Here is a 105,995-nt window from a genome sequence, read left to right on the forward strand (position 1 = left end):
ACCGGCATCCCCTGGTTCATCCCCCCACCCCACATCGACCCCACCCAAAAACCCCGACGCAACCACCACCACCGAACATAAAACGACCACCCACCCGGCGGTCATGGCATGCGAACTCTTCGGCTTCGGCACCTCCAATGGTCGGTCCCATCGTGAGGAACTTGTAATACAAGTTCGCGGCTTGTAGCATAAGACCTGAGGGCGATGTTGCCCCCTTCCGCTTCCAAGGAGAACCCATGAGCACCGTCGACCTGATCCGGCACGTCAAACTTTCCACTGCGAGGCTCCCGCTGGCCGTTCCGATCAGCGACGCCAAGGTCTTCACCGGCCGTCAGAAACCCATGACCGAGGTAGTCTTCCTCTTCGCCGAGATCACCACCGAACAGGGCCACAGCGGAATTGGCTTCAGCTACTCCAAGCGTGCCGGCGGGCCTGCCCAGTACGCCCACGCCAAAGAAGTTGCCGAAGGCATCATCGGCGAGGACCCCAACGACATCGGCAAGATCTACACCAAACTCCTCTGGGCCGGGGCATCCGTTGGCCGCTCCGGCGTAGCCACCCAGGCCTTGGCCGCCATCGACATCGCCCTCTACGATCTCAAGGCCAAGCGTGCCGGCCTGCCCTTGGCCAAACTCCTGGGCTCGTACCGTGACTCCGTGCAGACCTACAACACCTCAGGCGGCTTCCTCAACGCGACCTTGGACGAGGTCAAGGCACGTGCCACCCAGTCCATCCACGAAGGCATCGGCGGCATCAAGATCAAGGTCGGACTCCCGGACAGCAAGGAGGACCTGCGCCGCGTCGCCGGGATCCGCGAATACATCGGCTGGGACGTTCCCCTCATGGTGGACGCCAACCAGCAGTGGGACCGCGCCACCGCGCTGCGCATGGGCCGCCAGCTCGAGGAATTCAACCTCGTGTGGATCGAAGAACCGCTGGACGCATACGACTTCGAGGGCCACGCCCACCTCACCGCCGTCCTGGACACGCCCATCGCCACCGGCGAGATGCTGGCCTCGGTAGCCGAACACAAGGGCCTCATCAACGCCAACGGCTGCGACATCATCCAGCCCGACGCTCCCCGCGTCGGCGGCATCACCCAGTTCCTCCGCCTCGCCGCCCTCGCGGACGAACGCGGTCTGGGCTTGGCACCGCACTTCGCCATGGAGATCCACCTGCACCTCGCCGCCGCCTACCCGCGCGAGCCGTGGGTGGAGCACTTCGACTGGCTGGACCCGCTGTTCAACGAGCGCCTCGAAACCAAGAACGGCCGCATGATCGTCCCAGACCGCCCCGGCCTCGGCGTGAGCCTTAGTGACCAGGCCCGCGCCTGGACCACCGAGACAGTGGAGTTCGGCGCGTAATCTTGAAGCCATGAGCCGGAACCTGACCGCGGACCTCGCCGCCGATCTTCGCAACCGCATAGTCGACGGCGACATCCAGCCCGGGGACAAGCTACCGAGCGAAAACACGCTGATCGGCGAGTTTGGCGTGAGCCGCACCGTGGTCCGGGCCGCTCTTACCCGCCTTCAGGCGGAGGGACTCGTGGAGACCGAACGCGGGCGGGGCAGCTTCGCGCTGACCCCGCCCCCGGACGGCCCGACGGCGGCAAACGGCACCAGGGCCGTGGTCACCATGGAAGACCGGATTCACCTGCTGGAGTTCCGAATCGGCGTCGAATCCGAGGCCGCCGCCCTCGCCGCCAGGAACCGCACCGACCGCCAACTCAAGGCAATGTTGAACGCGCTCGAGGAATTCACGGCCGGTGTGGAGCACCCGGCGCACGCCATGAAGGCGGACTACGAGTTCCACCGAGCCATCGCCGCAGCCTCAGGCAACCCGTTCTACTCCGACTGCTTGGCCTCCCTCGGGCAGACCATGATCGCCATGCCCCGGACACGGCTGATGACCGGAACCGAGCACTACGCCCGGGACCACTTCGAGCAGGTGGTTCACGAGCACGGATCCATCTATGCCGCCATCGCAGATGGTGACGAATCGTCGTCGTCGGCTGCCATGCGCAGCCACCTCGCTAACTCACGGCGACGGCTCCGGGCGGGACGCCAGTAGTTCCGGCCTGCCGGTCAGGGGCGTACCCGGTCAGGGCGTACCAGTCAGGACGGGCCGATCAGGACCCGCCAGGCGCCAGCCGGGCCGGTCAGAACGTCTCGATCAGCTTCAGAAGCCGAAGGACCGCGGGGTTGGCTGTTTCTTCGTTCCATGCCAGCTCCAAGTCCACCCGGTTCAGCTCCTGAATGCCGTGCCGTCCGTCGATCTCATGGAATTCCACTCCTGTGGGGGCGAAAGCCATTGCCGAGGCGGGGACAAGTGTCACACCAAGCCCGGCTTGGACGAAGGCCAGGAGAGCGGGAACCTGGCTGGCGTACTGGGTGATGTTGGCGTGGGCGCCGGCGCTGGCGAACAGCCGGAGCACCAGGTCATGGAAATAACGGGCCTCCTTGGTGGAGTACATCAGCAACGGAAGCCTGTCCAGGGACCCGAGTGGCAGCGACTCCCCCTGCGGCGCCGCCATGTTGCCCAGCAACGAACTGCCCTCGGGCAGCGCCACCACCAGACGATCCTGCATGAGCGGCCGGGACACTACGCCCGGCCGGGCCACGATGGGCCGCAGCAGGCCGATGTCCACGCTGCCCTTCACCAGCCCGTCCATCTGGTCCGTTGAGACCAGTTCCCGGAGTACAAAGGACACCCCCGGCATTCCCTCCGCGGCGCGCCGCAGCATCAGCGGCAGCGCGCTCTGCCCGGCTATGGCCGTGTACCCCACAGTGATGGCGCCCGCTTCGCCGGACGAGACCCGGCGGACATCCAGGTCCGTCTTGATGCACATATCCAGGATCTGCCGTGCCCGCGGAAGCAGGGTGGCGCCGGCGGCGGTCAACTCCACCTTCCTGCTGGTGCGGCCGAAGAGCTGGGCTCCCAGCTTCTTCTCCAGCATCTGTATCTGGCGGCTCAACGGCGGCTGCGTCATGTTGAGCCGCTCCGCCGCAGCGCCGAAGTGAAGCTCTTCAGCGACGGCCACGAACGCTTCTAACTGGGGTAGGGAAAACATTCATACCTTTACTGAATTGTTGAGTGCGCAAATTAGCTTGGACGTGGATCGATGACTCCCCTTATGGTCGGGGAACGGAGCAGGCAAATCAACCCCGAGCCAACCCAAGGAGCACAGCGCAGTGGACCAGGCATACGATCCCGCCCAGTACGTCGACCAGGCCAGGATAACGGGCGTCTTCATCACCCCGGTGGCCTTCAAGGACCCACCGCTTCTGAACACCGTCGGCGTCCACGAACCGTTCGCGCTGCGGGCCATCGTGGAGGTCCAGACGGACGCCGGCGTATCTGGCTTCGGTGAAACCTACGGCGACGCCGGCCACATTGCCCGGCTCCAGCTCGCAGCTGCCGCCCTGCCCGGGACGGACATTTTCAACATTAACCGGCTGCGCAGCCGGATCACCGAGGCACTGCAGCAGGACAACATCCAGGGCGGCCACGGCATGAGCGGCATGGTGACCGGCTCGAGCACAGCTGACCGCGTGCTGTCCGCGTTCGACGTCGCAGCCTTGGATATCCAGGGCAAACTCCTCGGCCGGCCGGTCAGCGACCTCCTAGGCGGCGCTGTCCGAGACTCTGTGCAGTTCAGCGGGTACCTGTTCTACAAGTGGGCGGGCCACCCCGGCCAGGAGGACGACGGCTGGGGTGCGGCCTTGGACCCTGCCGGGATCGTGAAACAGGCCCGGACCATGGTGGACCGCTACGGTTTCACCGCCCTTAAACTCAAGGCCGGCGTCTTCGCACCGGAAGAAGAGATCGCGGCCATCCAGGCCCTCCGTGCGGAATTCCCCGACCTGCCGCTCCGCATTGATCCCAACGGCGCGTGGACGGTGGAGACCTCCATTCGCGTGGGCAAGGAATTGCACGGCGTTCTGGAGTACCTCGAGGACCCCACGCCCGGCATTGATGGCATGGCGGCCGTGCGCCGTGAGGTGGGAATGCCGCTGGCCACGAACATGTGCGTGGTCAGCTTCGCGGACGTGGCGCCCGCCGTGGCTGCCGGCGCAGTGGATGTCATCCTCTCGGACCACCACTTCTGGGGCGGCCTCCGCCGAACCCAGTTCCTGGCCGGTATCACCGAAACGTTCGGCCTGGGGCTGTCAATGCACTCGAATTCCCATCTGGGCATCAGCCTTGCCGCCATGGTCCATTTGGCGGCGGCAACCCCCAACCTCGACTACGCGTGCGACACCCACTGGCCGTGGAAGGACCCGTCGGAGGACGTCATTGCCGGCGGCGTGTTCACGTTCAAGGACGGCGCCGTCAAGGTCCCCACCGGCCCGGGCCTGGGGGTCGAGGTAGACCGCGACGCCCTGGAACGCCTGCACCGCCAGTACCTGGACTGCGGGATCAGGAGCCGGGATGACACTGGCTACATGCAGCGGCTCCAACCCTCCTATGAGCTTCAGAGCCCCCGGTGGTAAACGCCGGAGAGCGGGCTTCGGACGGCCTGCAATCGCTGAAGATCGTGGTCACGGACCCTATCATCAGCCGCTTCGAGGACCGGTTAAGGGCCGACGGCGGCGCCCACCACTGGGACATGGCTGCGGCATGGACTCCCGAACGCCGGCTTACCGCCCTGGCGGGCGCCGACGTCGTGGTTTGCTCCTCCCTCGGCCCCGCGGAAGCGGAGGCTGCCGGCCGCGTGCGGCTGGTGCATGTCACGGGCGCAGGCTACGACAAGATTTCTTTGCCCCATCTGGCGCCGTCGGCTCAGGTGGCCAACACCTTCCACCACGCACGGCCCATCGCCGAGCACGTCCTGATGGTCACGCTCATGCTTTCGCGCAATGTGGCTGCCGCCGACCGGGAGGTCCGCCAAGGAAAGTGGCGCACCATCGCAACCGACGACGACGTGCCTTTCCATCCCGTTCTCGCCGACCTGACGCTGGGGCTGGTGGGCCTGGGCTCCATCGGCGCCGAGGTGGCCCGAGTCGGCGGAATGCTGGGCATGAAGGTCCGGGCTGTCCGGCGCAATCCTTCGGCCCCTCTTCCGGAGGGGGTCCGCCTCGACTGGGTCGGAAGAAACCACGAGCTCCACAGGCTTCTGGCCGCGTCGGACGTGGTTGTGGTGACGGTGCCGCTGGATCCCGGCACGGAGGGGATGATCGGGACCACTGAACTGGCCAGCATGAAACGCTCGGCGTTCCTTATTAACGTGGCCCGCGGTCCCGTGGTTGACCAGGCCGCGCTCTACGCAGCCCTGAAGGAACGGCGCATCGCCGGAGCAGGCCTCGACGTCTGGTGGGGGTCGCCCGCGGACGGTGTGGTCCCGCCGGCAGAACTGCCTTTCGCGGCGCTGGAGAACACCGTACTGACGCCGCACCATTCGGGCCATGCACGGGTGACTTTTGAACGCAGGGCAGCGGACATTGCCGCCAACATCGGGCGCCTGGCCCGCGGAGGGAAACTTCTGAACCTGGTGCCGCGGCCGGTTCCGGCTACCTAGCTGCCAGGACCAGCTGCACGATCAGCAGGACGCTACCCAGCGCCGACGCTCCCAGGGCCAGGGCCTTGAGGCGCACCGCGTTGAGGAAGCGGTTAACAAACCGGGAAGCCGCGTAGCCGCCCACAGCCGCCGGTACCATCCACATCGCCAACACCAGCATTTCGGCCGAGACCGCACCGGCGATCCAGAGCATCATCATGGAAATCGACGAACCCACCATAAAGAATGCGCTCATGGTGGCGCGCAGCCGGGGTCCATCGTGGCCTTGCCAGACCAACGCCATGGGCGGGCCGCCAATCGACGTGGCCGTTCCCATGACGCCGGACGCCGCGCCTGCCGCGATCAGGTTTACCCGGACAGGCCGGGGCGCCCAGCCGCGGCCTGCCAGCACCAGTCCGGTCAGCACTACGGCCACCACCATCCAGGCAAGGCCTTCCTTGGACAGGGCGGCCACCAGCCACGCGCCGAGGAAGCTTCCGGGAACCCGGCCCACCAGCGCCCAGCCTGCGCCCCGCAAATCCAGGCTTTGCCGCTCCCGCACCGTCACCATCACGGTGACCAGAAACGCGAGGAGGATCAGCGTGGCCGGCAGCAGCGCCGGATCCACCATCGCGATCACCGGCGCCGCCAGCATGCCCATGCCGAATCCGCTGGATGCCTGCAGGCACGCGGCCAGGAAGATCACCCCGGCAATGATGGCGTATTCGGCACCCGTCACGGGGCGGAGGCGGTGGCAGGCGCAGTCGCGATAGGGACGGAGGCGCTGGTGGCCTTCAGGCCCTTGATGGAATCGAGCGGGAAGTGGCACTCTGCAACGTGCCGCGTACCGAGGGCCGAGAGGACCTGCGGTTCCGGCGCAACCTCACTGCAGATGTCCTGGGCTTGCCAGCACCGCGTCCGGAAGCGGCAGCCCGACGGCGGATCCAACGGAGAGGGAAGCTCACCTTCGAGGACAATCCTGTCCTGCTTCGCACCGCTGACGTCGAGTTTCGGGGACGCCGACATCAGGGCAGCCGTGTAGGGGTGCCGTGGATGGTCAAAGACCTCTTCCGTGGCTGCCGTCTCGATGATCCGTCCGAGATACATCACCGCGACCCTGTCTGCCACGTGGCGGACCACGGTCAGGTCGTGCGAGATGAAGATGTAGGAGACCCCGAGCTCCTGCTGGAGCTCATTGAGCAGATTAAGGACCTGTGCCTGGACGGAAAGGTCCAAGGCCGAGACCGGCTCATCGAGGATGATGACATCGGGGTTCAGGGCCAGTGCCCGGGCTATGCCGATGCGCTGGCGCTGGCCGCCGGAGAACTCCTGCGGCGACTTGCGTGCATCCGAGGGTCGCAGACCCACCATGTGCAGCAGCTCGCGGACCCGGGCTTCACGTTCCCTGGACGTGGGGTATAGGCCACGGTGGGTGGCCCACGGCTCGGCGATGATGTCCCCGGCGTTCATCCGGGCATTCAGCGAGGCGAACGGGTCCTGGAAAACCATCTGCACCCGCCGTCGCCAGCTCAGCAGCTCCTTCCCGCGGAGCCCGAAAGGATTGGTCCCTTCAAAGCTGACAGTCCCTTCATCCGGGGTTTCCAGCATCATCAGGGTCCGGGCCAGGGTGGACTTGCCGCAGCCGGATTCACCCACCAGGCCCAGCGTTTCACCGCGGCCAACGGTCAGGCTGATCCCGTCCAGGGCCTTGAGCCGCGTATTGCCGCTGGCGCTCTTGGCCACGTGGAACGTCTTGGTCAGGCAGTCAATTGTCAGAAGCGGCTCAGACATTGTTGATCTCCTCGCTGAAGTGGCAGGCGGCGGCGCGGGCAGGCCGCGGCTCGTTGCCGGAAAGGACGTTCAAAGCGCTGCCCGTGACAGCGGCGCCAAGTCCGGTGCCCGCACCGCCGACCGGACCGGTGACCGGGGTGACCGGACGGAGCACGGGCCGCTCGGCCCGGCAGATGTCCTGCACCAGCGGACAGCGGGATTGGTAGACGCAGCCGGCGGGGATGTCGTGGAGCTCCGGCGGGCTGCCAGCAATGGACTTGAGCTGTGCGCCGCGCTCCAGGTGGACCGGCACCGATTCCAGCAACCCCTTGGTGTAGGGATGGCGGGGGTCGGCGAAGACTTCGGAGACCGGCCCGCTCTCCACCACGTTGCCGGCGTACATTACAGCCACGGAATCGGCCTCCTCAGCCACCACCGCGAGGTCGTGGGTGATCAGGATGACAGCCATCTGGCCCTCTTCGCGGAGCTTCCGGAGCAGCTGCATGATTTGCGCCTGGACCGTGACGTCCAGGGCGGTGGTGGGTTCATCGGCGATCAGCAGGCGGGGATTGAGGGCCACGGCCATGGCGATGAGGATGCGCTGGCGCATGCCACCGGAGAACTGGTGCGGGTAGGAGTTGACCCGGGACTCCGGTTCAGGGATTCCCACGCGCTTCATCAGATCAATCGCCTCAACCCGGGCCTCCTTGGCACTCAGGCCGCGGTGGATGCGGAAGGCCTCGCCGAGTTGGGTGCCCACCGTATAAACGGGGTTCAGGGCAGTCAGGGCGTCCTGGAAGACGATGCCCAGCTCGGGCCCGGCAAACTTGAGCCGTTGCTTGGGAGTGAGGGCAGCGAGATCGGTGCCGTTGAGGTTGATCTCGCCGTCGGCCAGATCGCAGACGGGGTCCATGATCCCGGCCAGTGCCTTGGCCGTCATGGATTTTCCGCAGCCGGATTCCCCGAGCAGCGCCAGGGTTTCTCCGGCCCTGGCTTCGAAGGCCACACTGTTGACGGCGCGCACGGTGCCGCGGTGCGTGCGGATGTCCACCGCAAGGTCGCGGACCTTAAGGACGACGTCGTGTGCCTTCGCCTGCCCTGTTGCTGTGCCTGCGGCTGCTGCTGCGGCTGCGGCGCGCGAGCGTTTTGCGGGTGCTGGGTCGGTAGCTGTTTTCACGGCTGTATCTCCTTGGCTGGGATGCGGGCGATCAGCCGCTTGCGGGGAAGTGCGAGGCGCCAGCGCTGGGCCGGATCGGTGGCGATCCGCAGCCAGGCGGCAAGGACGTTGGCCGCGATGGTAGTGACCACGATGGCGACGCCGGGGAAAATCGACAGCCACCACGCGGTCTGCAGATACTGTCGGCCTTGGGAGACCATCAGGCCCCAACTGACATCCGGCGGCTGAATACCGATGCCGAGGAAGCTCAGCGAGGACTCGGCCAGCATCACGTAACAAAACTCGAGGGTAGCCAGCGTCAGCAGCGTCGGCAGCACCACGGGAATGACGTGCCGGACGATGATCGCATTCGGCTTGGCACCGAACGTGCGCGCCGCATCCACAAACGTCCGGCTCTGGAGCTCGGCCGATTCGGCGCGCGCCGTCCGCAGGTAAATGGGAATGCGGGTGAGGGCCAAAATCAGCACGATGTTCGCTGAGCTGGGGCTGAACACGTAAAGCACGACGACGGCGAGCAGCAGGGACGGGAAACTCATGATCACGTCGGCGATGCGCATGGACACGTTCTCACGCCAGCCCCGGTGGTACCCGGCCCAAACGCCCCAGAGGGAGCCAACAATGAGGGCCACTGCCACCGCAGGCAAGGCGACGGAGAAGGTGGTACGGCTGGCTACCACCAGCCGGGCCAGCATGCTGCGGCCCAGGGAATCGCTGCCGAGGAAGTATTCCCAGCCGTGCGCGAAGGTGAAGGGTGCCTTGTTGGCGAACAACAGGTTCTGCTTGGTGGCCAGATCGCCCATCAGGGCAGGGCCGATGAGGGCTGTCAGGCCGATGAGGATAAGGACCAGTGCCGAGACGGTGGCAAAGCGGTCCTTGAGCAGGAGGCGGAAGAGACTGAGCTTTCCATCCTGCTTGCTGTCCTTCTTCTTTCCATCCTGCTTGCTGTCCTTCTTACTGTCGCTATTTCCTTCCGGGAGTGCCGCCGGCAGCTGCACCGGAGCCGCACTTTCAGTCAATGAACTCTTCATGGCTACTCCTAAGCCTTTACCGTGACGGGACGGACGCGTGCGTCCAGCAGCGCGTAACCCATGTCGATGAGGATATTCAGGGCGAAGATCGCGACGGCGGTGAGCAGGACGGCTGCTTGCAGGACAGCGAAGTCCCGCTGCAGGATCGAATCGATCATGAGCTTCCCGATGCCCGGCCAGCCGAAAATGGTTTCCACCACAACGGCGCCGTTGACCAGGCCCACCGTCAGGTCCCCGGCCACGGTCAGCGCGGGGGCGGCCGCATTACGCAGCGCGTGATGCGTAACGACCCGGAGTTCGCCTGCTCCGCGGCTGCGGGCCAGTTTGATGTAGGGCTCAGAAAGCGCGGACACCATGGAGCCGCGGACTATCTGGACCAGCACACCGAACGGCCGCAGGAGCAGCGTGGCGATGGGCAGCACCCAGGCACCGGCTCCCGACACGCCTGATGTCGGAAGCCAGCCCAAGGTGATGGCGAACACCCAGATTCCCACGATTGCCAGCCAGAAATCCGGGATGGAAGCGGCAGCCATCGAGACGAAACTTGAGATACGGTCCGCAATGCCGTTCGGCTTCAGTGCGGCCCAGCAACCCACCACCAGGGCCAGCAGGATGGCCAGCACCATGGTGGTCGCGGCAAGCTGCAAGGTGGCAGGAAAGGCACGCAGCGCCATGGCGGCCGCGTCCTGCCCCGTGCGCAGCGACTGGCCGAAATCGAGTCGGAGCACACCGCCGAAGTAGTCGGCCATCTGCACCGGCAGCGGCTGGTCCAAACCATTGCGCGCAGTGAAGGCATCGCGCATCTGTTGCGTGGCATTCAGCGGCAGGTACAGACTGGCAGGATTTCCCGTCATCCTGGCCAGCGCGAACACACCGACGATCACCACCATCAACGGCAATGCGCTGGAGACAATCCGCTTTCTCAAGTAGATCAGCATGGCTGTCCTTCCTCCCGGAGCCGGGTTAGCTTGCCGGGGTCATTTCCGAAACACGCAGCTCATCGCCACTGGACGAGTTGGGCGTGTAGTTCACGGACTTGGCCTTGCCGATGATGCCGGTCTGGTGCGAGATGTGGGCGAACTGGACAACCTTGTCGTTCTGGTAGGCAAAGATCTCCTCGAAGTCCTTCTTCCGTTCGTCGCCCGATGCCGCATCCGCCTTCTTGATCATGGCGTCGAACTCGGGGGTGCCGAAGTAGCTCTGGGCTCCGGTGGACAGCATGTACTGGTCCACAGTGAAGGCGGCATCGCCGGCCTGGTTTCCGTGCTGTGTCATCAGTGCCACGGCGCCTTCATCTTTTGCGAAGGGGCGGACCTGGTAGGTCAGGTGCTGGCTGGTTTCGAGCATTTTGAGCTTTACGTTCAAGCCGGCCTGGCTCAGTTGCTCCTGCAGTACCTGGCCCAGTTCAGTGATCTTGGGGAACTGGGCGCTGCGGACTACCAGCGAGATCTGGGCGGACGTGTCAACGCCGTCGGCCTTTGCTTCGGCAACAAGGGACTTCGCCTTGTCCAGGTCGAACGGCCAGCCCTTCAGTGCGTCGTTGTGCCCCACGATGCCTTTAGGAACCAACTGGGCTGCCACCTGGTGCTTGCCCTGGTAGAGCGAGTTGACGATTCCTTCCTTGTCGATGGCGAAGTTGATGGCCTGGCGGACGCGGATGTCATTGAGCGGTTCCTCGTTGGCGTCGAGCCGCAGGGCCACTGTCTCGTTGTTCGGGTAGTCGACGCCGAGGTCACCGATGTTGTCGTCCGGGCTAAGCCCCATCGCGACGTCAGCTTCGCCGCTGGTGATCATGGCCGCCCGCACCGAACTTTCGGAACGCCACTGGTACTCGGCCTTGGCATAGGCGGGCTTGGCCCCCCAGTAGCCGTCCCAGCTGGACAGCGTGATCTTCTGGCCGGCATCCCACTTCTCGATCTTGTAGGGGCCGGTGCCGATCGGCTCACGGACCTTCTCCGTGGCGCTGGTCGACGTCGGGACCACTTCAAGGAACGAAAGGCGCAGCGGCAGAATGGGGTCGGGTTCCGGTGTGGTGACGGTGAGGGTAGTGGCGTTTACGGCCTTCACGGCGAGATCCGCATCGCCGAAGACATAGCCCTCTACGTTGCAGCCCAGCTTGGAGTTGACCGCCCTTTCGATGGTGAAGGCGGCGGCTTCGGCATTGAACGGCGTGCCGTCCTGGAACTTGACTCCTTCGCGCAGCTTCAGCGTCCATTCCCTATCGGTGGTGGCTTTCCATTCTGTGGCGAGCTTCGGCTCGAGCTCGCCGCTCTGGGGATTGCGTTCGATCAGCGGCTCGGTGACGTTCGAGCGCACCACAACACCGGTGGAGGTCAGGTTCGATTCACAGGCTTCGAGGGTGGGCGGTTCCTGGGCGAGGACCACGCGAACCGTGCTCGATGAAGCCGCGCCGGCGTCGGAATTGGCAACTGAACAGCCGCTCAGGCCCAGCACCGCGACGGATGCAAGGGCTGGCCACTTAAGCAAGCCAGCGGAAAAGGGGAGCTTTGAAGAAGACGTCATTGGATTCCTCCGGATTGGATACTTGCGGCAGCGGGGTGCTCTTGCAGCAGTGGAGCAGGGCATCAAGAACAGGTGCTTTCGGGGCCGCGCTGGACTCAAGCTAATTGAGGGCCACAGGCTCCACAAGGCTCGTGGCGGTCGCCAGCCGCGCCCGAAGGGGCGCCGGCGAGGCGCTCGGGGTGTGTGATGGGCACCACGCTGGCCTGAAATCCGCGTCGTTCCGCCGAAGTGGTCCCATCAATTCACTTCGTGAATCGAACTATGCCATTTACATGTTGGACGCGTATGAATCGGAATCCTAGGGTGCAGTTATGAAGAACATCGCTGTCCTCCAGGTAGGGCCACTCATGCCAAGCGTTCAAGAACCCATCACAAGGGAATACGGCGCCGTGCGGCTTCCCGATTTTCCCTCCGAGCAGGAAGAGTTCCTGAGGCTGCACGGCGGGTCTTTCGAGGTGGCCGTGACTTCCGGAAAGTTCGGCGTCGGCACGGAGCTGATGCACGCGCTCCCAAACCTTCGCGCGGTCATCAACTTCGGTGTCGGCTATGACACCACCGACGTCGCCCAGGCTGCCCAGCGCGGCATCATCGTCAGCAACACTCCCGATGTCCTCAATGACTGCGTGGCGGACACTGCCATCGCCCTGTACTTGGACGTCCTGCGCCGGGTCAGCGCAGCGGACCGCTTCGTCCGCCGCGGGGACTGGCTCAGCAAAGGCAACTTCCCGCTGGCCACCAAAGCCAGCGGCAAAAGGGTGGGCATCCTCGGGCTGGGCCGGATCGGACGGGTCATCGCACGCAGGCTGGAAGGTTTCGACTGCGAAATCAGCTACCACAGCCGCAATCCGGTGGACGAAGTCAGCTACGAGTACAAGGCGTCCCCGCACGAACTTGCCGCCGGTTGCGACGTGCTGATTGTCGCCGCCGCCGGCGGTCCCGGTTCGGCCAGACTCGTGGATGCCAACGTCATCGGTGCGATCGGGCCCGACGGCTACCTGATCAACGTTGCCCGAGGATCTGTGGTGGATGAGGACGCCCTCGTGGCTGCCCTCCTGGCCGGACGGCTTGCAGGGGCAGGGCTGGACGTGTTCGAGGAGGAGCCGAAGGTCCCGGAAGACCTCCTCGCCCTCGAGAATGTGGTCCTTCTGCCGCACCTGGGGAGCGGGACCCACGAAACGAGGGCGGCGATGGCAGAGCTGACGCTCGCGAACCTGCGGCAGTTCGTGGCCACTGGCTCGGTCCTGACGGCGGTGCAGGCATGAGCGTCGCAGTCGGCTACGTAGCAAGCCAAGAGGGCCGTGCGGCCCTCAGTGCCGCCATCGAAGAGGCTGCACTACGAGGGACTGCGCTGCAGATCATGGGCCCGGACGCGGGCGAAGTGTCCGCCGAGGCGGAGTCGGACATCCGCGCCGCCATCGCCGCGGCAGCGGCAGCGGGTGTGCAGGCCTCACTGCGCCCCAGCGAAGGCAAAGACGCTGCGGACCGCATGATCGACGCCTCCTACGAGGAGGCTGTCGAGCTGATGGTGATCGGGGTCCGGCGGCGCTCCCCGGTGGGGAAGCTCTTCCTGGGCAGCACTGCCCAGCGGGTCATCCTGGAAGCTGGCTGCCCGGTCACGGCAGTAAAAGCAGACGTCGGCCCGCGCATCTGAGCCAGGGGGCTGCACAGTGCCCTGGAGGTATCAAGCAATGCAAAATATGTGTTGGACGTGCATCACTGCGGTTGAATAAAGTCGAGGGGAAGCTGTGGCGGGGACCACAAAGGCCGGCCTCCCGGCACCCCCGCAGCGTAGGCTTGTTGATCGATCAAAGAGGATTTTCCCATGCAGTCTGTAGACACCGCTGTCACGGATCTGGCTTCGGCCACGAAGAAATTTTTCCGGCGAGTGCTGCCCATCATGCTGGTCATGCTCGTCTGTAACCAGCTGAACCGCTCCAACATCGGCTACGCCCAGGATCACCTGCAGGCGGACGTCGGAATCGGTGCCGCGGCCTACGGCTTCGGAGCCGGGCTGTTCTTCATCGCCTACGCCATCTTCGAACTTCCCAGCAACGTGATGATGGAGAAGTTCGGTGCCAAGATTTGGCTCACCCGGATCATGATCAGCTGGGGCATCGTCTCTTTCCTGATGGTGTTTGTTCAGAACGAGACCATGTTCTACGTTCTGCGGTTCCTGCTGGGCGCAGCCGAAGCCGGGTTCTTTCCCGCGGTCATTTTCTACTTCGCCCGCTGGGTGCCGGCCGGCCAGCGGGGCAAGGCCACCGCCGTCTTCATCGCGGGATCGTCAGTCGCGGCGGCGCTGTCCGGCCCGATCGCTGGAGTGCTTCTCAGCCTCCACGATGTCGCGGGCCTGCGCGGCTGGCAATGGCTGTTCGGCTTCGAGGGCCTGCTGTCCGTCACAGTCGGGATGGCCGTATTCTTCGTCCTCGACGCCAGGATCCAAGATGCCAAATGGCTCACGGCAGGGGAAAAATCCGCACTCGCCGGCGCCATTGACCGTGAGGATGCCCAGCACTCAGCCGGAAGCGGCGACAAGGTCAACCGCTGGAAGATGCTCCTGAATCCGCAGATTCTCCTGCTCTGCGGCATCTACTTCTCCGTGCAGCTCTCCATCTACGCCAACACCTTCTGGCTTCCCAGCATCGTCAAGCAGATCCCCGGCACCACCGACCTGAGCGTCGGCTTCCTTTCGGCCATTCCCTGGGTCTGCGCCGTCTTCGCCATGTACTTCGCTGCGAAATGGCAGGACAAAGCCAAATCCAAGCGTCCCCTGCTCGTGGTTGCCCTGCTCGGTGCGGCCGTGGGAACGTTTGCGGCAGCCGTCGCCACCCCGGTTCTGGCTCTGGTATTCCTGGCCGTCGCCGCCATGGGCTTCAAGAGCGCCTCCCCGCTGTTCTGGACCATCCCCCAGTCCGGTCTGCACCCGCTGGTCCTCGCCCCCGCCATCGCCATCATCAACTCCCTGGGCAATCTGGGCGGATTCGTGGCCCCGTTTGGATTCGGCATCATCAAAGAACAGACCGGAAGCGTGGTACCGGGACTCTTCGCCCTGGCCGCCGCCTCCACGGTGGCTGCCGGCCTCGTCTACTTCCTGAATGAACGCAAGCCCGCCAACTCCCCGGACGGAGCTGAGGCCCGGCCTGAAGGGGAAACCCCCGTTGAGGCGAATGCCCGGCCGAAGGTTGCCGTCAACAGATAATCGGTCAACAAATAATCGTTCAACCAAACCATCAATCGGACCGGGTCCGGCAGCTCTGCTGCCGGGCCCGCAGGTCTAGAGTGACCCGCTGGCCGCCGTCTGGCCGGAGCCAAGGGACTCGCCATCGATCTGAGGCGTACACGGTACGAGAACGGCTGCTGAAAACCCCAGCCACGCCTACCGTCCGGCAGCGGCGGCTCCGTCGTAGAGGCAAGGCCTACGGTTCCGCAGACGAGCCAGCCGCAGGCCGTTAAGGCAAAAAAAGAAACCCCGGTCCGAAGACCGGGGTTTTCCTTGATTGCGTGCGCGAGGGGGGATTTGAACCCCCACGCCCTTTCGGACACTGGCACCTGAAGCCAGCGCGTCTGCCGTTCCGCCACTCGCGCGCAACTTCTTCCATTCGATTCCAGCTCCGAATCCCGGAGTTGCAACCTCGTAAAAGCAGCGAGATCAAGCATAACGGACAATCACGGCAAAATGCCAATCGGCCGTTTTGGGGCCGTCAAACCACCTGCGGACGCGCACGTGATCCGCCCATGTTCCTCCGCCGAACGCAGACCATGCCCGCGTGATCACAGCAACACCGGGCGTTCGTGAATGAACGAATCGAGCGTCCGGCGCGTTGTGGATTAAGGTCATTCACAGGGGTGGCAAGTAGTATCGGATGTATAGGCGCCCGCTTCCCGGCGGGCTCACTGTTCTGTTATGACCTGCATTGCCAGATGAGTTCCACGAGGTGTGCCGCCCAGCGGCTGCAAGGAAAGGAGAGGACCATGGGTTTGCTTGACAAAGTCGAGCGCGGCATCGAGAAGGCCGTCCGCGGCGTCTTCTCCACCGGTTCCAAGGCCCAGGTTGAGCCCGTGGAAATCGCCAGCCGGCTCCGCCGCGAGGTGGACCACAAGGCCATCACGATTGCCGCCGGCCGAACCCTGGCACCCAACGTCTTCGACGTGCTGCTCAGCGATGACGACTTCCAGCGGGCCCAGGAATGGGGCACGCCCCTGGCCGAGGAACTCTGCGATGTGGTGATCAACCACGTCCGCAGCCAGGGCTACACGCTGCAGGGTCCGGTCCGCATCTCGTTCCGTCGCGATGAAGCCCACCGTCCGGGAGACTTCGAAATTACCTCCAAGACCGAAAAGGCTTCCGGCCCGGCTGCCGCGGCCCCGCCGCGCACCAACGTTCCGGCTGCGCCCAGCCGCCAGCCCGTCCGCCTGCAGCCCGTCCTGGACATCGACGGCCAGCGGTATTCACTCAACGCGCCCTCAATCGTCCTTGGCCGTTCATCAGAAGCTGACATTCTCGTGGACGACACCGGAGTCTCCCGCCGCCACCTGGAAATCCAAACAGCCGGCGGCACCACCACGGCCGTAGATCTGGGTTCCACCAACGGCAGCTACGTCAACGGACACAAAGTGGCCGGCAGCATGGAGCTCACCGACGGCTCCACCATCACGATGGGACGGACCAAAATCATCTTCCGCCTCCTGCCGGCCAACTCTGGCGGCCGCCCATGAGCGAACTGACCATCACGGCCCTGCGTTTCGGTTTCCTGCTCCTTCTCTGGGTTCTGATCTTCAGCATCGTCTCTGCTATGCGCCGCGACCTCATGATCGGCCGCAAGGCCGCCACGGGCGTCCCCACGGCCAGGCAGGTCCGCAAGAACCCCGACCTTGCCGAGCCGGCTCCTGCGCCGGTGAAGCAGCAGGCCCGCCAGCTGGTGGTGACGGAAGGCCCGCTCAAGGGCCGGACCGTCCCCCTGGCTGCCAGCCCAATCTTGCTGGGCAGAGCCCAGGAAGCCACTCTGGTGCTGGAGGACGATTACGCCTCCGGCAGGCATGCACGGCTTTTCCCGCAGGGAAGCCGCTGGTTCATTGAGGACCTCGGCTCCACAAACGGCACCTATCTGGCCGACCAGCAGCTCACCCGGGCCCTCCCAGTGGACCTCGGCGTACCCGTGAGAATCGGCAAGACGGTCATCGAATTGAGGCCATAGCCATGGCCGCTCCGGACATCCCCGCGGAGAAGGCGCCAGCCTCGCCGCGTCCCCTGATTCTGCGCTACGCCGCGCGCTCCGACGTCGGCCGTATCCGGGCAAAAAACGACGACTCCGCCTACGTAGGCCGGCACCTGGCCGTCGTGGCCGACGGCATGGGCGGGCACGCCGGAGGTGACGTTGCCTCTGCGGCGACCGTCCTGGACATGATCCACCTGGATACGGACGAGTACGAGGGCGACGCCGGAACCGTCCTCGCTGACGAGATCCAGACGGCCAACTCGCTGCTGTCCGAACTCGTCCACATCAATCCCAAACTGGCCGGCATGGGCACTACCGTGACGGCCCTGCTGCTCGCGGAGGGCAAGCTGCACTTCGCCCATATCGGCGATTCGCGAGCGTACCGGCTCCGGGACGGCGAGTTCAAACAGATCAGCATTGACCATACGTTCGTCCAGCGCCTGATCGATGAAGGCCGCCTCCGCCCCGAGGAAGCCGAAACCCACCCGCACAAGAACGTCCTGATGCGCGTCCTAGGAGACGTCGATGCAAGCCCCGAGCTGGACCTGGACACGCTGGACGTGCAGCCCGGCGAACGCTGGCTGCTCTGCTCCGACGGCCTGAACTATGTGGCCGGCCACGTCGTGGAACGGACAGTCCGGGAAACCAAGGACATGCGCGAATGCGTGGAAACGCTTGTCGATCTCACCCTGGAGGCCGGCGCCCCGGACAACGTCACCGTCGTCATGATCGAAATTGCCGAGGAGACGGACGACGACGTCAAGACAGCCGCCGTCGAAATCGTTCCTCCCGCTGAACTGACCGGCGAAAAGCCGGCTGCGGCCGCCGGTGCGGTTGCCGCCGCGGCCACGGCCGATTCTCTGGAGCAGCCCGGTGAAGCGACGCCGGCAACGGCGTCCGCCCCCGCCCCGGGCACCCCCCGGGCGTCCAAACCTTCGGCTCCGGACACCGCCGACCAGGCAGACGACGCCGGCGCCGGGGACACCGCGGACGATGCCGGCAAGGAGCCCACAACCACCACGGACCCCCATCTGGGCGAACATCTCTCGGCAGAGGTGCTGCGGCAGGAGCTGTCCTCGCGACCCCACCTCCTCGTTGGAGCGGCAGTCGCGGCGGCCGAAACTGGCTCCATCCCCACCATCGCTGGGCGCACCGTCGCACGCCGGGCGGCCACAGTCCTGACCCACAAAGCCGAACAGGCGCGCGACGAAGCCGCCGAACTGGGCCCGGAACGGCGGCCTCGCCGGTGGATCACCATGGGCATCGCGGCCGCGGCGCTCGTGGCCCTCGCGGTGGGGCTCTGGCTGGGATACGCCTGGACGCAGACGCGCTATTACATTGGCGAATTCGACCAGCGGGTGGCGATTTTCAATGGCGTCTCGCAGCGCCTTGGCCCGCTCCAGCTGTCCACCCTTGAGGCCGTAACCGACATACGGATGGATTCACTGCCCCAGTTCTCCCAGCAGCGCGTGCGCCAGACCGTGCCTGCACGCGATCTCTACGACGCCCAGCGCATCGTTAAGAACCTCGAGCGCACGGGCAGCACCGCTCCCTCGGATGAGTGCCTGACCCCCTCACCGACTTCCACCGCTGCCGGCTCCCCGTCTCCGAAACCGACTACTGCCACGGCCTCTCCCAAACCCACGGCATCTGCCTCCAAGCGTCCGACCGCGACGGCCAGCCCCAAGCCGACGGCATCTCCAACAGCCACCGCCGGCGCCTCCGCAGTACCATCTCCAACCGCAACCTGTGAGGGTGGCCAATGACCCACGCCGACACAATCCCGAAGCCACGCCGCAACGTCGAGTTGCTGCTGCTCGTACTGGCACTTGGCGTGAGCATCGGCGCCAACGCGCTGATCAGCATCGACGAGCAGACCGCCTTTGACACGGATTTCTGGTTCCAGTCCAGCCTGCTGGCGATTGCGGCCCTGGTTTTCCATGTGGTCCTGCGGCTCCGCGCAAAGTATGCCGATCCGGTAATACTTCCGCTTGTGGTCGCCCTCAACGGCCTCGGCCTGGCGATGATCCACCGCCTGGACGCGCCGGGGGAAGACACCGGCAACAACCAGATGAGGTGGACCCTCATCGCCATGGCCGTCGCGATTGCCGTGATCTGGCTGCTCAAGGACCACCGGGTCCTGCGCCGCTTTACGTACATCTCCCTTGCAGTGAGTGCACTGCTGCTGATCCTGCCGCTGGTGCCCGGCATTTCCGCCGGCGAAATCCTGGGCGCCCGCGTCTGGATCCGCCTCGGCCCCATGACGTTCCAGCCCGGCGAGGTCGCGAAGATCACCCTGGCTATATTCTTCGCTGGCTACCTTTCCTCGAACCGCGACCTGATCATGCTGGCAGGCCGGAAAATCGGTCCGTTGCAGTTCCCGCGGTTCAAGGACATGGGACCAATGATCACCGCCTGGCTGGTGAGCATCGGCGTGTTGATCTTCCAGCGCGACCTCGGATCCTCCCTGCTGTTCTTCGGACTGTTCATCGTGATGATCTACGTGGCCACAAGCAGAATCAGCTGGGTGGTCATCGGCCTCGCACTCATCCTGGGTGGCGGCTTTGTGGCGTCCAAGGTCTTTTCCCACGTCGCACTCCGCATCGACGCCTGGCTCAATGCATTTACCGAGGAAGTCTTCGGCCGGTCCCCAGGCGGCAGCGGCCAGATCGTCGAAGGCCTCTTCGGCATGGCCAGCGGCGGACTCGTGGGCACCGGGCTTGGCCAGGGACGTCCCAACCTGGTTCCGTTTGCGAACAGCGACATGATCATCGCATCCTTCGGTGAAGAGCTTGGCCTGATTGGGCTGTTCGCCATCGTCATGATGTACCTCCTCCTCTTCACCCGCGGCTTCCGGGCGGCCCTCGGCACGCGGGACGCCTTCGGCAAGCTGCTGGCGTGCGGCCTGTCCTTCGCGGTGGCCCTGCAGTGCTTTGTGGTCATCGGCGGTGTCACGCGGCTCATCCCCCTGACGGGCCTGACCACACCTTTCCTTGCCGCGGGAGGTTCTTCCCTCCTCGCGAACTGGATCATCGTTGGCCTCCTGCTGATGATTTCCCACACTGCGCGCGGCCCCGTGGACACCACGCCAATGCAGCCGGGCAAAACCCCGGAGGCACAGACAACGGCGCAGCAGCCCGCTCCCGTTGCCGGCGGACGGCCCGGCAGGAATGCCACCCAGACCCTTCCTGACGCTCCCACCGAGGCGGTGAAACACCTGTGAACCAGGCCATTCGACATTCATGGATCGCCGCGATCGCCATGTTCGCCCTGATCTTCGGTGCGCTCAGCTATGTCCAGGTGGTTGGGGCCGACGAGCTCAAGGCCAACGCTTGGAACAAGCGTGCCATTCTCCAGAACTACTGCAACGACCGCGGCGCGATCCTCGTTGGCGGCACGGCCATCGCAGAGTCCGTTGAGGGAAACGAGACCTGCAAGTTCCAGCGGACCTACACACAGCCCGAGCTCTACGCGGGTCTCACAGGCTACTTCTCGAAGAACTACGGCGTGACCGGCCTCGAGCGCGCCATGGACGCCCAGCTCGCCGGCAGTTCGGACCAGCTCTTCCTGGACCGCATCGGGCAGCTGTTCCTGGGCAACCAGCCGAAGGGTGCCTCCGTGGAACTAACCATCGACCCCAAGATCCAGAAGCTGGCGTATGACCTCATCCCGGACGGCCAGCGCGGATCGATCGTGGTCACGGACCCCAAGACTGGCAACATCCTGGCCATGGTCAGCAAGCCGTCATACAACCCCAACCTCATCGCCACCCAGGACGCGGCCAAGGAGCAGGCAAGCTACAACGAGGTCATCAAGGTTCCCGGCGTCAACCTGAACCAGTCAGTCAGCGGCCCCACGGGCGCCCTGCTGGCACCAGGTTCGGTCTTCAAACTCGTGGACACCGCGGCAGCGTTGGGCTCGGGCAAATACAACGCGGACAGCGAACTGCCGAATCCGGCCGAAATGTCGTTCCCGGGCATCCAGTACCGCCTGCCCAACTATGCCGGCGGCAACTGCTACACCCGGAACACCGCCAACTTCGCGTTTGCGCTCCAGCAGTCCTGCAACACACCGTTTGCGAGCATCGCCCAGAAACTCGGTGAGGACGCGATCGCCGAGCAGGCCGCTAAGTTCGGCTTCGGCCAGGAACTGGGCGACCAGCTCAAACTCGACTATGCCAAGAGCATCTTCCCGCGGGACCTGGACGCGGCCGGGCTGGCGCAGTCCGCCATCGGGCAGCGCGACGTCCGCGCCACGCCGCTCCAGATCGCGCTGATGACCTCGGCCATCGCCAACGGCGGCGTGCAGATGGCACCCAACCTGATCAAGGCCGTACGGTCCCCGGACCTGCGCGTCCTCGAAGAACCGAAGCCTGTTCCGCTGCGGACCTCCACCACGCCGGAGATAGCCGGCCAGATCACTGACTGGATGACCAGCGTGGTGAGTGAAGGAATCGCGGGCGGGGCGGCCGTCCCCGGTGTCGAAGTTGCCGGTAAGACGGGCACCGCAGAGCTGGGAACCGGCTTGAACAACTCCTGGTTTACCGGGTTTGCCCCGGCTAAGGACCCGCGGGTGTCTGTCACCATCGTCATGCAAGGCGTTGACATCACCACCGGCGCACAGCTAACCAGTCCGAACGCAAAGAAGATTTTTGAGGCGGTGTTGAATAAGTGAGGCCTACATCGGGAATCACCCTCGGCGGCAGATTCCAGTTGACCACGCGTATTGCGATCGGCGGCATGGGCGAAGTCTGGAAAGCCAAGGACCTTATCCTCGGCCGCATCGTGGCCATCAAAGTGCTCAAGGAGGAGTACACGGGAGACCCTGGCTTCCTCCAGAGATTCCGTGCGGAGGCCCGCCACACCGCGCTGCTAAACCACGTGGGCATCGCCAATGTCTTTGACTACGGCGAGGAGGAGGGGTCCGCCTACCTGGTCATGGAGCTGGTCCCCGGCCAGCCGCTGAGCAGCATCATCGAACACGAGCAGGTCCTCTCGCCGGACCGCACTCTGTCCATGATGGCCCAGACCGCACGTGCGCTGTCGGTTGCCCATGCCCAAGGCCTGGTGCACCGCGACATCAAGCCGGGCAACCTGCTGATCACACCCGACGGACGGGTCAAGGTGACGGACTTCGGCATCGCCCGCCTTGCGGACCAGGTCCCGCTGACGCAGACCGGCCAGGTGATGGGTACCGCCCAGTACCTCGCCCCGGAACAGGCCACCGGCCAGACCGCCACGGGCGCTTCGGACATCTACTCGCTGGGCGTTATCGGCTACGAGTGCCTCACGGGCCACCGGCCGTTCTCCGGCGAGTCCCAGATCGCCATCGCCTTGGCTCAGGTGAACGATGCCCCGCCGCCCCTGCCGGACACCCTGCCAAAGCCGGTCCGGGCGCTCCTGATGTCCATGCTGGCCAAGGATCCGAAGAACCGGCCGGCCAACGCCATCAAACTTTCCGAAGCCGCCGAAGCCATCCGCAACGGCGATATTTCGGCAGCCCACGCCGCCGTTCCCGGCATGCTGCTTTATGAGGCAGCCACCGGCCCCATCACGGCCCCGGTCAAGATGCACACGGCGCCCACCGGAGTCATTGGCTCCGAGAAAAACTCGACGACGGCGACCTCCGCCCTGCCGGTGCTCGGCGCCGCAGCCGCGGGTGCGGCAGCCGCGGGCGCAGCAGGCGCAGCAGGCGAGGGAACGCCCACCCGTGCCGGCAGCACCCTTTCGCGGGCTGACGCCCTGGCCGCCGAGCGCAGCTGGGTGCAGGAAGAGGAACAGTACGACGACGAGCCTGCCGATGAGCCCGAACGGCGCAAGCGCAGCCCGTGGACCTGGCCGCTGATCGCCCTGATCCTGCTGGTGCTGTTCGCCGTCGTCGGCATCCTCCTGAGCCAAGCCGGCATTCTTTTCCCGTCGCAGGCGCCTGCGGGCACCACCTCGAGTTCGCCAAGCCGGACAGCCTCCACGAGCGCCAGCCCGACGCCTTCCGCGACATCGGCAACGCCCACGCCCACGACCCCCTCGCCAACGCCCACGCCCACGGAAACCACCCCGGAGGCCATCAACCTGATTCCCGACGCCTACCTGGGACAGCAGTACAGCAAGGTGCGCAGCGACCTGATCGCGCTCGGGCTGCAGGTGAACGGCGTCCCGGTCGCCGATCCCGCTGCTCCCGGTACCGTCACGGACATCAATCCGTCCGGCCCGGTGCCGGCGGGTGAAACGATCAAGGTCACGTATTCCAAGGGTCCGGAGCAGATCGTAGTACCGGATATTAGCGCCGGCAGCAGCGAGGCCGAGGTACAGAGCGCCATCGAAAAGGCCGGGCTGCGCTGGCAAAAGGGAGATGATGTCGAGGGTGATCCGGGACAGGAGCCCGGTACGTTTGTCAGCTCTGATCCGGGCGCCGGCAAGAAGGTCGACGCCGGTTCCGTGGTGACGTACCACCTCGCCAAAGCCCTGATTCCCTCACCCTCGGCCACGGTCACTCCCAGTGCCCCTCCGACCGGGCGGTAAGCCGTGACCACGCCGCCAAGAACGCCGTCGCACCGGGAGGACAGCCTCCCGGTGACAGCCCAGCGCGTCCTCAGCGGACGCTATGAGCTCGGCGAGCTCATAGGACGAGGTGGCATGGCGGACGTGCACCGTGGCATCGACACCCGGCTCGGGCGGACGGTGGCCATCAAGCTGCTGCGTCCCGACCTGGCACGGGACCCGCAGTTCCAGGCCCGGTTCAAGCGCGAGGCGCAGGCTGTTGCCGCCCTGAACCACCCGTCGATCGTGGCCATCTACGACACAGGTGACCACGCAGTTCCCGGGGATGCCCACGACCAGATCCGGGTTCCCTACATCGTGATGGAATTCGTCGCCGGGCAAACCCTCAGGGACCTCATCCGGTCCAAGGACATCACGATTAACCAGGCCATCAGCTACACCCTCGGCGTACTGTCCGCGCTGGAGTACAGCCACAAAGCCGGCATCGTGCACCGGGACATCAAGCCTGCCAACGTGATGTTCTGCGAGAGCTCGAACATTGTCAAGGTCATGGACTTCGGCATCGCACGGGCCATGGCCGACTCCGCCGCCACCATGACCCAGACGCAGGCCGTGGTGGGCACGGCCCAGTACCTCTCGCCAGAGCAGGCGCGCGGCGAGACCGTGGATGCCCGGAGCGACCTTTATTCCGCGGCCTGCCTGCTGTACGAAATGCTGACCGGGCGTCCGCCGTTCGTCGGCGAGAGCCCCGTTTCGGTGGCGTACCAGCATGTGCGCGAAATCCCGGAACCGGCCAGCAGCCTCAATCCCGAGGTTTCCGAAGCACTGGACAGCGTCCTCGCGAAGGCCCTGCAGAAGAACCGCGCCGACCGTTTCCAGGACGCGGCGGCCTTCCGGCGCGCGCTCCGTGCAGCCAAAAACGGTGTCGCGGTGCCTGGCCTGTCAGCCAGCGAGGCGCCGACCGACCCCAACGACCATGTTCCCGAACCGCACCGCAATCCTCCCACCGCGGCCTTTTCCATGACCGGCGCCAGCTTCCTTGACGATGCCCCCGGAGGCCGGCTCAGGCCTGCTTACGATGACGCAGGCGACGCCGTGCTCCCCGCGGAGGCCGCCGCAGTGTACGAGACCGCAGAGCAGGACGAACTTCCCTTGGGCCTGCCCCGCGAACGGGAGCGTACGGGCGTACAGAAGTCCCGCCGTCGGGCCTGGACCGCCACCTTTGTCATCTTTACCCTCCTGGTGCTGGCCGGCGGCGGGCTGTGGCTGTACAACGTGATGAATCAGCCTCCGGCCGAGCCGGTCAAGGTTTCTGTCCCGTCTGTGGAGGCCCGCACAGAAACTGAAGCCCTTCAGTTGCTGTACGACGCCCGGCTGCGGCCCCAGATCAAGCGTGTGCAGCATGACACGATCGCCAAGGGAACGGCCATTGGAACCGTGCCCGCGGCCGGATCATCGCTTGAGCCGGACTCGGACGTGACCCTCAACATTTCCGCCGGACCAAGTGCGGTGAAGGTCCCGGAAGCACTGCCTGGGCGGACGGAAGCGGCGGCCCGCGACATCCTGAGACAGGCCGGATTGGTGGGGGCACCGTCCACCACCATGGCCAACAGCGCCACGGTAGCGGGAGGCCTGGTGATCACTACCAAGCCGGCTCCGGGCCAGCAGGTGGCCGTCGGGAGCACCGTGGAAATTGTGGTGTCCACGGGCAAGGTGGCCATGCCCGAACTCCGGGGAATGACCCGCGCCGAAGCGGAGGCCGCACTGAAGGCCCTGGGCTTGCCGACCGTCATCAACGAAGTGGAGAACTCCCAGGTGGTTCCGGGCAAGGTGACCGGGCAGAGCGATCCCCTCAATTCCCTGGTAGAGCAGGGTAAGGCGATCACCGTTACGGTTTCCAAGGCTCCGGCGCCGAAGCCCACCCCGACGCCGACACCGAGCAGCACCGGCACGGCGAAGCCCAAGCCTTAGGGCTTCGATTCAGGCGTCAGTTCAGTGGCCGCCAGCTTTGTGACCGGCGCGCGCCTGCCCCGCGTGGCCGGCAACCCGCCTCCTGCCCGGCACCCGCCCGGCGCCGGAGTCCTCTGCCGGCTTCTAGTGCTGGATGAGCGGGCTGAGCTTGGCCGCGCGTGCGGCCGCGCCCGCCATGCCAAGTGACTCGAGCCAGTTTCCCAGCATCTGGTAGCCGCCCTCGGTAAGGACCGATTCCGGATGGAACTGCACGCCGCACAGGGGGGCGGTGCGGTGCTGAAGCCCCATGACCACGCCGGTGGCGGTCGCGGCAGTGATTTCGAGGATGTCCGGAATGGACTCCCGCACGGCGGCCAGTGAGTGGTAGCGCGTCGCGGTGACGGGGGAGGGCAGGCCTGCGAAGACGCTGGCGCCCTCGTGCTGGACCAGGGACGTCTTGCCGTGCATCAGTTCCGGCGCGTGCGTCACAATGCCGCCGTAGGCCTCGGCGAGGGCCTGATGGCCCAGGCAAACGCCGAACATGGCTTTGCTGTTGTCCCCGCACCACTTGATCAGCTCGATGCAGACGCCCGCCTCCGACGGTGCGCCCGGACCGGGCGAGATGAGTACGCCGTCGCGCGTTTCAGCCATTTCGATCGCTTCGGCGAGCGTCACGTCGTCATTGCGGACCACCGTGGTCTCGGCGCCCAGTTCCTGGAGGTAGCCCACCAGGGTGTAGACGAAGCTGTCGTAATTGTCCACGACGAGGATCTTGGTTGTGCTCATGGGTTACTTGCCGCACCAATCGTTGAGTCGGTGAATTGTGTGAACTGGGACATCCAGGGGAACAGGAACTCGACCATCAGGAACAGTGTCCCGGCGATCAGCGCCACTGACGTGAGGATGCGCAGCCAAAGCGGGCCCGGCAGGTGCCGGAATATCCAACCGTACAAGTCTCAGCCTTCCCCTCGTGCGCGTGCCACCTGGGCGGCAATCTCGGCAGGCGGTCCTGCGGATGCGGGCTGCCAGCGTTCCATCACGGAGTACGCAACGATCCGTTCCTGCGAACCGAAGCGGGGGTTGCAGCTGGTCATGGTCAGGAATCTTTCCGTGGGTCTAACCCCGGGCTTCGAGGGCACGGGGAGCAAGACGTCAACGTTGGATGGCATCACGATCCGGTTGTTGCGGAAGACGTAAACGTAGTAGCCGTCGCGCGTCTGGACGTAGATCTTGTCACCCGGCACGAGGGTGTGGATATTGTCCAGGACGGCACCGTGTGTCTGGCGGTGTCCGGCCACGGCAAAGTTGCCTACGGCACCGGGCATGGCCGTTCCGCCGTAGTGGCCCAGGCCGAGGGTGTCCAGCACATCCGCCGTGGTGCCCTCGACGATGGGACGGGTGTAGTTTTCGCCAAACCTGGGAATGTACATGATGCCGATGGTGCCGCCGTGGCCGGGAGCCTGGGCAACTGCCGGTGCGCCGTAGTTCTTCGGCCCTGCCGGCGCCTCCGCGCTGGGCGCCGGCGTCACGGGTCCACCAAGGTCGCGGGTGAAGTCCTTGACCGCCGCGCTTTGCTTTGCATCGGATTCCACGTTGGTCCACCACAACTGCCAGGCGACGAAGAGCAGGAGCACAATGCCCACCGTAATCAGCAGCTCACCAATGATCTGCACGGCCTTTCGCAGGATCACGACGCCGGCTGCCGGCTTGGCAGGGGCGATCACCCTTTCCTGCAGTACCACGCGTTCTCCTCAAAGGCGGTTGCGGTGGGCGCTGGTGTGGCCTGAACTACAGCTAGAATTGGCTGCTAGTAAGACTTCAGACTTGACCAGGAGCGCGCAGGCCGCCGGCAATATTCCTCTGAGCAGGATATCAAGCCGGGTCGCCGTTCTTGATTCAGCCCGCCAAGGAGGACATGTGCCCGAGTCAAAGCCACGTAAGAAGACCGCCCGCGCGGCCGAGCCGGTCTCTGCCACACAGACGTACAAGCCGAACCCTGTGTGGTTCAAGCCTGTCATGTTCGGTCTCATGATCATCGGCCTGCTGTGGATCATCACGTTTTACATCAGTGAAGGAAAGCTCCCTGTTGGCGACTGGGGATCCTGGAACATCGTGGCCGGATTCGGCATCGCGATCGTGGGCTTCCTGATGACCACCCGCTGGCGTTCCTGAACACCACGCAGCAGCCATGACCGAAGGCATCATCATCGGCGACGACGGCCTCGCCCGTCCGCTGTGGGCCTCCGTCGATCCCCTGATGCGCGAGTACTACGACACAGAATGGGGCCTGCCCGTACGTGACGAGCAGGGCCTCTACGAGCGCATCAGCCTGGAGGCGTTTCAAGCCGGCCTGTCCTGGGCCACTATCCTGCGCAAGCGGCCCGCTTTCCGTGCGGCTTTCGCCAACTTCCACCCCGAGACCGTAGCCGCGTTCACTGAGACCGATGTCGAACGGCTGCTGCAGGATACCGGGATTGTGCGCAACAGGCTGAAGATCCGCGCCGCCATCACCAACGCCCAAGCCACCATTGAGCTGCGTAACAAGGGCGGACTGGTGGACTTTGTCTGGGGATTCCAGCCCACCTCGACTCCTGCCCCTTCGACGCACGCCGATGTGCCCACCCGGTCTCCGGAGTCCATAGCCCTGTCCAAGGCGCTGAGGAAAGAGGGATTCGCCTTCGTGGGGCCAACTACGATGTTCGCCCTCATGGAAGCCGTCGGGATGGTGGACACACACCTCATTGACAGTCACCGCCGAGGCACCTCCGGGGTCTGGTTGTAGCCGGGCCGGCTGTCTCAGTTTCGCTGCTTCACGGCCGAGCGCGAGTGCACACGTGTTGGTAAAGATATCCACAGTGTTGATAACCCAAGCGCCCGCATTCGCAGCAAGCGCACGCCATGGCTGTTCAGCCACTAGCCGATCCCCGCGAACGACAGCTCAAGTTATTAACAATTGTGGAAAGGCTGTGGATAAAGGCCTGGTCGCGTCCGTCCGGCTTACTGCGTCTTCCGACGGACGGGGTGCCGGCTCGTGATGGACACGCGGTTGAACGCATTCATGGTGATGGCCAGCCAGCTCACCGCCGAATACTGCTCGGCCGTCAGGTGGTCGCGCGCGTAGCCGTCCTCCAGGTCCCGGGTGTGCGTATCGGGAAGGGCCGTGATGCTTTCTGCAAGGGCCAGGGCGGCCCGCTCGGTCCCGTCGAACAGGTCCGTGTCGCGCCAGGCGGGGAGAACAGCCAGACGCTGGCTTGATTCGCCTCCCTTGAGGGCGTCAGCCACGTGCATGTCCAGGCAGTACGCGCAACCGTTGAGCTGGGACGTGCGGACGTTGAGCAGTTCTACGAGTTTGGGGTCCAGCCCGGCTTCAAGGGCGGCTTCCCGCACCTTCAGCCCCAGCCCATTGAGGGCACGCCAAGACGCAGGGTGGTATTTGTCCAAGTAGATATGTTCAGTGGTGCTCATGGCGTACTCCTCGAAGAATCGGGCCGCCGCACGGAGCCGGCGGACTTGTGAGGCGGGCTGGCGATTAGTCCGAGACTACACGCGGACGGGGTGCGCTTATCCACTTAACAACAGGCAACTACCCACAGGTTATCCACAGGTGGGGATAACCTGTGGGACGGCGCGGACGGATTTACCGGGATGTAGGCCTCAGAACGGCACTCCAACGTTGAACTACATGGCTGGAAGTTATTAACACTGTGAATAAGCCTGTTGAAAATCCCTGCCGTGCACAGCCAAGGCTCCCGGCGGCCTTGCCCCTGGCTTGGCAGCGGCAGGCGCCCTGGAGCTACCCACCCGGTACAGGCACCGGTACAGCTGTGGATTGGCCGCTGTCCGCCTCCTAATCGCGGAATAGTTGTCCACTTAACCACAGGGCCTTCCCGAGTACTTATCCACAATTGTGGACCCAGCGAACGGCCCAATCCGAAGATCCGCCAGTCCACGCGGATTTCTGGACACGTCCGACAGAACTACAACTGTGTAAGTTACCAACAGTGTGGATAACCCCTGTGGAAAACTCGGCATCGATAGCAGCAGGGTGCGGAGCCCGAACGAAACAGGATTGAGAGTCGACCACGTGGGAAGGCCGTTCGCTTGCGGGAAGCGGGTGACGGTCTGGGAGGCGACCAGGCAGCCGCAAGCGCAGTTCTCGGCGCTCAAAACGGCGCAAGCCTACCTGGACGGGCAGGTCCACAGCAGCAGCGACGGGGCTCCTATGCAGAACGCCCGCACCCAACGTGGGTGCAGGCATTCTGGGCGGGGCGGGTCGGGAGAGGGCGGTGGCGGGGTCAGGCGGTGATGACGCGGTACCAGGAGACCGCTACCAGAAGTGCCAGAACAATGGCCAGCCCGGCCAACTGGATGAGGTGCTGGCGGGGTCCGCGGGGTGCGTAGGCGATGACAGCCGCGCACAGCGCACCGGTGATCAGGCCGCCAAGGTGGGCCTGCCAGGCGATCTGCGGGACCATGAATCCGATAACGCCGTTGATGGCGATGAGCACCCAGAGTTGCCTGGTGTCTCCGCCGCGGTGGCGCTGCACCACGAGCATGGCGCCGAAGAGCCCGAAGATGGCCCCCGAAGCACCCACGACCCCCACCGGGCCGCCCTCCGGAAGAATAGGCGTCAGGAGCAGGTACCCCACGGATCCACCGAGTGCGGAGAGCAGATAGACAGCGAGGAACCGGATCCTGCCCAGCAATGGTTCGAGGGCCTGGCCAAAGATCCATAGCGTGTACATGTTCAGCAGGATGTGGAGCAGGAAGCCCTGGGAATGCAAAAAGGCCGACGTGATCATTCGCCACGGCTGGAATACGCCAAACTCGGGGGTGGCATAGACGGAGGCGTAGGCAAGCGTCCGGAACACGGCGCTTCCCGGAATCACCCACTGCAGGACGTACAGCAGCGCGCACACAGCGATGATCCCGAACGTCACCACCGGTTTCCCGGTGGCCACGGCGCCGCCGTAGACCGTCCGGACTGCCGGCGTCGTACGTTTTGTTTCGTTGACGCAGTCAACGCACTGGAATCCGACGGCGGCCGCCCGCTGGCACTCTGGGCATGCGGGACGCCCGCAGCGCTGGCAGCTCACATAGGAGGGCCGGTCCGGGTGCCTGGGACACACGGGTACCTGCGCGGACGGCTCTGCCGACGGAATCCCGTAACTCATGGTGGGGTTAGAGCTGCTCGATATCGATGCTGTTGATCTTTACGTCTTCAACCGGGCGGTCGCCCATACCGGTGCGGACAGCCTCAATGGCGTCCACCACCTTCCGGGACTCGTCGTCTGCAACTTCGCCGAAGATGCTGTGCTTGCCCTGCAGCCAGTCAGTGGGGATGGTGGTGATGAAGAACTGGGAGCCGTTGGTGCCCTTGCCCATCTGCAGGCCGGCGTTGGCCATGGCCAGCTTGTAGGGGGCGTTGAAGCTCAACTCGGGGTGGATCTCGTCGTCAAACCGGTAGCCGGGTCCGCCGGTGCCGCGGCCCAGGGGATCGCCCGCCTGGATCATGAAGTCCTTGATGATGCGGTGGAAAATGGTGCCGTCGTACAGCGGCGTGCCGGACTTGTCTTCGCCGCTCTCGGGGTGCGTCCACGGCTGTTCGCCCGTGGCCAGTCCAATGAAGTTCTTAACAGTCTTCGGCGCGTGGTTGCCGAAGAGGTTCACGACGATGTCGCCGAGGCTTGTGTGGATGGTTGCTTTTGCAGTTGCTGTGGCAGTCATACGGTCATTCTTTCACGGCGGGTCAACGCGGGACGGGGCCTGAAACGCAGTTCCGCGCTGGGTGAAATCCGCTCTGAATCCGCCTGAACGATAGCAGGGCAGCTCATCCGCAACGTAGGCTAACTGCAGAACCGTCACATTAATCGGGAGGTAGTTGTGAAGAAATCGGATCGTATTGCCCGTGAACTGGAGTTGTCGGTCAGTTCCGCAGTAGAGAACGCAAAAGACCGGATGGAAGCTGCAGTGGACTGGGCTGTACCCCGGCTGCAGCATGGCATCGACACCGCTTCCCCCAAGATCCAGGAAGGGCTCAAGTCGGCAGCCCACAACCTGGCTGGCGGAGTTGCCACCGTGACGCCCCGCCTCCAGGACGGACTGTCGCAGCTGGCACCGAGGATTCACGACGCCGTTGAGGGCGCGACGCCGAGGCTGCACGAGGCCCTGGACCGGGCCACGCCTGTTATCAACCAGGCCCGTGACCGCGTGGTAGTGGAATACCTTCCGCGGCTCTCGGACCAAATCGGCACGGCGTCAGAGGTGGTCCACCGGACGCTGGAGGGCGCGCCGGCCCGGGTGGACGCCGTAGCACAGAGGCTTGGCGACGTCGGCATCATCCACTCCCTCCAGGAGCAGGCACAGGTTGCCGGCAGCCAGTTGAAGTCGGCAGCCTCCGAGGCAAGCCGGGCAGTGACCGGCAAGCCGCTGATCCAGCCGGAGAAGCCCAAGAAGCGCGGTCTCCTGATCGTCGGTGTGATCGCAGCTGCGGTCGCAGCCGGTGTCGCGGCGTGGAAGGCTTCCAAGCCGGTGGAGGACCCGTGGAAGACCCCGGCCCCCGTTACACCGGCACCGTCCACCACAGCACCGTCCACCACAGCGGCTTCCGCCCCTGTGGCCGAGACGCCGGCGCCCATAGCCGCCGCCACGGTGAACGAATCGGCAGCCGGATCCGACGCCGCGCCGCTGGCCCCTGCCTCCGCCGAGGACAGCGACAACGCAGCTGACAAGGCCAAGCACGTGGCCGAGGATGCACACGCCGACGCCGGTGCTGTCGCCTCCGATGCGAAGACGGCCGTCAAGAACATTGCGGCCAACATCGACAACGGCGCGGACAAACCGGCCGACAAGTAACAATCTCCACGCCCACCGGGCGTGCAGTTGGAGGGGTTCCGCCTGTTGCGGGGCCCCTCCAGTCATTTAGGGCCAGGTTGTTTGGACCACTGGAACCTTTTGTGGGTCCGGCTGCGTAGGCCGCGGAAAGAAAATCGATCGGTGCTAAGTTTGAGGTGATGTCACCCGATAGATCCGCCGAGGATGCCTTGCACGACGCTCAGCTGCCGGGCGTATCAATCGTCATACCCGCATATAACGAGGAAAGCGTCATCCGGCAGTGCCTCATCGCGGCCGTTTACCAGTCCGTTCCGGCGCACGAGATTATCGTGGTGGACAACATGTCCAAGGACCGGACTGCGGACATCGTCCTGCAGATGCAGCAGGAGTACCCGGAGAGCCCCATCATCCTGCTTCGTCAGGACACGAGCCAGGGCCTCATCCCCACACGGAACTTCGGCCTCGACCACGCCACCGGTGAAATCCTGGGCCGGATCGATGCCGACTCGGTGGTGGAACCGGACTGGGTGGAGCAGGTCCAGAAAGCATTCGCGGACCAGTCCACGCAGGCTGCCACGGGACCGGTTGTCTACTACGACATGCCCATGCGGCGTTTCGGCCTCAAGGCCGATGACAAGATGCGCCAACTGATGCTCAAGCTGGCAAAGCACCAATACCACTTTCTGTTTGGCTCCAACATGGCGCTGCGGCGTTCTGCCTGGGAGATCATCCGCGGCGAGACCTGCCGGGATGAGAAGGACGAGATGCATGAGGACATTGATCTCTCCCTCCACCTGGCCGACCACGACCTGCGGGTCCAGTACTGGCCGCAGATGGTCTCTGGAATGTCCGCCCGGCGGCTCGAGGACTCACCCCGTGACTACCGCTACTACGTGACCCGCTTTGACCGCACGTATAAGGCCCACAACGTCAAGAAAATGGCCCTCAAGGCCCCTATGGTGGTCTTCTTCTCCGTCTACTTCCCTGCGAAGCTCCTGCGAGCCATTCACACGGTCAACACCAGCCAGCCAGCCCGCCGCGGCGGACAGTAGTCCCAGCGCTGGAAGCCTGCCCTTAGCGCCGGCCCAGCCGCCGCGGCTCCGGCAAGCAGTTTCAGCGCCTGCAGGGGCCGGGAAACTTTCCCCTCAGTCCGTCCCCAGCTCCGCCACCGGCCGCTCCTGCGGTGTTTTGCCCCGCCCGGCTTTTCCGGTGCGCTGACCTGTGACGACGACGGCGAGCCCCACCAGGATCAGTGCAAGGCCGCCATACGTACCGGCGGGCAGGGTCTCGTTCAGAAAGATGGCTGCAAGCAGTGCTGCGCCGGGAATCTCAAGCAGGATGATCATTGAGACGAGCAGTGGACTCATGGTTGCCAACAGGTAGTTGAAGGCGGTGTGCCCCACCAGCTGCGCACAAACGGTGATGGCTACGATCCCCAGCCAGCCGCCGGCGTCGAACCCCAGGAGCGGCTGCCTGCTGATGATCGCCAGCAGCGCCACCAGCGCCGCGCACATGCCGTAGCAGAGCGTGGTGTAGGTTCCCGTTGTCATGCTCTGCCGGGCACGGCCACCGGCCAGCGTATAAACCCCTGCGAGGAGCCCGCCAGCTACCGCCAGGAGGTCGCCGAGCAGCGCCTCGGGCGATGCGCCCATGTCAAAGCCCGTAATGGCCACGACGCCGCCGAAAGCGATGCCGAGTCCCACGAGGACCTGCCACCGGTGCTTCACGCCGCGGAACATCTGTATGACGGCGATCCAGGCGGACTGGAGGCAGACCAAGGCGGTTGCCGCAGCAACCGATGTCAGCTGCAGGGAGGTAATGAAGCAGGCGAAATGCAACGCGAGGGCCGAAGCCGCCACGAGCGACCAGCGGAACTCCCGGCCCGTGATGTGGCCGAACTGCCGCGGTTCCCTGATCAGGGTGGGTGTGGCCATGACCGCAGCACCTATCGCGTTGCGCCAGAAGGCGATAGCGAGGGCACTGACCGTGGTTGCACCGAGTGTCGCAGCGATGAGGGGCCCGGAGGAGGCCACCCCCAGTACGCCCAGGGCTGCGAGGAAGAAGTTCACGACTCCACAGTAGTGTGCCCTCGCGGCCCTCCGATTCGGCCAATACGGGCCGCTCGCCGCCCTGTGGCCAGGTCCGAAGGGCCAGAGCGCTGTGGCAAGGTCCGCCGCGCGGGGCTACGGCAACCCGCAAACAAAAAAGTCCCGGCCATCTCTGGCCGGGACTTTCCTTATGGTGGAGGCACGGGGACTCGAACCCCGAACCCCCTGCTTGCAAAGCAGGTGCGCTACCAATTGCGCCATGCCCCCATAAGAAGCAACCCATCAATCATACCCTAGTTCCGGAGGCCGTCTGACCAGACTCCATACCGGGGATCCGGACTATTCAACCGTATCGGTTGACTTACTCCAGACCGTTTTCCGGGCCTCGGATTCCTGCACTTTCCTGTAGAGCAGGACGCCTGCGATCGCAGCTGCAATTGCCAGCAACTTCTTCACACGCACCCCGTTCCGGTCAGTCTTACCTGATCCTTTACTTGAACCTGTGCAGGTTCCGTGGGCGTACCAGGACTTGAACCTGGGACCTCTTCGTTATCAGCGAAGCGCTCTAACCGCCTGAGCTATACGCCCCGATGCCTCATCGGGCCGAGACATGACTTTACAGCACATCCCGGCCCGATCTCAAATCGAGGCATTCCGCGGTGCTAATTCCGCGGAATCACGGGTTTTTTAGTCGTCCGTCAGCGTGACGCCGATGCCGCCCACGAGGGTGGCGGAGATGTTGTACAGCACGGCGGACAGCATGGACAGGGCCGTCAGCAGCACAACGTTGACTACGGCGATGATGACGGCAAAGGATGCCACCTGGCCGAGCGACGCAACCTTCTTCAGTTCAAAACCGCCACCCTCTGAGCCCGCGAGGGTGCCAAGGAGGCTATCCACCTGGTCGAAGATGCCTGTCAGGTCCAGGACGGTCCACAGCACAATGGCCGCAACCACGGTGACGATGCCGAGTGCCACGGAGAGCAGGAACGCCATCTTCAGGACGGACCAGGGGTCCACCTTGCTTACCAGCAGGCGCGCACGGCGGACCTTGGCCTTCGGGGCCGGCTTCACCAGTCCCGGGGCACTCTGGCCCGGCCGCTGGCCGGGTGCCGCCGGCCTCTGGCCTGGGGCCTGGGGCCGCTGCCCCTGGACGGGGCGCTGTCCCGGCGCCGCCGGGCGCTGGCCCTGGGAGGGCAGTCCCGGGGCTGACTGTCCAGGCAGTGACTGTCCAGGTGCGGCGGGGCGTTGCCCCGGAATGCCCGACGCCGTGCCCGGACTCTGCTGCGGACGCACCGGGGCATTCACTCGTGGAGCGGTTGCCGGCTGCCGCATCCCGCCGGGACCATTACTGCTCGGCTTGGGAAATGAGTCGGAATTACTCACTCGTTACCTCCGGTGTTGTCTTCGTTCAGCTCGGTGTCGCTGTCGGCATCCTCGGATGCCGCGGGCATCGCCGGCTCTGCCTCTGCTGTTTCTGCCTCTGCGGACCCGTCTACGGATCCCGTATCTTCAGCCAACGTTACGTCATCCTCCGGAGATTCCTCTCCCTCAAGGCCACGTTCGCTGTTCCGCGCCACCTCAATGATGCGGTCGTTCTTGTCAGGTTTTGCGAAGATGACGCCCATGGTGTCCCTGCCCTTGGCGGGAACCCCTGCCACGGACGAGCGGACCACCTTGCCGCCCTCCATGACCACCAGGACTTCATCCTCTTCCTGGACGATCAGGGCGCCAACCAGGTCACCGCGTTCCTCGGCGAGCTTAGCCACCTTGATGCCCAGCCCGCCGCGGCCCTGGAGACGGTACTCCTCGACGGCGGTCCGCTTGGCGTAGCCGCCTTCGGTGACGATGAACACGAATGATCCGTCGGTGACCACGTTCGCGGCGAGGAGCTCATCATCCTCGCGGAACTTCATGCCCGTCACGCCTGAGGTGGCCCGACCCATGGGGCGGAGTGCATCATCAGTCGCGGTGAATCGGATGGACTGGCCCTTCCGGGATACCAGCATGAGATCGTCTGTCTCGGATACCAGCTGGGCGGAAACAAGCTCATCCTCGTCGCGAAGGTTGATCGCGATGACGCCGGCGGAGCGGTTGGTGTCGTAATCCTCCAGCCGCGTCTTCTTGACCAGCCCGCGCTTCGTGGCCAGCACAAGGTACGGCGAGTGCTGATAGTCCCTGAGGTCCAGCACCTGGGCGATGTGTTCGTCCGGCTGGAAGGCCAGCAGGTTGGCCACGTGCTGTCCCTTGGCGTCCCGGCCGGCCTCAGCCAGTTCATAGGCCTTGGCCCGGTAGACGCGTCCGAGGTTGGTAAAGAAGAGGAGCCAGTGGTGTGTGGTGGTAACGAAGAAGTGTTCCACGACGTCGTCGCCGCGCAGCTGGGCGCCCTTGATACCCTTGCCGCCGCGCTGCTGGGAGCGGTAGTTGTCACTCCTTGTCCGCTTGACGTACCCGCCGCGGGTAATGGTAACCACCATTTCCTCTTCGGGGATCAGGTCCTCCATGGACATGTCGCCGTCGTAGCCCATGAGGATCTTGGTTCGCCGGTCATCTCCGTGCTTGGCAACGATTTCCGCCAGCTCGGTGCTGATGATCTCACGCTGGCGCTCCTCCGAGGCAAGGATCGCGTTGAACTCTGCGATCATCGCTTCGAGTTCGGCGTGGCGGTCCTGGATCTTCTGGCGTTCCAGGGCTGCCAGGCGGCGCAGCTGCATGTCCAGGATGGCCCTGGCCTGAAGCTCGTCGATATCCAGCAGTTCCATCAGGCCATCGCGTGCGGCTTCGGTGGTGTTGGACGCACGGATGAGGGCGATGACCTCATCCAGCATGTCCAGGGCCTTCAGGAGCGCGCGCAGGATGTGCGCTTCCTCCTCGGCCTTGCGCAGGCGGTAACGGGTACGCCGCGCGATGACGTCCATCTGGTGCGTCACCCAGTGGCGGATGAAGGCGTCGAGGCTGAGTGTGCGCGGCACACCGTCCACGATCGCCAGCATGTTGGCGCCGAAGTTTTCCTGCAGCTGGGTGTGCTTGTAAAGGTTGTTCAGCACCACCTTTGCCACGGCGTCCCGCTTAAGGACAATCACCAGGCGCTGGCCGGTGCGTCCCGAAGTTTCATCACGGAGATCGGCGATGCCCTGGACCTTGCCGTCCTTGACGAGCTCGGCAATCTTGATGGCGAGGTTGTCCGGGTTGGCCTGATAGGGCAGTTCGGTGACTACCAGGCACGTGCGGCCCTGGAGTTCCTCAACGTTGACCACGGCGCGCATGGTGATGGAGCCGCGGCCGGTGCGGTACGCGTCCTCAATCCCCTTGTGGCCCAGGATGGTGGCGCCAGTGGGGAAATCCGGTCCCTTGATGCGGAGCAGCAGCTCTTCGAGGAGCTGCTCGCGGCTGGCGGTGGGGTTGGACAGGTACCACTGGACACCGTCGGCAACCTCGCGGAGGTTATGCGGCGGAATGTTGGTGGCCATGCCGACGGCGATGCCCGAGGAGCCGTTGACCAGCAGGTTCGGAAACCTGGCCGGCAGGATGGTGGGTTCCTGGTTCTTGCCGTCGTAGTTGTCCTGGAAGTCGACGGTTTCCTCGTCGATGTCCCGCACCATCTCCATGGCGAGGGGAGCCATCTTGGTTTCGGTGTACCGCGGTGCTGCTGCGCCGTCGTTGCCCGGGGAGCCGAAGTTTCCCTGCCCGAGTGCCAGCGGGTAGCGCATGGTCCAGTCCTGGATCAGGCGCACCAGCGCATCGTAAATGGCGGTGTCACCGTGGGGGTGGTACTGACCCATGACCTCGCCCACGACGCGCGCGCACTTGTTGAACGAGCGGTCCGGGCGGTAGCCGCCATCGAACATTGCGTACAGCACGCGGCGGTGCACGGGCTTCAGACCATCCCGGACGTCGGGCAGCGCGCGGCCCACAATAACGGCCATGGCGTAGTCGAGGTAGGACCGCTGCATCTCCGTCTGGAGGTCGACCTGCTCCACGCGGTCAATCAGCAGATCGCCCTCCAACACCGGCTCGGGGAGATCTCCGGAGTCCGCGGGAACCTCAGGGGTTTCGTCACTCATAGTGTGTATTTTCCGTTTCAGGTATATGTCGGCTCGGGAATATCAGTGCGGTAAACCGCTTAGATATCGAGGAACCTGACGTCCTTGGCGTTCTGCTGGATGAAGTTGCGGCGTGATTCGACGTCCTCGCCCATCAGCACGTTGAAGATCTGATCCGCGGCGGCGGCGTCTTCCATGGTGACCTGGAGCAGTGTCCGGTGGTCCGGGTCCATGGTGGTGTCCCACAGTTCCGTGTAGTCCATCTCGCCGAGTCCCTTGTAGCGCTGGATGCCGTTGTCCTTGGGGATGCGTCGGCCCGCTGCCTGTCCGGACACCAGCCTGGAGTCGCGCTCACGGTCGCTGTACACGTAATCGTGCGGGGCGTTGGACCACTTGATCCTGTACAGGGGAGGCTGTGCCAGGTATACGTAGCCGTTTTCGATCAGCGGGCGCATGTAGCGGAACAGGAGCGTCATGAGCAGCGTGGTGATGTGCTGGCCGTCAACGTCGGCATCGGCCATGAGGACGATCTTGTGGTACCTCAGCTTGCTGAGGTCGAAGTCCTCGCCAATTCCCGTGCCGAAGGCGGTGATCATGGACTGGACCTCGTTGTTGCCGAGGGCCTTGTCCAGCCGGGCCCGTTCCACGTTCAGGATCTTGCCGCGCAGCGGCAGGATGGCCTGCGTTTCCGGGTTGCGCCCGCGCTTGGCCGAACCGCCGGCGGAGTCGCCCTCCACGATGTAGACCTCGCACTTCGAAGGATCCTTGGAGGAGCAGTCGGAGAGCTTGCCGGGCATGCCGAAGGATTCCAGCGGGCTCTTGCGGCGGGCGTTGTCACGTGCCTTGCGGGCGGCCATGCGAGCCTGGGCAGCCGAAATGGCCTTGCGGATCACGTCCCTTGCCGGTCCGGGGTTGCGTTCGAGCCAGTCTCCGAGCTGGTCAGTGACCACGCGCTGGACGAATCCCTTGACCTCCGAGTTGCCCAGTTTGGTTTTGGTCTGGCCTTCGAACTGCGGCTCGGCGAGCTTCACCGAGATGACGGCTGTGAGGCCCTCACGGATGTCGTCGCCGGTAAGGTTCTCTTCCTTTTCCTTGATGATGCTCTTCTCCCGCGCGTAGCGGTTGATGAGTGAGGTCATCGCGGCCCGGAACCCCTCTTCGTGGGTTCCGCCTTCATGGGTGTTGATGGTGTTGGCGTAGGTGTGGACGCTCTCTGAATACGCGCTGGTCCACTGCATGGCCATTTCCACCGCAATCTTGCGTTCGGTGTCCTCGGTTTCGAAGGCGATGACGTCCTCGTGGACCACATCGACTTTTTTGCCGGAATTCAGGTGCTTGACGTAGTCCAGCAGCCCGTCGTTGTACTGGTAGACCACGGTGCGGTGGTCCGCGTTGACTTCGCCTTCGGTGGCGACGCTGTCAAGGTCCAGATCATCGTTCTCGCCGGAAGCGGTGGTGACGCGCTCGTCGGTGAGGGTGATGCGCAGGCCCTTGTTGAGGAAGGCCATCTGCTGGAAGCGGGCGCGCAGCGTCTCGAAGTCGAATTCAACCGACTCGAAAATGCCGGTATCGGGGTAGAACGTCTGGGTGGTGCCGGTGGTGTCGGTTTCCTCGCCCTTGTCCAGCCCGCCCTGGGGCTTGCCGCCGTCGGCGAAGGACATCCGCCAGACGTGGCCCTGCCTGCGCACCTCGGTGTTTACCCTGCTGGAGAGTGCGTTGACCACCGAAATGCCCACACCGTGGAGGCCTCCGGAGACGGCGTATCCGCCGCCGCCAAACTTTCCGCCGGCGTGCAGGATAGTCATGACCACCTCAACGGTGGGCTTGCCCTCGCTCGGGTGAATGTCGACGGGGATGCCGCGGCCGTCGTCCACCACTTTGACGCCGCCGTCGGCCTGCAGGACGATTTCAATATGTGTGCAGTATCCGGCCAGGGCCTCGTCAACGGAGTTGTCCACCACTTCGTACACGAGGTGGTGCAGGCCGCGGAGGCCGGTGGATCCGATGTACATGCCGGGCCGTTTACGCACAGCCTCAAGACCCTCAAGGACGGTGATGTCACTGGCGCCGTATTCCCGTTTGGTCACCGCTTCAGCCGGCGTGTCAGGCGTCGGGGCATCCTCCATTGCGGGTTCCACTGCCTGGATATCTGCATTGTCGTTAGCCACAGGCGCTTTCGACTCCTCTGTAATTGATAGTGGCTGGCCGATGCCGTCTCCCAAGGGAAAGGCGCCCGCCAACAGGCGCGTCACTGATAACGCCGTCTACTTGGTTGGCTTGCGGAACCGTCTTCCGGCCGCTGGAAAAGCGTCGGAAAACGGACTCAGTCAACGTTTCACCGGCGCCCAGTTATCTACAGAGATTCTATCGTGAAAGAGGACCGATCCCCGCATTCCAGGGCGGCGAACGGCGAGCAATGTGCCTCTCGCAGGCCATTGGCCCCGCCTGCAAGGCCCCAGCGGTACCGTCTTCGGGTTCCTATACGGCTCACGGCGGTTTGAACGCCCTACACGCCGTTTGCGCATTTTTCAATAGATCGGACAGCGGGGTGGCCGCTGCCACTTGCGGACGGGCTCTATCCGTAGGTGTCCCGTGGTCCGCGGCCATTGACGGTGCGGCCGCCCTTGCGCCAGCTTGGCGCAGCCGGACCCAGCACCTGGATGCTGGTGACGACGCCGTCGCCAAGTTCAGCGCGGAACTTCTCCAGCAGGCTGATGCTCAGCAGCCGAAGCTGCGTGGCCCAGGCCGTGGAGTCGCACCTCACGTGCAGCGTGGTGTCCGTAAAGCTTTCGGGTGTGCAGTGTGCAGCGATCTCTGGCCCCACCAGCGTGCCCCACTCGGCCATGACCGATCCGACCGCCACGGGTGAGGTCCAGCCACGTTCGGCAACAAGGCGACCCACCACCTTTCCCAGTCCCAAGGGATCGCGTCCGGTGGCATGGAACTGGCTGAATCCGCGAGTGTTCCGCGCCGCGGTGCGCTGTTTTTGGGCGCTGCTTCCGGCGCGGGGCGCCGCCCGGCGCACCTCGCCGCGGGCAGCCGCAGCGTCGCGCATCCTGTTCAACGCGGCCTGGGGGGCATCGATCTCATCAGGGTCGCGGCCTGGCTGGAGGCCGCCGTCCTTATCCCTGTTCATCGATTCCTCCCGGGATAACCTTCACCCGCCGCCCGGTCAGTTCCTCAGGAATGTCGGCGTCAACAGCGGCGGTTACGAGGACCTGTTCGGCGCCGGCTACTATTGCGGCCAGTTTACGCCGTCGCTGCACATCAAGCTCGGCAAAAACGTCGTCCAGGATCAGGATGGGTGCCGAACCGCCGGTGCGTGCGTCATCGAGCATGACGTAGTAGGAGGCAAGACGCAGGGAGAGGCACATGGACCAGGTTTCACCGTGGGAGGCATAGCCCTTTGCCGGTGCCTGTCCGAGGACAAGTTCAAGCTCATCGCGGTGGGGACCGACAAGCGAGATGCCACGCTCGAGTTCCTTGCGGCGGGACGCTGCGAAGGCCCTCACGTAGCGCTCGGTGAGCTCGTCAACGGAAAGCAGCAGGAGATCCTCCATCTGGTCTCCACCCGCGGAAGGTTCCACGTTCGCTTCGGTGGGTGCGCCGTCGTCGTCAATCATGTCTTGGAGTGTGGACCGGTAAACCGCATCGGCGGCCTTGGACCCGTCGGTCAACTGGGCGTAGGCGCTGTTGAGGTGCGGGCGAAGCCGCTCTACGAGCTCCAGCCTGGCATGCAGCAGCTCCGCGCCTGCGCGCGCCATGTGCTGGTCCCAAACATCCAGGGTTGCCTCATGGCCAGCCGTGAATTTCCCGGCACGGGCCGACTTCAGGAGGGCGTTACGCTGTTTGAGGACGCGGTCGTAGTCACTCCGCGTGGCGGCGTGCCGCGGAACAAGGCTCACGAGCAGCTCGTCAAGGAAACGCCGCCGGCTGGACGGATCTCCTTTGACGAGGGCCAGATCCTCAGGGGCAAAAAGGACGGTGTGGCAGATGCCCAGAAGATCCCGCGCCCGGACAGGGTTGCTGCGGTTGATGCGTCCGCGGTTGGCCCGGCCGCCGTTGATCTCAAGTTCCAGCACGGTGGACTGTTCGCCGCGCACCAGTTTGGCCCGGATCAGTGCGCGTTCGGTGCCGAAACGCAGGAGCGGCCCATCGGCGCTCACCCTGTGCGAACTCAGCGTTGCAAGGTAGCCGATGGCTTCCATCAGATTGGTCTTGCCGATCCCGTTGGAACCGACCAGGACGGTGACGCCGGGTTCCAGCCGGAGATCCACTTGCGCATAACTGCGGAAGTCGGTCAGTGACAGGTGTTCTAGGTACACGCGCTCTTCAGGATTCTCGGGACACTGGTTCCGGGACTCACGGCCCCGGTGCGGGTGCTACTTTGCCGGACGGGTGGCATGCCCGCCGAACTGGTGGCGCAGTGCGGACACCATCTTCATGGCCGGCGAGTTGTCCTCGCGGGAGGAGAACCGGGCAAAGAGCGCGGCGGTGATGGCCGGGGCTGGAACCGCGTTGGCGATGGCCTCTTCCACGGTCCAGCGGCCCTCGCCGGAGTCCTCGACGTAGTCGTCGATCGAGGCCAGGCCCGGATCCTCATCCAGCGCCTTCACCATGAGGTCCAGCAGCCAGGACCGGACAACTGTTCCCTTTTGCCAGGCGCGGAAGGTACCGGGAAGATCGGTGACGATCTCCTTGGCAGCGAGCAATTCATAGCCTTCGGCATAGGCTTGCATGAGGCCGTACTCGATGCCGTTGTGGACCATCTTGGCGTAGTGGCCTGCCCCGACGCCGCCCACATGGACGAAGCTGTCTGCCCGCTCACCTTCAGGACGAAGGGCGTCAAAGACCGGCAACGCGCGTTCGATGTCCGCGGCGTCACCGCCGGCCATGAGGCCATAGCCGTTCTGCAGGCCCCAGACTCCGCCGGAGACACCGCAGTCCGCGAAGCGGATGCCCTTGTCGGCCAGGGCGGCGCCGTGCTTCTGGTCTTCTGTGAATCGTGAGTTGCCGCCGTCGATCACGAGATCGCCTGGCTGAAGTTTGTTGCCGAGTTCGCTGATGACGGCGTCCGTGATGTCACCGGACGGGACCATCACCCAGATCAGGCGGGGCGAGGGAACGGCGGCGATGAGGTCATCCACGGAGGACACGTCGGTCACTTCCGGATTGCGGTCAAAGCCCGTGACCTCCACGCCTCCCTTGCGCAGCCGTTCGCGCATGTTGAAACCCATTTTGCCAAGGCCGATCAGTCCGATGTGCACGGTGGGAACTCTTTTCTGCGCTGGGGTGGTGGTGGGTCTGTCCAACTGGGTCGCAGCCGATGTCGTTTTAAACACTCAAAACGGCGTTGAGTGCGACCAGGTTGGCAAAGTGGCTAGTTGGGAAGGCGGACCGGCATTACGAGGTAGCGGTAGTCATCCTGGTCTTCACCATCCGCATCCATCTGGGCCGTGATCATGGCCGGCTTCGGGGCGGTGGTGAAGGAGAAGCGGACGTACTTTGTTTCGATCACGCTCAGGCCTTCCACGAGGTAGTGCGGATTGAACGCCACGGTGATGTCCTCGCCGGACAGCTGCGCTTCAAGTTCTTCGGAGGCCTGCGCGTCCTCGCCGGTTCCGGCGTCGAGGTGAAGCTGGCCTTGGGTGAAGGCGAGGCGCACGGGGGTGTTGCGTTCGGCAACGAGCGACACACGGCGGACGGCTTCTACGAGTTCCTGGGTCTGCACCGTCGCGTGGATCGGTGTGGAATCCGGGAACAGGGAGCGGATCTTGGGGTAATCGCCGTCGACAAGAAGCGAAGTCGTGGTGCGTCCGCCGCTCTCGAAACCGATGAGCCGGCTGTCGTCATCCGCAATGGCCAGGTTGATGTCGCCGCTGCCGCCGAGTGTCTTGGCGACTTCGTTGAGGGTCTTCGCCTTGACCAGGGCGCTGGTGGACATGCCTGGGGTGACCGGTTTCCACGGGACTTCCCGCATGGCCAGTCGGTAGCGGTCGGTAGCAAGGAGGGTGATGAGGTCATCCTCGATCTCCATCCTCACGCCAGTAAGGATGGGGAGGGTGTCATCCTTACTCGCAGCGATGATCACCTGGGACACCGCTTGTGCGAAGGAGTCGCCCGCGACCGTTCCGCTGATGGTGGGAAGTGCCGGCAACGGCGGGTATTCGGCTTCCGGCATGGTGGCGAGGTGGAAACTGCTGCGGCGGCAGGTGAGCGTCACCTTGTTGCCTTCGGTTTCGATTTCCACCGGGGCGGACGGAAGGCTCCGGCAAATGTCCGCGAGCAACCGCCCAGAGACCAGGATGGTGCCCTCATCCCTGATGTCGGCAGGGATTTCAAGTCTCGCTGACGTTTCGTAATCGAAGCTCGAGAGGCTGACCGTTCCGGCCTCGGCCTTGAGCAGCAGGCCCGAGAGGACCGGTACTGGCGGCCGCGGAGACAACGACCGGGCTGTCCAGGTGACGGCTTCTGCCAGGACGTCCCGTTCGACTCTGAACTTCACGGAAGGGTGCCGCCTTTCATTGCTGTTGCCATTTTCTGAACGGGAACTCCCGCAGGGAGTTCACAAAACCTTTGCGTCCGGACACCGGAACCTGCATGGTCCGCGCTTGCTGAACCACAGACAGACCCGGGGATGGGAGCGCTGCTGACAGCTTAGCCGGAACATTGAGGATTTCCCCATCCCCGGCAAGGACGCTGGCCCTTTGGGGCCATGGCCGCGGAGTCGTGTGAGTGGGGAAACGAGATTGTTGTTTGAGGGATTTCAATTTTTTGGGATTAGTAGTGTTAATAACTGCTGTGGAAACTGTGGATAACTCTATTTCACGGCAGGAATCCGGGGTTAAGCCCTGTTCATGGACTGTGGGCGGGGCAGGTTTTAAACAGGCTGTGGATGGGGATAACATTTTTGGCCGTTTCGGCGATCCACAGACACCTTAAGGGTTTTAAGCCCATTAACCGCGGTTGTCCCCTTAACTGTCCACAGGGTTATCCACATGCACCTGTTAATAAGGTAAGGAAGTGCGGCCTACGAGTCCCGCTGCTGCTGCTTGATCCGGTTGGTCAGCTCAGTCACCTGGTTGTAGATCACACGTCGCTCGGCCATGAGCTCACGAATCTTGCGGTCCGCGTGGATCACCGTGGTGTGGTCGCGGCCGCCGAGCTCCTGGCCGATCTTCGGCAGCGACATGTCCGTCAGTTCCCGGCAGAGGTACATAGCGATCTGCCGAGCCGTGACCAAGGTCCGGGTCCGTGACTTGCTGCAGAGCTCTTCCATGCTGAGCTTGAAGTAATCCGCGGTCTGCGTGAGGATCTGGCTGGATGTGATTTCCTGCGCACCGTCGTCGGTGATGAGATCCTTGAGAACCATCTCGGCCAGCGCCACGTCCACGGGCTGGCGGTTCAGGCTGGCGAAGGCCGTGACGCGGATGAGGGCGCCTTCGAGTTCGCGGATGTTGCTGGAAATCTTGGAAGCGATGTACTCCAGCGCGTCGTCCGGAGCGGAAAGGCCTTCGCTGAGGGCCTTCTTCCGGAGGATGGCGATGCGGGTTTCCAGTTCCGGCGGCTGGATGTCGGTCAGCAGGCCCCACTCGAAGCGGGACTTCATGCGGTCTTCGAATCCTGCCAGCAGCTTGGGCGGCTGGTCCGAGGTGATGACAACCTGCTTGTTGTTGTTGTGCAGGGAGTTGAACGTGTGGAAGAACTCCTCCAGCGTCCGGTCCTTGCCGGCCAGGAACTGGATGTCATCGATGAGGAGGACATCCACATTCCGGTAGGTGGTCTTGAAGCTGGCGCCTTCATCGTCACGGATGGAGTTGATGAAGTCGTTGGTGAATTCCTCAGAGTTCACGTAGCGCACGCGGATGCCGCTGTAGAGGCGGCGGGCGTAGTGGCCGATCGCGTGCAGCAGGTGGGTCTTGCCGAGTCCGGAGTCGCCGTAGATGAACAGCGGGTTGTAGGCCTTCGCCGGCGCTTCGGCCACGGCCACGGCTGCTGCATGGGCGAACCGGTTGGACGAGCCGATCACGAACGTGTCAAAAACATACTTTGGATTCAGCCGGCCGAATTCGTGGGAGGTGCTCGGCAGCATTGGCTGCGGCTTCAGTTCAACTGACTGGTCACTTGCGAGGGAAAGTTCGACGGCGGGTTCCGGCTCCTTGTGGAGGGGCACCAGATCTGTGTCCACGTCGATCGCGCACCGGATGTCGTCAGAGAAGACGTTGTGAAGCGCGTCGTCGAGTGCGTCCTTGACCTGGGTCTGGAGAACTTCCCGAGTGAGTTCGTTGGGCACTGCCACCAGGAGCGTGGAACCGATGAGGCCCTGCGCCTGGGCGAGGATAACGAAGCCGCGCTGTCTTGGGGATACCCGGTCGTCCTGCTCAAGAAGAGTCACCACGCGCCGCCAGGAACTTCCGACAGTATTGGCGTGGTTGGCTTCGTCTACTGTCATCAATCCGGTTCCTCAAAGCTTGCTTACCTGCATTACATGCAGCCACAAGCCCGGATCCGGGGTACCGGCCCGGCTTAATCCACAGGTTTATGCACAGTCCGTGGATAATTGGCTACTGAGCCACTCTAGGGGATGAAAAGGCTAGAAGATAGCTGGGAAGTAGCTTGTGGATAATTACACCGGTGTGGTTCGAAAACAGGCCCTGTGAGCCACTTCATCCACAGGTTGGGACAAGGAGTTAGCCACAGCTGGGGAAAGGTGGCGGCAACCCATCCGGTTTGACTCAAGGACGCGGTCTGGCCTAACGTTGTGGAGTCCTTTGTGCCTGCTTTCTGACCCCATTTTGGATCTTTCGAACGCCCAGCGTTGCGGAAAACCGGGGGAAGCAGACATATACAAAACTTAGCGTCGGCCAGTTCTTCCCCTTTGATCGGGTGGGCGCACCTTTGATCCACTGGAGTAACTAACGTGAGCAAGCGGACTTTTCAGCCGAATAACCGCCGTCGAGCCAAGAAGCACGGCTTCCGCCTTCGTATGCGTACCCGTGCCGGCCGCGCCATCCTGGCTGCCCGCCGCGGCAAGGGCCGCGTCGAACTGTCGGCCTAAATACTGACTCGTCGGTTAACTTTCCTTTGCGAGTTTAACGGTGCTGGCCACCAGGAACCGTCTGAGGACCTCAACCGATTTTTCAACAACTGTACGTTCCGGCGTCCGCAATGGACGCCGGAACGTAGTGTTATATACGGCAACTATCGGAGCCGATGAACCCAGCAGGATCGGGTTCATCGTTTCCAAGGCTGTCGGGAACGCTGTTGCCAGGAACCTCGTTAAGAGGAGACTTAGGGAAGCCGGTGCTGTCTCGCTACGCGAGTACGGTACCGGGTTCGCTATTGTGGTACGGGCGTTGCCCTCATCGGCGACCGCCAGCTGGCAGGACCTGCTGGCGGATTACAACGCTGCCTTGGAAACCACCACGAAGCGGTTGGAAAGCCGCCATCAACGGTCGGTTGGAACTGGTTCGAACGGAACAACACGGGAAGGGACACAGCGTGCTTGACCTGACTGCCGCCGTCGTCCGTTCGCCAAAGTCCGCATCAGCGGCTGCCGGCAGATTCGTCTGGAACCTGCCGCGCAACATCCTCATTCTTCTGCTGATGGCCTACCGCAAGGTGATTTCGCCCTTGTACGGACAGGTCTGCCGCTTCTTTCCTTCGTGCTCGGCCTACGCGCTTGAAGCCATCACCGTCCACGGCGCGGTAAAGGGAAGCTGGCTCGCTGCCAGGCGCCTCGCGCGCTGCCATCCATGGAATGCCGGCGGTGTGGACCACGTCCCCGCCGGCCACCGGGAATGGCCGGAAAACCAGACCCCCACAATTGTTGTGCTGAACAATCCGGACAAGTACCTGGCTGCTCAGACTGATGGAGAAGGCCGCCTTGCGGCCTAACGAATAGGGATATCGCATGGACATCTTTGGAACAATCATGGCTCCGTTCAAGTGGCTGGTTTCAGTCATTATGGTCGGCTTCCATGACGGACTGAGCTTCATCGGCCTGCCAGCCGCGAACGGCTGGACGTGGACGTTGTCCATCATCGGGCTGGTGCTGGTGATCCGTGCCGCCCTGATCCCCGTGTTTGTCAAGCAGATCAAGGCTCAGCGAGGCATGCAGCTGCTGCAGCCCGACCTGAAGAAGATGCAGGACAAGTACAAGGGCAAGACGGATCAGCTCTCCCGCCAGGCAATGGCACAGGAGCAGATGGCCCTGTACAAGAAGCACGGCACCAACCCGTTCTCTGCCTGCCTCCCGATGCTGATCCAGATGCCGTTCTTCTTCGCGCTGTTCCAGGTGCTTTCCGGCATCAGCTCGGCCAAGGCGGGCGGCCAGGGCATCGGTGCCATGAGCATCGAGCAGGTCAAGCAATTCGACGAGTCAAGCATCTTCGGTGCACCGCTCTCCGCGTCGCTGCTGCACGGCAGCACTGCCGGCGGCGAGGTTGCCGTTTGGATCCTGTCGATCGTGATGATCCTTGCCATGACGGCCTCGCAGTTCATCACGCAGAAGCAGATCATGGCCAAGAACATGTCCGAAGAGGCCATGGCGAGTCCCTTCATGCGCCAGCAGAAGATGATGCTCTACATCCTGCCTCTCGTCTTTGGCGTCGGCGGCATCAACTTCCCCATCGGTGTCCTCATCTACTGGACCACCACCAACCTGTGGACCATGGGCCAGCAGTTCTTCGTTATCCGCCGCATGCCCACGCCGGGATCCCCCGCCGCCAAGGCCCTCGCCGAGCGCCGTGCCGCCAAGGGCCTTCCGGCCCTCCCCATTCTGGGAGGCAAAAAGGTCGATGCAGCGGCAGAGGCCGCCGCTGCAGCTGCGGTCGCGGAGGCCAGGAGCCAGCGCGTCCAGCCACAACGTAAGAACAGGAAGAAGAAGTAATGTCTGTTGAAAGCTCCGAGCACGCACTTTCCGCTGAAGTCAGCGAAGACCAGGACAACGACGCCGAGGCCGTGACCGCCGAGGACACGAATGCCGGGGCTGCGGCCGCCGACAAGGGCACGTCCGCGAGCCGTCTGGAAGAAGAAGGCGACGTCGCAGCTGACTACCTCGAAGAACTTCTCGACATCGCCGACATCGATGGCGACATCGACATTGAGGTCCGCAACGGACGTACCTACATCTCCATCGTCGCCGAGGAAGAATCCGCCGGTCTGGAGAGCCTCGTGGGCCGCGACGGTGAAGTCCTCGAGGCCCTGCAGGAACTGACGCGTCTGTCCGTTCTGTCCGCGACGGAAAACCGGTCCCGCCTTGTGCTCGACATCAACGGCTACCGCAAGGAACGTGCCGGACACCTGCAGAAGATCGCCGAAGACGCCGTGGCCACCGTCAAGGAAACCGGCGACGCCGTTGCCTTGGAGCCGATGAGCGCCTATGAGCGCAAGATCGTTCATGACGCCGTAGCCGATCTGGGGTTTGTAAGCGAGTCCGAGGGCGAAGGCGCCGGACGCCACATCGTTGTCTCCGCCGACTGAACCGCCGGCTGACAGACTGATGGTTGAAATTACGGAAGCTGAGCACCGGGCGGCGGAGAGGATCTTCGGCGACCGCCTGGGCCTGGCCGAACGGTACGTCGAACACCTGGCGACGTCGGGAACTGAACGAGGACTGATCGGGCCGCGGGAGATTCCGCGCCTGTGGGGACGGCACGTACTGAACTGCGCTGTCATCGAAAGTGAGATTGCCCAGGGAAGCCACGTGGCGGACGTTGGCAGCGGCGCCGGGCTGCCCGGCCTCTGCCTGGCCATTGCCCGTCCGGATCTGGAACTAACGCTCATTGAGCCCCTGGAACGCCGGGTCATCTGGCTCCAGGAAGTGGTTGATGACCTCGGTTTGGACAATGTCACCATCATGCGCACCCGCGCTGAACTTGCCGTTGGCATGGTCAAAGCCGACGTTGTCACGGCGCGCGCGGTGTCAGCCCTGAGCAACCTGGCCGGACTTACCATTCCACTCCTTGACGGAGAAGGCGAAGTTGTTGCCATCAAGGGACGCAGCGCCGCTGAGGAACTTGAGAAGGCCGCTAAGGTGATCCGCAGGCTTGGCGGCGTACAGACGTCGGTCGTCACAGTCGGGCAGGACCTGCTTGACGAGCCCACCACCGTGGTGCGCATCGTAGTGAAGAAGTCCCGAAAGATCGCCTAGTCCAGGCCCGGTGCCGCAGGTCTTGATGATGGACCGGTTAGGCTAGAGAGCGGCAGCGAAAGCCGAACGAGAGTGAGTGTGTCCCAGTGACCAGTAGCGAAACCTCCACACAGCGGATCCCCCCGTTTGTGTCTTTGGGGTCGGCACGGGCCGTTGCTGCGCCCATCGCTACGGCTTCAAATCACCTGAATCCGTTTGCAGGCAAGGCAAGTGTCGCCAAGGTTTCACGTGAAACACCGGGTGCATCCAATGTTCTGGACACCATGGATGACTCCAGCCCCATAGCCCGCGAGCTGGCACACGAGAACAAGCGCCGCGAAAGGCTGCTGGGCCGCAACCTTCCCAAGCCGGAGAAGACCCGCGTCTTCACAGTGTCAAACCAAAAAGGTGGTGTTGGTAAGACCACCACCACCGTCAACATCGCTGCTGCCTTGGCTGCGGCCGGACTGAACGTCCTGGTTATTGATATCGATCCCCAGGGCAATGCCTCCACGGCGTTGGGCATTGAGCATCATGCCGACGTGGACAGCATCTACGACGTGCTGATCAACGATGTCGCGCTGGAGGATGTTGTGGCACCCTGCCCTGACATCAGCAACCTCATCTGTGCGCCGGCCACCATTCACCTTGCCGGCGCTGAGATCGAACTCGTTTCCCTCGTTGCCAGGGAACAACGGCTCCGACGTGCGATCGATGTTTACGCGAAGGCCCGGGAGAAAAAGGGCGAACCGCGCCTGGACTACATTTTCATTGACTGCCCGCCGAGCCTCGGGCTGCTGACGGTCAACGCGTTCTGCGCCGCCGGTGAAGTGCTCATTCCCATCCAGTGCGAGTACTACGCCCTTGAGGGGCTGAGTCAGCTTCTCAAGAACATCGAGATGATCCAGAAGCACCTAAATGCCGACCTGGTTGTCTCCACAATTTTGCTCACGATGTACGACGGCCGCACCAACTTGGCAGCGCAGGTGGCTGCCGAGGTTCGCCAGCATTTCCCCGAGCAGGTGCTGGGTGCGGTTGTCCCCCGCTCCGTGAGGATCTCCGAGGCGCCGAGCTACCAGCAGACTGTCATGACTTACGATCCGTCCTCCAGCGGTGCACTTTCCTACCTGGAAGCCGCAGCGGAAATCGCTGAGCGTTAGAATTTTCCAAACACTGCAACAGCCGGAGCCGGGCATAGCCGGGCTCTTCCAATGGAGGGATTTATCCATGAGCGATAAGCGACGCGGGCTCGGTCGCGGTCTTGGCGCACTTATTCCAAGTTCGGCCGCAAGCGCTTCCGGTAACGGAGCGGCTCCGTCGCGTCCAGTGGACCTGTTCTTCCCGGAAGCACGCAAGACTGCCCGCGCTGACACGCCGGTTATTTCTGACGCCGACGCTCCCGCCGTCTCTGAGTCCGTCTCCGCGGAGTCCGCTGCCCCTGAGTCCGCTGCCCCTGAGTCCGTTGCTTCTGAGACCGCTGCTAAGGGGGTAGCTTCCAGGCGCACCCCCGGTACCACGGCCGCGGCCGCTGCCGAGCCTGCGGCGAAGGCTTCTCCCGTAAAGCCTGCCGGCACACGGTCCGCCGGCAACAAAGCTGGCGTGAAGGACACCGAGGCAGCTGACAAGGAACAGGGGGCTACGTCTGGCACAAAGGCTGAGTCTCCTTCAGCCGAGTCCCGCGCGAAGACTGACGTGACTGACGTTGACTCCGGTCCGGCTGCGAACGGCGGTGGCAGATCATCGGCTTCAAACGATGTCGAGCTGGTTGAGGTCCCCGGAGTGCGGTTTGCCGAAATCCCCGTCTCTGACATCCATCCGAACCGAAAACAGCCCCGCACCGTCTTCGATGAGGACGACATGGCGGAGCTTGTTCACTCCGTACGTGAAATCGGCGTCCTCCAGCCAATTGTGGTGCGTACCTCAACCGAAGAAGGTGGAGAACCCTACGAACTGGTGATGGGCGAACGCCGGTGGCGTGCCGTTCAGGCTGCCGGGCTGGAGACCATCCCGGCAATTGTCCGCGACACCACGGACGATGACCTCCTGCGCGATGCACTGCTGGAAAACCTTCACCGTAGCCAGCTGAATCCCCTGGAAGAAGCGGCGGCGTACCAGCAGCTGCTCGAGGACTTCGGAACCACCCACGAGCAGCTGGCAGATCGCATCGGCCGGTCCCGCCCGCAGGTGTCCAATACGCTTCGGCTGCTCAAGCTGCCGCCGCTGGTTCAGCGACGGGTGGCTGCGAATGTTTTGTCCGCCGGTCATGCTCGTGCGCTTCTCGCGTTGCCGGACGCCGCTGCCATGGAACGTCTGGCGCAGCGGATTGTTGCCGAGGGAATGTCGGTGCGCGCCACCGAGGAAGCCGTGACGCTACACCGGGAACCGGCAACTGCGCCGAAAAACAACATTCCGCGGCCGGGGGCGCGCCACGAACGCCTGGACTACCTCGCTTCGTCGCTGTCGGACCGGCTGGACACCAACGTGAAGATTTCGTTGGGCGCGCGAAAGGGACGCGTCAGCATCGAGTTTGCGAGCGTTGAGGACCTCAACAGAATCATGGATGTTTTGGCTCCTGGCTCTGAAAGCTAAGTTAGCAAGAACTTCGGGGTCCGTTTCACGTGAAACGGGCCCCTTTTTTGGTCCCAAGGCGGGTTGGCGCTCCGGTTCGGTGGCTCGCGCGCGGCACTTTTGACTGTCGGCTTCGTGGAGCCGCGTGAGGCGGCTATCTTGACCCGTCGTCTTCGTGGAGCCGCGTGAGGCAGCTATCTTGCTTGTTGGCTTCCTTACGGTCCCGGGATGGACCGTATCCAAAACTAGATAGGGTCAAACATTTGGCGTAGACGCCCCAGCCGCTGTCCCGGTTGGGGGTCGAACCGTCGGACCACACTGTTCGATTTGATGCACGCCGGATCGTCCTTGGCCAGAACACTTTGGCTTCACGTTGCGTATGCTGATGCACGGGAAAATTAGTCCCTGTCCGCGGGCGGATTGAGCTGTGGACTCAATTCGCTGGCCCTACGTCTCGGGCCAAGTTCGGCGCCCAGCGAAGCTGCTGCCCAACCCAGCCTCGCACGTTCCGGACTGGTTCGGTCACCCGAAAGGGCGAAACGGCGTTTAGTGGCCCATGGCTGGTCTGCGGAGCCGCAAAGACCACAATCGAACACTCCTAGGGCTTCTGGGTTGCTGGCCCTCGTGCGGGGCTCAGATTGCGTTGAATGTGGTTGATGTGCAGGCTATGAGGGTGCGGCCGTGTGCCTCGTGGGGATCCCTTTGGGCTTCGTGTGGACAAGGACTGTCCATGACGACGTCTTTCGTCTGCTGGGGCCTAACGTGGCCCGCTCAAACGACTCCCTGGAGCAGTTGGCCGCGCGCTCCCGGTGGGCATTCAGGAGTCCCCTAGCCGTTGCACAGCCTGAATCAAGAGCAAGGGCGAAGTGTTTGCCCCGCCATGGGTTCCGGGCCCCTCAGCGGCTCGGGATGAGCTTGGTACCGCCTTGGGGACGCCGCGGTCCCCTAGGAACAGCAGCTGATGGCCAGACAATGATCGGCTGCGACGGACCCGCTGGTACTGCAGCCCGCAGCGGCCATCGGCAGGTCGCAGGCCCGAAGGACGTACGGACCCGATCCGAGACGAACGGACCTTCCGCGTGCAGAAGAGGTGTTTCACGTGAAACGATCTGTTGGGCTGTGCAGTTCGGGGTGCCATTCCCTGCGCGGACCGTATTCTGCGCGTCATGGGTGGCCTGGCGTGAACGGAGTATCCACAATCGCGACATATCCAGAACGGTGAATCTAGAACTGAGTCCACCGAGATGCCCCCCGTATTGATTGACCACCCCGATCACGGCCATGTTTCACGTGAAACTTCCACGTACGCCTGACATGAACGTTCAGAGGAGATCCAGTGTTCCACCTCCTTTGCTCCACCTCCTTGCCGGGCTCCGACCCCCTACCGGCTGGCGGCCGGGGTTTCGCAGTGGCTCCGTTGACTGCGGCGCGCAGGATGAGCAGCAGGAAGCCCGGCCCATCGGAGTGATGCCGTGTCGCGAGGCAGTACGGAGCGGAACCCTCTCCCTTGGGCACCAAGCCTTAGCTATTCGGCGTTTGACATTCGATTGGGACTCAGCGGACGAGCTTTCCGGAGAGCTAGCTGTCAGCGTGGCGTCCGGCGGGACCGCTACTTTCCCCACCATCACTGTCACCGAACGCCCATCCTGTCAGGAATCCTAACCTTATTGGAGTCCGAACATTGGATGAACGTGGTCCGGCGAACTCCAACGGTGGCCTCGACTATCGTTGAACGGTTTGTCGGCGACTCAGAAGGCCGATGCCGCCAGATCGTCGAGATATCTAGATCGTCCAGACCATGGGCCCCGGGCTCACATGTAACGACGATTGAGAGGCGAGTGGGCATCACTCCCCACAAGGAAGCAGTCGACCCTAAAAACAGGCTCGCTGGAGTGGCGGAGTACCGGCCTTCCCTCACCACCCTCCCCCTGAGCACCTTCCCGGACCACCTGGTGAGTACCGCGGTGCACAACGTCTCAAGTGCAACACTGCCGACGTCGTTTCACGTGAAACATGAAAGGAGATCTCCGTGATCGACTGGCGAGCGTATCGACCAAGACGAGCGCGGCGACGATCAGGATGTCGATAGCGACCAAAGCTATCTCGGCACTGCCCCCAACGGAAGGCCCTTCAGCGTGCCTCCCTGGCCAATGACTTCCCACCGACGGCCCGCCGAGACCGTAAGTTGCCCAGTCGCGGGTAGCGGTCTGTGTCGTTCCCCGTCAGACTGTTTCGGTCCCACTGCATCAGCCTTGGCGAAGGGTGACCCGTCTCGTCGCCCCCTAGGCGAATGGGACTCCCTAGCGGTGGCACCCACAATAAGTGGGGCCCGTTGCTCAAACCCGGCCGCAGACTTGTTGACAACTTCCCGCACGTCTGTGAATCCCCCGGGTTGACGCCGATTTATCCCTTGAGCGAAGCCCCCATCCAGGAGGGGTGTGACTGTGGATACACCGGTGGATACTGCAGTGGAAAACCCTGTGGATAACTCTGGGGATACATGGTCTCCTTTTGTCGACCCCAACGGCTGCTTCCCTTATTCCTTTCGTTGGGTCGCACCGTTGCATGGTGACAACGGGCCAAGAAGAAGCGCATCGTTTCACGTGAAACAATGCCCAGCCATTCACGACGGGGCGAATACGGCGAAGGATTGCGCTATTCTGCGCGTGATTCAGCGAATTTGGTTTAGTAGGATCGCTGTTCGGTGGACACATATTGCTGTGGCACTCGGTCGCCAGGCTCTGCCCCGCGCTTCTCTGAAAGATGCCATTCGTCGACGGTGATCGACAAGACGAGACGCATTCCGAAATTTCAAACTGATGTCCTACGCTGCTGTGGAAAAGTCTGTGGATTTCGATGTGGATAACCATGTGAATAATCTCATGTCTTTTCCGCCAAAAGTTGGCGGATTAATCACGTTCGCCACGTCCCCGCTGCTTCAATGCGTCTTCGGTGGATGGCTTCAGGACGGTGGACGGGCTCGCCGCCAGCGGCAATGAAGTCATGTGGAAGTTCCGTGGGGTGCCGGATGCCCCGGGGACCAAGGCGTTCCAGAGGAGCTTTTGTACCCTGCCGGCAAGCCGGAGCCGGGCGGTATCTTCATTGAGTGGTTCAGTGGCCGTCCTACGGAGGGGGCTCCACAAACATCCCGCAACGGCAGGAATGGGGCCGTGCCCGAGGAACACTGGCTCCAGGTGGCAGCAGGAGGCGCCTCCAAAGCAGGACCGAGCTGTGGCCGAAGCTTGGTCTGGTGCGATGACGCATTCTGCTGCGAACGTGCCTACAGCGACTGCGGCCTGTGCAGTTCCATGAGCGTACGTGGCGCGGCCTCGTCCGTGAGTTTCGCGAATAACCGTGGGGTCGGTGCCTCGCACATGGTGGGTCATTGCAGTACGCCGCGGCTGCGCTGTCGAGGCCGGGTTGCTGCACTGCCGTTGCATGGTCTCCCGCGTCGTAGTACGTCGCCAGGCAGGGTCCTGAGGTTCTTCCGAGCTGCGCCTGCTCACTCAGGTGGCGACGTCGTGGTGCAGCGACGGCAGACGAGTCGCGGGAGCCGGTGACGGTGTACGAGTCTTGGGGGCGGTGACGGTAAGCGCCAGGGTCTGCTGGGCCATGTCGTGGCTGATGGGGCGGGCAGCGCGAGTGCATCCCACCTGGGCTTGTGTGTATAGATTGGCGCCGGGTGTAGATCTGCAGGGTGTTGGACTGCCGGATCCTTTCCCCGCCCGTCCGCCTGACCCCACGCCAGGCGGCTGGTAGCTAAGCGCACTGGTAGCTAAGCGCGCCAGAAGTACTCATGCGGATGTCCGCACTCGCCACAACCTTGGGCGACGCGAACGGACACTCACACGTCGTCTCCGTTGGATCTGTGGTGCACCGTCGACGCTTCGATGCCCGCGGGTAGAGGTTTCACGTGAAACACCTCGCGTACGACGTCGCCGACGGAGCTTCGTATGGGCCGGTCCGAATAGACCATTCTGAATTAAGTCGAATCGACGGCCGCTGCCTTGGTCCACTCCTCTGGGGCCGCGGAGCAGAAAGATATGTCAGCCTAGCAGGCTACTTCGTGCGTTGGTGCGTCCATCCATTGTCCGAGTTGCAGTCTTGTTGGAGTTGCAGGCTCCGCGCGGGACGTCCTTGGCTGTGGCCGAAAGCAATGATCTCTTCGCGGGAATAGCAGGTTTGACGGGCCATGCCCACTGACAACAACCCAGCGACCCGATCACTCGCCTGCCCAAGGATCGCCGGGCGGCGGAACAGTTGGGTGCTGTTTCACGTGAAACATCGTCCATCGTTCGACCTCATCACCACCCCGAGGTGGGGCAGGGGCATCCGACAGCAGGACGGCGGCGCAATCGGACAGACATCATCGCGCCTGTTGCACCGAGGGATGCAGCCGCCTTGAGGAGCCGGGCCCTGCTCAGACACCCTGTATATAGGAACACGGATCGCCAGGGCGATTGACTGCGCTGATCCCGGCACGTTGGGGACGGGACGTTCGGTTGCGAGGTGTTTCACGTGAAACAACGTCCGTGGCGGGCCCCCCGCGCGGATCGACAGTACGGGCGAGGAAGCCAAAGTATCGCACAGTCGGGTTTCGGCGCTTCGTGTCCGTGGATGCCTGGGAACTCACGGTGTTTGGCCGGCGTTAGCACTAGCCCACTTCATCTTTAGTGCTGCGCAGGCTTGTTTGGACGCCTCAAGCTTGCCGCAACAGGACAGAGCCAATACTCAAGTCCGCTCCCGACTGTCCCCCGTCTTCTCAGTCCTCATCAGGTTCTGCAGGCTTCTGCGTGTCACAACTGGCCCTCAGCAAGCTGTAGGACCCAGCAAAATGCAGGTGTTCCCCGGGCCTTCTTCGGTCTAGGAAGCCGGAAAGGGAATCGCAGGAGTCACGGTCTGCAGTGGCCGGAAACCTAGGGCTCGTCGAGCCGAGAGGTCAATGGGCAAGTTTTCGCTTCTGTTCCCTCCTCTCATCTCCGGCGAGTGTCTGCGGCGCGCGGTCGGTTTTCAGCCAGCGTCCCGTCCGCCTGTCCTGTGGGCGCTGGTTCTGCCCACGTCTCCTGCGGCCGCACACCCAGGCGGTTCTTGTTGGGCCGACTGCCTCAAGGGACTATGGCGATATCTTCCCATAGCATCGTTGGATCCGCGGCGGTCTCGGTGCCAGGTCGCGTGCCGGCGTTGACTCCAGTGACTGGTAGTTGGGACGCAAGAAAGGGCCTTCGGGGGAAGGTTGAGAGGAGATCTTTAGCGTGTCTGCAGTTTCATTCGGGTCAGTGGGTTGATACTCGTGTGTTCTTAAGTTGTCGAACGACGATTGTTGCTCGTCCACCGACATCGGATCGTCTTCTTGCGCAGTGGACCAGCTAGGCGACAGGGGTGCAGTTCGCCGGCAGCGGAAGGCTCATAGGCGCAAGAGTGCATGGTAAATGCAGAATGAGACGATTAGGGATCCTGAGAGTGAAGGCACACGTACGACGGTTCTGGGTTGATAGGGCTTGAGCCTGCGAGCAGACGGGTTCGTCGGGCAGCCGGCGCCTGGGGGCGGACGCCGGTGCGTCGTCAGGCTGCTGAGTCCCCCATCCGCTGAGTCGCGGGCATGGAGGCCGGATAATGCAATGACGTGTTTCACGTGAAACACGACATCAGGCTGGCCAGCAACTCAGTGCGCGTGAATCCGGGCAGGCACAGCAGCATTCGGGCCTTGGTCCCCCATTGCCCAGCAGACCCTGGTAGTCGGCAAATTCACTGCCAAGTGGAAGAGCCGCATGTAGCCCGCTGGAACCGCGCGGCTTACCCGGTCCCCACAAACAAAGGAAGGCAGTCGATTGCCCCGTGATGATCCGATCCTCTGAATCCCAAGCGATATTCGGGCCAATGGCTGTCGAGAGCAGTTCCAAGTACTTCGGGGTGTTGGTGCGTGTTACTGCAGAGGACATCCCGTGCGGACCAAAGGGTTTCACGTCAAACATGCGGCGTCAGGCACAGCGTGGTGCTACCTGAAAAGACACCCGGGCCCTACCGCCACGTCGCAAGCCACGTCACCGGTCACCTACGACGCAGGGGTCCTACGACGGCGCCCGCGTCCATCGTCCGAGGCAGTGAGCAGACGGGGAAGGGTGCAGCCTTCTGTCGGAGTACTCGATCCGCTCTGCGCTGACGAGTGTCCTGCAGCCGGCGCACATCCTGAAGCAAGTGTCCGGCCAGCATGGCAGGCAGGAGACCAAAGGGGCCAGCCTGTAATCGACTTCCAGCGGGATTGATTCCCACGGGTTACTGAGCCGAACGGCGTTGGTCCGCCGGTGCAGCAGTGCTGACTCGTCCCACAGAAGATTTCAGGGAACAGTGCCCATGTTTGATACGGATGTCGGTTGTTATGCACACTCGAGGGTATGCGGACAGTCGCTGGTGCGGACCACTGCACCTCTCTCCGTGCCCGACTTTGCCCCAATACGCTCGCCGACCGCCGCGATCGGGACGCCGGCACCAACAAACGGCTAAGGATTACCTGCAACTGTGGCAAGCAGTCCACACCTGGACAAAGAGCGTGAGGCAGCGATCGACAAGGGCCATTCAGGCTGCAAGCAAAACAAAAGTGGCCACCGCTCCCCTAGGAGTGGTGGCCACCGGTTTGCCGTCAGGCGGCAGGCGTCATTCTCTTGTTAGGAAAGAACGTCCGCGAATTCCTTCTCGAAGAACTGCTTCGGCTTGGCGCCGATGACGGTGCTCTTCACTTCGCCGTCCTGGAACAGGTAGACGGCAGGAATTGAGGTGATTCCGTATTGGGCTGCGATGTCGGGGTTATCGTCCACGTTTACCTTGACGACGTTCACCTTCTCCCCGTACTCCACCGAGATTTCGTCGAGGATGGGGCCGAGCTTACGGCAAGGACCGCACCATTCAGCCCAGAAGTCCACGATTACCGGTTTGTCAGCGGCGAGTACGTCCGTGCTGAAGCTTGCGTCTGTTACATCTTTTGCGTTGCTCATAACCCTTGTCTCTCTCTTCGAATGGTGTTCAGCGCCGGTCAGGCGTGAAGGTCAGCGAGGTAGTGCTCGACGTCGATCGCTGCGACGCAACCCGAGCCGGAGGCCGTGATGGCCTGGCGGTACGTAGGGTCCACGACATCGCCGGCCGCGAAGACCCCCTTGATGCTCGTTCGCGAGCTGCGGCCCTCGACGGCGATGGTTCCGGCGTCGGTTATCTTCAGTGCGTCCTTGACTAGTTCGGTCCGGGGATCGTTGCCGATCGCCACAAAGATACCCGTTACGGGCAGCTCGGATTCCGTACCGTCGAGAAGGTTTTTCAGTTTCAGGCCGGTGACCTTGTCGTTCCCGAGTACGTCCTCCACGGCCGTGTTCCAGACGAATTTGATCTTCTCGTGCGACTGCGCGCGGTCGCCCATGATCTTTGACGCCTTCAAAGTATCGCGGCGGTGAATCACCGTTACGGACCGGGCGAACTTGGTCAGGAACAATGCCTCTTCCATCGCGGAGTCACCACCGCCAATGACGGCAATGTCCTGATCCTTGAAAAAGAAACCGTCGCAGGTTGCGCACCAGCTAACGCCATGGCCGGATAGGCGCTTCTCGTTCGCGAGGCCAAGCTCCCGGTACGCGGAACCGGTGGAAAGAATAATCGACCGAGCGCGGAAGGTCTCCCCCGTTGCGATGGTGACAGACTTGACGTCGCCGTCGAGGTCCAGCGCCGTGACGTCCTCAAACTGGACCTCCGTGCCAAAGCGGACAGCCTGCTTTTCGAAGTTTTCCATCAGATCCGGACCCATGATGCCTTCGGGGAAGCCAGGGTAGTTCTCGACGTCGGTGGTGTTCATCAGCTCGCCGCCCGCGGTGACGGATCCGGCCAAAAGCAATGGATTGAGGTTGGCGCGCGCCGTGTACACGGCGGCCGTGTAGCCTGCCGGACCGGAGCCGACGATGATGACATCACGTACTTCTGACGCGCTGTTTTCTGCGTTGCTCACTGAACGGTGAACCTCTTCCTTAGTCGATGCGCCAGCCTTGCGGCCGGCCACATGGCACAACTGATTCGTGGTGCCGAATATTCCAGACGTAGTGGGAGGCCTGGTGCAGCCGGTTCGGGGCTGCACGCACACGCCATCACAAGACGTCCCCCAAGGTTACCGTCTTGGGTTGTGTCAGGGCGTGCGCGTTACCTTGCAGCGACCGTCCAGGGGAGGCCCGTGCCAACTGGATCTCATGCCGACAGGCCCTGCCAAGAGCAGGCGGCAGCAGCTCTGTGACTCGCTGCTACTGAACCTTGCTGCTACTGAACCTTGATTTCTGCGAGGCGCAGGCCGAAGCCGTAGCGGGTCTTCGGGGCAGCGAGCCGGGGTAGGTTCTTGATGGTGACGATCACGTACTGGGCGGTGACGGGTTCAGCCAACGGCATGGTGAGGTCAGTGGACGTGAAGCTGTTGGTGCCGACCTGCTTGGCGCCGTCCAGGGAAGGACGGTCGTTGGTTAGGACGCTGATGCTGCCGCCTGACGCACCCAACTGGTTCAGGGTGATTGAAGATACCTTCGACGGGCCCTTCAGCTTGACCACGAGGGGAACGCCCTCCGGAGCCAGGCCACCCCAGTCCTCGGTGGCGAACTCCATGTCAGACCAGTAGCTGGCCGCGTTGCCGTCAAACGTCTTGGTGAGGTCGTTGTCATACGTGGAGGCAAAATCGAAGGTGCCGAGACGCGTAACACCCTCCACGGCGGGCGGACCCGCCGCAGGGGCCGTGCTCTGGGTCGGCGAAGGCTTTGCGGTGCCGGACTGCCCAGCCGCCGACGAGGCCGCTGCCCCGGGGGTTGCCTCGGCTTGCGGGGCACTCTTGAAGAGGCTGCCGAGGTTGGTGACGGCGAAAATGAGGCCGACGATCAGCACAGCTGCCAGCAGCCCGCCAACGAGCCAGCGCATGGAGCGCGGTTCCCGCCGGGGCTCGTCATCTTCTTCGTAATAGTCGCCTGCAGCGGCAGGGCTGCTGGTCTTGGCGACGGCAGGGAAATTACCGGCCCGCCGGTCCGTGGGCCGAAGCTGGGTGTCCCCATCGTCGGCAAACTCGTCCTCGGCGAACCCGTCGTCGGCGAACTCGTCCCGGGCGTCCCGGGGGTCCTGGTCCCCGGTGTCCTGGTCCCCAGGGCCGTAGTCGTAGTCGTCCTGAGACCACAAAGACACCTTGGGCTTCTCCTGGCCGCCTACGACGCCGGCAGCTGCTCCCTCCCGCGAGCCGGCAGCCACGTTTGCGGAGCGGTTGCCTTCGCGCTGGAGCAGTGCCTGTTCAACGTTCTCACGCTGGACGGGCTGCGGTGCCGTGTTCTCGGGGGCTTCAGTCTGCTGTCTGCCTTGGGCGGTTGCTGCGGCGCCGGCTGCAACACCGGCACCTGCCGCGATACCGGCGCCTACGCCAATGTTGCGGGCACCCGCGGACGGCACGGCAGCCGGGCGGCTTTGCGGAAGCGGCGGAACAACGGGTGCCTTACGCACCGGTGCACCCGCAGCGTTGGCGCCGGCCGGTTGGTCCGATGAGCGCTCACCGGGCGTACGGTCACCGGAACCGCGCCTGGATGCAGGACTGTCTGCAGCCGCCGGATAAGGGTCGACCTGCCGCGCGTGGGTGCCGCCGTAATTGATGTAGCCGGCGTCAACCTCTTCCTCGTCGTCATAGACTTCCGGCTCGTGGGAGCGGGCCTGGCCGAAAATTTCGCTGCCCAGGGTGTCCGTAAAGAACGGCTCGACGTAAGGAGGGTTAGAGGCGACCACCAGGTCCAGCAGGTCAGCGGCGGACGTGTGGTTGGTGATGAGGTACGTGGTGGCTTCGCTGACGCCAAGGTCGAGGATCTGCACGCTGCCCGGGCGTTCGCCTGTGGCCACCTCGCGCGCACTCTGGGCCACCTGGTCCGCGTTGTGGGGACCGGCCACCAGGATGCTGACCGGCCGGTTGAGCACCTGGTCCACACCGTCCAGCACCAGATCCTGGTCATGTGAGGTCAGTACTGTGGCCGTGACCTTGTAGCGGCCGCCAAGTACTGATCCGACATCGATCGGGTGGGACACGTGTTCCTCCTAGGCTGTCCGGGAATTGCGCGGGCCGTGGTGATTTCGTCACCGCGGGAAGACCTCCGGCAAGCCGGCTGACCCTGACCTGCAACTACCCTTGTTCTTTTTCGATCCTAGCCGATGCTGCGCAACGGCCGGGTGAGACGGGGCTGGACAAATCGGGTACGCGGTTATTTTTTCTTCTTGCGTCCGGACTTGAAATACGGGTTTTGCCCGGTCTTTCCCTGGAACGTCCTCCGGCCGGGGAGGGGGATCTCGTCGCGCAGGGCGTGGCCGCGGGCCGTGCTGGGCACCTCTTCCTCCGGCAGGTAGGAAACAACATCGCCGGAAGGGTGAACGTCCGGTTCCGGCAGCGGTGCCGGTCCCGCGCGGAAGGAAGCGGAATCGAATTCGCCCGAGATCCGTGGAATCAAGCCGGTGTCCATCGACACCGTGGCGCGTTCCGCCGTCGGACGCCCTGTTAAAGCGTTGGCAGCAGGGGCGCCGGCCGCCGAAGCCGTTCCGGCGGAAGCGCCGGCCGGACCCCCGGCCGGACGTCCGGGCGGCGCAGCAGCTCCACGGCCAAGCCGCCCGAGCAGCGGCCGCAAAAGGTCCCGCAGTTCGGTGACACGGAACAGCTTGAGCAGGAGCAAGTAGACGGCCAGCATGACCGGCCCGACGACGACGATGGTCACCAGTGCGGCAGGCCGGCTGCTCCACGCGAAGCCCACCGGACTGTAACTGCCCAGTAGCCAGAGAGCGCAGACACCTGCCACAGCTGCGCCGAGTGCGGCGTAGCCCATCCGTATATATGAGTTGGCGATCCTCGGCCCGTCCAGATGGCCCAGGAGGCGGCGCAGGAAGGACGCACTCACGATCACGGAGAGGATGTTTCCGCCGGTGTAGAGGATGGCGATGGCGAAGATGATCTGGTCGAACGGGAGGAACTGGATGAAGAACGCCGACACGACATTGACCAGCGCCAGGACCAGCTGGATGTAAAACGGAGTCCGGGCGTCCTCGTTGGCGTAGAAGACCCGGGACATCATGAAGTTCGCGCTCATGAACGGCGTGCTGAGAGCCAGGATGGTGAGCGTCTGGGCCAGCATGACACCGTCCGTCCGCAGCCCGCCGGAGAAGAACATGCCCAGCGGCCCCGCCAGGGCGAAAAGCGCCAGGGCACCGAACACGGTGGCCACCGCCATGGTCCGCAATCCCTGTGACAGGGCATCGCGCAGTTCGTTCCGGTTGCCGTCCTGCGAGGCGCGGGTCATGCGGTTGAACAGTACTGTGGCCAGGGAGAGGGCGATGATCGAGTGCGGCAGCAGGTACAGCTGGCTGGCCACCTCAAGCACGGCATTGCCGGGCAGCATTGCCGCGCCGGCGAGGTCGCCGGCTTTCTCCAGCCGGAGCCGCTCGGCGCCGGGGATGGTGGCGATGCGCATCACGTACAGGAAAGCGAGCTGCCCGACGGCGGCGGTCAGGAGCGTCCAGACGCTCAGCTTTGCTGCCTGGCCGAGCCCCACTCCCCGCCAGCCGAAGCGCGGACGGAGGCCGAGTTTCAGCCGGAACACCGGGATCAGCAGGATGGCCGTCTGGGTCATGACGCCAATCGTGGAGAAGCCTGCCACGAAAAACGTCTGGGAGGCGCCCCAGTTGTCCAGGGAATGCGGATTGGCGACGTTGGCACCGAAAAGCCAGATGAACATGCCCAGGCCGGTGATGGCCACCACGTTGTTAAGGATGGGCGCCCACATGGCCGGGCCAAAGGCGCCGTTGGCATTGAGAACCTGGGTCAGCAGGGCGTACAGGCCGTAGAAGAAAATCTGCGGCAGGCACCAGAAGGCGAAGGCAACGGCCAGCGACTTCTGCTGCGGCGAGTAACCCTGGGTGGTCAGTTCGATGACCGATGGTGCGAGCAGGGTCACCAGCAGGGTGAGGGACAGCAGCACCAGCACGGCCAGGGTGAGGAGCCGGCTGATGTAATCCGCTCCCCTGTCCGGCGCCTTGCTTGCCTTGATAATCTGCGGCACCAGCACAGCATTGAAGACACCGCCCGCCACCAGCAGGAAGATCAGGTTTGGCAGGTTGTTGGCGTTGATAAACGTGTCATTGACCGTGGAGCCCAGGCCCAGCGCGGCGCCCAGCATCCAGGTCTTGCCGAAGCCCAGGATGCGGGAAACCAGCGTTCCGGCAGCCATGATGGCGCTGGAGCGGGCCTCCCCGGGCCGTGCGCCACCGGAATTGGCGGCGCCGGAAGCAGCCCCACTGGCGGGCACCACACCGGAAGGTGCTTCGCCTGGCTGCACGGGCTGTTCGGACGCTGGATTGGCTGCTGACATCGTCTTCATCGTCTCACCCGCGCGCGCATAATGCCGCAATCCGCGGGGACCAGGCACGGGTCCGTGGGCCGTCAGAGGTGTTCGGGGAGGACTTCGCGGGCCAGGTCCGCGATGCGGCGCTCGTTGGGAAAGGACAGTTTCCGGGCGAGCTCGTGGATCGGTACCCAGGCAACATCCACTGCTTCCTTGTCAGGATCATTTTCGATGGTGAGCTCGCCACCAGTGGCGCGCAGCAGGTAATGGTGGACGGTCTTGTGCACACGGTGCCCGCTGACGGTGAACCAGTAGTCGATGCTGCCCAAGGGGGCCAGGATGTTGCCGTCGATGCCGGTCTCCTCGGCGATCTCGCGCACGGCGGCTTCCTCGTTGTTTTCCCGGCCTTCCGGATGGCCCTTCGGCAGGCACCATTCCAGCCGTCCGCCCCTATTAAGGCGGGCGATAATCGCAACCCTCAGTTCGTCGTCGGACGTGTCCACCACGACGCCGCCGGCGGAGATCTCCTCGACCGTGGGGAGGGAGGCCGGAGCCGAGTGCGGGGCAGGCGCGATATGGGCACCGATTGCCGACGGCAACGGTGGGTTTGTCCTCCTGCCGGGGGCGCTCGGTACGGGATGGGCCATGCAGTCCACTCTAACGACTCTTGCCCCGTGGTGATGACCGGAACATGGCTTCAAGATGGACTGCATGTGACGCACTTTGCATCCTCATCCCTGCAATCCCCGTGATTTGGTGTGGTTGGGAGTGGTTTTCTGACAAGCTTAAGTAACTATGGCGCACGCACATCAAAAGACTGATCTCCACACCGTTGACTTCCAGGTGGACCCGGTGGTCCTGGAGCTCGGCCAGCGCTTCGTGGACGCCGGTCATGAGCTGTCGCTCGTGGGCGGTCCGGTAAGGGATCTGTTCCTTGGCCGCACGTCCCCGGACCTCGATTTCACCACCGACGCCACGCCTGACCAGACGGTGGCGCTGATCAAGAAGTGGGCGGACAACTTCTGGGAGATCGGGCGCGCCTTCGGAACGATCGGGATGCGCAAGGCCGGCTTCCAGATCGAGATCACCACGTACCGCGCCGAGGCATACGACCCGGAATCCCGGAAGCCGGTGGTTGCGTTCGGATCCTCGCTGACGGATGACCTGCTCCGGCGGGATTTCACCATTAACGCGATGGCGTTGCGGCTGCCGTCCATGGAGCTGATCGACCCCTTCGGCGGTGTCCGGGATCTGCACGCCTCCGTCCTGGCAACCCCCGGTGCCCCCGAGGCGTCCTTTTCCGACGACCCCCTGCGCATGATGCGTGCGGCGCGGTTTGCGTCCCAGCTGGGCGTGGCCGTCCATGACGACGTCCGGCTGGCCATGACCCAGATGGCCGAGCGGATCACCATCATCTCCGCCGAGCGGGTGCGCGATGAACTCGTCAAGCTGATCTGCGGGCGCCACCCGCGCGTCGGCGTGGACCTGCTGGTGGACACCGGCCTGGCCGAGTTCGTGCTTCCCGAGGTGTCCGCACTGCGCCTCGAATCCGACGAGCACCACCGGCACAAGGACGTCTACCAGCATTCCCTTCAGGTCCTTGAGCAGGCGGCCAGCCTGGAGACCGACGAGGAAGGCCCCGTGCCGGGTCCCGATTTTGTTCTGCGGTTCGCCGCCTTGATGCACGACGTCGGGAAACCGGCTACGCGGCGTTTCGAACCGGGCGGCGCGGTCAGCTTCCGCCACCACGACATGGTGGGCGCCAAACTCACCGCCAAGCGGATGAAGACCCTTCGCCTCGACAACGACACCATCAAGGCCGTCTCCCGCCTTGTGGAACTTCATATGCGCTTCTACGGCTACGGCGAGGCCGGGTGGACCGACTCGGCCGTCCGCCGCTATATCACCGACGCCGGACCCCTGCTGGAACGCCTGCACCGCCTGACCCGGTCGGACGTCACCACCCGAAACCAGCGCAAGGCTGAGCGGCTCGCTTTCGCCTACGACGACCTTGAAACCAGGATTGCCGCCCTTCGAGAGCAGGAATCCCTGGACGCCGTGCGCCCGGACCTTAACGGCGCCCAGATCATGTCCCTGCTAGGCCTAAAGCCTGGGCCTGTGGTGGGCAGAGCCTACAATTTCCTGCTGGAGGAACGGATGGAGAACGGTCCGCTCGAACCGTCCGACGCCGAGTCACGGCTGCGCGTCTGGTGGGCGGCCCAGCCCGAATCAGCAGCTGAAGCACCTCAGCCCACGGCGACCGACTCCGCAAAGTCCCCCGCCGACGTCGAACCTTCCCCAACCCAGGAGTCCTAAGTGAACGCTGCCAACATCCCCCGTCCCCAGCTCTGGATCCTGCGGCACGGCGAAACTGAGTGGTCCAAGAGTGGTCAGTACACAGGGCTCACCGACCTCCCGTTGACCGTGGAAGGCGAACAGCAGGCGGTGGAGGCCCGCAAGGTCCTGGACAGTGTGGATTTCGACCTCGTGCTGACCTCCCCGCTGCGGCGCGCCCGCCGGACCGCCGAACTCGCGGGATTCCCCGACGCCGTCCACGAGCCCCTGGCCGTCGAGTGGGACTACGGCGACTACGAAGGCATCAGCTCGGACCTGATCCGCAAGGACAACCCGGATTACCTGATCTGGACGCACGGGGTTCCCAACGGCGAGAAACTGCAGGACGTGGCGGCCCGCGCGGACAAGATAGTGGCCCGGGTCCTGGAGTCTGGCCTCGACAACGTCCTGATCGTGGCGCACGGCCACTTTTCCCGCATCCTCACCGCCCGATGGCTGGAACTCGCCCCGGAGGAAGGCCGGCACTTCATTTTGGGTACCGCAAAAGTGTGCACCCTTGGCTGGGATAAAAGGACGCCGGCTATTGTCCGCTGGGGGCTCTAAGAATGCTTTGTTCGGGATACTCAAACTTCGTTTGAGAATTAACTAGTCAACTGCATCATTCCTGGTGTATTTTTATTTCTGACCCCAGAGCGACTTTGCCAGGGTCACGGCGCGCGTTGTCCGGCCATTCGGCTTGTACAACGGCAGAGCAGAAAAGGAGGTTGGGACAATGATTACTTTGACTAGCGGATGGAAGTTGACCATCACCGCGTTCCCGGCCTTCGTTGCTGGGCCGCGCCCTCATCACGGACTCGCCGTCTCCTGACCCTTGGCTCCCGGTGCCCGCACCGGCGCTGCGATAACAGGACGATAATCCTGCTTCTTCGGAGGACTTTCTGACCTCGGCGGTCTGATACGGCGGAGCCACGCGCTTGCGCAGCACCCCCATGATTCAGAACCCTGGCTTCTTGTTGGGGGTCTGCTTCGCCACCGCTTTGGGGCCACTCACAAGCTTTTACGGATTCCCCTTTATTACCCCGGGCATTTCTCTGCCCATTTATGGCCATTCTCTGGCAAATTAGATGGCTCTATTTGTCATGCCCGGAATTCTGCTTGATTTCCCTGTCTGAATTTACCCAAACCGAAACAAAGGATCCACCGTGACTCCCAGCAGTAGCAGCGCCGCCCCCGCCGGCGCGGCGTCCCCCGTAGCGGCCCCGGCTGCGAACGTGTCCGCCAGGGGAAGCACCCGCCCCCGCCTCACCCGCCGACTGATCCGACACCGCTTCACCCGACACCGAAAGGAGGTGAATGCCATGCTTCGCAAGCTTCAAGAGCTTCTTTCCAGCCGAAACGCTGAGCTGGAGCAGCCGCAGTTCAACGGCCAGCTGCTGGACCAGAACCGGGAAGACGTCTACACGCTGATGCATCAGCAAATGAGCAGCATGCGCTGAGTCCACGTCGGCACGATCACTCCAATACGTTTCCGGTAAAGGGAGGTACTGATGGACTGCACTGCCCACAGCATTCGGCAGAGAGCCCGCGCGGCGACGCGCGGGCTTTTGCAGTGAAGCTTCACCCGCTCTTGAACGATCCGCTAAGAGGTACACGGCCCCGGTAAGCTCGAAGTCATGCAGGAGACACAGCCGCCGCCCCATCGAAAGCGTGCGCGCGTGGTGGTACCCAGCCGCAGCGACCGTCTGCTGAAAAATTTCACTGAACTTGTCGGCGGCCCCTTAGGACAGCGGTCAGCACCGGGTATCGTCTCCCCCGGCTTTTTCACGGTGGAACGGGTGCTGATCATCCTCACCGTGGTGGCAGCCCTCGCCGGGATTCTCATCAAGGACTACTGCCGGGTCAACGGATGGGCAACCCCATCGCAGTTTTACTCCACCTGCTATTCCGACTTCCCGGAGCTGTTCCGCAACCGAGGACTGGGCGACGGCGCCTTCCCCTTCTTCACCCAGGGCACCCTTTTTGAGTACCCGGTCCTGATGGGACTCATCGCCGGAGCAACGGCCTGGCTTGTCCCGGGCAGAGGGGCTACGGATTCGCGCGTCCTGGGCTACTTCGATGTCAACGCGACGCTGATTGCGGCCGTTTGGATTGTCACTGTCCTTGCAACGGCCCGGATGACCCGCCGCCGCCCGTGGGACGCCGCCATGGTGGCCTTGGCGCCGGGAATCGTCTTGGCGGGTGTGATCAACTGGGACATGTGGGCCGTGGCACTGCTGGCTCTCGGCATGTACTTCTTCTCGAAGGAGCGGCTGGTGCTGGCCGGGATCTTGATAGGTCTGGGGACTGCCACCAAGCTGTACCCGGTACTGGTCTTCGGTGCGATCTTTCTGCTGGCCCTGCGCACCGGAAAGATCCGGGCTTTCGTCATTCCCGCAGCGGCGGCCGCGGCTGCGTGGCTGGCCGTCAACGTTCCCTTTGCCGTGAAGGACCCCGCCGGCTGGAAGTATTTCTTCGAGTTCACGCAGGACCGCCCGGCAGGATTCAGCTCTCCCTGGTTCGCATACAACCTCGTGGCAGAGCGTGTCCGATGGACGATACTCACGCCCGAGGCCATCAACACCCTAGCCCTGAATCTGTTCCTGCTCGCCTGCGTTCTCATTGCTGTTCTGGCGCTCACCGCACCCCGGCGTCCGCGTATCGCGCAACTGACGTTCCTGATCGTGGCCGCCTTCATCCTGACCAACAAGGTGTATTCCCCCCAGTTCGTGATCTGGCTGGTCCCGCTGCTGGCCCTGGCCCGGCCCCGTTGGCGGGACTTCCTGGTCTGGCAAGGGATCGAAGGGCTGCACTGGGCTGCCATCTGGATGTATCTTGGCCAAGTGACCAGTGGCGGCGTTTCACAGCACAACATCGACATGCCTTACTACGTTCTGGCCGTGGCGGGACATATGCTTGCAACGGCATATCTGATGGCGCGCGTGGCAATGGATGTCTGGGACCCCCGCTACGACCCCATCCGCCGCCATTTTATGGATGACCCTCACGGCGGGCCTTTCAATAACGCCGTTGACCGGCTTCGGCTGGATCCCCTGCGTCCCTCAGCATCTCTGCTGCCTTGGCGGACGGCTGCGCGCGATGCCTGACGTCGCCGTCGTGGGTTCCGGACCCAACGGCCTCGCTGCAGCCGTGGTGATGGCCCGGGCCGGCCTGAAAGTGCAGGTCTACGAGGCGGCGGCGGAGATTGGCGGCGGAACGCGGACATCGCAGGTGATTGAGGCCGATCACTGGCACGATGTCTGTTCTGCCGTCCATCCCATGGCGCTTGCTTCCCCGTTTTTCAAGGCCTTCGAGTTGCCACGCCGCATGGAGCTTGCCCTGCCCAAAGTCCAGTTTGGCTCGCCGCTGGACCGCGGGCGGTCAGCGCTGGCCTACCGTTCCCTGGACCGTACCGCTGACGAACTGGGCCGAGATGGCCACGCCTACCGCCGGCTCATGGCTCCGCTGGTCCGGCACCTCGACGGCATCGTGGAAACCACCTCGGACCAGTTGCTGCGCATCCCGGCTCATCCATTTTCCGCCGCAATCCTGGGCCTTCGGACGCTGGAACAGGGTTCACCTCTGTGGAACCTGCGGTTCAGAGGGGACCTGGCACCTGCTCTGGTCAGCGGCGTGGCGGCCCATGCGGTGGCGCGGCTGCCGTCCCTAGCCGCGGCGGGCGCGGGCCTGCTGCTGAATGCCCTTGCGCATGCGGACGGCTGGCCCATTCCAGTGGGCGGATCAGCGGCGATTGCCGCTGCCATGGCCGAGGATATTCGGGCGCACGGGGGCGAAATCCATACTGGGGTCACGGTGTCCTCACTGGCGGAGCTACAACCTGCCAAGGCCGTCCTGCTGGACGTGGCGCCACCGGCCCTATCCCGAATCGCAGGCAGCAGGTTGCCGGCATCGTATCGCCGCGCCCTGGAGTCCTTCCGCTTCGGCAACGGTGCCTGCAAAGTGGACTTCATCCTCTCCGGACCTGTTCCGTGGGCCGCCCCGGGACTGGCCGACGCCGGCACAGTCCACGTAGGCGGCACGCGGGCCGAGACGGCACAGGCTGAACACGACGTCGCCGCCGGCAGGCACCCGGAGCGGCCGTACTTGCTCGTGTCACAACCTTCCCCCTTTGACTCCAGCCGGGCCCCCGGCGGCCGGCAGATCCTGTGGAGCTATTGCCACGTTCCTGCAGGCTCCACGGTGGACATGGGCGAGGCCGTGATAAATCAGCTGGAGCGATTCGCGCCGGGGTTCAGGGACGTGGTGCTCAGATACAAGGTGACTACTGCCGCCGAATTGGCCGCGTATAACGAGAACTACGTCGGCGGCGATTTCAGTGCTGGGCTTCTGGACATCCGCGGACTGCTCCAGCGTCCTGTGGTGTCACCGGTCCCGTGGCGGACCCCTGCCCGCGGCGTCTACCTGTGCTCCTCGTCCACGCCGCCTGGCCCCGGCGTCACGGGGATGCCCGGTTTTCATGCAGCAAAGTATGCCCTCAAGGACATATTTGGCTTGGATGTACCGGCGCTGGGCGTCTGACAACGTTATAACGCTCACCGCGCCTCACGCGCGCCTTGAGGGTCGAGGGTTGAGCCGACTCCTGCCTGCCCACCGGCGGTGTGACAGGCGGTGGGCAGCCGAAAGGGGCATAATGGCGCAGTGGGGAACTCAAAAAAAATTTCACTTGCTCTCATCGGTCTCATTCTTGGCACGTCGTTGGTGGCCTGCGATGACGGCCGCGGCGGTGCCGAAGCGGCCGCAAAGCAGCTGGCATCGGCCGTGGCGGGGCTGGATCTCCGCCCAGTTGCATTCGATGGCCGGGATTCTTCTGTGGCCAACGACCAGCTGAAACAGGTATTCAAGGCACTTGAGCCGGCCAAGCCGTCCGTGGAAGCGGGAGAACTCAAGCTTGACGGAGACACGGCCAGCTTTCCGCTGAGCTACAGCTGGAAGATCGACTCCGGCGAATGGAAGTACACCGTTTCTGCCGGGCTCCGGAAGTCCGCAGACAAGTGGCTCACGGTCTGGTCTCCGGGCATGCTTGTGCCGGACCTCGTCGAAGGGGAGATCCTCAGCAAGTCCACACAGTCCCCGCAGCGCGCGGACATCCTGGGCGCGCAGGATGCCCAACTCGTCACCTACCGGCCCGTGGTCAACGTCGGCATCGACAAACCACAGCTCGGCACCGCGGCTGCGGCCGATTCAGCCACCAAGCTGGCCAAACTCGTGGGTATCGACCCCGCGGCCTACGCCCAGCAGGTTGAGGCCTCCGGACCGGAAGCCTTTGTTCCCGCCATCACCCTCCGGGACACCAACAGCCGCACCGTCACCGACGCCCAGATCGAGGCCATTCCCGGCGGCCGCGCCATCCCCGACAAGCTGCCGCTCGCCCCCACCCGCAACTTTGCCCGCGCCATACTCGGCACCGTCGGCGAGGCCAGCGCAGAACAGATCGAAAAGTCCGACGGCGCCCTGACCGCCGGCGACGTCACCGGCACCGGCGGTTTGCAGCAGCAGTACGACGAGCAGCTCCGTGGAACGGCCGGCCTTGCGATCAGGGTGCAGCGCGCGGATCCCACGAGGGAAGAGATCCAGGCCGCCCCGACCGATCCGCGCCGCACCGTCTTCGAGATCAAGGCGACCGCCGGAACGCCGCTCAAGACCACCCTCGACCCAAAGCTGCAGCAGCTCGCGGAAGACACCCTCGCGGACATCAAGCCTGCCTCCGCCATCGTGGCCCTCCGTCCGTCCACGGGAGCCGTGCTGGCCGCGGCGTCCGGCCCCGGGAGCAACGGCTACAACACCGCAATGCTCGGCCAGTACGCACCCGGCTCCACCTTCAAAGTGGTGGACTCCCTGGCCATGCTGCGCAACGGGTTCACCCCAGATTCAACGGTGGAATGCACGCCGACGCTGACGGTGGACGGACGCAAGTTCAAGAACGCGGAAGGCTATCCCGCCGATTCGCTGGGCTCGGTGACACTGCGCGACGCCTTTGCCCACTCGTGCAACACGGCCTTCATCTCAGTACGGGAGAAGGTGTCGCAGGCGCAGCTTGAATCAGCGGCAACGTCCCTGGGCGTGGCGGTTGAGGCCCCGAAGCTGGGGGCTGATGCCTTTCTTGGTTCCGTTCCCGGTGAGGCCGAGGGTACCGAGCACGCGGCGGCCATGATCGGCCAGGGCAGGGTGCTGATGTCCCCGCTTTCCGCTGCCATCATGGCCGGCTCAGTCGCCAAGGGCGCACCGGTGTCGCCGGTGCTGGTCCTCAACCCGGATGCCGCCCCGGGTGCCTCGCCCGTCGCCAGCGGAGCGGCAGGCACGCAGCCCGCAGAAGGTGCGTCGCCGTCGTCGACCGTCACGGCAGAGGCTCCCGCGAAAAATGCGCAGACTCCGGTGACCAAGGCGGAAGCCGCCTCCCTCGCCGACATGATGCGCGCGGTGGTGACGTCCGGACATGCGGGCTTCCTGGCTGACGTGCCGGGCGAACCCGTGGGCGCCAAGACCGGCACAGCGGAGTTTGGCAACGCCAAGCCGCCGAAGACGCACGCTTGGATCATCGCAGTCCATGGCGACCTGGCCGTGGCGGTCTTTGTGGAAGACGGTGGGCTGGGCGCCACCACGTCCGGGCCGCTCCTAAAGAAGTTCCTGACTGCCGCCGGCTGATCCGAACGCTCCCGCAGCTCCCGCAACGTTCCGCGAAACCCTCCTGCAGCGAACGCAGGAGGGTTTGGCCGCCTGGTGACGGGACGTGCGGGAGCGTAGGAGTCAGCCATGGGAAGATTGCCGGGTGGCCCATATTGACGTTTCCGGCATCGACTACTTCCTCTCCGACGGCACCCAGCTGCTCAACGGGGTGACCTTCAAGGTCCCCGACGGCACCAAGACAGCCCTGATCGGCCCCAACGGCACCGGAAAAACCACACTGTTCCGCATCATCGCCGGCGATCTCATTCCGGACGAGGGCGTGATCGGCCGATCCGGCAACATGGGCATCATGCGCCAGTTCGTGGGCCAGGTCCGGGATGATTCCACGGTCAAGGACCTCCTGGTTTCGGCCGCCCCGGCGGCACTGGCGGCCGCTGCCCGCGCCGTGGACGACGCCGAGCTCGCCATGATGGAGCACGACGACGAACCCACCCAGATGCGGTACGCCCAGGCGATCGTCGACTGGGGAGACGCCGGCGGCTACGACGTCGAGACCGTCTGGGACGAAGTCTGCATGGCCGCGCTGGGACTGCCGTTTGACCGCGCGCAGCACCGCCCGGCGTCGAGCCTTTCCGGCGGCGAGCAGAAGCGCCTGGTGCTGGAGGCGCTGTTCGCGGGCCCTGATGAGCTGCTGCTCCTCGACGAACCGGACAACTACCTCGACGTCCCGGGCAAGCGATGGCTCGAGGGCAGGCTCAACGAGTCGAAGAAGACCGTATTCTTCATCAGCCACGACCGCGAGCTGCTGAACAACGCTGCCGGCCGCATCGTCACCCTTGAGCCGGGCATCAACGGTGCCGGCGCCTGGGTACACGGCGGCGGCTTCGGGTCGTACGTGGACGCACGCGCCGACCGCAATGCCCGCTTCGAGGAGCTCCGCAAACGCTGGGACGAGGAGCACATCAAGCTCAAAGAACTCGTCAACATGTACAAGAACAAGGCGGCATTCCGCTCGGACATGGCCAACCGCTACCACGCCGCCCAGACGCGCCTCGCAAAGTTCTTGGAGGTCGGGCCGCCCGAGGCGCTGCCCATCGAGCAGAACGTGCGGATGCGTCTCAAGGGCGGCCGCACGGCCAAACGCGCCATCGTGGCCGAAAAGCTCGAACTGACAGGCCTCATGAAGCCGTTCTCCACCGAAATCTGGTTCGGGGACCGGGTGGGCGTGCTGGGCTCCAACGGCTCCGGTAAATCCCACTTCCTGCGGCTGCTCGCCACCGGGGGCACCGACCCGGAGCGCGAACACCTGCCCGTGTCCGACGTCGAAATCGCCGAAGTGCCCCACGAAGGAACCGTAAAACTCGGCGCCCGCATCCGCCCCGGCTTCTTCGCGCAGACCCACGTGCGGCCGGACCTGCTCGGCAAGACCCTGCTGCAGATCCTGCACCGCGGCGACGAACACCGCTCCGGACTGGCGCGCGAGGCCGCCGCCGGAGCGCTGGACGGCTACGGGCTCGCAGGCCAGTCCGAGCAGAAATACGAGTCGCTCTCCGGCGGGCAGCAGGCGCGGTTCCAGATCCTGCTGCTGCAGCTCTCCGGTGCCACGTTGCTGCTGCTGGACGAGCCCACCGACAACCTGGACCTGCATTCCGCAGAGGCCCTCGAGCGGGCCATCGACCACTTTGAGGGCACAGTCCTCGCTGTCACCCACGACCGCTGGTTCGCCCGGACTTTCGACCGCTTCCTGGTGTTCGGCTCCGACGGGCGCGTCTACGAATCCGCGGAGCCGGTCTGGGACGAAAAGCGCGTGGAGCGCGCCCGCTAAGCACGACGCTCTCTCACTTTCTGCACGTTTTGTGCCAATGCTCTCTCACACGGTGAGGGAGCGTTTGGCGTTATTGCTGCGACAAGTGAGAGAGCGTTGGGGATGGGGCGGCAGCAAGTGAGAGACCGTTGGGGATGTGGCGGCAGGAAGTGAGAGAGCGTTGGGCACCTGCTGAATCCCGAGGTGGACCCGGGTTTCGGCACGCCCAGCCAGCGACCTTTGGCTAGAGTTGTCGAATGACTTCCACCCAGCAGATCGCCGGCCGGCAGGTCTCCGCCGCAGCCGTTGCCACGTTCATTATTTTCGGCGCCAACGGCCTGGTCTTCGCCAGCTGGGCGGCCCGCATTCCGGCTGTCACCGAAATCCTGCACATCTCGTCCGGGCAGATGGGCACGCTTCTGCTGTGCACCGCCGTCGGCTCGCTGATCGCGCTGCCCACCGCCGGGCATGTCATCAGCAGGATCGGCACGGCCAACAGTGTCCGGGCAAGTGGCTTGCTGGCGGCGATGGCGGGTGTGGGCATCGCGATCTCGCTGCTCGCGGAGTCTGTTCCGGGTACTGCCGTCGCGCTCTTCTTTTTCGGCATGGGCGTCGGTCTGTGGGATGTTTCCCAGAATGTCGAAGGGGCCGACGTCGAGCATCGCCTCCGCCGGACGATCATGCCCAAGTTCCATGCGGCTTTTAGCGGCGGGGCTTTCTTGGGTGCACTCATCGGTGCGGGGCTTTCCGGAGTTGGCGTGGGCCTGCCCCAGCACCTCCTGGTCATCGCAGCCGCCGTTGCCCTGCTGACCTTCATCACGCCGCGCTACTTTCTTCCCCATGAAGCACCGCAGGTGCCGGACGCCGGTGAGTCCAAGCCGGCCCGCGGTCCGTCCGCCTGGCGAAATTCCCGCACTTTGCTGATCGGGGTAGTGGTTCTCGGTGCCACTCTGACCGAAGGGGCGGGCAACGACTGGATCGCCAAGGCATCGGTGGACGGCCTCGGCACGACGGAGTCCACCGGGGCGCTGCTCTTCGCACTCTTTGTCCTGGCCATGACAGCCATGCGCTTTTTCGGAGGCGGCGTCATCGACAGGTACGGGCGGGTGGCCGTGCTCCGGGCGAGCATGGCCGCGGCGGCTGCCGGCCTCGCGCTGTTCGTCTTCGCGGGCGACGTTTGGCTTGCCGCCGTGGGCGCCGCCCTGTGGGGAGTCGGGGCAGCCTTGGCGTTTCCCATGGGAATGTCCGCCGCCGCCGATGACCCCAAGCACGCCGCTGCGCGGGTTTCGGTGGTCTCCACCATCGGCTACGTGGCGTTCCTCGCCGGCCCTCCGCTGCTCGGTTATCTGGGCGACCTCACCGGTATCCACCTGGCGCTCCTTGCCATCGGCGCACCGATCCTGGTGGCTCTGCTGCTGGCCGGTGCCGCCAAGCCGCTGTCCTCGAGGGAATGAACCTCGAGGGAGCGAACCGCGGCCCGGGCGGGCCAATGCCCAGCCCCGCACCCCGGCGGTAGGGTGGGCTGATGCGAAGAATGCTGCGACGGGGCCCGGGCTGGGTGGCGGGGATGGACCGCGCACTGATGCGGGCGGTCTCGGGATTTCCAGGCGGGCATCATGACACCTTCTTCCGCCGGCTTTCCGCGTCAGCGAACAAGGGCAAGCTCTGGTTCGGTGTGGCCGCCGTGGCCGGCCTTGTTCCCGGACGCACAAGGAGGGCCGCCGTTCACGGGCTGCTCGCACAGGGCGTGGCTTCGGCCGTCACCAACGTCGTCTTCAAGACCCTGCTGCCCCGCGCCCGCCCGCTGCCCGAGCACCTGCCGGTTTTCCGTTTCGTCCATCCTCAGCCCACCAGCTCCTCCATGCCGTCCGGCCATTCTGCGTCGGCAGTCGCTTTCGCCCTCGGGACAGGACTCGTCCAGCCGGTTCTGGGCGCGGCGGTGGCGCCCGTTGCCGCCGGAGTTGCATACTCCCGGGTGCATACAGGGGCCCATTGGCCGTCAGATGTCCTCTTCGGCTCGGCCATCGGAGCCGGGGCTGCCCTCATCACCAGGAAATGGTGGCCCGTCCGGCCCCCGTTCCCGCCCACTACCCGCACGTGGATCAAGACGGCCCAGGTGCCCAGCGGCGAGGGCCTGAGCATCGCGGTGAATTCATTGGGGGGTTCTTTCACGGAGGAGACCGCGGATGCCCTTCGGGAAGTATTCCCGCTTGCACATATAACCACGATCGCGCCGGACCAGGACCTGGCCGAACAGATAGAAGCGGCGGCGACGCGGCCTGGGACGCGTGCGCTGGCGGTGTGGGGCGGTGACGGAACCGTGGGCACGGCCGCTGCGGCCGCCGTCGGACATGACCTTCCCCTGCTGGTACTGGCGGGCGGCACGCTCAACCATTTCGCCAGGGACGCCGGAACGCCCTCGCTCCAGGAGGCGGTCGAAGCCGCAGGAAAGGGCGAGGCGGCGCAGGCCGACGTCGGGATCGTGGCCGTGGAACGAGGGCTGGCGGACGACCCCGAAATGGTGGAGCTCATCATGCTCAACACCGCCAGTATCGGGCTCTACCCCAACCTGGTCCGCCGCCGCGAACAGCTGCAGCCGGCCCTGGGAAAGCCGCTGGCAGGGGTCGCGGCGATGTTCCGCACGTTCGCGGTGGAAAAGCCCGTCACGCTGATTGTGGACGGCGTCCGCCACAAACTGTGGATCATGTACCTTGGTCGGGGCCGCTACTACCCCAGGGACCATGCCCCGCTCTTCCGCCCGGTGCTCGACGACGGAGTGTTGGATGTCAGGATGATCACCGCCGACGAATCCTTTGCGCGCCTCCGCATGCTCTGGTCCGTGCTGACAGGCACCGTGGCCACCTCCAAAATTACCCACCTCAGGGAGGCCAGCCACGTGCGGCTTGAATGCGGAACGGTGCCCATGGTGCTCGCTGTGGACGGTGAAACCATGCCGGGCGTGAGAGCAGTTGAAATCACTCTCAAGCGCGGCGCGCTGAAGTACTACTCGCCGCGTCCGGCGGACTAGGGGCTCATCCGTCCGGACTACGCCCGACAACCCTGATTCGCCCCTGAATCATCCCTGAGACCGGCGAATTCGGCCGTCCGCATCGGTAGCGTGGAACGTGCAGACCAATCAGCACTCCGCAGCTAGGCAAAGGACCGCTCCATGATCGAGGCACAAGGCCTGACGAAGGTCTACGGCGACAAAACCGCCGTCGGCGGCGTCGACTTCACCGTCCAGGCCGGACGGGTCACCGGCTTCCTGGGCCCCAACGGGGCCGGCAAATCAACCACCATGCGCATGATCATGGGACTGGACCGCCCGACGGCGGGAACGGTCACCGTGAACGGCGTCCCGTTCGCCCGGCACGTGGCCCCGCTCCGTGAGATCGGCGCCCTCCTGGACGCGAAGGCTGTCCACACGAGCCGGTCGGCCTACAACCATCTCCTGGCCATGGCCGCCACCCACAGCATCCCCAAGAAACGTGTCCACGAAGTCATCGAGATGACGGGCCTGGCCGACGTGGCCCGAAAAAAGGTCAAGGGGTTCTCACTTGGCATGGGGCAGCGCCTGGGCATCGCCGCCGCGCTCCTGGGCGACCCGCAGACCATCATCCTGGACGAACCGGTCAACGGCCTCGACCCCGAAGGCGTGGTGTGGGTCCGCAATTTGGTCAAGTTCCTGGCCTCCGAGGACCGCACGGTGTTCCTGTCCAGCCACCTCATGAGCGAGATGGCGCTGACCGCCGACCACCTCATCGTGATCGGCCGCGGCAAGATCATCGCCGATGCACCCATCAAGGACATCATCACCGGCAAGGGACAGACCCGGACGCGGGTCCGCACGGACCAGCCCGACCAGCTCATGAACGTCCTCGCCGGAACCGGCGTCTCCGTTGAAGTCCAGGACCACGAACTGCTCGAGGTCAAGGGCCTGGACCCCCGCCAGATCGCACGGGCGGCGCTCGACAGCCGCGTCATGATCTACGAACTCACTCCGCTGCAGGCCAGCCTCGAAGAGGCGTACATGGAGCTGACCAAGGATGAGGTCGAATACCACTCGCTGATCACCACGGGAGCCCCCGTCCCCGTCCAGTCCGGAGGCAACTGAAGCCATGAGCACATCAACCGTCGCCCAGCCCGGCCCCCGCAGCGCCGGCCCCGCGCACTCCAGCAACGCCCGTACCGCCAGCCCGGGTCCTGGACCCAGTTTCATCCGCGTGCTGAACTCTGAATTCATCAAGTTCCGGACGCTTCTGTCCACCCTGATCCTGCTCGCCGCCACGGCCGTGGTGATGGTGGGGTTCGGCGCCCTGTCCGCCTGGGGAACCGGCCAGTTCGCTGATGCGGCCGGCTCCGATCCCCAGGCGGCGGAAGCACTGGCGGGCCAGGGCGGGGACCTCGCAGTCACTGTCCCCACGTCCGGCATCGCCTTCGCCCAGCTCATCCTTGGCTCGCTGGGCGTGCTGCTCATGAGCTCCGAGTTCACCACAGGAATGGCCCGCTCCACGTTTGCCGCCGTGCCCAAACGGATCCCCGCGTTCGTCGCCAAGCTCGTCGTGGTGATGGTCAGCGCCTTCATCCTGACGGCCGTATCCACCTACGTTGCGGGCCTGGTTGCCGTGCCGATCCTGGACAACTACGGCCTGAAGCTGGATCTTGCCAGTTCCCAGTCAATCAAGCTGCTGCTCGTCAACAGTGCCTATGTGGCTGCCGTGGCCGCGATCGGCATGGCCCTCGGGACTCTGGTGCGGAACTCGGCCGGAGGCATCATGAGCCTCGTGGGACTGTTCTTCGTGGCACCCATCGCCTTCCAGCTGATTCCGGGCGACTTCTTCGTGGAAGCCCGCAAGTACCTGCCCGGCAACACGCTGACGCCCCTGACGGCCGTAGAGCACGTCCCGGACACCCTCGAAGTCTGGCAGGCCGGACTTGTGCTGGGCGCCTGGGTAGTGGTGCCGCTGGCCCTCGCCACGATCCTGCTGAAAATCCGCGACGTCTAGGGTCAGAGCCTAGGCTCGTTCCATGACTGAAGCTGTTCCACTGAAGGACGCGCCGGCCGGCCAGGGCGGCGCGTCCTTCGCCGAGATAGCGGCCAGGCGCCGCGGCCGCCTGCGCCGCTACCTGCACCAGCATCCGCGCGTCATGGATGCCGTGGTGGTTCTCTGCTATCTCCTGCTGGTGACACCCACCATGGTGGACGCCGTACGCGCCGGGGTTTGGCTGGCAGCGGGGCTGCTCGCCGCCGTCGCCCTGTCCTTGTTTCTCCGGCGACGTTATCCGGTTCCTCTTGTGGCGTTCATTGCGGCCGTGGAGGTGGCTGTCACCCTGCTGCATCCCTGGGGGACCAACGTTTCCGCCGGGCTCTGGTTCTCGCTCTACGCCGTCGCCGTGGTGCGCACCAGGCGGTTCGCCCTGGTCACGCTTGCGCTCGCGACGGCACCGCTGGCGCTGCTCTACTTCTTCGCGGCTGTGGGTCCGCTGGAGAGGGAACTGCCCGCCTCTGCAACGTCGCCCGAAGAGTTCCAGCTGATCTCAAGCATCGCGGCGGGCACAACCATCGCGCTCTCAAACGTTCTCGCCACGGGCATCGGAATATCGGTTCGCCAGCGCCGGGAACACGAACAGGAGATTGCCGCGTGGGCGGCCCAGGCGGCCAAGCTCGGCTCCGTCAATGAACGGAACCGGATCGCACGGGAAATGCATGACGTCGTGGCGCACTCGCTGACCGTCATGGTCACACTTTCGGACGGGGCCGCCGTGGTGGTCCGGAAGGATCCCGAACGCGCGGCAGAGGTCTTGGCAGAGATGTCCCGGACCGGGCGTACCGCCCTGGCGGATATGCGCCGCGTTCTCGGGGTCCTGCGCGACGACGCGTCCGCGGGGCAGGCGCCGCGCGAGCCGCTGGCTGCCGGAGACAACCTCGCCAAGCTCCTGGACGGGTTCCGTACGGCAGGGCTTCCCGTGCACTACTCGCACACCGGACCCGCGCTGCCGGCGGATGCCGCGTTCCAGCTGACCGTCTACCGCATTGTTCAGGAGTCGCTGACCAACGTGCTGCGATATGGCAGGGCGCTGAGCCGCGTCGACGTTACGGTGGTCCGTGACCCGTCCACGGTCACCATCGAAGTAGTGGATGACGGCCGGGGCACCGGCTCCGCACCCACCGGCACAGGCGCGCTTGGTTCGGGGCAGGGATTGACGGGCATGAAGGAACGGGCCGGGATCTACGGGGGTACCGTGGAGGCTGGGCGGACCACCAGCGGCGGCTGGCGGGTGAAGGCTGTCCTGGCACTCAACGGCAACAAGGGGGAAGAATGAGCGACGCCGGACGCATCCGGGTTTTGCTGGTGGATGACCAACCGCTACTGAGGATGGGCTTCCGGCTCATTCTGGAGGGCGAAGACGATCTGGAAGTGGTGGGCGAAGCCTCGGACGGGGCCGAGGCAGTCCGGGAGGTCCGCGAGCTCAAGCCCGACGTCGTTCTCATGGACGTCCGGATGCCGGTCCTGGACGGGATTGAGGCCACCCGCGCCATCACCGTCTCCGGCTCGTGCGCCAGGATCATCATCCTGACCACCTTCGACCTCGATGAGTACGCTTTTGCCGGGCTGCAAGCCGGAGCGTCGGCCTTTCTGCTCAAGGACGTGGCGCCGTCCGAGCTGGTCCAGGCCGTGCGGGTGGTGGCCAGCGGTGACGCCGTCGTCGCGCCCCGCGTTACCCAACGGCTCCTGGAAACCTACGTCCGTGGTGCGGCTGCCAACGCGCCGGCTGCGGCTGCCGCCACCCCCGCCCACCGGGATCCGCTGCTGGAGGCTCTGACTCCCCGGGAAACCGAAATGCTGGAGGCAATGGCCGAGGGCCTGTCCAATGCCGAAATCGCGCACCGGTACTTCCTTTCGGAAGCCACGGTAAAGACCCATGTCCGGCGGATCCTCACCAAACTCCACCTGCGGGACCGGGTCCAGGCCGTGGTCTATGCCTACGAAACAGGACTCGTGACCCCCAGCAACCCGGACTACTGAACCGGCCGCCGGCAGGTACCGCCAAGCGCCCCGCGCACAGCTTCCGCACAGGATTGCCCTATGCGGGCCATAGCTGCCTGGCGTTTCATGGATCCATGAGCACATCACCCCGCACCCCCGACGTGCAGCACTCCCCGCACAGGCCGCATCCCGACCACGACCGTGGCCTCCAGTTCGACCTCTCGACGCTGATGAGCCGGCGATCCCTGGGCATGTTCTTTGGCGCCGGCACGGCGGCTGCTGCGCTGGCTGCGTGCACGCCGGGTGGGTCGTCCGGTTCTGCGGGCACCACCGGAACCTCGGCGTCCGCGTCGGCCGGATCCACGGGCACGACGACGGCGCCCGCGGCTTCCGCCGCATCCTCCGCCAGTGCATCCCCCATAGCTTCCCCTACGGTGACCCGGGCGATCGCCGAGTGCGGTGTGGAGATCCCGCAGGAAACGGCCGGTCCCTACCCGGGCGACGGGTCCAACGGCCCGAACGTCCTCGAAGCCTCCGGCGTGGTGCGGCAGGACATCACGTCCAGCTTCGGTACGTCAGCCACGAAGGTCGACGGCGTACCGCTGACCGTCACGCTGACCCTGCTCGACAACGCCAACGGCTGCGTTCCGCTGGCCGGCGCCGCCGTCTACGCCTGGCACTGTGACCGGGACGGAAAGTACTCCCTGTACGATTCCGGGTTGGAAAACGAGAACTACCTCCGCGGCGTGCAGGAAGCGGACGCTAACGGGCAGGTCACCTTCAAGACCGTCTACCCGGGTGCCTACAACGGCCGCTGGCCGCACATCCACTTCGAAGTCTTTGAATCCATGAATAACGCCACAGCGGCCGGGCAGGTGCTGGCGGTCTCGCAGATCGCGATGACCGATGCGGCCTGCAAGGTGGTCTACACGTCCCCTGGCTATGAGGCCAGCGCCCAGAATTTCCCCAACACCACCTTGCAGTCGGACAACGTCTTCGGCGACGACGGCGGCATCTACCAGCTCGCCACCATGTCGGGTTCAGTATCGGCCGGCTACACCGCAGGTCTCAACGTCACTGTCTAACGCGGCGCTAGACTCGGAGCCATGCCTCTCCACACCTCTGCCGCAGACCACATCCGGGACCTGGGCGACTATGTCAGCGCATCGCCGTCGAGCTTTCACGCCGTCCACGAAGCGGCGCGGAGGCTGGACGGGGCGGGCTTTACCGGGCTGGACGAGCTTGAGCCGTGGGAAGCGGCGGCAGGCAAGTTTTATGTGATCCGCGACGGCGCACTGATCGCCTGGGTGACCCCCGATGGTGCCGGCCCCACCACCGGCTTCAACGTTCTGGGCGCGCACACGGATTCGCCGTCTTTCAAGCTCAAGCCCAAGCCCACCACCGGCAGGTTCGGCTGGCTGCAGGCCGGCGTGGAAGTCTACGGCGGACCCCTGCTCAACTCGTGGCTGGACCGCGAACTGCAGCTTGCCGGACGCCTGGTCATGCTCGACGGCACCCAGCACCTCACCGCCACCGGTCCGCTCCTGCGCTTTCCTCAACTCGCCATCCACCTCGACCGTGCCGTTAATGAGGGCTTGGCCCTGGACAAGCAGCAGCACATGAATCCGGTGTTCGGCCTCGGCGATCCAGCCGGGGAGGACCTGCTGGGACTCCTGGCCCAGCGTGTGTCCGGCGCCGGGACTGTTGATCCTGCGCAGATCGGGGGATACGACGTCGTCATTGCGGACACGCAGCCGGCTGCCGTTTTCGGGGCCAAGGGCGAGTTTTTCGCCTCCGGCCGGCTGGATAACCTATCCGCGACGCACGCCGGGCTGATGGCCCTTATCGCCCTCGCGTCACGGCCGGGGGGCGGTTCCTCCACCACCGGACCGGCCCCGATTGCCGTGCTTGCTGCGTTTGATCATGAGGAAATCGGTTCGGCGTCGCGCTCGGGCGCCTGCGGGCCCGTGCTCGAGGACGTCCTGGTCCGCATTTCGGACGGGCTGGGGGCGTCGGTGAGCCAGCGGCGGCAGGCGTTTGCGGCGTCGTTCTGCGTTTCCGCGGATGCCGGACACGCTGTCCACCCGAACTATCCCGAGCGGCATGATCCCGTCAACCGTCCCCTCCTCAACGGGGGGCCGTTGCTCAAGATCAATGCCAACCAGCGATATGCCACGGACGCCGCCGGTGCCGCCCTCTGGGCACGGCTCTGCGGCGAAGCCGGCGTTCCCTACCAGGAATTCGTGTCCAACAACGTCATGCCGTGCGGCTCCACCATCGGGCCGCTGACGGCCACCCGGCTGGGAATCAGGACCGTGGACGTGGGGGTGCCCCTCCTGTCGATGCACTCCGCGAGGGAACTGTGCGGCGTGGAGGATCCGCACCGTCTTGCTAAGGTGACGGAACGGTTCTTCGCGGTTCCGGCATAGATGTGCCCGCTGGGCGAAGATTTCCGCTCCGTTACAAAAGTCCGCCCCAGAAAACTTGCGTTGACTATTAGTACTTCCCGTTGGAAGTCTGCCCGTTTTCCGGCGAGGCAAACTGTGCGACTGCATAAGTCTCTGCCCTTGGCTACTCGCCTAGTGTGAAACGCATCATGTGGGACGCGGCACACGCTCCTGCCGGCTCCGGCCCACACCCAAGATCTGAAATCAACAAGAGGACGGCGCATTCATGCACGCTGACCAGCAACTCTCGAAATCCCTGAAACCCCGCCACCTGTCCATGATCGCCATCGCCGGGGTCATTGGCGCAGGGCTGTTCGTCGGCTCCGGTGCCGCAATCCAGCAGGCAGGACCGGGCATCCTGCTTGCCTACACGGCCGCCGGAATCGTGGTCATCCTGGTGATGCGGATGCTGGGTGAGATGGCTGCCGCCAATCCCGAGACCGGATCCTTCTCCACGTACGCCGACAAGGCTCTGGGCCCTTGGGCAGGCTTCAGCATCGGCTGGCTCTACGCCTGGTTCTGGATCATCGTGCTCGGAATCGAGGCGACCGCCGGTGCCGCCATCATGCACCGCTGGGTTCCCGGCATCGACCAGTGGATCTGGGCCCTGCTCCTCATGGTCCTGCTGACACTGACCAACCTTGGCTCGGTGAAGTCCTACGGTGAGTTCGAGTTCTGGTTTGCCTCCGTCAAGGTCGCGGCCATTGTCCTCTTCCTGCTCTTTGGTGTGGCAGCCATCCTGGGCCTGGTCCCCGGCGTTCCGGCACCGGGACTGAGCAACCTGACCGACAACGGCGGCTTCCTGCCGAACGGGCCGGGAGCGGTGCTCGCCGGCATCCTCGTGGTGGTCTTCTCCTTCTTCGGCGCCGAAATCGCCACCATCGCCGCCGGCGAGTCCGAGAACCCCGTGGATGCTGTGAAGAAGGCCGTGAAGTCCACCGTCTGGCGCATCCTGGTCTTCTACATCGGCTCCATTGCCATTGTTGTCACCCTGCTGCCGTGGAACTCAGCCAACGTCGCCAAAAGCCCGTATGTTGCGGTGATCGAACTGTTCGGCATCCCCGGCGCCGGCACCATCATGGACATCGTTGTGCTCACGTCCGTGCTGTCCTGCCTGAACTCCGGCCTCTACACGGCCAGTCGGATGCTCTTCTCACTCTCCCGGCGCGGGGATGCCCCGAAGTCCTGGATGAAGATCTCCCGCCGCGGCGTGCCGGCCGCGGCTGTTCTGGCCTCCACCGTGGTGGGCTTCATCACCGTGGGCCTGAACTACATCGCTCCGGACACCGTGTTCCTGTTCCTGGTGAACACCTCCGGTGCCATCGCGCTGTTCGTCTGGCTGGTCATTGCCGTGTCGCAGCTGATCCTGCGCCGCCGGATGGGTTCCGCCGCCAAGGACCTTGCCCTGAAGATGTGGCTGTTCCCGTACCTGACGTGGCTGGCCATCGGCAGCATCGTCGCGCTCATCATCGGCATGGTGATTCTCGAATCCACCCGGGAGTCACTCCTGCTGTCAGTCGGCCTCGCTGCGGTCGTGGTCGGCATCGGCGTATGGCGTTACCGCAGGGGCAACGCGGAAAGCGGCCCTCTGGAAGCCACCGTTCCGGAAACCGAAGCGGCCAGCGTGGGCGCAGAGCCGACGTCGTAGTCTGCGGTTGCAACGCGCAGCTTGAATACCCGAACCGTCCGCCCGGTGTGCCGTTAAGGCCCGCCGGGCGGACGGTTTTGCGTTGCCGACGGCGGGTGAACAGCAGTCAGCCCTGTCGCGGCGCGAACATGATCAAAGCCACGCCCGCGAGGCACACAGCGGCGCCGATGAGGTCCCAGCGATCTGGCCTGAAGCTGTCCAGGATCACGCCCCAAGCCAACGAGCCCACGATGAATACGCCGCCGTAGGCAGCCAGGACACGGCCAAAATTGGCGTCGGGCTGGAACGCGGCCACAAATCCGTAGATCCCCAGGGCCACGACGCCGAGTCCGGCCCACCACCATGCCCTGTCCTCCCGCACAGCCTGCCAGATCAGCCAGGCGCCACTGATTTCCGCGGCCGCGGCAAGGGCGAACAGCAGGACCGATTTCAGAATCGTCATGGCTCCAGTATTTCCTTGGGCGTGATTTATCCACAGCCGGCCGTCATGTGGCTGGAACGGTGGCCGTTTTCCCCGGGGTGCAGCGCCGGTCAGTACCGGCGTCACGTTTTCCACATAGGAGTCTCTGCTGCTGCACCCGCCGGCAGCAGCACGTTAGCCTCGAGTCAGAGCACGAATCGCGGAATCCCTCCCCGATGCACTAAGATATTGAAGTCTGTGCTGCGCCCTGCCTCCGTTTTGGAGCCTGGCCTGCACGGCACCGCAAATGAACCTCCTGTTACGGAAATGCCGTAACCGCTTAGCCCAAAGGAGGTGGGTTCACATATGCGTCCTTACGAATTGATGGTAATCATCGACCCCGAGGTCGAAGAGCGTACCGTAGAGCCGTCGCTTCAGAAGTTCCTGAATGTCATCACCAACGATGGTGGAACCATCGAAAAGGTCGACATCTGGGGCCGCCGTCGCCTCGCTTACGACATCAAGAAGAAGTCCGAAGGTATCTACGCCGTGGTGAACTTCACCGCCAAGCCGGAAACCGCCAAGGAACTTGACCGCCAGCTGAGTCTCAATGAGACCATCATGCGCACCAAGATCACCCGCCCCGAAGAGCAGAAGGTCGTTGCTGAGTAATTTCAGCTCCCGGCATTCATTCTTTACCCCGCAGGAACGAACAAGGAGGCAGTAGATGGCAGGCGAAACCACTATTACGGTCATCGGTAATCTCACCAATGACCCCGAACTGAGGTTCACACCGTCAGGTTCGGCAGTAGCGAACTTCACCATCGCTTCTACGCCCCGCACTTTTGACCGCCAGTCCAATGAGTGGAAGGACGGGGAAACCCTGTTCCTCCGCGCATCGGTGTGGCGCGAAGCAGCTGAAAACGTCGCCGAGTCCCTGACAAAGGGCATGCGCGTGATCGTTTCCGGCCGACTGAAGAGCCGTTCCTACGAAACAAAAGAAGGCGAAAAGCGCACCGTTATCGAGCTCGAGGTCGATGAAATCGGCCCGAGCCTGCGCTACGCCAACGCCAAGGTCAACCGCACCCAGCGCTCCGGCGCTCAGGGTGGACAGGGCGGCTTCGGCGGCGGCAACAGCGGCGGTGGATTCGGTGGCGGCCAGGGTGCAAACCAGGGCGGCAACACCGGCGGAACCTGGGGTGGCAACCAGCCCGCAGCGCAGGAAGACCCTTGGGCCACGCCCGGGGTCAGCAATGCAGGCGGCGGCTGGGGCAACGGCCCGGATTCCGAACCTCCCTTCTAAATAAACACATCAAAGGTTCTACGCCGGCAACCCCTGAAGCGTGCCATATGGCACGTTTTGGTCACCGCCGCCGTCGGACCACCACCATCCCGTGGATCAATGTCCACGGGCTCCAAAGAATAGGAGCTCCACGATGGCTAAGGCTGAACTCCGTAAGCCCAAACCAAAGTCCAACCCCTTGAAGGCCGCTGACATCACCGTCATCGACTACAAGGACGTAGCATTGCTGCGCAAGTTCATCTCCGACCGCGGAAAGATCCGCGCCCGTCGCGTCACCGGCGTCACGGTGCAGGAACAGCGCAAGATCGCCCAGGCAATCAAGAACGCCCGCGAAGTTGCTCTGCTGCCTTACTCCGGCGCTGGCCGCGGCTAAGGAAGGGATTAACTAACATGGCAAAGCTCATTCTGACCCACGAAGTAACCGGTCTCGGTGCTGCAGGCGACGTTATCGAGGTCAAGGACGGTTACGCACGTAACTACCTGCTGCCCCGCGGCTTCGCTCTGACCTGGTCCAAGGGTGGCGAGAAGCAGGTTGAGTCCATCAAGGCTGCCCGCGTCGCCCGCGAGCACGCTTCCCTGGAAGATGCTCAGAAGCAGGCCGCTGCGCTGTCCGCCAAGCCGGTCAAGCTGGTCGTCAAGGCTGGCGAAAGCGGCCGCCTGTTCGGCACGGTCAAGCAGGCCGACGTTGCTGACGCTGTTGAGGCCGCTGGCCTTGGCCGCATCGACAAGCGCAAGGTTGAACTGCCGACGCACATCAAGTCGGTCGGTTCCTACCAGGCCAACGTCCGTCTGCACGACGACGTTGCCGCTGTGATCGAACTCGACGTAGTCGCAGGCAAGTAGTCTTTCCGGCTCGAAGCCAGATCGCTGCGCAGTCCTGAACTGCTGAAAGCCCCCGCTGTCGGTTCCCCCGGGAACCCGACAACGGGGGCTTTCGCTTTCCGTCACGGTCCGTTCAGTGGCGTTGGACCACGGTGGTGTAGTAGCGGTAACCCGCCCGGATCAGTTCAGCCAGTGCGGTTTCATCGATGTCCTCGAGCTTGTTGACGTACACGCAGCCGGCACCCATCTTGTGGTTGCCCAGCCTCGCGAGGAGTTCAGGGGCTTCCGGTGCCGCGCTCAAACCGTACAGGGACAGGCTGGCTTTGCGCGGAGAGAATCCGACCGCCGCGGCATCGCCTTCCCGCCCGCTGTCGTATTTGTAGTGGTACCTTCCGAATCCGACGATGGTGGGCCCCCACATCTCGGGTTCCTCGCCGGTCAGCTCCGCCATGAGGGCCCGCAGCCGGAGGCCGTCCTGGCGCCGGACAGGATGTTCCACACCGGCCAGGAACTCATCCACCGAGGCGCCGGTTACTTGCGTCTTGTTTTCCGCCATGGAGGCAGTGTACGTCGCCTTGCTGCCGGCGCTGATAGTTCGCGAACTGAACGGCCCGCACTCCGCAACGCCGCCACCAACTCCGAAGTCCGGAATAAACACGGAAGGGCCAGGGTTGACGGAGTAGATGCAAACGCATGCACTGTCGCAGACAGTCGACCCTGAGGAGATCACCGTGGAGACCCGCCGCATAACCGTTCTGTCCGCCGGCCTGGGGGTTCCGTCGTCGAGCAGGCTGCTGGCCGACCAGTTGGCCGGTGCCGCCAGCCAACAGCTTGAGGCAGCCGGGTACGAGGTGACCGTTGACGTGGTGGAACTCCGCGATCTGGCCGTGGACATCGCCAACAACTTCGTCACCGGCTACGCGGCTCCGCGCCTCGCAGAGGTTATCGCCGGGGTGGAGGCGTCCGACGGAATCATCGCGGTCACGCCTGTCTTCAGCGCCTCGTACAGCGGCCTCTTCAAGTCTTTCATCGACGTGCTGGACCCCAAGTCACTGGAGGGGAAGGCTGTGCTGCTGGGCGCCACGGGCGGAACCGACCGCCACCAGATGGTCCTCGAGTACGCCATGCGCCCACTGTTCAGCTACCTCCGCACCAGGGTGGCTCCGACGGCCGTCTTTGCCGGCCCCCAGGACTGGGGGAACACGGACGACGTCGGCTCTCCCCTTTCGGCGCGAATCGGGCGGGCGGCGGGCGAGTTTGCCGGCCTGCTGAACGGGGTGCAGCCCGGCAGGAAGCAGGCGCCCCTGGAGTCGCTGCCTTTTGAACAGCTGCTGGCCGGGATATCCGCCGCGCGGTAGTGGTGCGGACCGGTGAACTATTCCCGGGACCCGCTCGTTGTGCCGGTCATGAAGTGTCCTGTTGATTCTGTAGACCTGATCATGAGCGAACGCAGTGGAGTGGAGATTGATTACTGCCCCCAGTGCCGCGGCGTATGGCTTGACCGAGGGGAGCTGGACAAGATCATTGACCGTGCGGCCGACTCGTTCGGGGGAGCGGGCGCGCCTGCGGCGCCGCCAGTACCGGCCCCGCCAGCTCCGGGCATGGTCCCGCCTCCCCTGTACCAGAACCACGAGGCGCCGCGGGAACGGCCCCGCTATGAGCAGCCGAACTATGACAAGCCCGGTTACTACAAGCCCCGTTATGACGACCGTGGCTACGGCAAGGGCTATGACCGCGAGTACGACCGCCGGCGGCCAAAAAAGAAGGAAGGATGGCTGGGCGACCTCTTCGACTTCTGACCGTTCGCGGGTTCTGCGCGACGGTGGCCCGCGCAGGAAGACTCAGCGGTCAGACGCCCCAGAAATGCGGCGCGTCCTCCACCTGGATGATCAGTCGTCCAACAGCGCGATGAATTCGCGGGCCTGCTTCATGGTGATGTCCGAATGCCTGGAGAGGGCGGTGGCCGCCGCCTCCGTGTTACCGCTTTTGGCCAGGGTCCGGATACGGCCGTAAATCTCGTCGTTCAGCATGTTGCTGCTGACTTCCCGCGTGACGTCGCCCTTGCTCGCGATTGCCCGGTACCGGTAGGGGAACCGCTGCGGCGTTTCGTCGTCGGGGTCTGGTTCGCTGGCCTCCGCCGCCGGGGAGTGGAATGGCTGGGGGTGGGCAGCCAAGGCCGCCACGGCGTCCCGCGAAGCCCGAAGGCCGAGACCTGACACCTCGTAATAGAGCTTTATGGCAGCCATGGCCTGTCCCTGCGCGATCAGCGCATAAAGCCTCCGGTGTTCGTCCTCGGAGAGCTTGGTCGCAGCCGCCCTGGCCAGTTCGACAGAGTCCGGCGGTGCCTGCGCCGGCCCGACGGCCGTCCGCTGGCGGCGGTTCCATGCCCGGACGGCGAAGGCCAGGGCGACGGCGACGGCCACGAGGATCAGGACGGGGATCACGAGCGGTTCCATGGTTCTAAAGCCGATCTACGTATTGCTTGGCGGTCAAAAGGTCGGAGTGCGTTGCCTGGCGCAGGAGCTTGATGGCCTGGAGCTTTTGCCCGTTACGCGCCATCGACTGCAGCTGGAGCGCCAACTGCGCGTTGACCTGCCCCCCGGGCAGGACCGACCCCTGGTAGCCAGGGTGGCCTGAGGCGGGACCAGAGGCCGCCTGAGCCAGAAGCGCGGCCCGGGCGTGATCGTTCTGTTGGGTCTGCTGCTGTTCGTTCTGGCTGGGACGCGTCGCCGCATCAACCCGTGCACGCGCGGCCGTCGCAGCCTGCACCTGGGCCGCATAGTGGGCCTGTGAGCGCCTGGCCAGATCCAACTGGTAGCGGTCGGCCTCCGACATTCCGGTGTCGCGCGGCTTCAGTGCCGTGGAGAGGGCCCAAAGAACCGCCGCCAGAACGAGGACAGGCACTATGGCTATCAGAACGTCGCCCATAGATAGAGCTTAGGCCAGTTAGTCGTTATCCACAGCATATGCAGCGGTACGCATGCGGCGGTCCTGTCGGGCCGAACGTCGCCGAACGTCGCCGCCCGGCGTGGAGCGGTCCGGGGAGCGTTCGCGATAATGATCACATTCCGCCCATCTCCGGCGGTCAACACGGGAAATTACCGGCGAGTATCCCCAGGCGCGGCGTTCCGGCTGTGGATGAAGGTTCAAGAAAAGAATTTTGAGTCCACAGGCCTCGACGGGCGTTTCCGCAGGTCAGGCCGCATATAGGCGTGAAAGAAATTTGATATCCACACCTTCGCCCACAGACTGTGCACAAGCAGCGGCCCATTGTGCACAGGTTATCCACAGACGTGCAAAACTCCGGGCTTTGTGCGTTGCCCGGCGGGCGCTAACGTAGCGGAGACACCGAATCGGGACATGCGCTCCACATCAGCCAACCGGACCGGGGCCCCCATTTCAGGGTTTCGGATAATCCGCCGTGCCCTGTGGAAAACCTGTGGATGAGGCGTCGGCCGAGGTCACGGCTTCCGGCTTAAATTGTCAGGGCTGGCTGGTACAACTTTTCATTAGCCGGCGCTGCAGCTTTCGCGGAAACGCGCGTTCGACGGCACACGGCAGACTTGCCGCAGGCCTCCATCAGGGGACTGCGGACACTATGGAGGACGGCAGCTTTGTCAGTTACGCACCTGGACTCAATCGAGGGCACCCGCGGATCCGAAGGCAGCCGCAAGCCTCCACAGGACATTCCTGCCGAACAGTCCGTGCTTGGCGGCATGATGCTCTCCAAAGACGCCATCGCTGATGTGGTGGAGATCCTTCGGGGCCAGGACTTCTACCGCCCCGCCCACGAGACCATCTACGAGGCCGTCATCGACCTCTATGGCCGCGGCGAACCCGCGGATGCGGTGACGGTTTCGGACGAGCTGACCAAGCGCGGCGAGATCAACAGAATCGGCGGTCCGGCCTACCTGCACGAGCTCATCCAGACAGTCCCCACTGCTGCCAACGCGGGATACTACGCGGAAATCGTGGCCGAGCGCGCAGTCCTGCGGCGGCTGGTCAACGCCGGGACCAAGATCGTCCAGCTGGGCTACGGATCCGACGGCGAAGTCGAAGACCTTGTCAACCAGGCCCAGGCTGAGATCTACGCCGTGGCCGAACGGCGCACTGCCGAGGACTACGTGGTCCTCAAGGACGTCATGGAATCCACGGTGGACGAGATCGAAGCTTCGGGCCACCGCGGCGAGGGCATGACGGGCGTGCCCACGGGCTTCTACGAACTGGATGAGCTGACCCACGGCCTGCATCCGGGGCAGATGATCGTCATCGCCGCCCGCCCTGCTGTGGGTAAGTCCACGTTCGCCCTGGACTTTGCCCGGTCCGCTGCCATCAAGAACAATCTGGCCACCGTCATGTTCTCCCTGGAAATGGGCCGGAACGAGATTGCCATGCGACTTCTTTCGGCGGAGGCCACCATCGGCCTCCAGGACCTCCGCAAGGGCACGATCAAGGACGAGCAGTGGTCCAAGATCGCCACCACAATGGGCCGGATGAATGATGCCCCGCTGTTCATCGACGACAGCCCCAACATGTCCCTGATGGAGATCCGTGCCAAGTGCCGCCGCCTCAAGCAGCAGCATGACCTCAAGCTGGTTATCCTCGACTACCTGCAGCTCATGAGCTCCGGCAAGAAGGTTGAGTCCCGCCAGCAGGAAGTCTCGGAGTTCTCCCGTGCCTTGAAGCTGCTGGCCAAGGAGCTCCAGGTCCCCGTCATTGCCCTGTCCCAGTTGAACCGTGGTTCCGAGCAGCGACAGGACAAGCGGCCCATGGTCTCGGACCTCCGTGAGTCGGGTTCCATCGAGCAGGACGCGGACATGGTCATCCTGCTCCACCGCGAGGACGTCTATGACAAGGAGTCGCCGCGCGCCGGCGAGGCGGACATCCTGATCGCCAAGCACCGTAACGGCCCCACCAAGGACATCGTGGTCGCCTTCCAGGGCCACTACTCCCGCTTCGCCAATATGGCAGCAGACGCCGGAGGCGGCGGGTTCTAGCCGGAGCGCCTGCTACGCCCTCTGCTGCAGGAGGTGGTTCGGCAGACGGTTTCCCGGCGCCGATGCACGGATTTCCAGAAGGTGCCGGGCATGCGCCTGGAGGCGCTTGTCCTCGTCAGAGACCGGGGCCCATTCGGGGATGGGTACCGAGGTGCCCTCGGCGTCCCGGGCCACCATCACCGTGAGGCAGTGGGTGGTGAGGTTGAGTTCGCCGCTTTTGGGATCGCCCGAGCGGACATGTACCGCCACGTGCATGCCCTTGGTGCCGGTGTAGACGAGCCGTGCCTCCACTTCCACCACATGCCCTATCAGCAGCGGGCGGTAGAACCGCACACCGCCGGAGAACACTGCCACGGTGTCCTTGCCGCAGTAGCGCGATGCGCAGACGTACGCGGCTTCGTCGATCCACTTCATGACGATGCCGCCGTGGACCTTCCCGCCCCAGTTGACGTCAGTGGGTGCGGCCATAAACCGCAGCACAACGCGCTCCGCGGTGCCTGCGTCCGTATATTCCTGTGCGTTCATGGCTTCCACGATCTGTTCACGGATCTTGATCCGGGCCAGGGCGTGGTCGCGTTGTTCGAGTTCCTCCGCCGTGGTGGGCTCGAACTGCTTGACGGGGGTGGGTTTACCGTCCTCGCCCACGGCCACGAAGATCACCATGCACTGGCTCCGCATGGTGGCCGGGCCGCCCTTGGGATCGCCTGAGGAAACAACAGTGCGGATGTGCATGGAGGACCGGCCGGTGTAGACGATAGTGGCGGTGACTTCCACCATGTCGCCGCTGTTCACGGGGTCCGCAAAGTGGATGTTGCCCACGTAGGCGGTGACGCAATAGGACTTGGCCCATCCGACGGCGGCTGCGTAGGCAGCCTTGTCCACCCACTCCAGGACCGTTCCGGCGTCAACGGAACCGCTGTGGCCGACGTCGGTGGGGGCCGCAAGGAATCGGAGGGTCACGGAATTCGCCGCAGTCTCGCTCATGCTGCGATCTTACTGACGCCGGGCGCCGCGCAGCAGCCGGACCGACACAAACGCTGCACCGCACGCCACAAGCGGACCGGGCAGCGCGGAAGTGCGGTCCCCCGAGCCGCGGCTTGTGTTCACCTACCCGGGCGGCGTCGGGGTGCTGGTGCGGCCACGCTTGAGTCTGTGGGCGGGTGGAACTTGAAGGCTACAACCGGCTCAGCCCGGCCCGGGACGGGCGCCACATCCTGGTGGCCACCGGCGATGCGTTCCGCGTTTTCGACGCCGGGGCCCGTCCGGCGTTACGGGCTAAGGCTCCAGATCCGTTCCTCGAGGAGGTCCAACGAAAGACGGCGGCTGCGCACTGAAGTGCGCAGCCGCCGTCGTCATTTTCCGAAGAAGACGTTTTGCCGGGGAAGACTAGGCGAGGACGTTCAGCTTCGAGCCGCGGCGGCCGAAGAGGGCGCGGTCAAGCGAGAGGCGCCCCGCACCGGCGAGTGCCACGGCGAGGGCGGCCGCGGCCAGCAGGAGGACCAGTTCGTAGCCGCCGTTGGCAGCGAAAACGCCTGCCGGGGCGTGAACCAGGAAGAGCGCGCCGAGCATGTCCAGGGCCAGCAGTGCAGCGAAGACCCGGGCCAGGACCCCGAGGATCAATGCGACACCGCCCACCAGTTCAAGGGTGGCCACGATGGGGGCAGCGGCCTCAGCTGCAGGAATCCCCATCTTGGTGAATGAAGCCTGGGTGCCGGCGATGGTGAACTCGTTGAACTTCTGCCAGCCGTGGGCTGCGAACAGGAATCCGACAATGACGCGCAGGATCGTGAGGGCCGTGGTGGCAAGGGTGGACTGGTTCATGGAAAATTTTCACCGTTCGTATCGGTTGCGTTCGGTCGTATAAGCGGGCGATCGGATCGCCGGCTTTGATTCCACTGTCTCGCGTCATTGGTTGAAGTGTCAAGTAAATGTGACGCGCTGTGGCTTTTCCCACAATCTCTAAGCCCGCTGCGCAGCGGAAGTCCGCCCTGTCAGCGCATCTTCCGGAGCCACGGGCCCAGCAGTCGGGTGGTGACCGGAAGGAAGATGTAGGTCATGAGCGGCGTCAGGAGGCAGGTGGCCAGCAGCACCTGGAAGACAAGCGGCCAGTCCTGGGTCACCGGGTGAAGCAGGAAATTAGCCAGCAGGCTGAGCGGAAAGAACGGCAGGAAGATGCTGACCATCTGCTTCCACCGGGGAGGCACCACGGTTTCGGGAACGGCAAGGTGGACGTCGCCCTGTTGCGCGAACCAGCCCTCAATCCCCGTGCGGCGCTCAACCCGGGTGATCTCCACGAGGCCTGAGGCGCTGTCGATCCACCAGCGCCGTTCCTCGGACTGCTCCCAGTCGTTGAGGAGGTCGGCATCGGCAAAACGGTACAGCATGTGCCACTCATCCGAATCGGCCGCCGAGCGGACCCAGCCGGATCCGAGGTAGCCGGGCCATTCGCGGGCGAGTTCCTGGCCGGCATGGGCCCAGGCACTGGCTTGGCGCGTACGGCCGGGGAGCACAGTGCGGGCAACGGAGACGGTAACGGGCTGGGGGAGGGACTCAGTCAGGGGCACTGCAGAAATCCTACCGGCAGCTTACGGCCGCCCCGCCGCAAGGCAGCCTGCGGCCTGCCCGCAGCGCTCCGGGGGAGACCATTTCTTGGGGCGACCGCTAGGCTGAACCGTGCCTGACTCACCTGCGACCGCTGTTTCGGACCTGAAACCAGCGAGCCATTCCCGCGAAATCCTGCGGCTCGCCGTGCCCGCATTCGGAGCGCTCATCGCCGAGCCGCTCTTCCTGCTCGCCGATTCGGCCATCGTGGGTCACCTCGGCGTGTCCCAGTTGGCCGGCGTGGGTCTGGCCTCCGCTGTGCTTCACACGGCGGTGGGCCTGATGGTGTTCCTTGCCTACTCCACCACCCCCGCAGTGGCGCGGGCGGTTGGCGACGGCCAGTTCGCCAAGGCACTCGCCGCCGGACGCGACGGCGTCTGGCTCGCCCTGCTGCTCGGCACCGGCCTGGCCGTGGCGGGCTTCCTTGCGGCCGAGCCCCTGGTGGGGCTCATGGGTGCCGGCGGCGACGTCCGGCAGTTCGCCGTTGACTACCTGCGCTGGTCCATGCCCGGGCTGGTGGCGATGCTCCTGATCTTCGCAGGAACGGGGGTCCTGCGGGGACTTCAGGACACCCGCACCCCGCTGGTGGTGGCCACCGCGGGCTTCACCGTGAACGTTGCGCTGAACCTCGTACTGGTTTACGGCCTGGGCTGGTCGGTGACCGGATCGGCTGTGGGCACCAGCATCGCGCAGTGGGCCATGGCTGCCGTGTACCTGGTGATGGTCCAGCGCAGCGCCCGAAGCCACGGCGTTTCCCTGCTGCCCGACTGGCACGGGATCCGGACCATGACGAGGGTGGGCTCCTGGCTGATGCTCCGGACGCTCAGTCTGCGGATCGCCATCCTGGCCACCGTCCTGGTGGTCACCGCCCAGGGCGCCGTGAACCTCGCGGCACACCAGCTGGCCATGACCATGTTTACGTTCCTGGCTTTCGCGCTGGACGCCCTGGCGATCGCCGCGCAGGCTCTCATCGGCAAGGAGCTGGGCGCCTCGAAGCCGGCGAAGGCACGGCTGCTGACCCGCACCATGATCCGCTGGGGCACCGGTTTTGGCGTGGTGACCGGCGTGCTGCTCGCGGTGGCGGCCCCCTTTGCCGGCGCCCTGTTCACCTCCGACGAAGGAGTCCGGTCCGTGCTCACGCTCGCACTCTGGGTGCTGGCCGCAGGGCAGCCGATCGCCGGCTACGTGTTCGTCCTCGACGGCGTGCTGATCGGGGCCGGCGACGCGAAATACCTGGCGATTGCCGGCGTCATAAACCTTGCGGTGTACCTCCCGCTGCTCCTGGCGGTCCCGTTCGCGGGCGCAGGCGGTGCCGCGGCGCTCGTATGGGTGTGGGCTGCCTTTTCGCTGGGGTACATGCTGGCCAGGGCTGTGACGCTTGGGCTTCGGGCCCGTACGGACCGCTGGATGGTGCTGGGCTCCTGAGCCCCGTTCCCCACAGGTTCGACGCCGCACAGGTTCGACGCTGCACAGGGGCGCACTAAACTGGAGCGGTGACTTCCCCCGTGAACCCAGCCGAGCCGGCATCCGTGACTGCCCACCAAGCGGAGCTGTGGAAGCCCGTGCTGCTCCGCGCGGCCGCGGCGCTGGCCTTCGGTGCGGTTACCGTTTTTTGGGCGGCGCCCTCCGTGGCCGGAATGGGATTCGCCGGCGGGCTGTACCTTCTGGCTACCGGTGCCGTGATGCTCTGGGGCATCCCCCTGGCCGGCCTTCGCCGGGACGTGGCTCCCGGCAGGACCATGTCCGCGGCGGCATCCATCCTGATCGGCGCCGGCGTCACTCTGCTGATCCTGCAGGGCAGCCTGCTCTTCGGCGTCATCGCGGCCCTCGGAATCGGCCTCGCGGGCGCCGCTGAACTGTACCTGGGCCTGAGGTTCCGGCGCCGCCACACCCTCGCCCGCGACTGGGTCACCTCCGGCTTTGTCGGTCTTGGGACTGCCGCCGCACTGCCGTTCTTTATCCCGCTTGGTCCCCACGCCCTGCTGGGGGTTGCCGGCGGAGGCGCCATCATCTCGGGCGTGCTTTGGATCCTTGCGGGCCTTTCGCTCAGGCATGATGCGAGGACGGCCACCGCGAAGGCCGTAAACTAGAGGTAAGGGTTCTACTCCTTGTAGAACAATCACACATCAAAACGGGTGGGCCGTGTCGCTGCCGCCCGCATGGGAGGACACACCGTGGCAAACCAGATGCCAGGACAACCGCGCAATCCGCGGACCTCGGTTAAGGGACCGCTGATGTTCTCAGCCTTCTGGGGTGTTGTGGCCTTTTTCGGCGTGCTGATCTTCGCCTCGGGCGGCAGTGCCCACTCGCCGCGGTTCGACCTCGCTTTCACGGGCGCCGGCATCGCATTCATTGTCACCCTTGTCATCGCGGCCATGCTGTCCATGAGCTACAAGGACAACGCCGCGCACCTGGGCAAGGGATCCGGCGTGAACCTCAGCTCGGCCAAGCGGCCGTCCCATGGCTACGGCGGCCCCGGCCCGCAGACGCCGCCAAGTACTCCCCGCTCCGCTGACAGTTCAAACCCCGACGGCGAAACCCCCTAGCGCCGCCGTCGCACCTGTCCGCCTACTCTCCTGCCGCCCGGCGCGCCCGATAGGCTGCCACGTGCGCCCTGTTGGCACAGTTGCCGGTGTCGCAATACCTCTTTGACCGGTTGCGGCTGAGGTCCAGCACCACGGCGTCACAGTCATCGGCCGCGCACAAAAGCATGCGGTCCATTTCCTTGCTGCGGATCACGTCCACCAGTGCCATGGCCGCCTCCGTGCCCATTCTGTACGCCAGCGGCGCCTCGCGTGTGGTGGCGTGGAGGTGCCAGTCCCACTGGTCGTGCTTCAGGAGCTGGGGCAGGGCATGCGCCTCGCGCAGGAGGCGGTTTACCCCCTCCACGGCTGTATCTTCGTCGGCCGTCCAGAGCCTTGCGAGCTCCGTCCGGAGAGCCTGCACGCTTGCCAGTTCGGCAGCGTCCTTCGTCCGCGACCCGGTGAAGCCCTCCGCCGCCAGGAACTGGTCCAGGTCCGTCACGGTGGCGAGCTTTTCCTCCCCGTTTGCCGCGCTGTTAATCAGGTTCACCGCGGTGCGCAGCGCCACCTCCGTGTCAGGGGCAAAAACCATCTTGACTCCTTACAGTGTCCGGCGTAATGTCATTACCAATACCCCACTTTACTCCTGACAGGAGGCCGCTGTGCCTGCAGCCAGCAACCGTGCCAAGATGCCGCTCCAGGCAGGCCCTTCGATCTCTCCGGCAGGCCCTTCGATCTCTCCGGCAGCCGCCCGCGCGAGGGGCTTCATGGCGTCAGGCCTCGGCACGGCCCTCTTTTCCTCGGCCGTGTTCGGGCTTTCCGGATCATTCGCGAAAGCACTCCTGGAAACCGGCTGGACCCCGGGCGCCGCTGTCACGGCCCGGCTGACCGGCGCAGCCATCATCCTTGCGATCCCTGCCATCCCGGCACTCCGCGGACGCTGGCACCAGCTGCGGGAGAACTGGCTGACCATCGTGCTGTTTGGCCTGATCGGCGTGGCGGCGTGCCAGCTGTTCTACTTCAACGCGGTTTCCCGGCTCTCCGTGGGCGTGGCTCTGCTGCTGGAGTACCTCGCCCCGGTGCTCATCGTGCTGTGGCTCTGGGCAGCGAGCCGGAGGCGCCCGCGGCCCCTCACCATCGCCGGTACCCTGCTGTCGCTCGGCGGACTGGCCCTGGTGCTGGACCTTACCGGTGCCGTGAAGGTTGACGTCGTCGGCGTGCTCTGGGGGATGGCGGCAGCCGTCTGCCTGGCCATCTACTTCTTCATCACGGCAAAGGAAAACGACACGCTTCCGCCGATCGTGCTGGCCTCGGGCGGGCTTCTTGTCGGGGCCGCAGTCATGTGGCTGGCGGCAGCCACAGGCCTGCTGCCCATGGCCTTCAGCACTGCCGACACGAAACTGGGACCCTGGACCACGCCGTGGTGGGTTTCGCTGGGTGGCCTCGTGGTGCTCGCAACCGTCGTGGCCTATGTATCGGGAATCATGGCGGCCCGCGCCCTGGGCTCCAAGGTGGCCTCCTTCGTCTCCCTCACAGAGGTGCTGTTTGCCGTGATCTGGGCGTGGATGCTGCTGGGGGAACTGCCGGGAGCGATCCAGCTGGTCGGCGGGGTCCTCATCGTCGGCGGCGTGGTGCTGGTCCGGCTCGACGAGCTCAGGGGATCCGGCCGCCAGACGGAACCAGGGGCCGCGGTGACCGCGCCGCTCGACCACGCGAACGACGTCGAGCCTGTCCGCTAGGACTTTTCCGCCAAGAGTCCGGCACGGCGCCCTCGGCGCATCCTTATACGGCGGGAGGGCCGGACGCCATGGCGTCCGGCCCTCCCGTGAATCCTGCCTTAGCGGGAAGCTTCTTCCTGCTGGGTGGCGTTGCGGGAGGCCTGCTTGCCGGCCTCTTCCAGCGCCTGCGCAACCTTGGCAAGGGCGGCGGCGTGCTGTCCGGACCATTCGCTGCGGAACTTGTCTGCGTCCGGGCCCTTCCAGTCGGTGCCCTGGAGCACCTTGGTCAGCAGGGACTTCTGCTTTTCGATCTCAGCCGAACCCGCCTGAAGCTTTGTGCCCAGGTTCTTCAGCTGGGCAATGTCTGCACCCCAAATAGCCATTCGATATCTCCTTCAATCAACGGACCCGATCCAGTCGGCATCCCCAGCGGCCTCCGGCTCGTCCGGAAGATCCATTGCCTAAAAGCTATCCTCCAACCCAAAACGGTGTCGATGGGCACCGCTCCCCATGCAGCCCTCCCATGGGTGCCGCGCCCCTCCCGAATGGTGTCCGGAGGGTCGATCCCAGGCGGTCCAGAGCCTAGCATGGGGGTATGTGCCGGAACATCCATACACTTCACAACTACGAACCGCACGCCACGTCGGAGGAGGTGCACGCCGCGGCCCTGCAGTACGTGCGCAAGATCAGTGGCAGCACCAAGCCCTCCAAGGCCAACGAGGAAGCCTTCGAACGTGCCGTGCATGAGGTGGCCCACGCAACGCAGCACCTGCTCGACGCCCTCGTGACGCACGCGCCGGCGAAGGACCGGGCCGAGGAAGCTGCGAAGGCGAAGGCCAGGGCGGCGGTCCGCTTCGGCGCCGCCTGACCCCGCCGCTACTCACCAGGCCGGGCGAACCTGCGAAGCCGGAGCGAGTTGGCCACCACCAGCACTGAGCTTGCGGCCATGGCACCGCCGGCGATCATCGGGTTGAGCAGCCCCAGCGCGGCCACCGGGATGCCTACGGCGTTGTAGAAGAACGCCCAGAAAAGATTGGTCTTGATGGTGGCCAGGGTGCGGCGCGACAGCTCGATGGCGGTCGCCACCTGGCCGAGGTCGTCGCCCATGACCGTGAGGTCCGCTGCCTCGATGGCCACGTCGGTGCCGGAGCCCATTGCGATGCCCAGGTCCGCCTGAGCTAGCGCTGCGGCGTCGTTCACGCCGTCACCCGCCATGGCCACCGTCGCGCCGCCGGCCTGCAGTCGGCGGACTGCGTCCACCTTGCCCTCGGGCAGGACGCCGGCGAACACGTCGTCCGCGGGAATCCCGACGGCGGCAGCCACCTGCGCGGCGACGGCGCCATTGTCACCGGTCAGCAGGATGGGCCGCAGGCCAAGCCCCTTGAGCCGGCTGATTGCTGCCTCGGAGCCGGGCTTGATGGTGTCGCGCAGACAGATGATGCCCGCGGCCTCGCCGTCCACCGCGACCCAGATGGCTGTGGCCCCGGAGTGTTCGGCGGAGCGGAGTGCGCGGTGGTGTTCGGGGGTCAGGCCGACGCCGTTTTCCTCGAGCCAGCCGGTCCGGCCGGCGACCACCGGCCGCCCTGCCACGGTGCCCACCACTCCGCCGCCCGGTGCTGAACGGAAGTCGACGACGGCGGGGAGCCCGCCGTCGTCGTCCGTCCGGAGGCTCATGGCAGGGACGTCCGCCCGTGCGGCAGCGGCGATGGCGTGCGCGATCGGATGCTCCGAGGCAGCTTCCACCGCGCCGGCGAGCCGCAGTACATCGGCGTCGCTGAACGGGGGAAAGGAAAGGGTGGCATCAACGGCAAGCTGCCCGCTGGTGACGGTGCCGGTCTTGTCCAGCAGGATGGTGTCCACCGTGCGGGTGTCCTCCAGCACCTGCGGGCCCCTGATGAGAATGCCCAGCTGGGCGCCGCGCCCGGTTCCGGTCAGAAGGCCCACCGGAGTGGCCAGACCCAGGGCGCAGGGGCACGCGATCACGAGGACCGCCACGGCTGCCGTGAATGCCGAGCGCAGCTCTTGACCGCTGATGTCCGGGCCGGCAACCAGCAGCCAGCCGGCGAACGTGAGGACGGCTATGGCCAGGACGACGGGCACGAACACCGCGCTGATGCGATCCGCGAGCCTCGCGATCGGGGCCTTGCCGGTCTGGGCCTGGGCCACGAGCCTGCCCATCTGGGCCAGCGTGGTTTCAGCGCCGACGCGCGTGGCACGGACCAGCAGCCGGCCGGAGGCATTTATGGTGGCACCCGTGACGGGGCTGCCGGGGCCCACTTCAACGGGTACGGATTCTCCGGTGACCAGCGACGCATCGATGGCGGAGGAACCGCTGACCACGACGCCGTCGGTGGCGATCTTCTCGCCGGGCCGCACCACAATGACGTCGTCCACGGAGAGCTGAGCGGCCGGAATTTTCACTTCTGCGCCGTTGACGAGCACTGTGGCATCCTTGGCGCCGAGGTTGAGCAGCGCCTTGAGGGCGTCCCCGGCTTTGGCTTTGGCGTTCGCCTCAAGGAACCGGCCCAGCAGCAGGAATGTGGTGACGACGGCAGCGACCTCGAAGTACAGGCCGCCGGAGCCTGTGTCTTCCATCCGTTCCATGGCCGGATTCCCGGTGAGGCCCGGGTCCGCGAGGAGCTGCGCGAGCGAGAAGGCGTAGGCGGCGATGACGCCGAGGGATACCAGCGTATCCATGGTGGATGCCAGATGCCGGGCATTGATGGCCGCCGCCCGGTGGAACGGCCACGCCGCCCAGCTGACCACCGGCAACGCCAGGGCAGCCACCACCCAGGCCCAGTTCGGGAACTGGAAGGTCGGGAGCATCGAGATCAGGAAGACGGGGACCGTGAGGATGGCCGCGGCGACCAGGCGCGGCTTCAGTGCCGAGGCCGTGCCGCCGTGTGCCATGTGGTTTTCGTGGTCGCCTTGGTGCTCCGCCTCGGTGGCCGAAGGTTGTAAGGCTGGCTTAATCCGGGCCTTGTAGCCTGCTGAGGCTACTTGGTCGGTGATCTGTTGGTCTGTGATTCCGGCCGGGACTGTGACGTGGGCGGATTCCAGGGGGAGGTTGACCGAGGCCTGGACGCCGTCGAGCTTGCCGAGTTTCTTTTCCACCCGGTTGACGCAGGATGCGCACGTCATGCCCTCGATCGCGAGTTCGATCACTCTGTCCTCGGGGCTGCCTGGCAGTTGCTCGGTGCTCATTTCGGTTCCTGGTTGGTTTCGCCGGGTGGGGTTCAGGCCTCGTTCGCCACCACGAGGTAGCCGGCTTCAGCCACGGCTTCCCCGATTTCGGACGGGGAGAGCTCCTGGGTGGAGGTAATGGTGACCGTGGAGAGGCCGCCCGCATTGAGGGCGATGTCGATCTCCTCGACGCCGGCGAGCGACTCCAGCTCTTCGCTGACGGCCGAGACGCAGTGCCCGCAGGTCATGCCGGAAACGTGGACGGTGGTGGAGATGGTGCTCATTTGCTGGCTCCTCATTAACTGGCTGACGGGGTCGGTCAGCTGGCTTCGGTTGGTGGTCTTGCCGCTACCGCAGCAGGCGTCCAATGGCGTCCGCGGCTTCTTTCACTTTGATGTCTATGGCCTCGGCACGCAGGTCAGGGTCAGGCTCGGCGGCCGCGCCGATAACGCAGTGGCCGATATGTTCCTCAACGAGGCCCAGGCTGACGGCGTGCAAGGCCTTGGTGACGGCCGAGACCTGGGTCAGGATGTCGATGCAGTACTTGTCTTCCTCCACCATGCGGGCGATTCCCCGCACTTGGCCCTCGATCCGGCGAAGCCGGCGGAGATAGGCGTCCTTGTCCGAGGTGTAGCCATGCTGCGGCGGTGACTCTTCGTGCACCGCCGGCGGCGGTCCTTCAGGAGTGCTCATAAATCCAAGCTATACCCCTGGGGGGTATGAGTCAATGACCCGCTTTTGGTTTTGGGCCCCGCCTTGGTGGCGCTCAGCCGCCAGTGGGCACAAAAAAGGGGTTATAGGACAAAACGTGTGTATGGGAGGGGCTCGCTTCCCAGTGTTGGCGGGCGAATTCCGGGATGGCTAAGCTTTCGAAGCTTAGGGTGGCTGGGGTGCTTGCATATCTCTGGAATGTCTTGTCTGCGGTCAATCGCTGGTACG

Annotated in this window: 95 protein-coding genes and 3 tRNA genes; 55 read left to right on the forward strand and 43 right to left on the reverse strand. The window is 64.4% G+C overall.

Going from position 1 to position 105,995, the window contains the following annotated elements; genetic code table 11:
- Positions 1-236: 236 nt before the first annotated feature.
- Both AC1DDG_RS12755 and AC1DDG_RS12760 read left to right on the forward strand, forming a co-directional pair.
- The gene (locus tag AC1DDG_RS12755) at positions 237-1,364 is read left to right on the forward strand and encodes an L-talarate/galactarate dehydratase (RefSeq protein WP_476876331.1); all 1,128 of its coding nucleotides are present in this window, start codon (positions 237-239) and stop codon (positions 1,362-1,364) included.
- Between the two features lie 10 nt (positions 1,365-1,374).
- Entirely contained in the window at positions 1,375-2,070 is a 696-nt protein-coding gene (locus AC1DDG_RS12760; protein ID WP_476876332.1) for a FadR/GntR family transcriptional regulator, read from the forward strand.
- Positions 2,071-2,158: 88 nt separating this feature from the next.
- Here the strand turns inward: AC1DDG_RS12760 and AC1DDG_RS12765 are convergent, their stop codons facing one another.
- Entirely contained in the window at positions 2,159-3,070 is a 912-nt protein-coding gene (locus AC1DDG_RS12765) for a LysR family transcriptional regulator (RefSeq protein WP_230120406.1), read from the reverse strand.
- 121 nt (positions 3,071-3,191) lie between these two features.
- On the opposite strand from AC1DDG_RS12765, the gene AC1DDG_RS12770 reads away from it, so the two are divergent.
- Together AC1DDG_RS12770 and AC1DDG_RS12775 are read left to right on the forward strand one after the other, a co-directional pair.
- The gene (locus AC1DDG_RS12770) at positions 3,192-4,493 is read left to right on the forward strand and encodes a glucarate dehydratase family protein (RefSeq protein WP_476876333.1); all 1,302 of its coding nucleotides are present in this window, start codon (positions 3,192-3,194) and stop codon (positions 4,491-4,493) included.
- A complete protein-coding gene (locus AC1DDG_RS12775) occupies positions 4,487-5,518 on the forward strand; it encodes a 2-hydroxyacid dehydrogenase (protein ID WP_476876334.1) in 1,032 nt (343 codons plus the stop codon). The genes AC1DDG_RS12770 and AC1DDG_RS12775 overlap by 7 nt, the downstream gene beginning before the upstream one ends.
- On the opposite strand, the gene AC1DDG_RS12780 is transcribed toward AC1DDG_RS12775, so the two are convergent.
- The 6 genes from AC1DDG_RS12780 to AC1DDG_RS12805 are packed head-to-tail and all read right to left on the reverse strand — an operon-like array spanning position 5,511 to position 11,995.
- Positions 5,511-6,236, reverse strand: coding sequence for a sulfite exporter TauE/SafE family protein (locus AC1DDG_RS12780; RefSeq protein WP_476876335.1), 726 nt, complete (start codon positions 6,234-6,236; stop codon positions 5,511-5,513). The two genes, AC1DDG_RS12775 and AC1DDG_RS12780, sit on opposite strands and share 8 nt — an antisense overlap.
- Positions 6,233-7,288 carry an ABC transporter ATP-binding protein gene (locus tag AC1DDG_RS12785; protein WP_476876336.1) on the reverse strand — a complete coding sequence of 352 codons (1,056 nt, stop codon included), beginning with the start codon at positions 7,286-7,288 and terminating at the stop codon, positions 6,233-6,235. The genes AC1DDG_RS12780 and AC1DDG_RS12785 overlap by 4 nt, the downstream gene beginning before the upstream one ends.
- Complete coding sequence (locus AC1DDG_RS12790; RefSeq protein ID WP_476876337.1) at positions 7,281-8,444, reverse strand: ABC transporter ATP-binding protein; 1,164 nt, start codon at positions 8,442-8,444, stop codon at positions 7,281-7,283. Before AC1DDG_RS12790 ends, AC1DDG_RS12785 begins: the two co-directional genes overlap by 8 nt.
- A complete protein-coding gene (locus AC1DDG_RS12795; protein WP_476876338.1) occupies positions 8,441-9,472 on the reverse strand; it encodes an ABC transporter permease in 1,032 nt (343 codons plus the stop codon). The genes AC1DDG_RS12790 and AC1DDG_RS12795 overlap by 4 nt, the downstream gene beginning before the upstream one ends.
- An 8-nt stretch (positions 9,473-9,480) precedes the next feature.
- The gene (locus AC1DDG_RS12800) at positions 9,481-10,410 is read right to left on the reverse strand and encodes an ABC transporter permease (RefSeq protein WP_476876339.1); all 930 of its coding nucleotides are present in this window, start codon (positions 10,408-10,410) and stop codon (positions 9,481-9,483) included.
- A gap of 25 nt (positions 10,411-10,435) precedes the next feature.
- On the reverse strand, positions 10,436-11,995 hold the full coding sequence (locus tag AC1DDG_RS12805; RefSeq protein WP_476876340.1) for an ABC transporter substrate-binding protein: 1,560 nt from the start codon (positions 11,993-11,995) through the stop codon (positions 10,436-10,438).
- A 311-nt stretch (positions 11,996-12,306) separates the two neighbouring features.
- Here AC1DDG_RS12805 and AC1DDG_RS12810 point away from each other — a divergent pair, with 311 nt between their 5' ends.
- From AC1DDG_RS12810 to AC1DDG_RS12820, 3 genes are all read left to right on the forward strand, one after another.
- Positions 12,307-13,257, forward strand: a complete 951-nt coding sequence (locus tag AC1DDG_RS12810) for a 2-hydroxyacid dehydrogenase (RefSeq protein ID WP_476876341.1) — start codon at positions 12,307-12,309, stop codon at positions 13,255-13,257.
- Positions 13,254-13,646, forward strand: a complete 393-nt coding sequence (locus AC1DDG_RS12815; RefSeq protein ID WP_476876342.1) for a universal stress protein — start codon at positions 13,254-13,256, stop codon at positions 13,644-13,646. The genes AC1DDG_RS12810 and AC1DDG_RS12815 overlap by 4 nt, the downstream gene beginning before the upstream one ends.
- 171 nt (positions 13,647-13,817) lie before the next feature.
- Positions 13,818-15,194, forward strand: a complete 1,377-nt coding sequence (locus tag AC1DDG_RS12820; RefSeq protein ID WP_476876343.1) for an MFS transporter — start codon at positions 13,818-13,820, stop codon at positions 15,192-15,194.
- Between the two features lie 303 nt (positions 15,195-15,497).
- Here AC1DDG_RS12820 and AC1DDG_RS12825 read toward each other — a convergent pair.
- Positions 15,498-15,580 (reverse strand) — tRNA-Leu (locus AC1DDG_RS12825).
- Positions 15,581-15,967: 387 nt separating this feature from the next.
- Between AC1DDG_RS12825 and AC1DDG_RS12830 the strand changes: the two genes are divergently transcribed.
- From AC1DDG_RS12830 to pknB, 7 genes are read left to right on the forward strand one after another with little or no spacing between them, the layout of a single operon-like run.
- Positions 15,968-16,711: an FhaA domain-containing protein gene (locus tag AC1DDG_RS12830; protein ID WP_476876344.1), complete on the forward strand. Its 744-nt coding sequence runs from the start codon at positions 15,968-15,970 to the stop codon at positions 16,709-16,711.
- Positions 16,708-17,190, forward strand: coding sequence for an FHA domain-containing protein FhaB/FipA (locus AC1DDG_RS12835; protein WP_476876345.1), 483 nt, complete (start codon positions 16,708-16,710; stop codon positions 17,188-17,190). The genes AC1DDG_RS12830 and AC1DDG_RS12835 overlap by 4 nt, the downstream gene beginning before the upstream one ends.
- Positions 17,191-17,192: 2 nt before the next feature.
- Complete coding sequence (locus AC1DDG_RS12840; protein WP_476876346.1) at positions 17,193-18,977, forward strand: PP2C family protein-serine/threonine phosphatase; 1,785 nt, start codon at positions 17,193-17,195, stop codon at positions 18,975-18,977.
- Positions 18,974-20,434: an FtsW/RodA/SpoVE family cell cycle protein gene (locus AC1DDG_RS12845; RefSeq protein WP_476876347.1), complete on the forward strand. Its 1,461-nt coding sequence runs from the start codon at positions 18,974-18,976 to the stop codon at positions 20,432-20,434. The genes AC1DDG_RS12840 and AC1DDG_RS12845 overlap by 4 nt, the downstream gene beginning before the upstream one ends.
- Positions 20,431-21,885, forward strand: coding sequence for a peptidoglycan D,D-transpeptidase FtsI family protein (locus AC1DDG_RS12850; protein ID WP_230120390.1), 1,455 nt, complete (start codon positions 20,431-20,433; stop codon positions 21,883-21,885). The genes AC1DDG_RS12845 and AC1DDG_RS12850 overlap by 4 nt, the downstream gene beginning before the upstream one ends.
- Positions 21,882-23,729, forward strand: coding sequence for a protein kinase domain-containing protein (locus AC1DDG_RS12855; RefSeq protein ID WP_476876348.1), 1,848 nt, complete (start codon positions 21,882-21,884; stop codon positions 23,727-23,729). Before AC1DDG_RS12850 ends, AC1DDG_RS12855 begins: the two co-directional genes overlap by 4 nt.
- A gap of 3 nt (positions 23,730-23,732) precedes the next feature.
- The gene (gene pknB, locus AC1DDG_RS12860; RefSeq protein ID WP_476876349.1) at positions 23,733-25,679 is read left to right on the forward strand and encodes a Stk1 family PASTA domain-containing Ser/Thr kinase; all 1,947 of its coding nucleotides are present in this window, start codon (positions 23,733-23,735) and stop codon (positions 25,677-25,679) included.
- A gap of 123 nt (positions 25,680-25,802) precedes the next feature.
- On the opposite strand, the gene AC1DDG_RS12865 is transcribed toward pknB, so the two are convergent.
- Positions 25,803-26,444 (reverse strand): anthranilate synthase component II, encoded by a 642-nt coding sequence (locus AC1DDG_RS12865; protein ID WP_476876350.1) that lies wholly within the window; start codon positions 26,442-26,444, stop codon positions 25,803-25,805.
- Between the two features lie 170 nt (positions 26,445-26,614).
- Entirely contained in the window at positions 26,615-27,400 is a 786-nt protein-coding gene (locus AC1DDG_RS12870; RefSeq protein WP_476876351.1) for a class E sortase, read from the reverse strand.
- 175 nt (positions 27,401-27,575) lie between these two features.
- On the opposite strand from AC1DDG_RS12870, the gene AC1DDG_RS12875 reads away from it, so the two are divergent.
- Positions 27,576-27,830, forward strand: coding sequence for a cell division protein CrgA (locus AC1DDG_RS12875; RefSeq protein ID WP_230120383.1), 255 nt, complete (start codon positions 27,576-27,578; stop codon positions 27,828-27,830).
- A 16-nt stretch (positions 27,831-27,846) separates the two neighbouring features.
- The gene (locus tag AC1DDG_RS12880; RefSeq protein ID WP_476876352.1) at positions 27,847-28,440 is read left to right on the forward strand and encodes a DNA-3-methyladenine glycosylase I; all 594 of its coding nucleotides are present in this window, start codon (positions 27,847-27,849) and stop codon (positions 28,438-28,440) included.
- A gap of 215 nt (positions 28,441-28,655) precedes the next feature.
- Here the strand turns inward: AC1DDG_RS12880 and AC1DDG_RS12885 are convergent, their stop codons facing one another.
- The 3 genes from AC1DDG_RS12885 to AC1DDG_RS12895 all read right to left on the reverse strand — a co-directional run bounded on the left by AC1DDG_RS12885 (position 28,656) and on the right by AC1DDG_RS12895 (position 31,385).
- Positions 28,656-29,123: a carboxymuconolactone decarboxylase family protein gene (locus tag AC1DDG_RS12885; RefSeq protein ID WP_230120380.1), complete on the reverse strand. Its 468-nt coding sequence runs from the start codon at positions 29,121-29,123 to the stop codon at positions 28,656-28,658.
- A gap of 830 nt (positions 29,124-29,953) precedes the next feature.
- Entirely contained in the window at positions 29,954-30,832 is an 879-nt protein-coding gene (locus AC1DDG_RS12890) for a rhomboid family intramembrane serine protease (protein ID WP_230119112.1), read from the reverse strand.
- Between the two features lie 7 nt (positions 30,833-30,839).
- Positions 30,840-31,385, reverse strand: coding sequence for a peptidylprolyl isomerase (locus tag AC1DDG_RS12895; protein WP_230119113.1), 546 nt, complete (start codon positions 31,383-31,385; stop codon positions 30,840-30,842).
- A 156-nt stretch (positions 31,386-31,541) separates the two neighbouring features.
- On the opposite strand from AC1DDG_RS12895, the gene AC1DDG_RS12900 reads away from it, so the two are divergent.
- Positions 31,542-32,513: a hypothetical protein gene (locus AC1DDG_RS12900; protein WP_476876353.1), complete on the forward strand. Its 972-nt coding sequence runs from the start codon at positions 31,542-31,544 to the stop codon at positions 32,511-32,513.
- Between the two features lie 158 nt (positions 32,514-32,671).
- The gene (locus AC1DDG_RS12905) at positions 32,672-33,544 is read left to right on the forward strand and encodes a glycosyltransferase family 2 protein (protein ID WP_476876354.1); all 873 of its coding nucleotides are present in this window, start codon (positions 32,672-32,674) and stop codon (positions 33,542-33,544) included.
- A 93-nt stretch (positions 33,545-33,637) separates the two neighbouring features.
- Here AC1DDG_RS12905 and AC1DDG_RS12910 read toward each other — a convergent pair whose 3' ends face one another.
- The 12 genes from AC1DDG_RS12910 to dnaA form a co-directional block, all read right to left on the reverse strand.
- Positions 33,638-34,561, reverse strand: a complete 924-nt coding sequence (locus AC1DDG_RS12910) for a DMT family transporter (protein ID WP_476876355.1) — start codon at positions 34,559-34,561, stop codon at positions 33,638-33,640.
- A 170-nt stretch (positions 34,562-34,731) separates the two neighbouring features.
- Positions 34,732-34,807: transfer RNA gene (locus AC1DDG_RS12915), tRNA-Ala, on the reverse strand.
- A gap of 72 nt (positions 34,808-34,879) precedes the next feature.
- Positions 34,880-35,002 (reverse strand): DLW-39 family protein, encoded by a 123-nt coding sequence (locus AC1DDG_RS12920; RefSeq protein ID WP_476876356.1) that lies wholly within the window; start codon positions 35,000-35,002, stop codon positions 34,880-34,882.
- Positions 35,003-35,054: 52 nt separating this feature from the next.
- Positions 35,055-35,128: transfer RNA gene (locus AC1DDG_RS12925), tRNA-Ile, on the reverse strand.
- A 99-nt stretch (positions 35,129-35,227) separates the two neighbouring features.
- Complete coding sequence (locus AC1DDG_RS12930; RefSeq protein ID WP_476876357.1) at positions 35,228-35,926, reverse strand: DUF3566 domain-containing protein; 699 nt, start codon at positions 35,924-35,926, stop codon at positions 35,228-35,230.
- Entirely contained in the window at positions 35,923-38,604 is a 2,682-nt protein-coding gene (gene gyrA, locus AC1DDG_RS12935) for a DNA gyrase subunit A (protein WP_230119119.1), read from the reverse strand. Before gyrA ends, AC1DDG_RS12930 begins: the two co-directional genes overlap by 4 nt.
- A 59-nt stretch (positions 38,605-38,663) precedes the next feature.
- The gene (gene gyrB, locus AC1DDG_RS12940; RefSeq protein ID WP_290369765.1) at positions 38,664-40,751 is read right to left on the reverse strand and encodes a DNA topoisomerase (ATP-hydrolyzing) subunit B; all 2,088 of its coding nucleotides are present in this window, start codon (positions 40,749-40,751) and stop codon (positions 38,664-38,666) included.
- 407 nt (positions 40,752-41,158) lie between these two features.
- A complete protein-coding gene (locus AC1DDG_RS12945) occupies positions 41,159-41,719 on the reverse strand; it encodes a DciA family protein (protein WP_476876358.1) in 561 nt (186 codons plus the stop codon).
- The gene (gene recF, locus AC1DDG_RS12950; RefSeq protein WP_476876359.1) at positions 41,706-42,908 is read right to left on the reverse strand and encodes a DNA replication/repair protein RecF; all 1,203 of its coding nucleotides are present in this window, start codon (positions 42,906-42,908) and stop codon (positions 41,706-41,708) included. The genes AC1DDG_RS12945 and recF overlap by 14 nt, the downstream gene beginning before the upstream one ends.
- A 57-nt stretch (positions 42,909-42,965) precedes the next feature.
- A complete protein-coding gene (gene gnd / locus AC1DDG_RS12955) occupies positions 42,966-43,850 on the reverse strand; it encodes a phosphogluconate dehydrogenase (NAD(+)-dependent, decarboxylating) (RefSeq protein WP_476876360.1) in 885 nt (294 codons plus the stop codon).
- Between the two features lie 113 nt (positions 43,851-43,963).
- The gene (dnaN, locus tag AC1DDG_RS12960; RefSeq protein ID WP_476876361.1) at positions 43,964-45,088 is read right to left on the reverse strand and encodes a DNA polymerase III subunit beta; all 1,125 of its coding nucleotides are present in this window, start codon (positions 45,086-45,088) and stop codon (positions 43,964-43,966) included.
- Positions 45,089-45,613: 525 nt separating this feature from the next.
- Complete coding sequence (gene dnaA / locus AC1DDG_RS12965) at positions 45,614-47,035, reverse strand: chromosomal replication initiator protein DnaA (RefSeq protein WP_230119124.1); 1,422 nt, start codon at positions 47,033-47,035, stop codon at positions 45,614-45,616.
- Between the two features lie 468 nt (positions 47,036-47,503).
- Here dnaA and rpmH point away from each other — a divergent pair, with 468 nt between their 5' ends.
- From rpmH to AC1DDG_RS13005, 8 genes are all read left to right on the forward strand, one after another.
- Complete coding sequence (rpmH, locus tag AC1DDG_RS12970; protein ID WP_011776797.1) at positions 47,504-47,641, forward strand: 50S ribosomal protein L34; 138 nt, start codon at positions 47,504-47,506, stop codon at positions 47,639-47,641.
- A 40-nt stretch (positions 47,642-47,681) separates the two neighbouring features.
- Complete coding sequence (gene rnpA, locus AC1DDG_RS12975) at positions 47,682-48,092, forward strand: ribonuclease P protein component (RefSeq protein WP_476876362.1); 411 nt, start codon at positions 47,682-47,684, stop codon at positions 48,090-48,092.
- Positions 48,085-48,480, forward strand: coding sequence for a membrane protein insertion efficiency factor YidD (gene yidD, locus AC1DDG_RS12980; protein ID WP_476876363.1), 396 nt, complete (start codon positions 48,085-48,087; stop codon positions 48,478-48,480). Before rnpA ends, yidD begins: the two co-directional genes overlap by 8 nt.
- A 16-nt stretch (positions 48,481-48,496) precedes the next feature.
- Positions 48,497-49,474 carry a membrane protein insertase YidC gene (yidC, locus tag AC1DDG_RS12985; RefSeq protein WP_230119127.1) on the forward strand — a complete coding sequence of 326 codons (978 nt, stop codon included), beginning with the start codon at positions 48,497-48,499 and terminating at the stop codon, positions 49,472-49,474.
- Positions 49,474-50,067 (forward strand): Jag family protein, encoded by a 594-nt coding sequence (locus tag AC1DDG_RS12990; RefSeq protein ID WP_476876364.1) that lies wholly within the window; start codon positions 49,474-49,476, stop codon positions 50,065-50,067. Before yidC ends, AC1DDG_RS12990 begins: the two co-directional genes overlap by 1 nt.
- Positions 50,068-50,086: 19 nt before the next feature.
- Positions 50,087-50,737 carry a 16S rRNA (guanine(527)-N(7))-methyltransferase RsmG gene (gene rsmG, locus AC1DDG_RS12995; RefSeq protein ID WP_476876365.1) on the forward strand — a complete coding sequence of 217 codons (651 nt, stop codon included), beginning with the start codon at positions 50,087-50,089 and terminating at the stop codon, positions 50,735-50,737.
- An 86-nt stretch (positions 50,738-50,823) separates the two neighbouring features.
- The gene (locus tag AC1DDG_RS13000) at positions 50,824-51,876 is read left to right on the forward strand and encodes a ParA family protein (RefSeq protein WP_230119130.1); all 1,053 of its coding nucleotides are present in this window, start codon (positions 50,824-50,826) and stop codon (positions 51,874-51,876) included.
- 67 nt (positions 51,877-51,943) lie between these two features.
- A complete protein-coding gene (locus AC1DDG_RS13005) occupies positions 51,944-53,305 on the forward strand; it encodes a ParB/RepB/Spo0J family partition protein (RefSeq protein ID WP_476876366.1) in 1,362 nt (453 codons plus the stop codon).
- Between the two features lie 3,485 nt (positions 53,306-56,790).
- On the opposite strand, the gene AC1DDG_RS13010 is transcribed toward AC1DDG_RS13005, so the two are convergent.
- From AC1DDG_RS13010 to AC1DDG_RS13035, 6 genes are all read right to left on the reverse strand, one after another.
- Positions 56,791-56,937, reverse strand: a complete 147-nt coding sequence (locus tag AC1DDG_RS13010) for a hypothetical protein (RefSeq protein WP_476876367.1) — start codon at positions 56,935-56,937, stop codon at positions 56,791-56,793.
- A 3,009-nt stretch (positions 56,938-59,946) separates the two neighbouring features.
- On the reverse strand, positions 59,947-60,273 hold the full coding sequence (gene trxA / locus AC1DDG_RS13015; RefSeq protein WP_230119132.1) for a thioredoxin: 327 nt from the start codon (positions 60,271-60,273) through the stop codon (positions 59,947-59,949).
- 38 nt (positions 60,274-60,311) lie between these two features.
- Positions 60,312-61,268, reverse strand: a complete 957-nt coding sequence (gene trxB, locus AC1DDG_RS13020; RefSeq protein WP_476876368.1) for a thioredoxin-disulfide reductase — start codon at positions 61,266-61,268, stop codon at positions 60,312-60,314.
- Between the two features lie 302 nt (positions 61,269-61,570).
- A complete protein-coding gene (locus tag AC1DDG_RS13025) occupies positions 61,571-63,349 on the reverse strand; it encodes an ABC transporter substrate-binding protein (RefSeq protein WP_476876369.1) in 1,779 nt (592 codons plus the stop codon).
- Between the two features lie 173 nt (positions 63,350-63,522).
- Positions 63,523-65,673: a murein biosynthesis integral membrane protein MurJ gene (murJ, locus tag AC1DDG_RS13030; RefSeq protein ID WP_476876370.1), complete on the reverse strand. Its 2,151-nt coding sequence runs from the start codon at positions 65,671-65,673 to the stop codon at positions 63,523-63,525.
- A gap of 71 nt (positions 65,674-65,744) precedes the next feature.
- Positions 65,745-66,245 (reverse strand): NUDIX hydrolase, encoded by a 501-nt coding sequence (locus tag AC1DDG_RS13035; protein WP_230119167.1) that lies wholly within the window; start codon positions 66,243-66,245, stop codon positions 65,745-65,747.
- A 196-nt stretch (positions 66,246-66,441) separates the two neighbouring features.
- Here AC1DDG_RS13035 and AC1DDG_RS13040 point away from each other — a divergent pair, with 196 nt between their 5' ends.
- The 16 genes from AC1DDG_RS13040 (at position 66,442) to AC1DDG_RS13115 (ending at position 87,510) form a co-directional block, all read left to right on the forward strand.
- Complete coding sequence (locus AC1DDG_RS13040; RefSeq protein ID WP_476876371.1) at positions 66,442-67,962, forward strand: CCA tRNA nucleotidyltransferase; 1,521 nt, start codon at positions 66,442-66,444, stop codon at positions 67,960-67,962.
- Complete coding sequence (locus AC1DDG_RS13045) at positions 67,963-68,544, forward strand: histidine phosphatase family protein (protein ID WP_476876372.1); 582 nt, start codon at positions 67,963-67,965, stop codon at positions 68,542-68,544.
- 599 nt (positions 68,545-69,143) lie between these two features.
- On the forward strand, positions 69,144-69,437 hold the full coding sequence (locus tag AC1DDG_RS13050; protein ID WP_476876373.1) for a hypothetical protein: 294 nt from the start codon (positions 69,144-69,146) through the stop codon (positions 69,435-69,437).
- Between the two features lie 177 nt (positions 69,438-69,614).
- Positions 69,615-71,084: a glycosyltransferase family 87 protein gene (locus tag AC1DDG_RS13055; RefSeq protein WP_476876374.1), complete on the forward strand. Its 1,470-nt coding sequence runs from the start codon at positions 69,615-69,617 to the stop codon at positions 71,082-71,084.
- Positions 71,077-72,516 carry a phytoene desaturase family protein gene (locus tag AC1DDG_RS13060; protein WP_476876375.1) on the forward strand — a complete coding sequence of 480 codons (1,440 nt, stop codon included), beginning with the start codon at positions 71,077-71,079 and terminating at the stop codon, positions 72,514-72,516. The genes AC1DDG_RS13055 and AC1DDG_RS13060 overlap by 8 nt, the downstream gene beginning before the upstream one ends.
- Before the next feature lie 120 nt (positions 72,517-72,636).
- Positions 72,637-74,640: a penicillin-binding transpeptidase domain-containing protein gene (locus AC1DDG_RS13065; protein WP_476876376.1), complete on the forward strand. Its 2,004-nt coding sequence runs from the start codon at positions 72,637-72,639 to the stop codon at positions 74,638-74,640.
- A gap of 124 nt (positions 74,641-74,764) precedes the next feature.
- Positions 74,765-76,447, forward strand: a complete 1,683-nt coding sequence (locus AC1DDG_RS13070; protein ID WP_476876377.1) for an ABC-F family ATP-binding cassette domain-containing protein — start codon at positions 74,765-74,767, stop codon at positions 76,445-76,447.
- A gap of 236 nt (positions 76,448-76,683) precedes the next feature.
- Positions 76,684-77,880 carry an MFS transporter gene (locus AC1DDG_RS13075; RefSeq protein ID WP_476876378.1) on the forward strand — a complete coding sequence of 399 codons (1,197 nt, stop codon included), beginning with the start codon at positions 76,684-76,686 and terminating at the stop codon, positions 77,878-77,880.
- A 71-nt stretch (positions 77,881-77,951) separates the two neighbouring features.
- Positions 77,952-79,454 carry a phosphatase PAP2 family protein gene (locus AC1DDG_RS13080; RefSeq protein WP_476876379.1) on the forward strand — a complete coding sequence of 501 codons (1,503 nt, stop codon included), beginning with the start codon at positions 77,952-77,954 and terminating at the stop codon, positions 79,452-79,454.
- Positions 79,455-79,595: 141 nt separating this feature from the next.
- On the forward strand, positions 79,596-80,540 hold the full coding sequence (locus tag AC1DDG_RS13085) for an ABC transporter ATP-binding protein (RefSeq protein ID WP_476876380.1): 945 nt from the start codon (positions 79,596-79,598) through the stop codon (positions 80,538-80,540).
- A 4-nt stretch (positions 80,541-80,544) separates the two neighbouring features.
- Positions 80,545-81,432, forward strand: coding sequence for an ABC transporter permease (locus AC1DDG_RS13090; protein ID WP_476876381.1), 888 nt, complete (start codon positions 80,545-80,547; stop codon positions 81,430-81,432).
- Positions 81,433-81,454: 22 nt separating this feature from the next.
- Positions 81,455-82,750, forward strand: a complete 1,296-nt coding sequence (locus tag AC1DDG_RS13095; protein WP_476876382.1) for a sensor histidine kinase — start codon at positions 81,455-81,457, stop codon at positions 82,748-82,750.
- The gene (locus AC1DDG_RS13100) at positions 82,747-83,454 is read left to right on the forward strand and encodes a response regulator (RefSeq protein ID WP_230119148.1); all 708 of its coding nucleotides are present in this window, start codon (positions 82,747-82,749) and stop codon (positions 83,452-83,454) included. Before AC1DDG_RS13095 ends, AC1DDG_RS13100 begins: the two co-directional genes overlap by 4 nt.
- A 95-nt stretch (positions 83,455-83,549) precedes the next feature.
- On the forward strand, positions 83,550-84,500 hold the full coding sequence (locus AC1DDG_RS13105; protein ID WP_476876383.1) for an intradiol ring-cleavage dioxygenase: 951 nt from the start codon (positions 83,550-83,552) through the stop codon (positions 84,498-84,500).
- Positions 84,501-84,521: 21 nt separating this feature from the next.
- Positions 84,522-85,844, forward strand: a complete 1,323-nt coding sequence (locus tag AC1DDG_RS13110; protein ID WP_476876384.1) for a M18 family aminopeptidase — start codon at positions 84,522-84,524, stop codon at positions 85,842-85,844.
- 244 nt (positions 85,845-86,088) lie between these two features.
- A complete protein-coding gene (locus tag AC1DDG_RS13115) occupies positions 86,089-87,510 on the forward strand; it encodes an amino acid permease (protein WP_476876385.1) in 1,422 nt (473 codons plus the stop codon).
- A gap of 106 nt (positions 87,511-87,616) precedes the next feature.
- Here the strand turns inward: AC1DDG_RS13115 and AC1DDG_RS13120 are convergent, their stop codons facing one another.
- Complete coding sequence (locus AC1DDG_RS13120) at positions 87,617-87,952, reverse strand: YnfA family protein (RefSeq protein ID WP_230119152.1); 336 nt, start codon at positions 87,950-87,952, stop codon at positions 87,617-87,619.
- 324 nt (positions 87,953-88,276) lie between these two features.
- Between AC1DDG_RS13120 and rpsF the strand changes: the two genes are divergently transcribed.
- From rpsF to rplI, 4 genes are all read left to right on the forward strand, one after another.
- Complete coding sequence (gene rpsF, locus AC1DDG_RS13125; protein ID WP_015939036.1) at positions 88,277-88,582, forward strand: 30S ribosomal protein S6; 306 nt, start codon at positions 88,277-88,279, stop codon at positions 88,580-88,582.
- 55 nt (positions 88,583-88,637) lie between these two features.
- The gene (locus AC1DDG_RS13130; protein ID WP_476876386.1) at positions 88,638-89,213 is read left to right on the forward strand and encodes a single-stranded DNA-binding protein; all 576 of its coding nucleotides are present in this window, start codon (positions 88,638-88,640) and stop codon (positions 89,211-89,213) included.
- 133 nt (positions 89,214-89,346) lie between these two features.
- Entirely contained in the window at positions 89,347-89,586 is a 240-nt protein-coding gene (rpsR, locus tag AC1DDG_RS13135) for a 30S ribosomal protein S18 (protein ID WP_003800144.1), read from the forward strand.
- A gap of 17 nt (positions 89,587-89,603) precedes the next feature.
- Positions 89,604-90,056 carry a 50S ribosomal protein L9 gene (gene rplI / locus AC1DDG_RS13140; protein WP_230119153.1) on the forward strand — a complete coding sequence of 151 codons (453 nt, stop codon included), beginning with the start codon at positions 89,604-89,606 and terminating at the stop codon, positions 90,054-90,056.
- 112 nt (positions 90,057-90,168) lie between these two features.
- On the opposite strand, the gene AC1DDG_RS13145 is transcribed toward rplI, so the two are convergent.
- Positions 90,169-90,591, reverse strand: a complete 423-nt coding sequence (locus AC1DDG_RS13145; protein ID WP_230119154.1) for a DUF1801 domain-containing protein — start codon at positions 90,589-90,591, stop codon at positions 90,169-90,171.
- A 175-nt stretch (positions 90,592-90,766) separates the two neighbouring features.
- Here AC1DDG_RS13145 and AC1DDG_RS13150 point away from each other — a divergent pair, with 175 nt between their 5' ends.
- Positions 90,767-91,393: an FMN reductase gene (locus tag AC1DDG_RS13150; RefSeq protein WP_476876397.1), complete on the forward strand. Its 627-nt coding sequence runs from the start codon at positions 90,767-90,769 to the stop codon at positions 91,391-91,393.
- A gap of 48 nt (positions 91,394-91,441) precedes the next feature.
- Positions 91,442-91,834 carry a TFIIB-type zinc ribbon-containing protein gene (locus tag AC1DDG_RS13155; protein WP_476876387.1) on the forward strand — a complete coding sequence of 131 codons (393 nt, stop codon included), beginning with the start codon at positions 91,442-91,444 and terminating at the stop codon, positions 91,832-91,834.
- 90 nt (positions 91,835-91,924) lie between these two features.
- Here the strand turns inward: AC1DDG_RS13155 and AC1DDG_RS13160 are convergent, their stop codons facing one another.
- Complete coding sequence (locus tag AC1DDG_RS13160; RefSeq protein ID WP_476876388.1) at positions 91,925-92,491, reverse strand: hypothetical protein; 567 nt, start codon at positions 92,489-92,491, stop codon at positions 91,925-91,927.
- A gap of 4 nt (positions 92,492-92,495) precedes the next feature.
- On the reverse strand, positions 92,496-92,963 hold the full coding sequence (locus AC1DDG_RS13165; RefSeq protein WP_476876389.1) for a hypothetical protein: 468 nt from the start codon (positions 92,961-92,963) through the stop codon (positions 92,496-92,498).
- 686 nt (positions 92,964-93,649) lie between these two features.
- Between AC1DDG_RS13165 and dnaB the strand changes: the two genes are divergently transcribed.
- The gene (dnaB, locus tag AC1DDG_RS13170; protein ID WP_230119158.1) at positions 93,650-95,032 is read left to right on the forward strand and encodes a replicative DNA helicase; all 1,383 of its coding nucleotides are present in this window, start codon (positions 93,650-93,652) and stop codon (positions 95,030-95,032) included.
- A 12-nt stretch (positions 95,033-95,044) separates the two neighbouring features.
- Here the strand turns inward: dnaB and AC1DDG_RS13175 are convergent, their stop codons facing one another.
- On the reverse strand, positions 95,045-96,016 hold the full coding sequence (locus AC1DDG_RS13175) for an acyl-CoA thioesterase (protein WP_476876390.1): 972 nt from the start codon (positions 96,014-96,016) through the stop codon (positions 95,045-95,047).
- A 176-nt stretch (positions 96,017-96,192) separates the two neighbouring features.
- Here AC1DDG_RS13175 and AC1DDG_RS13180 point away from each other — a divergent pair, with 176 nt between their 5' ends.
- Positions 96,193-96,366 (forward strand): hypothetical protein, encoded by a 174-nt coding sequence (locus tag AC1DDG_RS13180; protein WP_476876391.1) that lies wholly within the window; start codon positions 96,193-96,195, stop codon positions 96,364-96,366.
- A gap of 52 nt (positions 96,367-96,418) precedes the next feature.
- Here the strand turns inward: AC1DDG_RS13180 and AC1DDG_RS13185 are convergent, their stop codons facing one another.
- Both AC1DDG_RS13185 and AC1DDG_RS13190 read right to left on the reverse strand, forming a co-directional pair.
- The gene (locus AC1DDG_RS13185; protein WP_476876392.1) at positions 96,419-96,853 is read right to left on the reverse strand and encodes a DoxX family protein; all 435 of its coding nucleotides are present in this window, start codon (positions 96,851-96,853) and stop codon (positions 96,419-96,421) included.
- 170 nt (positions 96,854-97,023) lie between these two features.
- Positions 97,024-97,596: an antibiotic biosynthesis monooxygenase gene (locus AC1DDG_RS13190; protein WP_476876393.1), complete on the reverse strand. Its 573-nt coding sequence runs from the start codon at positions 97,594-97,596 to the stop codon at positions 97,024-97,026.
- A gap of 109 nt (positions 97,597-97,705) precedes the next feature.
- Between AC1DDG_RS13190 and AC1DDG_RS13195 the strand changes: the two genes are divergently transcribed.
- The 3 genes from AC1DDG_RS13195 to AC1DDG_RS13205 all read left to right on the forward strand — a co-directional run bounded on the left by AC1DDG_RS13195 (position 97,706) and on the right by AC1DDG_RS13205 (position 100,179).
- On the forward strand, positions 97,706-99,058 hold the full coding sequence (locus AC1DDG_RS13195) for an MATE family efflux transporter (protein ID WP_476876394.1): 1,353 nt from the start codon (positions 97,706-97,708) through the stop codon (positions 99,056-99,058).
- A gap of 68 nt (positions 99,059-99,126) precedes the next feature.
- Positions 99,127-99,723 carry a hypothetical protein gene (locus AC1DDG_RS13200; protein WP_476876395.1) on the forward strand — a complete coding sequence of 199 codons (597 nt, stop codon included), beginning with the start codon at positions 99,127-99,129 and terminating at the stop codon, positions 99,721-99,723.
- A gap of 84 nt (positions 99,724-99,807) precedes the next feature.
- The gene (locus AC1DDG_RS13205; RefSeq protein ID WP_230119164.1) at positions 99,808-100,179 is read left to right on the forward strand and encodes a hypothetical protein; all 372 of its coding nucleotides are present in this window, start codon (positions 99,808-99,810) and stop codon (positions 100,177-100,179) included.
- A gap of 22 nt (positions 100,180-100,201) precedes the next feature.
- On the opposite strand, the gene AC1DDG_RS13210 is transcribed toward AC1DDG_RS13205, so the two are convergent.
- Positions 100,202-100,747 carry a CGNR zinc finger domain-containing protein gene (locus AC1DDG_RS13210; RefSeq protein ID WP_230119165.1) on the reverse strand — a complete coding sequence of 182 codons (546 nt, stop codon included), beginning with the start codon at positions 100,745-100,747 and terminating at the stop codon, positions 100,202-100,204.
- A 175-nt stretch (positions 100,748-100,922) separates the two neighbouring features.
- Between AC1DDG_RS13210 and AC1DDG_RS13215 the strand changes: the two genes are divergently transcribed.
- On the forward strand, positions 100,923-101,894 hold the full coding sequence (locus tag AC1DDG_RS13215; protein ID WP_476876398.1) for an EamA family transporter: 972 nt from the start codon (positions 100,923-100,925) through the stop codon (positions 101,892-101,894).
- Between the two features lie 98 nt (positions 101,895-101,992).
- On the opposite strand, the gene AC1DDG_RS13220 is transcribed toward AC1DDG_RS13215, so the two are convergent.
- The gene (locus tag AC1DDG_RS13220) at positions 101,993-102,256 is read right to left on the reverse strand and encodes a hypothetical protein (RefSeq protein WP_230121454.1); all 264 of its coding nucleotides are present in this window, start codon (positions 102,254-102,256) and stop codon (positions 101,993-101,995) included.
- Positions 102,257-102,468: 212 nt separating this feature from the next.
- Here AC1DDG_RS13220 and AC1DDG_RS13225 point away from each other — a divergent pair, with 212 nt between their 5' ends.
- Positions 102,469-102,741, forward strand: a complete 273-nt coding sequence (locus AC1DDG_RS13225) for a DUF2277 domain-containing protein (protein WP_230121453.1) — start codon at positions 102,469-102,471, stop codon at positions 102,739-102,741.
- Between the two features lie 8 nt (positions 102,742-102,749).
- Here AC1DDG_RS13225 and AC1DDG_RS13230 read toward each other — a convergent pair whose 3' ends face one another.
- The 3 genes from AC1DDG_RS13230 to AC1DDG_RS13240 all read right to left on the reverse strand — a co-directional run bounded on the left by AC1DDG_RS13230 (position 102,750) and on the right by AC1DDG_RS13240 (position 105,749).
- Positions 102,750-105,077: a heavy metal translocating P-type ATPase gene (locus tag AC1DDG_RS13230; RefSeq protein WP_476876396.1), complete on the reverse strand. Its 2,328-nt coding sequence runs from the start codon at positions 105,075-105,077 to the stop codon at positions 102,750-102,752.
- Between the two features lie 32 nt (positions 105,078-105,109).
- Entirely contained in the window at positions 105,110-105,340 is a 231-nt protein-coding gene (locus tag AC1DDG_RS13235; RefSeq protein ID WP_230121451.1) for a heavy-metal-associated domain-containing protein, read from the reverse strand.
- Positions 105,341-105,404: 64 nt separating this feature from the next.
- On the reverse strand, positions 105,405-105,749 hold the full coding sequence (locus AC1DDG_RS13240; protein ID WP_230121450.1) for a metal-sensitive transcriptional regulator: 345 nt from the start codon (positions 105,747-105,749) through the stop codon (positions 105,405-105,407).
- Positions 105,750-105,995 lie beyond the last annotated feature (246 nt).

Source organism: Arthrobacter sp. 10L430, from assembly GCF_056395245.1.

Excerpts from the sequence above, each read along its gene's own strand:
- AC1DDG_RS12755 (WP_476876331.1), top strand. The coding sequence starts at position 237 with ATGAGCACCGTCGACCTGATCCGGCACGTCAAACTTTCCACTGCGAGG.
- AC1DDG_RS12760 (WP_476876332.1), top strand. The coding sequence starts at position 1,375 with ATGAGCCGGAACCTGACCGCGGACCTCGCCGCCGATCTTCGCAACCGC.
- AC1DDG_RS12765 (WP_230120406.1), bottom strand. The coding sequence starts at position 3,070 with ATGTTTTCCCTACCCCAGTTAGAAGCGTTCGTGGCCGTCGCTGAAGAG.
- AC1DDG_RS12785 (WP_476876336.1), bottom strand. The coding sequence starts at position 7,288 with ATGTCTGAGCCGCTTCTGACAATTGACTGCCTGACCAAGACGTTCCAC.
- AC1DDG_RS12795 (WP_476876338.1), bottom strand. The coding sequence starts at position 9,472 with ATGAAGAGTTCATTGACTGAAAGTGCGGCTCCGGTGCAGCTGCCGGCG.
- AC1DDG_RS12800 (WP_476876339.1), bottom strand. The coding sequence starts at position 10,410 with ATGCTGATCTACTTGAGAAAGCGGATTGTCTCCAGCGCATTGCCGTTG.
- AC1DDG_RS12805 (WP_476876340.1), bottom strand. The coding sequence starts at position 11,995 with ATGACGTCTTCTTCAAAGCTCCCCTTTTCCGCTGGCTTGCTTAAGTGG.
- AC1DDG_RS12810 (WP_476876341.1), top strand. The coding sequence starts at position 12,307 with ATGAAGAACATCGCTGTCCTCCAGGTAGGGCCACTCATGCCAAGCGTT.
- AC1DDG_RS12815 (WP_476876342.1), top strand. The coding sequence starts at position 13,254 with ATGAGCGTCGCAGTCGGCTACGTAGCAAGCCAAGAGGGCCGTGCGGCC.
- AC1DDG_RS12820 (WP_476876343.1), top strand. The coding sequence starts at position 13,818 with ATGCAGTCTGTAGACACCGCTGTCACGGATCTGGCTTCGGCCACGAAG.
- AC1DDG_RS12830 (WP_476876344.1), top strand. The coding sequence starts at position 15,968 with ATGGGTTTGCTTGACAAAGTCGAGCGCGGCATCGAGAAGGCCGTCCGC.
- AC1DDG_RS12835 (WP_476876345.1), top strand. The coding sequence starts at position 16,708 with ATGAGCGAACTGACCATCACGGCCCTGCGTTTCGGTTTCCTGCTCCTT.
- AC1DDG_RS12840 (WP_476876346.1), top strand. The coding sequence starts at position 17,193 with ATGGCCGCTCCGGACATCCCCGCGGAGAAGGCGCCAGCCTCGCCGCGT.
- AC1DDG_RS12845 (WP_476876347.1), top strand. The coding sequence starts at position 18,974 with ATGACCCACGCCGACACAATCCCGAAGCCACGCCGCAACGTCGAGTTG.
- AC1DDG_RS12865 (WP_476876350.1), bottom strand. The coding sequence starts at position 26,444 with ATGAGCACAACCAAGATCCTCGTCGTGGACAATTACGACAGCTTCGTC.
- AC1DDG_RS12880 (WP_476876352.1), top strand. The coding sequence starts at position 27,847 with ATGACCGAAGGCATCATCATCGGCGACGACGGCCTCGCCCGTCCGCTG.
- AC1DDG_RS12885 (WP_230120380.1), bottom strand. The coding sequence starts at position 29,123 with ATGAGCACCACTGAACATATCTACTTGGACAAATACCACCCTGCGTCT.
- AC1DDG_RS12890 (WP_230119112.1), bottom strand. The coding sequence starts at position 30,832 with ATGAGTTACGGGATTCCGTCGGCAGAGCCGTCCGCGCAGGTACCCGTG.
- AC1DDG_RS12895 (WP_230119113.1), bottom strand. The coding sequence starts at position 31,385 with ATGACTGCCACAGCAACTGCAAAAGCAACCATCCACACAAGCCTCGGC.
- AC1DDG_RS12905 (WP_476876354.1), top strand. The coding sequence starts at position 32,672 with ATGTCACCCGATAGATCCGCCGAGGATGCCTTGCACGACGCTCAGCTG.
- gyrA (WP_230119119.1), bottom strand. The coding sequence starts at position 38,604 with ATGAGTGACGAAACCCCTGAGGTTCCCGCGGACTCCGGAGATCTCCCC.
- AC1DDG_RS12945 (WP_476876358.1), bottom strand. The coding sequence starts at position 41,719 with ATGAACAGGGATAAGGACGGCGGCCTCCAGCCAGGCCGCGACCCTGAT.
- dnaA (WP_230119124.1), bottom strand. The coding sequence starts at position 47,035 with ATGACAGTAGACGAAGCCAACCACGCCAATACTGTCGGAAGTTCCTGG.
- yidC (WP_230119127.1), top strand. The coding sequence starts at position 48,497 with ATGGACATCTTTGGAACAATCATGGCTCCGTTCAAGTGGCTGGTTTCA.
- AC1DDG_RS12990 (WP_476876364.1), top strand. The coding sequence starts at position 49,474 with ATGTCTGTTGAAAGCTCCGAGCACGCACTTTCCGCTGAAGTCAGCGAA.
- rsmG (WP_476876365.1), top strand. The coding sequence starts at position 50,087 with ATGGTTGAAATTACGGAAGCTGAGCACCGGGCGGCGGAGAGGATCTTC.
- AC1DDG_RS13005 (WP_476876366.1), top strand. The coding sequence starts at position 51,944 with ATGAGCGATAAGCGACGCGGGCTCGGTCGCGGTCTTGGCGCACTTATT.
- trxA (WP_230119132.1), bottom strand. The coding sequence starts at position 60,273 with ATGAGCAACGCAAAAGATGTAACAGACGCAAGCTTCAGCACGGACGTA.
- murJ (WP_476876370.1), bottom strand. The coding sequence starts at position 65,673 with ATGTCAGCAGCCAATCCAGCGTCCGAACAGCCCGTGCAGCCAGGCGAA.
- AC1DDG_RS13040 (WP_476876371.1), top strand. The coding sequence starts at position 66,442 with ATGGCGCACGCACATCAAAAGACTGATCTCCACACCGTTGACTTCCAG.
- AC1DDG_RS13055 (WP_476876374.1), top strand. The coding sequence starts at position 69,615 with ATGCAGGAGACACAGCCGCCGCCCCATCGAAAGCGTGCGCGCGTGGTG.
- AC1DDG_RS13060 (WP_476876375.1), top strand. The coding sequence starts at position 71,077 with ATGCCTGACGTCGCCGTCGTGGGTTCCGGACCCAACGGCCTCGCTGCA.
- AC1DDG_RS13075 (WP_476876378.1), top strand. The coding sequence starts at position 76,684 with ATGACTTCCACCCAGCAGATCGCCGGCCGGCAGGTCTCCGCCGCAGCC.
- AC1DDG_RS13080 (WP_476876379.1), top strand. The coding sequence starts at position 77,952 with ATGCGAAGAATGCTGCGACGGGGCCCGGGCTGGGTGGCGGGGATGGAC.
- AC1DDG_RS13085 (WP_476876380.1), top strand. The coding sequence starts at position 79,596 with ATGATCGAGGCACAAGGCCTGACGAAGGTCTACGGCGACAAAACCGCC.
- AC1DDG_RS13090 (WP_476876381.1), top strand. The coding sequence starts at position 80,545 with ATGAGCACATCAACCGTCGCCCAGCCCGGCCCCCGCAGCGCCGGCCCC.
- AC1DDG_RS13095 (WP_476876382.1), top strand. The coding sequence starts at position 81,455 with ATGACTGAAGCTGTTCCACTGAAGGACGCGCCGGCCGGCCAGGGCGGC.
- AC1DDG_RS13100 (WP_230119148.1), top strand. The coding sequence starts at position 82,747 with ATGAGCGACGCCGGACGCATCCGGGTTTTGCTGGTGGATGACCAACCG.
- AC1DDG_RS13105 (WP_476876383.1), top strand. The coding sequence starts at position 83,550 with ATGAGCACATCACCCCGCACCCCCGACGTGCAGCACTCCCCGCACAGG.
- AC1DDG_RS13110 (WP_476876384.1), top strand. The coding sequence starts at position 84,522 with ATGCCTCTCCACACCTCTGCCGCAGACCACATCCGGGACCTGGGCGAC.
- AC1DDG_RS13115 (WP_476876385.1), top strand. The coding sequence starts at position 86,089 with ATGCACGCTGACCAGCAACTCTCGAAATCCCTGAAACCCCGCCACCTG.
- AC1DDG_RS13120 (WP_230119152.1), bottom strand. The coding sequence starts at position 87,952 with ATGACGATTCTGAAATCGGTCCTGCTGTTCGCCCTTGCCGCGGCCGCG.
- rpsF (WP_015939036.1), top strand. The coding sequence starts at position 88,277 with ATGCGTCCTTACGAATTGATGGTAATCATCGACCCCGAGGTCGAAGAG.
- AC1DDG_RS13130 (WP_476876386.1), top strand. The coding sequence starts at position 88,638 with ATGGCAGGCGAAACCACTATTACGGTCATCGGTAATCTCACCAATGAC.
- rpsR (WP_003800144.1), top strand. The coding sequence starts at position 89,347 with ATGGCTAAGGCTGAACTCCGTAAGCCCAAACCAAAGTCCAACCCCTTG.
- rplI (WP_230119153.1), top strand. The coding sequence starts at position 89,604 with ATGGCAAAGCTCATTCTGACCCACGAAGTAACCGGTCTCGGTGCTGCA.
- AC1DDG_RS13145 (WP_230119154.1), bottom strand. The coding sequence starts at position 90,591 with ATGGCGGAAAACAAGACGCAAGTAACCGGCGCCTCGGTGGATGAGTTC.
- AC1DDG_RS13155 (WP_476876387.1), top strand. The coding sequence starts at position 91,442 with ATGAAGTGTCCTGTTGATTCTGTAGACCTGATCATGAGCGAACGCAGT.
- AC1DDG_RS13160 (WP_476876388.1), bottom strand. The coding sequence starts at position 92,491 with ATGGAACCGCTCGTGATCCCCGTCCTGATCCTCGTGGCCGTCGCCGTC.
- AC1DDG_RS13165 (WP_476876389.1), bottom strand. The coding sequence starts at position 92,963 with ATGGGCGACGTTCTGATAGCCATAGTGCCTGTCCTCGTTCTGGCGGCG.
- AC1DDG_RS13175 (WP_476876390.1), bottom strand. The coding sequence starts at position 96,016 with ATGAGCGAGACTGCGGCGAATTCCGTGACCCTCCGATTCCTTGCGGCC.
- AC1DDG_RS13185 (WP_476876392.1), bottom strand. The coding sequence starts at position 96,853 with ATGAACCAGTCCACCCTTGCCACCACGGCCCTCACGATCCTGCGCGTC.
- AC1DDG_RS13210 (WP_230119165.1), bottom strand. The coding sequence starts at position 100,747 with ATGGTTTTTGCCCCTGACACGGAGGTGGCGCTGCGCACCGCGGTGAAC.
- AC1DDG_RS13215 (WP_476876398.1), top strand. The coding sequence starts at position 100,923 with ATGGCGTCAGGCCTCGGCACGGCCCTCTTTTCCTCGGCCGTGTTCGGG.
- AC1DDG_RS13220 (WP_230121454.1), bottom strand. The coding sequence starts at position 102,256 with ATGGCTATTTGGGGTGCAGACATTGCCCAGCTGAAGAACCTGGGCACA.
- AC1DDG_RS13225 (WP_230121453.1), top strand. The coding sequence starts at position 102,469 with ATGTGCCGGAACATCCATACACTTCACAACTACGAACCGCACGCCACG.
- AC1DDG_RS13230 (WP_476876396.1), bottom strand. The coding sequence starts at position 105,077 with ATGAGCACCGAGCAACTGCCAGGCAGCCCCGAGGACAGAGTGATCGAA.
- AC1DDG_RS13235 (WP_230121451.1), bottom strand. The coding sequence starts at position 105,340 with ATGAGCACCATCTCCACCACCGTCCACGTTTCCGGCATGACCTGCGGG.
- AC1DDG_RS13240 (WP_230121450.1), bottom strand. The coding sequence starts at position 105,749 with ATGAGCACTCCTGAAGGACCGCCGCCGGCGGTGCACGAAGAGTCACCG.